The 115,343-nt window shown below is 42.0% G+C and carries 116 protein-coding genes, 7 tRNA genes, 1 pseudogene and 2 riboswitches (2 of these 126 running past the window's edge); of the genes and pseudogenes, 90 read left to right on the forward strand and 34 right to left on the reverse strand.

Going from position 1 to position 115,343, the window contains the following annotated elements:
- The 3 genes from NST73_RS02190 to NST73_RS02200 form a co-directional block, all read left to right on the forward strand.
- Window positions 1–33: the final stretch of a GNAT family N-acetyltransferase gene (locus tag NST73_RS02190; protein WP_277519556.1), read on the forward strand. Its footprint begins 516 nt before the window's first position; the window shows 33 of its 549 coding nt (coding positions 517–549); its start codon lies off the left edge, out of view; the stop codon is at window positions 31–33.
- 369 nt (window positions 34–402) lie between these two features.
- Window positions 403–1,098 carry a response regulator transcription factor gene (locus tag NST73_RS02195; RefSeq protein ID WP_017358523.1) on the forward strand — a complete coding sequence of 232 codons (696 nt, stop codon included), beginning with the start codon at window positions 403–405 and terminating at the stop codon, window positions 1,096–1,098.
- Complete coding sequence (locus NST73_RS02200; RefSeq protein WP_007498154.1) at window positions 1,088–2,515, forward strand: HAMP domain-containing sensor histidine kinase; 1,428 nt, start codon at window positions 1,088–1,090, stop codon at window positions 2,513–2,515. The genes NST73_RS02195 and NST73_RS02200 overlap by 11 nt, the downstream gene beginning before the upstream one ends.
- A 185-nt stretch (window positions 2,516–2,700) precedes the next feature.
- Here NST73_RS02200 and NST73_RS02205 read toward each other — a convergent pair whose 3' ends face one another.
- The 5 genes from NST73_RS02205 to NST73_RS02225 all read right to left on the reverse strand — a co-directional run bounded on the left by NST73_RS02205 (window position 2,701) and on the right by NST73_RS02225 (window position 8,079).
- A complete protein-coding gene (locus NST73_RS02205; protein WP_024720194.1) occupies window positions 2,701–3,546 on the reverse strand; it encodes a GAF domain-containing protein in 846 nt (281 codons plus the stop codon).
- Window positions 3,547–3,698: 152 nt separating this feature from the next.
- Entirely contained in the window at window positions 3,699–5,075 is a 1,377-nt protein-coding gene (locus NST73_RS02210) for an aspartate kinase (protein ID WP_045035011.1), read from the reverse strand.
- A 174-nt stretch (window positions 5,076–5,249) separates the two neighbouring features.
- Window positions 5,250–6,683, reverse strand: coding sequence for an MDR family MFS transporter (locus NST73_RS02215; RefSeq protein ID WP_007498149.1), 1,434 nt, complete (start codon window positions 6,681–6,683; stop codon window positions 5,250–5,252).
- Between the two features lie 16 nt (window positions 6,684–6,699).
- Entirely contained in the window at window positions 6,700–7,566 is an 867-nt protein-coding gene (locus NST73_RS02220; RefSeq protein ID WP_008347242.1) for a TetR/AcrR family transcriptional regulator, read from the reverse strand.
- 138 nt (window positions 7,567–7,704) lie between these two features.
- Window positions 7,705–8,079, reverse strand: coding sequence for a hypothetical protein (locus tag NST73_RS02225; RefSeq protein WP_342499347.1), 375 nt, complete (start codon window positions 8,077–8,079; stop codon window positions 7,705–7,707).
- Between the two features lie 125 nt (window positions 8,080–8,204).
- Here NST73_RS02225 and NST73_RS02230 point away from each other — a divergent pair, with 125 nt between their 5' ends.
- Window positions 8,205–8,516, forward strand: coding sequence for a metalloregulator ArsR/SmtB family transcription factor (locus NST73_RS02230; protein WP_041091115.1), 312 nt, complete (start codon window positions 8,205–8,207; stop codon window positions 8,514–8,516).
- A gap of 30 nt (window positions 8,517–8,546) precedes the next feature.
- Here NST73_RS02230 and NST73_RS02235 read toward each other — a convergent pair whose 3' ends face one another.
- On the reverse strand, window positions 8,547–9,971 hold the full coding sequence (locus NST73_RS02235) for a PLP-dependent aminotransferase family protein (RefSeq protein WP_058336808.1): 1,425 nt from the start codon (window positions 9,969–9,971) through the stop codon (window positions 8,547–8,549).
- A gap of 108 nt (window positions 9,972–10,079) precedes the next feature.
- Here NST73_RS02235 and gabT point away from each other — a divergent pair, with 108 nt between their 5' ends.
- The 3 genes from gabT to NST73_RS02250 are packed head-to-tail and all read left to right on the forward strand — an operon-like array spanning window position 10,080 to window position 14,175.
- Entirely contained in the window at window positions 10,080–11,396 is a 1,317-nt protein-coding gene (gene gabT / locus NST73_RS02240) for a 4-aminobutyrate--2-oxoglutarate transaminase (protein ID WP_047946159.1), read from the forward strand.
- 21 nt (window positions 11,397–11,417) lie between these two features.
- On the forward strand, window positions 11,418–12,806 hold the full coding sequence (locus NST73_RS02245) for an APC family permease (RefSeq protein ID WP_039166214.1): 1,389 nt from the start codon (window positions 11,418–11,420) through the stop codon (window positions 12,804–12,806).
- Window positions 12,781–14,175: an NAD-dependent succinate-semialdehyde dehydrogenase gene (locus NST73_RS02250; protein ID WP_047946157.1), complete on the forward strand. Its 1,395-nt coding sequence runs from the start codon at window positions 12,781–12,783 to the stop codon at window positions 14,173–14,175. Before NST73_RS02245 ends, NST73_RS02250 begins: the two co-directional genes overlap by 26 nt.
- A gap of 247 nt (window positions 14,176–14,422) precedes the next feature.
- On the opposite strand, the gene NST73_RS02255 is transcribed toward NST73_RS02250, so the two are convergent.
- The 3 genes from NST73_RS02255 to NST73_RS02265 all read right to left on the reverse strand — a co-directional run bounded on the left by NST73_RS02255 (window position 14,423) and on the right by NST73_RS02265 (window position 17,415).
- A complete protein-coding gene (locus NST73_RS02255) occupies window positions 14,423–15,019 on the reverse strand; it encodes an NAD(P)H-dependent oxidoreductase (protein ID WP_160758164.1) in 597 nt (198 codons plus the stop codon).
- 130 nt (window positions 15,020–15,149) lie between these two features.
- A complete protein-coding gene (locus NST73_RS02260) occupies window positions 15,150–15,764 on the reverse strand; it encodes a DUF1775 domain-containing protein (protein ID WP_039166206.1) in 615 nt (204 codons plus the stop codon).
- Between the two features lie 16 nt (window positions 15,765–15,780).
- Complete coding sequence (locus NST73_RS02265; RefSeq protein ID WP_058336805.1) at window positions 15,781–17,415, reverse strand: copper resistance protein CopC; 1,635 nt, start codon at window positions 17,413–17,415, stop codon at window positions 15,781–15,783.
- A 505-nt stretch (window positions 17,416–17,920) separates the two neighbouring features.
- Between NST73_RS02265 and NST73_RS02270 the strand changes: the two genes are divergently transcribed.
- The 4 genes from NST73_RS02270 to NST73_RS02285 all read left to right on the forward strand — a co-directional run bounded on the left by NST73_RS02270 (window position 17,921) and on the right by NST73_RS02285 (window position 22,936).
- Window positions 17,921–19,363 carry a PTS mannitol transporter subunit IICB gene (locus NST73_RS02270; protein WP_041091126.1) on the forward strand — a complete coding sequence of 481 codons (1,443 nt, stop codon included), beginning with the start codon at window positions 17,921–17,923 and terminating at the stop codon, window positions 19,361–19,363.
- Window positions 19,364–19,458: 95 nt separating this feature from the next.
- A complete protein-coding gene (locus NST73_RS02275; protein ID WP_019743148.1) occupies window positions 19,459–19,893 on the forward strand; it encodes a PTS sugar transporter subunit IIA in 435 nt (144 codons plus the stop codon).
- A 1-nt stretch (window position 19,894) separates the two neighbouring features.
- Window positions 19,895–21,016 (forward strand): mannitol-1-phosphate 5-dehydrogenase, encoded by a 1,122-nt coding sequence (locus NST73_RS02280; protein WP_065459851.1) that lies wholly within the window; start codon window positions 19,895–19,897, stop codon window positions 21,014–21,016.
- Window positions 21,017–21,187: 171 nt separating this feature from the next.
- Entirely contained in the window at window positions 21,188–22,936 is a 1,749-nt protein-coding gene (locus tag NST73_RS02285) for a cache domain-containing protein (RefSeq protein ID WP_160758166.1), read from the forward strand.
- 46 nt (window positions 22,937–22,982) lie between these two features.
- On the opposite strand, the gene NST73_RS02290 is transcribed toward NST73_RS02285, so the two are convergent.
- The 3 genes from NST73_RS02290 to NST73_RS02300 are packed head-to-tail and all read right to left on the reverse strand — an operon-like array spanning window position 22,983 to window position 25,261.
- Window positions 22,983–23,849: an RnfABCDGE type electron transport complex subunit D gene (locus NST73_RS02290; RefSeq protein WP_286068953.1), complete on the reverse strand. Its 867-nt coding sequence runs from the start codon at window positions 23,847–23,849 to the stop codon at window positions 22,983–22,985.
- Window positions 23,807–24,787, reverse strand: coding sequence for an FAD:protein FMN transferase (locus NST73_RS02295; protein WP_342499348.1), 981 nt, complete (start codon window positions 24,785–24,787; stop codon window positions 23,807–23,809). The genes NST73_RS02290 and NST73_RS02295 overlap by 43 nt, the downstream gene beginning before the upstream one ends.
- Window positions 24,788–24,799: 12 nt before the next feature.
- Window positions 24,800–25,261 carry an FMN-binding protein gene (locus NST73_RS02300; protein WP_096881014.1) on the reverse strand — a complete coding sequence of 154 codons (462 nt, stop codon included), beginning with the start codon at window positions 25,259–25,261 and terminating at the stop codon, window positions 24,800–24,802.
- Between the two features lie 350 nt (window positions 25,262–25,611).
- Here NST73_RS02300 and NST73_RS02305 point away from each other — a divergent pair, with 350 nt between their 5' ends.
- A complete protein-coding gene (locus tag NST73_RS02305; protein ID WP_286068959.1) occupies window positions 25,612–26,004 on the forward strand; it encodes a RidA family protein in 393 nt (130 codons plus the stop codon).
- Window positions 26,005–26,048: 44 nt separating this feature from the next.
- Here the strand turns inward: NST73_RS02305 and NST73_RS02310 are convergent, their stop codons facing one another.
- Genes NST73_RS02310 through NST73_RS02320 form a run of 3 tightly spaced genes read right to left on the reverse strand, consistent with a single transcriptional unit; the run spans window position 26,049 to window position 27,019 of the window.
- Window positions 26,049–26,291: a DUF2651 family protein gene (locus tag NST73_RS02310; RefSeq protein WP_047946148.1), complete on the reverse strand. Its 243-nt coding sequence runs from the start codon at window positions 26,289–26,291 to the stop codon at window positions 26,049–26,051.
- Window positions 26,292–26,322: 31 nt separating this feature from the next.
- The gene (locus NST73_RS02315; RefSeq protein WP_017358499.1) at window positions 26,323–26,616 is read right to left on the reverse strand and encodes a DUF5316 family protein; all 294 of its coding nucleotides are present in this window, start codon (window positions 26,614–26,616) and stop codon (window positions 26,323–26,325) included.
- A gap of 25 nt (window positions 26,617–26,641) precedes the next feature.
- Complete coding sequence (locus NST73_RS02320) at window positions 26,642–27,019, reverse strand: VOC family protein (RefSeq protein ID WP_212361768.1); 378 nt, start codon at window positions 27,017–27,019, stop codon at window positions 26,642–26,644.
- Between the two features lie 184 nt (window positions 27,020–27,203).
- Between NST73_RS02320 and NST73_RS02325 the strand changes: the two genes are divergently transcribed.
- The 8 genes from NST73_RS02325 to NST73_RS02360 all read left to right on the forward strand — a co-directional run bounded on the left by NST73_RS02325 (window position 27,204) and on the right by NST73_RS02360 (window position 33,878).
- Window positions 27,204–27,470, forward strand: coding sequence for an excalibur calcium-binding domain-containing protein (locus NST73_RS02325; RefSeq protein WP_080964896.1), 267 nt, complete (start codon window positions 27,204–27,206; stop codon window positions 27,468–27,470).
- A 127-nt stretch (window positions 27,471–27,597) separates the two neighbouring features.
- The gene (locus tag NST73_RS02330; RefSeq protein ID WP_008347194.1) at window positions 27,598–28,353 is read left to right on the forward strand and encodes a Cof-type HAD-IIB family hydrolase; all 756 of its coding nucleotides are present in this window, start codon (window positions 27,598–27,600) and stop codon (window positions 28,351–28,353) included.
- Window positions 28,354–28,526: 173 nt separating this feature from the next.
- On the forward strand, window positions 28,527–29,285 hold the full coding sequence (locus tag NST73_RS02335; protein ID WP_342499349.1) for a 5-oxoprolinase subunit PxpA: 759 nt from the start codon (window positions 28,527–28,529) through the stop codon (window positions 29,283–29,285).
- 24 nt (window positions 29,286–29,309) lie between these two features.
- The gene (locus tag NST73_RS02340; RefSeq protein WP_342499350.1) at window positions 29,310–30,527 is read left to right on the forward strand and encodes an NRAMP family divalent metal transporter; all 1,218 of its coding nucleotides are present in this window, start codon (window positions 29,310–29,312) and stop codon (window positions 30,525–30,527) included.
- A gap of 4 nt (window positions 30,528–30,531) precedes the next feature.
- Window positions 30,532–31,323 carry a putative hydro-lyase gene (locus NST73_RS02345; protein ID WP_268362060.1) on the forward strand — a complete coding sequence of 264 codons (792 nt, stop codon included), beginning with the start codon at window positions 30,532–30,534 and terminating at the stop codon, window positions 31,321–31,323.
- Window positions 31,324–31,342: 19 nt separating this feature from the next.
- Window positions 31,343–32,089, forward strand: coding sequence for a 5-oxoprolinase subunit PxpB (gene pxpB, locus NST73_RS02350; protein ID WP_024720220.1), 747 nt, complete (start codon window positions 31,343–31,345; stop codon window positions 32,087–32,089).
- The gene (locus tag NST73_RS02355; RefSeq protein WP_335350129.1) at window positions 32,086–33,090 is read left to right on the forward strand and encodes a biotin-dependent carboxyltransferase family protein; all 1,005 of its coding nucleotides are present in this window, start codon (window positions 32,086–32,088) and stop codon (window positions 33,088–33,090) included. Before pxpB ends, NST73_RS02355 begins: the two co-directional genes overlap by 4 nt.
- Window positions 33,091–33,104: 14 nt before the next feature.
- A complete protein-coding gene (locus tag NST73_RS02360; protein WP_268430341.1) occupies window positions 33,105–33,878 on the forward strand; it encodes an IclR family transcriptional regulator in 774 nt (257 codons plus the stop codon).
- A gap of 34 nt (window positions 33,879–33,912) precedes the next feature.
- Here the strand turns inward: NST73_RS02360 and NST73_RS02365 are convergent, their stop codons facing one another.
- A complete protein-coding gene (locus NST73_RS02365; RefSeq protein ID WP_024720223.1) occupies window positions 33,913–34,548 on the reverse strand; it encodes an FMN-dependent NADH-azoreductase in 636 nt (211 codons plus the stop codon).
- 413 nt (window positions 34,549–34,961) lie between these two features.
- Here NST73_RS02365 and NST73_RS02370 point away from each other — a divergent pair, with 413 nt between their 5' ends.
- The 3 genes from NST73_RS02370 (at window position 34,962) to NST73_RS02380 (ending at window position 38,973) form a co-directional block, all read left to right on the forward strand.
- Entirely contained in the window at window positions 34,962–35,594 is a 633-nt protein-coding gene (locus NST73_RS02370) for a GDSL-type esterase/lipase family protein (RefSeq protein ID WP_342499351.1), read from the forward strand.
- A gap of 87 nt (window positions 35,595–35,681) precedes the next feature.
- Window positions 35,682–36,764 carry a C45 family peptidase gene (locus NST73_RS02375; protein ID WP_193804098.1) on the forward strand — a complete coding sequence of 361 codons (1,083 nt, stop codon included), beginning with the start codon at window positions 35,682–35,684 and terminating at the stop codon, window positions 36,762–36,764.
- Between the two features lie 121 nt (window positions 36,765–36,885).
- Window positions 36,886–38,973 (forward strand): BglG family transcription antiterminator, encoded by a 2,088-nt coding sequence (locus NST73_RS02380; RefSeq protein ID WP_268358752.1) that lies wholly within the window; start codon window positions 36,886–36,888, stop codon window positions 38,971–38,973.
- Window positions 38,974–38,989: 16 nt separating this feature from the next.
- On the opposite strand, the gene NST73_RS02385 is transcribed toward NST73_RS02380, so the two are convergent.
- A complete protein-coding gene (locus NST73_RS02385) occupies window positions 38,990–39,601 on the reverse strand; it encodes a class I SAM-dependent methyltransferase (protein WP_045035030.1) in 612 nt (203 codons plus the stop codon).
- A 155-nt stretch (window positions 39,602–39,756) separates the two neighbouring features.
- On the opposite strand from NST73_RS02385, the gene NST73_RS02390 reads away from it, so the two are divergent.
- Window positions 39,757–40,626, forward strand: coding sequence for an SDR family oxidoreductase (locus NST73_RS02390; RefSeq protein WP_024720227.1), 870 nt, complete (start codon window positions 39,757–39,759; stop codon window positions 40,624–40,626).
- A 296-nt stretch (window positions 40,627–40,922) separates the two neighbouring features.
- Window positions 40,923–41,345 carry a pyridoxamine 5'-phosphate oxidase family protein gene (locus NST73_RS02395; protein WP_008347166.1) on the forward strand — a complete coding sequence of 141 codons (423 nt, stop codon included), beginning with the start codon at window positions 40,923–40,925 and terminating at the stop codon, window positions 41,343–41,345.
- A 565-nt stretch (window positions 41,346–41,910) separates the two neighbouring features.
- Here NST73_RS02395 and NST73_RS02400 read toward each other — a convergent pair.
- Both NST73_RS02400 and NST73_RS02405 read right to left on the reverse strand, forming a co-directional pair.
- A complete protein-coding gene (locus NST73_RS02400; RefSeq protein WP_008347162.1) occupies window positions 41,911–42,093 on the reverse strand; it encodes a hypothetical protein in 183 nt (60 codons plus the stop codon).
- A gap of 13 nt (window positions 42,094–42,106) precedes the next feature.
- Window positions 42,107–42,325, reverse strand: coding sequence for a hypothetical protein (locus NST73_RS02405; RefSeq protein ID WP_335350132.1), 219 nt, complete (start codon window positions 42,323–42,325; stop codon window positions 42,107–42,109).
- A gap of 160 nt (window positions 42,326–42,485) precedes the next feature.
- On the opposite strand from NST73_RS02405, the gene NST73_RS02410 reads away from it, so the two are divergent.
- Entirely contained in the window at window positions 42,486–44,735 is a 2,250-nt protein-coding gene (locus tag NST73_RS02410; protein ID WP_342499352.1) for a hypothetical protein, read from the forward strand.
- 58 nt (window positions 44,736–44,793) lie between these two features.
- Here the strand turns inward: NST73_RS02410 and NST73_RS02415 are convergent, their stop codons facing one another.
- The gene (locus NST73_RS02415; RefSeq protein WP_008347156.1) at window positions 44,794–45,090 is read right to left on the reverse strand and encodes a DUF3817 domain-containing protein; all 297 of its coding nucleotides are present in this window, start codon (window positions 45,088–45,090) and stop codon (window positions 44,794–44,796) included.
- A 129-nt stretch (window positions 45,091–45,219) separates the two neighbouring features.
- Entirely contained in the window at window positions 45,220–45,894 is a 675-nt protein-coding gene (locus tag NST73_RS02420; RefSeq protein WP_045035043.1) for a GntR family transcriptional regulator, read from the reverse strand.
- Window positions 45,895–46,047: 153 nt separating this feature from the next.
- Between NST73_RS02420 and NST73_RS02425 the strand changes: the two genes are divergently transcribed.
- The 15 genes from NST73_RS02425 (at window position 46,048) to NST73_RS02495 (ending at window position 65,727) form a co-directional block, all read left to right on the forward strand.
- Window positions 46,048–46,875: an AraC family transcriptional regulator gene (locus NST73_RS02425; protein ID WP_342499353.1), complete on the forward strand. Its 828-nt coding sequence runs from the start codon at window positions 46,048–46,050 to the stop codon at window positions 46,873–46,875.
- A complete protein-coding gene (locus NST73_RS02430; RefSeq protein WP_138278124.1) occupies window positions 46,865–47,797 on the forward strand; it encodes a DMT family transporter in 933 nt (310 codons plus the stop codon). Before NST73_RS02425 ends, NST73_RS02430 begins: the two co-directional genes overlap by 11 nt.
- Before the next feature lie 99 nt (window positions 47,798–47,896).
- Window positions 47,897–48,952: a tartrate dehydrogenase gene (locus NST73_RS02435; RefSeq protein ID WP_342499354.1), complete on the forward strand. Its 1,056-nt coding sequence runs from the start codon at window positions 47,897–47,899 to the stop codon at window positions 48,950–48,952.
- Window positions 48,953–49,024: 72 nt separating this feature from the next.
- Entirely contained in the window at window positions 49,025–51,211 is a 2,187-nt protein-coding gene (locus tag NST73_RS02440; protein ID WP_045035034.1) for a DNA topoisomerase III, read from the forward strand.
- A 197-nt stretch (window positions 51,212–51,408) separates the two neighbouring features.
- Complete coding sequence (locus NST73_RS02445) at window positions 51,409–52,491, forward strand: glycosyl hydrolase family 8 (RefSeq protein WP_173407773.1); 1,083 nt, start codon at window positions 51,409–51,411, stop codon at window positions 52,489–52,491.
- Window positions 52,472–53,323: a GGDEF domain-containing protein gene (locus NST73_RS02450; RefSeq protein WP_024720232.1), complete on the forward strand. Its 852-nt coding sequence runs from the start codon at window positions 52,472–52,474 to the stop codon at window positions 53,321–53,323. The genes NST73_RS02445 and NST73_RS02450 overlap by 20 nt, the downstream gene beginning before the upstream one ends.
- Window positions 53,313–55,028, forward strand: coding sequence for a DUF2334 domain-containing protein (locus NST73_RS02455; RefSeq protein WP_342499355.1), 1,716 nt, complete (start codon window positions 53,313–53,315; stop codon window positions 55,026–55,028). Before NST73_RS02450 ends, NST73_RS02455 begins: the two co-directional genes overlap by 11 nt.
- Entirely contained in the window at window positions 55,021–56,289 is a 1,269-nt protein-coding gene (locus NST73_RS02460) for a glycosyltransferase (RefSeq protein ID WP_342499356.1), read from the forward strand. The genes NST73_RS02455 and NST73_RS02460 overlap by 8 nt, the downstream gene beginning before the upstream one ends.
- Before the next feature lie 4 nt (window positions 56,290–56,293).
- Complete coding sequence (locus tag NST73_RS02465; RefSeq protein WP_342499357.1) at window positions 56,294–58,375, forward strand: cellulose biosynthesis cyclic di-GMP-binding regulatory protein BcsB; 2,082 nt, start codon at window positions 56,294–56,296, stop codon at window positions 58,373–58,375.
- 66 nt (window positions 58,376–58,441) lie between these two features.
- Window positions 58,442–58,589: riboswitch (cyclic di-AMP (ydaO/yuaA leader) on the forward strand.
- A 112-nt stretch (window positions 58,590–58,701) separates the two neighbouring features.
- Window positions 58,702–60,528 (forward strand): APC family permease, encoded by a 1,827-nt coding sequence (locus NST73_RS02470; RefSeq protein ID WP_035703793.1) that lies wholly within the window; start codon window positions 58,702–58,704, stop codon window positions 60,526–60,528.
- Between the two features lie 70 nt (window positions 60,529–60,598).
- Window positions 60,599–62,320, forward strand: a complete 1,722-nt coding sequence (locus NST73_RS02475) for a pyruvate oxidase (RefSeq protein ID WP_342499358.1) — start codon at window positions 60,599–60,601, stop codon at window positions 62,318–62,320.
- Window positions 62,321–62,514: 194 nt separating this feature from the next.
- Entirely contained in the window at window positions 62,515–64,257 is a 1,743-nt protein-coding gene (locus NST73_RS02480) for a T7SS effector LXG polymorphic toxin (protein ID WP_342499547.1), read from the forward strand.
- Window positions 64,247–64,693, forward strand: a complete 447-nt coding sequence (locus NST73_RS02485; RefSeq protein WP_061418008.1) for a hypothetical protein — start codon at window positions 64,247–64,249, stop codon at window positions 64,691–64,693. Before NST73_RS02480 ends, NST73_RS02485 begins: the two co-directional genes overlap by 11 nt.
- A 17-nt stretch (window positions 64,694–64,710) precedes the next feature.
- Window positions 64,711–65,430, forward strand: a complete 720-nt coding sequence (locus NST73_RS02490; RefSeq protein WP_342499359.1) for an endonuclease V — start codon at window positions 64,711–64,713, stop codon at window positions 65,428–65,430.
- A gap of 72 nt (window positions 65,431–65,502) precedes the next feature.
- Window positions 65,503–65,727, forward strand: coding sequence for a hypothetical protein (locus NST73_RS02495; RefSeq protein ID WP_024720475.1), 225 nt, complete (start codon window positions 65,503–65,505; stop codon window positions 65,725–65,727).
- 40 nt (window positions 65,728–65,767) lie between these two features.
- Here NST73_RS02495 and NST73_RS02500 read toward each other — a convergent pair whose 3' ends face one another.
- The 4 genes from NST73_RS02500 to NST73_RS02515 form a co-directional block, all read right to left on the reverse strand.
- The gene (locus tag NST73_RS02500) at window positions 65,768–66,031 is read right to left on the reverse strand and encodes a hypothetical protein (RefSeq protein ID WP_008346966.1); all 264 of its coding nucleotides are present in this window, start codon (window positions 66,029–66,031) and stop codon (window positions 65,768–65,770) included.
- A gap of 99 nt (window positions 66,032–66,130) precedes the next feature.
- Entirely contained in the window at window positions 66,131–66,700 is a 570-nt protein-coding gene (locus NST73_RS02505) for a GNAT family protein (protein ID WP_212362190.1), read from the reverse strand.
- 67 nt (window positions 66,701–66,767) lie between these two features.
- Window positions 66,768–68,045, reverse strand: coding sequence for an Nramp family divalent metal transporter (locus tag NST73_RS02510; RefSeq protein WP_008346963.1), 1,278 nt, complete (start codon window positions 68,043–68,045; stop codon window positions 66,768–66,770).
- A 229-nt stretch (window positions 68,046–68,274) separates the two neighbouring features.
- Window positions 68,275–68,535 carry a GlsB/YeaQ/YmgE family stress response membrane protein gene (locus NST73_RS02515; RefSeq protein WP_003214275.1) on the reverse strand — a complete coding sequence of 87 codons (261 nt, stop codon included), beginning with the start codon at window positions 68,533–68,535 and terminating at the stop codon, window positions 68,275–68,277.
- A 156-nt stretch (window positions 68,536–68,691) separates the two neighbouring features.
- On the opposite strand from NST73_RS02515, the gene NST73_RS02520 reads away from it, so the two are divergent.
- Complete coding sequence (locus tag NST73_RS02520) at window positions 68,692–69,522, forward strand: EcsC family protein (RefSeq protein ID WP_024720476.1); 831 nt, start codon at window positions 68,692–68,694, stop codon at window positions 69,520–69,522.
- A gap of 25 nt (window positions 69,523–69,547) precedes the next feature.
- Here the strand turns inward: NST73_RS02520 and NST73_RS02525 are convergent, their stop codons facing one another.
- Complete coding sequence (locus NST73_RS02525; RefSeq protein ID WP_025206786.1) at window positions 69,548–70,645, reverse strand: TRAP transporter substrate-binding protein; 1,098 nt, start codon at window positions 70,643–70,645, stop codon at window positions 69,548–69,550.
- Window positions 70,646–70,727: 82 nt separating this feature from the next.
- On the opposite strand from NST73_RS02525, the gene NST73_RS02530 reads away from it, so the two are divergent.
- From NST73_RS02530 to NST73_RS02565, 8 genes are all read left to right on the forward strand, one after another.
- Entirely contained in the window at window positions 70,728–72,332 is a 1,605-nt protein-coding gene (locus NST73_RS02530) for a sensor histidine kinase (RefSeq protein ID WP_162835672.1), read from the forward strand.
- Entirely contained in the window at window positions 72,329–73,012 is a 684-nt protein-coding gene (locus NST73_RS02535) for a response regulator (protein WP_017366653.1), read from the forward strand. Before NST73_RS02530 ends, NST73_RS02535 begins: the two co-directional genes overlap by 4 nt.
- Window positions 73,013–73,136: 124 nt before the next feature.
- Window positions 73,137–74,405, forward strand: coding sequence for a C4-dicarboxylate transporter DctP (gene dctP / locus NST73_RS02540; protein ID WP_007496516.1), 1,269 nt, complete (start codon window positions 73,137–73,139; stop codon window positions 74,403–74,405).
- A gap of 210 nt (window positions 74,406–74,615) precedes the next feature.
- The gene (locus tag NST73_RS02545) at window positions 74,616–75,638 is read left to right on the forward strand and encodes an AI-2E family transporter (RefSeq protein WP_007496515.1); all 1,023 of its coding nucleotides are present in this window, start codon (window positions 74,616–74,618) and stop codon (window positions 75,636–75,638) included.
- A 63-nt stretch (window positions 75,639–75,701) separates the two neighbouring features.
- A riboswitch (cyclic di-AMP (ydaO/yuaA leader) is annotated at window positions 75,702–75,835 on the forward strand.
- A gap of 77 nt (window positions 75,836–75,912) precedes the next feature.
- A complete protein-coding gene (locus tag NST73_RS02550; protein ID WP_025206789.1) occupies window positions 75,913–77,154 on the forward strand; it encodes a dicarboxylate/amino acid:cation symporter in 1,242 nt (413 codons plus the stop codon).
- 126 nt (window positions 77,155–77,280) lie between these two features.
- Window positions 77,281–78,207: an ABC transporter ATP-binding protein gene (locus NST73_RS02555; protein ID WP_058336388.1), complete on the forward strand. Its 927-nt coding sequence runs from the start codon at window positions 77,281–77,283 to the stop codon at window positions 78,205–78,207.
- Entirely contained in the window at window positions 78,185–78,952 is a 768-nt protein-coding gene (locus tag NST73_RS02560) for an ABC transporter permease (protein WP_024720482.1), read from the forward strand. Before NST73_RS02555 ends, NST73_RS02560 begins: the two co-directional genes overlap by 23 nt.
- Window positions 78,953–79,069: 117 nt before the next feature.
- The gene (locus tag NST73_RS02565) at window positions 79,070–79,405 is read left to right on the forward strand and encodes a hypothetical protein (RefSeq protein ID WP_017366657.1); all 336 of its coding nucleotides are present in this window, start codon (window positions 79,070–79,072) and stop codon (window positions 79,403–79,405) included.
- A 98-nt stretch (window positions 79,406–79,503) separates the two neighbouring features.
- On the opposite strand, the gene fbpB is transcribed toward NST73_RS02565, so the two are convergent.
- Window positions 79,504–79,653, reverse strand: a complete 150-nt coding sequence (fbpB, locus tag NST73_RS02570; protein WP_160758179.1) for a Fur-regulated basic protein FbpB — start codon at window positions 79,651–79,653, stop codon at window positions 79,504–79,506.
- 339 nt (window positions 79,654–79,992) lie between these two features.
- A complete protein-coding gene (locus tag NST73_RS02575) occupies window positions 79,993–80,313 on the reverse strand; it encodes a thioredoxin family protein (RefSeq protein WP_008346934.1) in 321 nt (106 codons plus the stop codon).
- 183 nt (window positions 80,314–80,496) lie between these two features.
- On the opposite strand from NST73_RS02575, the gene NST73_RS02580 reads away from it, so the two are divergent.
- The 7 genes from NST73_RS02580 to NST73_RS02610 all read left to right on the forward strand — a co-directional run bounded on the left by NST73_RS02580 (window position 80,497) and on the right by NST73_RS02610 (window position 87,943).
- The gene (locus NST73_RS02580) at window positions 80,497–81,579 is read left to right on the forward strand and encodes a D-alanine--D-alanine ligase (protein WP_024720483.1); all 1,083 of its coding nucleotides are present in this window, start codon (window positions 80,497–80,499) and stop codon (window positions 81,577–81,579) included.
- Between the two features lie 81 nt (window positions 81,580–81,660).
- Window positions 81,661–83,025, forward strand: a complete 1,365-nt coding sequence (gene murF / locus NST73_RS02585; protein ID WP_024720484.1) for a UDP-N-acetylmuramoyl-tripeptide--D-alanyl-D-alanine ligase — start codon at window positions 81,661–81,663, stop codon at window positions 83,023–83,025.
- Window positions 83,026–83,051: 26 nt separating this feature from the next.
- Entirely contained in the window at window positions 83,052–83,744 is a 693-nt protein-coding gene (locus tag NST73_RS02590; RefSeq protein ID WP_061418035.1) for an alpha/beta fold hydrolase, read from the forward strand.
- Window positions 83,745–83,871: 127 nt separating this feature from the next.
- Window positions 83,872–84,210 carry a n-acetylglutamate synthase gene (locus tag NST73_RS02595; protein ID WP_113767287.1) on the forward strand — a complete coding sequence of 113 codons (339 nt, stop codon included), beginning with the start codon at window positions 83,872–83,874 and terminating at the stop codon, window positions 84,208–84,210.
- A 166-nt stretch (window positions 84,211–84,376) separates the two neighbouring features.
- A complete protein-coding gene (locus tag NST73_RS02600) occupies window positions 84,377–85,867 on the forward strand; it encodes a DEAD/DEAH box helicase (RefSeq protein WP_041507152.1) in 1,491 nt (496 codons plus the stop codon).
- Between the two features lie 110 nt (window positions 85,868–85,977).
- Window positions 85,978–86,457, forward strand: coding sequence for a PH domain-containing protein (locus NST73_RS02605; RefSeq protein WP_008346922.1), 480 nt, complete (start codon window positions 85,978–85,980; stop codon window positions 86,455–86,457).
- Window positions 86,447–87,943, forward strand: a complete 1,497-nt coding sequence (locus tag NST73_RS02610) for a PH domain-containing protein (protein WP_342499360.1) — start codon at window positions 86,447–86,449, stop codon at window positions 87,941–87,943. The genes NST73_RS02605 and NST73_RS02610 overlap by 11 nt, the downstream gene beginning before the upstream one ends.
- A gap of 56 nt (window positions 87,944–87,999) precedes the next feature.
- On the opposite strand, the gene NST73_RS02615 is transcribed toward NST73_RS02610, so the two are convergent.
- The gene (locus NST73_RS02615; RefSeq protein WP_007496491.1) at window positions 88,000–88,605 is read right to left on the reverse strand and encodes a rhomboid family intramembrane serine protease; all 606 of its coding nucleotides are present in this window, start codon (window positions 88,603–88,605) and stop codon (window positions 88,000–88,002) included.
- Window positions 88,606–88,699: 94 nt separating this feature from the next.
- Here NST73_RS02615 and acpS point away from each other — a divergent pair, with 94 nt between their 5' ends.
- The 14 genes from acpS to NST73_RS02685 all read left to right on the forward strand — a co-directional run bounded on the left by acpS (window position 88,700) and on the right by NST73_RS02685 (window position 99,693).
- Window positions 88,700–89,065, forward strand: a complete 366-nt coding sequence (acpS, locus tag NST73_RS02620) for a holo-ACP synthase (RefSeq protein ID WP_017366663.1) — start codon at window positions 88,700–88,702, stop codon at window positions 89,063–89,065.
- Window positions 89,066–89,225: 160 nt separating this feature from the next.
- On the forward strand, window positions 89,226–90,242 hold the full coding sequence (locus tag NST73_RS02625) for an outer membrane lipoprotein-sorting protein (protein WP_007496489.1): 1,017 nt from the start codon (window positions 89,226–89,228) through the stop codon (window positions 90,240–90,242).
- 135 nt (window positions 90,243–90,377) lie between these two features.
- Complete coding sequence (alr, locus tag NST73_RS02630; RefSeq protein WP_144680394.1) at window positions 90,378–91,559, forward strand: alanine racemase; 1,182 nt, start codon at window positions 90,378–90,380, stop codon at window positions 91,557–91,559.
- Window positions 91,560–91,853: 294 nt separating this feature from the next.
- A complete protein-coding gene (locus tag NST73_RS02635) occupies window positions 91,854–92,135 on the forward strand; it encodes a hypothetical protein (protein ID WP_012008995.1) in 282 nt (93 codons plus the stop codon).
- Window positions 92,136–92,139: 4 nt separating this feature from the next.
- Window positions 92,140–92,490: a type II toxin-antitoxin system endoribonuclease NdoA gene (ndoA, locus tag NST73_RS02640; protein ID WP_003214169.1), complete on the forward strand. Its 351-nt coding sequence runs from the start codon at window positions 92,140–92,142 to the stop codon at window positions 92,488–92,490.
- Window positions 92,491–92,604: 114 nt separating this feature from the next.
- Complete coding sequence (locus NST73_RS02645; RefSeq protein WP_017358395.1) at window positions 92,605–93,435, forward strand: RsbT co-antagonist protein RsbRA; 831 nt, start codon at window positions 92,605–92,607, stop codon at window positions 93,433–93,435.
- 4 nt (window positions 93,436–93,439) lie between these two features.
- Window positions 93,440–93,808 (forward strand): RsbT antagonist protein RsbS, encoded by a 369-nt coding sequence (gene rsbS, locus NST73_RS02650; RefSeq protein ID WP_003214235.1) that lies wholly within the window; start codon window positions 93,440–93,442, stop codon window positions 93,806–93,808.
- Window positions 93,809–93,810: 2 nt separating this feature from the next.
- Complete coding sequence (locus tag NST73_RS02655; RefSeq protein WP_003214085.1) at window positions 93,811–94,212, forward strand: anti-sigma regulatory factor; 402 nt, start codon at window positions 93,811–93,813, stop codon at window positions 94,210–94,212.
- 10 nt (window positions 94,213–94,222) lie between these two features.
- On the forward strand, window positions 94,223–95,230 hold the full coding sequence (locus NST73_RS02660) for a PP2C family protein-serine/threonine phosphatase (protein ID WP_017358394.1): 1,008 nt from the start codon (window positions 94,223–94,225) through the stop codon (window positions 95,228–95,230).
- Window positions 95,231–95,289: 59 nt separating this feature from the next.
- Window positions 95,290–95,619: an anti-sigma factor antagonist gene (locus NST73_RS02665; protein ID WP_017358393.1), complete on the forward strand. Its 330-nt coding sequence runs from the start codon at window positions 95,290–95,292 to the stop codon at window positions 95,617–95,619.
- Window positions 95,616–96,104 carry an anti-sigma B factor RsbW gene (gene rsbW, locus NST73_RS02670; protein ID WP_108611672.1) on the forward strand — a complete coding sequence of 163 codons (489 nt, stop codon included), beginning with the start codon at window positions 95,616–95,618 and terminating at the stop codon, window positions 96,102–96,104. The genes NST73_RS02665 and rsbW overlap by 4 nt, the downstream gene beginning before the upstream one ends.
- The gene (gene sigB / locus NST73_RS02675) at window positions 96,070–96,858 is read left to right on the forward strand and encodes an RNA polymerase sigma factor SigB (protein ID WP_012009000.1); all 789 of its coding nucleotides are present in this window, start codon (window positions 96,070–96,072) and stop codon (window positions 96,856–96,858) included. Before rsbW ends, sigB begins: the two co-directional genes overlap by 35 nt.
- A complete protein-coding gene (locus NST73_RS02680) occupies window positions 96,858–97,457 on the forward strand; it encodes a PP2C family serine/threonine-protein phosphatase (RefSeq protein WP_024719202.1) in 600 nt (199 codons plus the stop codon). The genes sigB and NST73_RS02680 overlap by 1 nt, the downstream gene beginning before the upstream one ends.
- A 76-nt stretch (window positions 97,458–97,533) precedes the next feature.
- Window positions 97,534–99,693 carry a Tex family protein gene (locus NST73_RS02685; protein WP_144680392.1) on the forward strand — a complete coding sequence of 720 codons (2,160 nt, stop codon included), beginning with the start codon at window positions 97,534–97,536 and terminating at the stop codon, window positions 99,691–99,693.
- A 19-nt stretch (window positions 99,694–99,712) separates the two neighbouring features.
- Here NST73_RS02685 and cmpA read toward each other — a convergent pair whose 3' ends face one another.
- Window positions 99,713–99,847, reverse strand: a complete 135-nt coding sequence (cmpA, locus tag NST73_RS02690) for a cortex morphogenetic protein CmpA (RefSeq protein WP_008346893.1) — start codon at window positions 99,845–99,847, stop codon at window positions 99,713–99,715.
- 99 nt (window positions 99,848–99,946) lie between these two features.
- On the opposite strand from cmpA, the gene NST73_RS02695 reads away from it, so the two are divergent.
- The 15 genes and pseudogenes from NST73_RS02695 to NST73_RS02765 all read left to right on the forward strand — a co-directional run.
- Window positions 99,947–100,420, forward strand: coding sequence for a SprT family protein (locus tag NST73_RS02695; protein WP_135010061.1), 474 nt, complete (start codon window positions 99,947–99,949; stop codon window positions 100,418–100,420).
- A 191-nt stretch (window positions 100,421–100,611) separates the two neighbouring features.
- The gene (locus NST73_RS02700) at window positions 100,612–101,589 is read left to right on the forward strand and encodes a thiamine pyrophosphate-dependent dehydrogenase E1 component subunit alpha (RefSeq protein ID WP_058336379.1); all 978 of its coding nucleotides are present in this window, start codon (window positions 100,612–100,614) and stop codon (window positions 101,587–101,589) included.
- 20 nt (window positions 101,590–101,609) lie between these two features.
- Window positions 101,610–102,647 (forward strand): alpha-ketoacid dehydrogenase subunit beta, encoded by a 1,038-nt coding sequence (locus NST73_RS02705; RefSeq protein ID WP_039169866.1) that lies wholly within the window; start codon window positions 101,610–101,612, stop codon window positions 102,645–102,647.
- A gap of 17 nt (window positions 102,648–102,664) precedes the next feature.
- Window positions 102,665–103,795: a dihydrolipoamide acetyltransferase family protein gene (locus NST73_RS02710; protein WP_144680388.1), complete on the forward strand. Its 1,131-nt coding sequence runs from the start codon at window positions 102,665–102,667 to the stop codon at window positions 103,793–103,795.
- Between the two features lie 18 nt (window positions 103,796–103,813).
- Entirely contained in the window at window positions 103,814–105,193 is a 1,380-nt protein-coding gene (gene lpdA, locus NST73_RS02715) for a dihydrolipoyl dehydrogenase (RefSeq protein WP_144680386.1), read from the forward strand.
- A 108-nt stretch (window positions 105,194–105,301) separates the two neighbouring features.
- A complete protein-coding gene (locus NST73_RS02720) occupies window positions 105,302–107,149 on the forward strand; it encodes a sigma-54-dependent Fis family transcriptional regulator (RefSeq protein WP_144680384.1) in 1,848 nt (615 codons plus the stop codon).
- Between the two features lie 209 nt (window positions 107,150–107,358).
- Window positions 107,359–107,433, forward strand: a tRNA-Asn gene (locus NST73_RS02725).
- Window positions 107,434–107,437: 4 nt separating this feature from the next.
- A tRNA-Ser gene (locus NST73_RS02730) sits at window positions 107,438–107,528 on the forward strand.
- A 9-nt stretch (window positions 107,529–107,537) separates the two neighbouring features.
- Window positions 107,538–107,609: transfer RNA gene (locus tag NST73_RS02735), tRNA-Glu, on the forward strand.
- 24 nt (window positions 107,610–107,633) lie between these two features.
- A tRNA-Gln gene (locus NST73_RS02740) sits at window positions 107,634–107,708 on the forward strand.
- Between the two features lie 31 nt (window positions 107,709–107,739).
- Window positions 107,740–107,815: transfer RNA gene (locus NST73_RS02745), tRNA-Lys, on the forward strand.
- 7 nt (window positions 107,816–107,822) lie between these two features.
- Window positions 107,823–107,905, forward strand: a tRNA-Leu gene (locus tag NST73_RS02750).
- Between the two features lie 46 nt (window positions 107,906–107,951).
- A tRNA-Leu gene (locus NST73_RS02755) sits at window positions 107,952–108,035 on the forward strand.
- Between the two features lie 569 nt (window positions 108,036–108,604).
- Entirely contained in the window at window positions 108,605–109,150 is a 546-nt protein-coding gene (locus NST73_RS02760; RefSeq protein ID WP_144680382.1) for an HAD-IIIA family hydrolase, read from the forward strand.
- A gap of 256 nt (window positions 109,151–109,406) precedes the next feature.
- Window positions 109,407–109,496, forward strand: a pseudogene (locus NST73_RS02765) (hypothetical protein); the annotation flags it as partial.
- A gap of 193 nt (window positions 109,497–109,689) precedes the next feature.
- Here NST73_RS02765 and NST73_RS02770 read toward each other — a convergent pair.
- A complete protein-coding gene (locus tag NST73_RS02770; RefSeq protein WP_144680377.1) occupies window positions 109,690–110,253 on the reverse strand; it encodes a GNAT family protein in 564 nt (187 codons plus the stop codon).
- A gap of 337 nt (window positions 110,254–110,590) precedes the next feature.
- Here NST73_RS02770 and NST73_RS02775 point away from each other — a divergent pair, with 337 nt between their 5' ends.
- From NST73_RS02775 to NST73_RS02785, 3 genes are all read left to right on the forward strand, one after another.
- Window positions 110,591–111,385, forward strand: coding sequence for an alpha/beta hydrolase (locus NST73_RS02775; RefSeq protein WP_144680375.1), 795 nt, complete (start codon window positions 110,591–110,593; stop codon window positions 111,383–111,385).
- Window positions 111,386–111,600: 215 nt separating this feature from the next.
- On the forward strand, window positions 111,601–112,107 hold the full coding sequence (locus tag NST73_RS02780; RefSeq protein ID WP_144668423.1) for a GrpB family protein: 507 nt from the start codon (window positions 111,601–111,603) through the stop codon (window positions 112,105–112,107).
- Window positions 112,108–112,393: 286 nt separating this feature from the next.
- Complete coding sequence (locus tag NST73_RS02785) at window positions 112,394–112,597, forward strand: cold-shock protein (RefSeq protein ID WP_003214229.1); 204 nt, start codon at window positions 112,394–112,396, stop codon at window positions 112,595–112,597.
- A 278-nt stretch (window positions 112,598–112,875) separates the two neighbouring features.
- Here the strand turns inward: NST73_RS02785 and NST73_RS02790 are convergent, their stop codons facing one another.
- Both NST73_RS02790 and NST73_RS02795 read right to left on the reverse strand, forming a co-directional pair.
- A complete protein-coding gene (locus tag NST73_RS02790) occupies window positions 112,876–113,337 on the reverse strand; it encodes a CarD family transcriptional regulator (RefSeq protein WP_144680373.1) in 462 nt (153 codons plus the stop codon).
- A gap of 247 nt (window positions 113,338–113,584) precedes the next feature.
- Complete coding sequence (locus NST73_RS02795) at window positions 113,585–114,634, reverse strand: NAD(P)-dependent alcohol dehydrogenase (RefSeq protein ID WP_017358458.1); 1,050 nt, start codon at window positions 114,632–114,634, stop codon at window positions 113,585–113,587.
- 223 nt (window positions 114,635–114,857) lie between these two features.
- Here NST73_RS02795 and NST73_RS02800 point away from each other — a divergent pair, with 223 nt between their 5' ends.
- Entirely contained in the window at window positions 114,858–115,259 is a 402-nt protein-coding gene (locus NST73_RS02800; RefSeq protein WP_039169850.1) for a MerR family transcriptional regulator, read from the forward strand.
- Window positions 115,260–115,301: 42 nt separating this feature from the next.
- On the opposite strand, the gene NST73_RS02805 is transcribed toward NST73_RS02800, so the two are convergent.
- Window positions 115,302–115,343 carry the final stretch of a glycoside hydrolase family 16 protein gene (locus NST73_RS02805; RefSeq protein ID WP_047947368.1) on the reverse strand. The gene runs 690 nt beyond the window's last position, so 42 of the gene's 732 nt are visible here — the last part of the coding sequence; the start codon falls outside the window, past its right edge — the gene reads right to left on this strand; the stop codon is at window positions 115,302–115,304.

Consider the following 115,343-nt stretch of genomic DNA (forward strand, 5'->3'; position numbering starts at 1 on the left):
GAAATGGGGTGCCTTATAGAAAATCACAATTAGCTTCGTTAGGGCACACCGCCCTCGATATGCATGTCCAGTTCCAAACTGTTTTATATAGACCATTTATAACGATCAGGAAGCGTGTCATTTCATTCTTTTACTAAATGGGAGACTTCTTCATCTGAAAGAACGTAAATGACACTGTCCTCATCTTAGACTATCCTCTACAATTCCTTCATTTTGCCATTCTACTATATTAAAAAAGAACAATGTGATTCTCCAAAATGTCAACTCCATCAAAAAGTATGAATAAAAGATGACCAAAGCATGATAAGTTCATGAAATCGTATCAATCCAATTGAGATTTGAGAAGGAACATGTAAAATAAAGCTACATAAAGAAAAACAAAGGCAACAGCGGAGGCTGATGATGAAAATATTAATGATTGAAGATAACCAGAGTGTTTGTACAATGACGGATATGTTTTTTCAACGAGAAGGATTTCAAGCGGAATTCGTCCATGATGGATTAGAAGGATTGAATCGATTTAAGCAAGAGGAGGATTGGGATCTGCTCATCTTAGATGTCATGCTTCCTTCAATGGATGGTCTGACCATTTGTCAAAAAGTACGCCAGATTAGTGATGTTCCGATTATTATGCTGACAGCAAAGGAAACGGAATCTGATCAGGTGCTGGGCTTCGATCTTGGGGCAGATGATTATGTGACAAAACCCTTTAGTCCGCTCACCTTAATGGCAAGAATCAAAGCAGTGAAACGACGTTTTGCTCAAACAACATCTACTCAAGAAGGAGCGAAAGAGGGTGAACGGCTAGAGACCGAACATTTTCAGTTAGATAAAAAAACGAGAGAAGTGTTTCTAGAGGGGAAACGGATCGAAAATTTAACGCCAAAGGAATACGATCTGCTGTGCTTTTTTATACAGCATCCTCGGCAAGTATTTTCACGAGAACAATTGCTTGAGCAAATTTGGGGATACCAATTTTATGGTGATGAACGAACAGTTGATGTTCATATTAAACGATTGCGCCAAAAAATCGGAGACGGACCTAAGCCCTTTCTGTATACGGTATGGGGCGTAGGGTATAAGTTCGATGAAGATTAAATATTTTTACCAGTTGCTGATTAGTCACCTTGGGTTATTGCTCATTGCCATCATTATTATCAGCACCCTCATGTCTCATTTTGTAAAAGATATTGCCTATCAAAATAGGGTAGACGAAATGAGTTCGTATGGGAATGAAATTTTGGAGAATTTTAAACAACTGTCGAAAGCCGAGATGAACTTCCGTTTGCGTCCATTTGAAGACATTCTTTCGACAAGACAAATCCGTTTTTTCGTCTTTGATGAAAAAGGGACTGTGCTGTCTCAGCAGCAAGAGATGCCACCGCATGAAGCGTTACTCACAAAAGATTTGTGGGCCAAGCTTGCAAAAGGAGAAGAAATCATTGTCAAGCGAAGTGATTCGCGCCGGCTTGATCAAGAAGCATCACTTGTGGCACTTCCTGTCATGGAAGACGGAAAGCTGAAGGGCGGGGTGGTGCTCATAGCTCCTATTCAAGGAGCAGAAGAGCTGATTGCTCAAATGAACCGGTATTTATATATCATCGTGTTTGTGGCATTGACGATTACCTTTATTCTCAGTCTGTTTCTGTCGAAGTTCCATGTGAATCGTATCAAAAAATTGAGAGAGGCAACTGAGAAAATTGCGCATGGTGACTACAACATTCATCTTGAAAACAAACACCTTGATGAAATTGGCACACTAGGTGAGGATTTTAATATGATGGCCAATCGTCTTCAACGGTCAAGAGAGGAAATTGACCGGCTTGAAAAACGGAGACGCCAATTCATTGCGGATGTTTCTCACGAATTGAAAACACCGCTGACGACCATTCGAGGATTGGTCGAATGGCTCAATACTGCGGATGTGCCGGCAGAAGAGAAAGAGAAATGCTATGCGCTCATCACTGATGAGACAAAACGAATGCTGCGACTCGTCAATGAAAATATGGATTATGAGAAAATCAGGTCGAATCAAATCACCCTTCAAAAATTTCACTATCCACTCATTGATACGTTTGAAGTGATTAAGGAGCAGCTGAGCCGAATGGCTGAAGAGAAAAACAATCAGCTCATGGTAGAGGTTCACCCTGAACAAAAGGTATACGCAGATTATGACCGGCTCATTCAAATCCTCGTCAACATCACAAAGAACGCCATCCAATTTACAGAAGGCGGCCGTATTTCTTTGAGAGGGAAAGAAGAGAATGGGGAAACGATCATTGAAGTAGAAGACACGGGAATCGGCATTGCACCCGAAGAAGTCAAACACATTTGGGAACGTTTTTATAAAGCGGATATTTCGAGAACGAATACACCATATGGAGAATACGGACTTGGCCTGTCGATTGTCAAGCAGCTTGTAGACTTGCATGACGGACAGATTGATTTAAAAAGTGAAAAACATAAGGGAACAACATTTATCATTCGTTTACCGCTCCCACAGGAAAAGGGCTAAACTCTGTTTAGCCTCAGCGTGTAGACAAACCCTCGCATTCGGTGTCAGTCCTGCGTGCCGGTGCTCACGAATGTGAAATTCGCTCCGCGCCGGTACTCGTCTTTCCTAGACTGCAAATGTTTTCTATCACGCTGAAAAGAAGAAAAGGGCTAAACTCGGTTTAGCCCTTTTTGGTGTATCATCACTTATTCTGTTTTGGAGAACGTTAAGCCGATATGAGCAAGTGCCTGCGGTAAATCCTTACGAATGGTGATGTCTTTAAATGAAATATTCGATTGAATCGCACTCAGCGCAAGGTCTTGCTTAATTCCTGTTAAAACAGCTGAAATGCCTAACAGTCTTAACGTTTGCGCATAGCTGACCAAGTATTGAATGCTTTGTTCATTGAGTCGTTTTGTCCCTGAAACATCAATGACCAAATGAGAGAGCGACAGCCTGTAGCTTTCCTGTAAAATGGTTTCTAAAATATGCTGCGCACGTGTCTCTTCGATATCACCAAGAAGAGGGAGCACGGCGACACCGTCAACAACAGGTACGATCGGTACAGATAATTGCTGAATCTGCCGATTGGCCTGGTCGAGTTCTAAGACGTAACTCAACAAAGATGCCATCGTTTCAAACATATGAACATGCTCTTCTGTAAATTGCTGCGGCCTTAGGTCAAGTCCACAAATTGTTCCATAGTTCGTACCATCAGTAAAATCGATGGGAACCCCAATAAATGAGCCGCCTTGCAGCTGTTTCGTGACGTCTAAGTTTTTTGAACGCTCGTCCAAGCGGATATCAGGGATCAACAGCGTATCGCGATGATCGACCGCCAGCTTGCAAAATGTCTTCTCGTAAGGATTTTCTTCCCCTTCTTCAAGAAGCTGCTCGTCATGATTTAGCACCTTCACAATCTGATTGGTGTTTTGATCATTTTTAGCAATAAACAGTGTATTCATATGAATGAATTGACTCATCATGTTTAAAATACTTGTAGAAGCATCATGAAAATTGCGAAACTGTTTTAATAGTTGTTGACGAGGCATGGATTAGGACTCCTTGTAGCTCCGATCAATGGCCGGAACAATAGTTGATTTGTCTCTATCATACAAAATCAAACGAGAAATAGATATACTTTAATGCGCAAATCGTGTGAGATCAAAAAGACTGCCGATCCGGAGATCTGACAGTCTGCTGATTAAATGGAGACAGGCACCGTGGACATAGAGAAAAATTCCTCATATAAGGCTTGAACGGCTTCTTTTTCTTGAGCTGCTTTGACGCCAAACATCATGCTCACCTCTGAAGAGCCTTGGTTGATCATTTCAATATTCACTTTGGCTTTTGACAGTGCTTTTGCCGCTCTTGCTGTTGTACCAACATTATGACGCATCGCTTCTCCTACGACCATAATAAGCGAGAGGTTCCGCTCTAAAACCACTTCATCTGCATCAAGCACAAGCTTTAATCGGTCTAAAAGCTCTTGTTCAATCTGCTGCTCCTCCAGCTGATCCTGCCTTAAAATAATGGTCATATCATCAATGCCAGAAGGCACGTGTTCATACGTAAGTCCATATTCCTCTAACGTTTGCAACACCTTACGTCCAAAGCCCACTTCTCGGTTCATCAAATACTTACTGATATAAATACTGCAAAATCCATTGTCTGACGCGATTCCCACAACAGGGCCATTCGTATGATCCCGTTGATTTACAATTTTCGTGCCTTTGGCCGCTGGATTATTGGTGTTCTTAATCTGAACAGGAATGCCTGCCCGAAAGGCTGGAATAAGTGCCTCATCATGAAATACAGAAAAACCCGCATAGGACAATTCACGCATTTCACGATACGTCAGCTCTGTGATTTCCTTTGGTTCATGAACGATCGTTGGATTGACGGCGTAGACTGCATCCACATCGGTAAAGTTTTCATACACATCTGCCTTCAGTCCATTTGCCAAAATGGAACCGGTAATGTCTGATCCACTACGGGAAAAAGTGACGATATCACCCGCTAGACTAAAACCGAAAAAGCCAGGGAACACAATAATGCCAGAGCGTTCTCTTAATTTGTACAAATGATCATACGATTCTGGAAGGACTTGCGCTTGACCAGGCTCGTCGCTGACAAATAGACCGGCTTCTTTAGGATTCACATAGTGCGCTTCGACGCCTTGATGCTGAAAGTAGGCTGCAATCAGCTTTGCGTTATTATCTTCACCGCTTGCTTTAATCGCATCAAGATAACGCTCAGGATGAGAAGAATCAGCCTGTAATAACGTGTTTACATCTTGCCGGATGGTGTCAATAATGTCTTGACCTAACCCCAGCTCATCCGCAATCGAGGCATATCGCTCGATGACAGCTTCTTGTAAATCGTGTGCTTCACCTAAACGTAAATATTGTTCACCGCAACTAATTAATAGATCGGTGACCTTCGTATCCGTTGAATGCCGTTTTCCTGGTGCGGAAACAACGACTGCTTTTCGAGCTGGATCTGCTGTGACAATGTCAAATACCTTTTGCAGCTGCTTGCCAGAAGCAAGAGAACTGCCACCAAATTTAACGACCTTCAATGCATACATCTCCTATAGTAAAAATTTTCTCACAAATTGAATAGTTTCTATTATCAACTCTTTTCTTCAAATTATCAAGGTTTTTCTTCTCTGAATGAACAAATGTATTTTTGGGGAGGACGTTATGTGTGAATAGATGAAAAAAGAGCCGGCGATATGCCGAGCTCTTTGTCTTTATGAAGAAGAGGACGAAGAAGATAGCTCCTGCTTCATCACTTTGTTTTTACGTTTTTCTTTTAAGAAGAACGAGAGAACGAGTCCAATGACCGCAATAGCACCAGACACGATAAATGACGTATTCATGCCATGAACGGCTGACTTCATTGGATCGGATAATGCTGCATTGGCAGCAGAGCTGCTCATAATGGAGACAAGCACAGCCGTCCCGATAGAGCCGCCCATTTGTCTCATCGTATTATTCATTGCTGTCCCGTGCGGAATCAAATGCGGTGGTAACGAGTTAATACCGGCTGTTGTCAGCGGCATCATGATCATCCCAACCCCGATTAAGCGAAGCGTGTAGGCCACTGTAATGAGGGTAATCGATGAATCAAGGCTCAGCATCATAAATGGCAGGGAAGTGACAGCTAATATCGTAAACCCGCCTAGAGCCAGCCCTTTACCGCCTACTTTGTCAAAAATTCGTCCGATAATCGGTGATAGGAATCCCATAAAGAGAGCCCCTGGCAATAAGATCAGCCCTGTATCAAGGGCAGATAACCCTCTGACATTCTGCGTATAGAGCGGCAGAATCGTCTCTGTTCCAATCAGTAAAGCAAAGACGAGCATACCGAGGAAGGTCGTTAAGCTAAAGATCGCAAACTTAAAGACGCCAAACTCAAGCATCGGTCTTTTTAAATTCGACTGACGCAGGATAAAGAAGAACAAGCTCACAGCACCGACAATGAGTGAAATCAGAACGGTCGCACTCGTCCAACCATACGTTCCGACACTTGAAAATCCGTACAGCAGTCCGCCAAATCCGAAGGAAGACAGGATCACCGATAAGACATCGATACGAGTGTCTCTTTGCTGTGTGACATTTTTCATTAAGAAGAAAGCAAGAATGAGATCAATAATACCGATTGGAAGAACAATATAGAATAAGAACTTCCAGCTAAAGGAATCGACAATCCAGCCGCCAAGTGTTGGTCCAAGCGCCGGTGCGAATGAAATCACTAGTCCGACCATACCCATGGCTTGCCCGCGTTTTTCTTTTGGGAAAATGGTTAAAAAGATCGTTTGCATGAGCGGCATCAAAATCCCTGCGCCAGCTGCCTGCACGATACGTGCTGCAAGAAGCACCGGGAAATTCGTGGCGAACGAAGCAAGAATGGTACCTGCTGTAAAAATGCTAAGAGCCGTTAAGACTAAGGAACGGCTTGAAAATTTCTCAATTAAAAAGGCCGTAATTGGGATGAGAATCCCGTTTGTCAGCATAAAGGCTGTGGTCAGCCATTGGCCTTTACTGACATCAATATTGAACTCTTCCATGATATGCGGGATCGCTGGAATGAGAAGCGTTTGGTTTAAGATCGCAACGAACGCCCCAACGAGGAAAATCCCAACAATCACAGACCGGTTATACGATGTTGTTGATTGGTTCATATTATCCCTTCTTTATCTATAAAATAATGCTTTTCAGCTGTGACACGTTTTGAGATAAAACGCTGTGTTTGCCTAAATAATCAAGCAATGAGCTGATTAAAAAGGTTCTCGGTTGGTCCTTTGACAGTTCTTGACTCAGCAGCTCAAACGCAGAGAGGAGATCGTCCTTTTCTTCTCCGTTTGATAGTGTGTGAAGCTCTTGTTTTATTTTTGTTAAGTACGAGATGACAAGCTTTTCTTCATCATATTCTTCCTGTGTGGAAAGCAAATAAGAGTCCATCAGCTGATCTGTTAGCACAGGCTCAATGGAGCAAGGCTTTATTGATACACGATCCATCACACCGATGATCATTTCGGCGGCATTTTCTAATTGGATGTTCTTGTGCTCAATCGCCAACATCAAGATGAATTCTCTCATTAATCCGTTGAGGACAATCACAAGATCCCACACATAAGGCGCAACAGATTCACCATATGTGCTTAAAATGATGTCTCTGTGCCGCTGCATGATAATGGAGCGTGTCTCACGTAAATGCTTAATGACGATGGGCGAATGCTGTGAAAAAGCTTCAAAGGACAGCATATTCAAAAATTTATGATTCTCTTTAAACTCTTCAAGCTCAAGCTTAATCTTTTTTGTGAATTTTTCCTTTTTGGACAGCGTCGTTTCGGAATGAATGATCTGAGAAATCTCTCTCATTTTGCGCTGATTGTATTTAATCAGTTCCAATAGAAGAGCTTCCTTTGAATCAAACAGTTTATAAATAGACGCTTTTGATATTTTACAGGCATCAGCAATTGACTGCATGGAGACACTCATATAGCCTTTTTGAGAAAATAATTTCTTCGACACCCGCAAAATCTCTTCTTGCTTTTCGTTCATCTTCATAAGTCCTTTCCGAATCGGCAAAACCATATGGTCACAATGGAAACCGAGTGGTCACTTTTGCTATGATAACAAAACCAATGGCACATGACAAGAAAATGAACTTAAAAAAATACCTATCTGATGACAGGTATTTTATCCTTCCGCATGTGCGGCATATATGATGATCTGTCCGTTAAGTTCGGCGATTAAAAGGTCTTCTCGCTCCTTTACAGAGTAAATCGCTGTCCCTTTTTTCAACTTGGAAGCTGTGCCGTGATTAAAATGTTCGGCAGCTGTTTTCTGAATCACACCTACTTGCTGATGTTTTGTTACATTTAATGATTTTGTCCAATCTATGTTTGTTTCATAGATCGTTTCTTCCCATTGAAATAAATCTGCCTGTGGATCGAGAGCTAATAACTCTTCTGCACTAGGTGGTTTAGATTCGGCATACCGGACGGATTGGCATCCACATAAGCAAATGGTGAGTAACATTAAACAAAAGTAAGTCCATAATTTTCGTGTCAAATGAGATCCTCCCCTTCACAAGAAAGCTATTATATAGTCATAGTCGTTTCCGAAGGATGTATCGTTACTTTAATGAGGCGAGTAAGGAGATTGTATGTTGGCACGAAATACGGTACATTTATCGTATGAATAATCCAATCCATCCAACCCAAGAAGACATGAGACTGATTTCGGTGCTGCACGCATTGGCCGATCCCATCCGGTTAGAAATTGTCCGCTGCTTAGCTGAAGCAGGCGAGAGGACATGCGGCACGTATGAGATGAATATTGCCAAATCCACGCTGTCACATCACTTCAAAGTGTTGAGGGAGGCAGGCATCGTGAAAGTGAGAATTGACGGAAAACACCGCTATTATTCTTTAAGAAAAGAAGACATTGAGACCGCTTTTCCTGAACTCGTGTCATCCATTTTAGCCGTAGATAAAGAGCGGTGGTAAGCCAGCTGTCTAGAAAAGCAGCTGGCTGTTTTATTTCCCATAAATCGAGTCATACAGGCGTTTCACCGCTGGCTTAATATCCTCTGGCCGCATGTGCGAAAAGCCGAGGACGAGCGGGACAAAGCCTTCTTTGTGACCAGGCACATGCTCATCAAGGGTAAAACGGTCCATCCCGTACATTTTTAGCTTTCGATCTTTGGCACGTTGTAAAATCTCATGCTGCGTGCGGTTTGAACGGAACTCTGCGATAAAATGAAGCCCTGCATTTTCCCCGATAATCCGTACGTTGTCACGAAAGACAGTGTCGAGCTCTCCAATGAGCTGTTTTCGTTTTTCCTCATATAGCCCATTCATTCTTTTAATATGCCGCTGATAGGCGCCATCTTTTATAAAATAAAGAAGGGTGTATTGTGTAAAAAGATTGGCCGTTTGAATAAAAAAGTGCTGTTCTTCTTTATAGCGTCTTAATAAATGCTGCGGTAGCACCATGTAGCTGATCCTCAAGCCGGGCAGCAATGATTTCGAAAAGGTCCCCATATAAATGACTTTGTCATAGCGGTCAAGGCTCTGCAGCGCCGGTATGCTGTCTGTGCCATACTTAAATTCACTGTCATAATCGTCCTCAATGATATAGCGGTCTGGCTGATCAGCCGCCCAGTTTAACAGCTGTATCCGCCGGGAAATCGGCATGATCACCCCTGTTGGGAACTGATGAGAAGGCGTAATGATCAAGACATTTGGCTCTTTCTTCTGAATATCGCTCATCCGCACCCCTTTTCGATCAATGCCAATCGTTTCAATCCGGTGATGATTGTTTTTCAGCATTTGATACAGTCTGCGATAGCCGGGGTTTTCTAATCCATATATTTGATCAGCTGGAAGGATGCTAGATAATGAATGAATGAGTGACTGTGTACCCGCACTTAAAATGAGCTGTTCAGGGTAGCATTTGACCCCTCGTGCAAGTCCAATCAGCCGGGCAATCGTTTCCCTCAGCTCATAGACGCCTTGTGGGTGCGGCAGTTCACCAAAGGCTTCTTGGTGGAGACTGATCGCCTTTTGTTCACTTTTCAGCCAGCTTTTAAAAGGAAAATTGGCTGTATCAACAGAAATATGTGAAAAGGAATACCAGTCATCTCGCTCAATCGGATTCTCTTTTAAATCAGCTGGAAGGGAAGAGGGTTTCAGTTGACCTGATTCATGAAATGTTTCCAGTGATTCCACAAAAAAGCCTTTCCGTTCAACTGAATATAAATATCCCTCGGCAAGCAGCTGCTGATAGGCGCCATTCACTGAATTGACGCTGACGTTTAAAGTATCTGCTAACTCTCGTTTAGACGGTAATTGATCGTGTGGTTGCAGGTTGCGGTTTAAAATTTCCTCTTTAATTTTCGTGTAAATTTGATGATAAATAAACCCGTTTTCCCCTGTTTGATCTAGTTGAATTGTCAGCATCTCGTCATTCCATCCTCTCTGGTACCATGAAAAAAATGATATTGGTACTTTCTATCATACCAAAAAATATTCAGAATAATAAAAAAGACATAAAGGGGATGGATGACAATGAGTCAAACGACAACAAACCGTTTTTCAACAGAGGAATGGCAGGGGAAAAGAGATCAATACGTCGCAAGAGGCGTAAGTAATGGCAACCGTCATCTTGCAGCGAAAGGGAAGGGAGCCGAGCTTTTCGATATTGATGGCAATCGTTTTATCGATTTTGCAGGCGCCATCGGTACATTAAATGTAGGACACTCCCATCCAAAGGTTGTGGAAGCAGTCAAAGCACAGGCAGACAGCCTGATTCACCCAGGATTTAATGTCATGATGTACGAATCCTATATCGAATTGGCAGAAAAACTATGCCACCTCACACCAGGCGACCACGACAAAAAAGCCATTTTCTTAAATTCAGGTGCAGAAGCAGTTGAAAACGCAGTGAAAATTGCCCGTAAATATACGAAAAGACAAGCGGTTGTCTCTTTTACAAGAGGGTTCCACGGAAGAACGAATATGACGATGAGCATGACAAGCAAGGTCAAGCCTTATAAATTTGGATTCGGCCCATTTGCGTCAGAGGTGTATCAAGCGCCGTATCCTTATTACTATCAAAAACCTGAAGGATTAAGCGATGCAGCCTACGACGAATACATCATTGATCAGTTCAATCAATTCTTTGTCGCAACCGTTGCACCAGAAACCGTCGCTTGTGTGGTGATGGAGCCAGTCCAAGGGGAGGGCGGATTCATTGTACCATCGAAGCGTTTTGTCCAGCACGTCGCTTCATTCTGTCAGCAGCATGGAATCGTATTCGTGGCAGATGAGATCCAAACAGGATTCGCAAGAACAGGGAAATACTTTGCGATTGAACACTTCGATGTGGTGCCAGACTTAATCACTGTGTCAAAATCACTTGCAGCTGGCCTGCCGCTGAGCGGTGTCGTTGGCAGAAAAGAATTACTTGATGCAGCGGACCCAGGGGAGCTAGGGGGGACGTATGCTGGCAGTCCATTAGGCTGTGTGGCGGCATTGGCTGTACTTGATATTATTGAAACAGAACAACTGAATGAACGATCTGAACACATTGGACAAGTCATTGAGGACAAAGCGAATGAGTGGAGAAGTCAGTATTCATTCATCGGGGAAGTCCGGCGTTTAGGGGCAATGGCGGCCATTGAAATTGTGGAAGATCAAAAAACGCGTACACCAGATAAGAAGACAGCCGCAGCGATTGCAGCCTATGCAAACAAGCACGGACTACTCTTATTAACGGCAGGGATCAATGGGAATATTATTCGCTTTTTAACACCACTTGTCATCACAGATGAGCTGCTGCAAGAAGGACTAGGGATCATCGAAGACGCCTTCACAGCACGCTAAACAACAAAGGGGGATGGTTGTATGCAAAAACAACAAATGGCTAAAACCATGTCGCAGTCAGACGTACTGTTTTTATCCATTGGTGCAATGCTTGGCTGGGGCTGGGTTGTACTTTCGGGAGATTGGATTTTAACAGCTGGATTTTTAGGAAGTGTGATTGCCTTTGTCATAGGGGGCATTCTCGTCATCTTTATTGGACTAACGTATGCAGAGCTTTCCTCTGCAATTCCAGAAACAGGCGGAGGACTCGTCTTTGTCCAGCGGGCATTTGGGATCAAATCAGCGTTTGTCTCCGCATGGGGCGTATTGTTCGGTTATGTGTCCGTGATTACGTTTGAAGCGGTCGCACTTCCGACAGTCATTGACTATGTCATTCCAACACAGCATGTTGGTTTCCTATGGAATATAGGAGGATGGGATGTTTACTTTACATGGGTATTGATTGGATCTGGCGGTGCGCTGTTTTTAACAGCTCTCAACTACATTGGCGCAAAGCCTGCTGCTATTTTTCAATCGGTGTTCACAGTGGCCATTATCCTGACAGGTTTTCTTCTATTAGGCGGAGCTACATTTAATGGAGATTTTGCAAACCTTGAGCCGATGTTTCAAGGCGGGGTTGGCGGTCTGATGGCTGTGTTAGTGATGATTCCCTTTTTATTCGTTGGGTTTGATGTCATCCCGCAGGTAGCGGCGGAGATTAACGCACCGAAGAAAATCATCGGGAGAATTTTGATTATCTCCATTGTGAGTGCGGTTGTATTTTATCTGCTCATTGTCTTTGGAGTAGCGGCAGGATTGTCAAAAGGTCAGCTTGAGGCTTCATCACTAGCAACAGCAGATGCTATGGTACAGCTTCTTGGTCATCAGGCGTTTGGGACTGTGCTTGTCATTGGTGGTGTAGCAGGTATCGTAACGAGCTGGAATGCTTTTATCATTGGTGCAAGCCGTATCCTCTACGCAATGGCGGAAAGAGGCATGATTTCCAAATGGTTTGCGTATATTCATCCGAAGTATAAAACTCCGACAAATGCCATTTTGTTCTTAGGTGCATTGGCCTTTTTTGCACCATTACTAGGCCGACCTGCCCTCGTGTGGATTGTCAATGCAGGGGGTGTGGGCATCATCGTTGGGTATTTGATTGTGTCCATTGCCTTTATGAGACTTCGCAAGACAGAACCTGAGCTTGAGCGTCCATACCGCATTAAATATTGGCGGACGACCGGCGTTTTTGCCATTGGACTCAGTCTCCTTTTTCTTTCATTTTATTTTCCAGGGATGCCGGCTTCCTTGTCATGGCCAGCTGAATGGATTTTGCTTTTAGGTTGGGCACTCATTGGGTATATACTATATGTAATGAATCCAAGAACGAAGGAGAAGATAGAGCATGACAAACGAACTCAAAGTGTATAATCCTGCAACCGGAGAAGAAATTGCCTCAGTTGCTCAGCATACAAAAGAACAGATTGAAGATGCGATCACTCGCTCACACAAAGCATTCAAAACATGGGCAAAAACGTCAGCCCATGAACGTGCAAATATCATTCGCAAATGGTTTGATCTCATGATCGAGCATAAAGAAAGGCTTGCAAAAATCATCACAGAAGAAAACGGGAAGCCGTATCAAGAAGCATTAGGGGAAATCGTCTATGCCGCTGGATATATTGAGTGGTACGCAGAGGAAGCAAAGCGGATTTACGGCAGAACGATCCCGTCTCATACGACAAACAAACGCCTATTTGTCACAAAACAGCCAGTTGGTCCTGTTGCCGCCATTACACCATGGAATTTCCCTGCGGCGATGATTACAAGGAAGGCGGCACCAGCGCTTGCGGCGGGCTGTACGTTTATCGTGAAACCTGCTGAAGACACGCCGCTTACGGCCATTGAGCTTGTGAAATTAGGCCATGAAGCCGGAATTCCAGAGGAAGCCTTGCAATGGGTGATTGGAGATGGAAAAGAAGTGGGGGAAATCTTCACAGATAGTCCATTGATCCGCAAGATCACGTTTACTGGTTCAACACCAGTTGGAAAACATCTCATCAAAAACAGTGCGAGCACAGTGAAGCACGTTTCTATGGAACTTGGCGGTCATGCCCCGCTGATCGTCGATAAGGACGCCAACCTTGAATTGGCTGTGAAACAAGCAGTGGCATCTAAATTCCGTAATGCAGGCCAGACGTGTGTTTGTGCCAATCGCTTAATCGTCCATGAAGAAATTCATGAAGCATTTGCGCAAAGCTTCAGCAAAGAAGTGGAAAAGCTGAAAGTAGGAAATGGGTTTGAAGAAGGCACGTCCATCGGACCGATTATCAATAAGCGAGGCTTCGATAAAATTGTCGACCAAATTCAAGATGCCGTGGATAAAGGGGCGAAAGTTCTTGTCGGCGGCGATACACATTTTGACGAGGAGAAGTCGTATTATTTTGTTCAGCCGACGGTGCTAACTCATGTCGACCCTTCAATGAACATTATGCATGAAGAGACGTTTGGTCCAGTTGCACCAATTACGACATTTAGCACTTTAGATGAAGCCATTGAATTAGCGAACGATACACCTTTTGGACTTGCGGCTTATTTCTTTACAGAGAATTACCGCAATGGCCTCTATATATCTGAGAATCTAGATTACGGGATTATTGGCTGGAATGACGGGGGACCATCCGCTGTGCAGGCACCTTTCGGCGGTATGAAAGAGAGCGGTATTGGCCGTGAAGGCGGCATCGAAGGCATCGAACCTTATTTAGAAACGAAGTATGTGTCAATTGGTTTAGACGAATAACATGTGAAAAAGACTGTCCGAGAAGCCTCGGCAGTCTCAGCATGTAGACAAACCCTCGCATTCTTTGTCAGTCCTACGCGCTGGTGCTCACGAATGTGAAATTCGCTCCGCGCCAGTACTCGTCCTTCCTAGACTGCAAAGGTTTTCTATCACGCTGAAAAGAAGACAAAGGGCTAAAATCAAGTTCATTTTAGCCCTTTGTCAACAATCTGTGACTGTCCGAGAAGTCTCGGCAGTCTTTTTTATGTTAAACAGCCGGTGGGAAAAGTTGATCCACCGTTTCTTTTGTTTCTTTGAGAATCTCGTGGATGTCGTCTGCAGATGCTTGTTCCATGCTGCTGAACAAGAGCCGTTCGACTGGCTCAACGCCGATCAGATCGAAGGCGGCTGTATCTGTCGTCATCTGATGGCTGGGGGTGATGATCATATTTGAATCAAGAAAGGTCCTCGGTGCATCATGCGTATTAATAATGACCCCTTTTTTGTCTCGAAGCAGATTTTTCACCACTCCGTTTTCATTGATCTCATACGCAAACCCCTCTGAAAAAACGCGCTCTACATAACCCTTTAGCATCGCCGGCAAGCCTGTCCACCATATTGGAAAGATAAATGTGAGGACATCGGCTTGCTGAATCAGCTTCTGCTCTCTTTGAACCGGTACCGGCACATGCCCATTTTTCATGGCAGCCTTTTCTGCTGTTGTCCGCTCTGGCGGAAAGCCAATGGCATACACATCACGAACTGTCACATCATGACCATTGTTCAAAAGAGTGCTTACAACAAGATCTAATAGGGTTTGATTTAAGCTTTGCTGGGGATGAGCAAATATGATTAGATGGTTCATCTCATAGCCTCCTAGGTGGTCATGTGTCTCATTATGGCATGCACGAGTATCCTATTCAATCCTATATTGGAAATTATAGGTTGGGAAAATAAAAAGCGACCGCTTGAAAAAACGATCGCTCATGTAAGGTTTATTTCTTTCTAAAAGCAAGACCAAGTGCAATCAATGCCACAACTAAGGCTGCAATGGACAGACCAAGAACAAGTGGTGAAGAAGAAGCAGAGGCTGTTTCAGATGCCTTTTCTTCTTTTGGTTTTTCTTGCCCATGTGAATCCGTTACGGTATTAGACGCAACAATATTTGTGATTGAATGAGGCTTATCAGCGTCCTTGTCGCCAGTCCATTCAACTACTGTTCCATCCTTATAATATTGATACGCATCCCATGCCGCTTCGCCGGCTTTTTCAGGGTTTTTTGCAACAAACACGAATTGCTGGAACTGCCCAGCAAGGACACCATCGCCAGTTGCTTCCCAAGTGACTCTTGTGACTTTTCCGTTTTTCTCTTCAGTTGTTGTTTTCCAGCCAGGCACTGGCTCGTATTGCTGGAATTCTACGCCTTTAGGCATCGTGATGACAACCTTTGTTGTCGGACTGTCGCTTTCAGAAGGTACTTTTAACGTATAGGTTTCCCAAGCATTAGTTGCAGATGTATCAGGTTTGACTGTCACGTGTGCACTTACAGGAATCGCCAGTAAAAATGAAGCGAGAAGCATTGGTAATAAAGCTTTAACGTATTTTTTCATATCATATAAACTCCTTTTAGTTTCTTCTAATGAATGTCGTATCGATGTTGTCAAAAGAACCAGTTAACGCATGAATGTTAATTTTCCAAGTGCCTTTTTCATTTAGTAAGAGGTTTTCAGCCGAGAAGTGTCCATTCTTTAATCGTTTCAGCTGAAACTCGTTAGGCGTTTCATCACCGAACAAGGAGACTTTGTGGATCTTAGCTGTCACAGATTGAATGTCTGTGATCGTTTGTCCATCCTTCTTCGTAAATGCCACCTCGAACGTGTTTTTACCAGGAGCATTCGGGGTAATGCTCAAAGACACAAGGTCACGATGCTCCACCTGATTGGCTGCAAAGAATGGCTCTGGTGCAGGCGGCGGAGGACTTGGGATATTGGTGAATACGGCTGTTAATAGTAAAATAGCGATCCCAATGATCCACTCTGCTCGTAAAGATACGTTTCGTTTCTGCTTCTTTTCCCATCTCAGCATCAAATAATGGACGAGCCCAAGGAGACCCATGATGATAAATAAACCAAGTTTGATTAAGAAGGTGCGTCCATAAGCTGATTGGAAAAGGGCATCAAATGATTGCAGAATAAAAATCGCATTCACAAACCCAGAAAACACAATCAGTCCAACCGAGAGCAGTGCCCACGGATGAAAAGCTGTCAGGGTGCTGCGTATGAGCGGTTGATCTTCATTCGGCAGTTTCTTCATCAAAAGAAGGACAATAGCTGTTAAGCCGCCGACCCAAATGGATGCAGAAACGAGATGAATGAAGTCAAGTGACGTTGTCAGTATTTTATTATCTGTTGCGGCTGGATGACCGATTTGTGCTTTCAGCCAAAGGAGTACGATGAAAATGAGCAGTGGAAACAGCCATACCCGGAAGGAAGTGAAGTTTCCTTTTTTCATCGCCACAATCGTCCAGATCGTCAGTAGAACAAATGACGCCATTAGCATCATCCACAGACTCCCGCCCGAAGTCGACGCAATGGTTTCTTGTAAAAGAGATGGTTGAAATGCCCCTAAAAAGGACACGTCTGCCGCTGATTTAGTTTGAATCGGCAGCTGGAACAAGAGTGCTCCGCCCATCATGATCAATGAAACAGTTAAGAGTCGCTTCATTCGCCGGGCTAAAACGTCGGTTATGGCCGCTTTAAACCATAGAAGTCCAAATAAAATGGTTCCAAGAAATAAGCTAAATGACGTATACAGAAAGGCTTTGTCAATGGTTGAAGCCATATCGATGGATTCACTCGACTGTCCTTGATCTAATTGATCAAATCCTCCATCCGCTTTTCCGATACTAAAAGGAATCATGCCAGACACAGAGTGTCCATCGGCTGATACCGCATTCCATTGAATGGTGTAAATTCCTTTAGGTAAATTCTTTTTTAAAGCTGCTTCCATGATCTTTTGCTCTTTGATGACCGTATCTCCTTGATCGACACGATCCCCTTTTGCATTGAACACCTTAATGGCATGAAATCCACTTTCGATTCCTTCACTAAAGGTGATCGAGACTGCAGGAGGCTGCTGATCCAGCTCTTCATTTGCCACTGGATTTGAGCTCACTACATATGCATGAGCAAATGCCTCTTTTGGCATGAAGAAGGAGAACATGAAGATGAGCAGCAAAAGCCACTTACTATATTTCAACAATGTGAATAACCGCCTTTCTACCTATGAAAATGTCTCATGTATCAGAAAGAAAGCGGCAGTAAACTGTGAGTCACAGAAAAACCGCTCTTTCTATTGTACCGCCCACTCTAAAAGGTAAACGAAACAAATAGCAAGATGGTTCACTTTTTCTGTGTCATGTCTTGTCTGCGCAGACGTTTCTTGAATGTTTGATCAATATAAGCCTATTCGATTTAAGTAGAGGAAACAAGAAGTGACCATTTGAAAGTTGTGAAATTCCAATGAATTTTGCGCCAAAACAACAGTAGATTCAACTTTTACCCCGCTATCATCTATGGTATGCCGAGAGGTGTCACATTATTTTTCAATTTTGTCACACACTAAGTGACAAAGTGACATTTAGTTTCAATTGAAGGGAAAGTGAAAGCGTTTTACGATAGGTATAAGGGCTTCACTGACTCTTGTTATTATATCTTTTGACCTATAAAGCCCGAAATAAAGGGAGAGAAGAAAGGGGTTTTCACAGATGCAGGAAAAAAGCGGATTCCGCGTGAAAGTACAGCGCTTTGGAAGCTATTTAAGCGGCATGATTATGCCGAATATTGGTGCATTTATTGCATGGGGACTGATTACAGCTTTGTTCATTCCAAGTGGTTATCTTCCGAATGAGCAATTAGCTACACTCGTTGGACCGATGATTAACTACTTACTGCCGCTCTTAATTGGTTACACAGGCGGTAAACTCGTCTATGACCATCGAGGCGGAGTGCTTGGTGCTACAGCTACGATTGGGGTCATTGTTGGCTCAGACATTCCAATGTTTTTAGGTGCCATGATCATGGGGCCGCTGGGCGGTTATCTTATTAAGAAAATCGACCAGCTGTTTAAAGATCGAATCAGATCAGGTTTTGAAATGCTTGTGAATAACTTTACGGCAGGTATCCTCGGTGCCATTCTTGTTGCCATTGCATTCTATGCTATCGGCCCAGTGGTACTAGGTCTGAATAAAGCCCTTGCGGCAGGTGTAGATATCATTGTCAATGCTCATTTACTGCCACTAGCAAGTATCTTCATTGAACCTGCAAAAGTATTATTCTTAAACAACGCGATTAACCAAGGTATTTTAGGTCCATTAGGGGTCGAGCAAGCAGCGAAGACAGGGCAATCTGTTCTGTTCTTGCTTGAAACAAACCCAGGTCCAGGCTTAGGTGTTCTTCTTGCGTATATGTTCTTTGGAAGAGGAAATGCGAAACAGTCTGCACCAGGTGCCATTGTCATTCAGTTTTTAGGAGGAATCCATGAAATTTACTTCCCGTACATCTTAATGAAACCAAAACTCATTTTGGCTGTCATTGCAGGGGGAGCAAGTGGTGTCCTGACGTTCACATTATTAAATGCAGGATTAAAAGCAGTGCCGTCACCAGGAAGTATTATTGCGCTTATGCTGATGTCTCCAAAAGGCGGTCACCTTGCCGTTTTAGCAGGTGTTGTCGTAGCAGCTATCGTATCGTTCCTTGTCGCATCGGTCATTTTGAAAGCATCTAAAGAAGTTGACGAAGATTTAACAGCAGCAACAGAAAAGATGCAGGACATGAAAGGCAAGAAAAGTGCAGCGGCCGCTGCTCTTACGGCACAAAAAGAAGACGCTCAAGCAAACGAGCAAGCAGCATCTCCTAGTGATGTCAATCCAGATGACGTGAACAAAATCATCTTTGCCTGCGATGCAGGGATGGGTTCAAGTGCAATGGGTGCGTCCATTCTGAAAAACAAAGTGAAAAAGGCAGAGCTTGATATCGATGTGACAAACACATCTATCAGCAACATCCCAGACGATGCGGATGTGGTCTTTACTCATAAAGATTTAACAGACAGAGCCAAGGCAAAGCTGCCAGGCGCTGTGCATATCTCAGTGGATAATTTCTTAAACAGCCCGAAATATGACGAGCTGATTGAGAAATTGAAAAAATAACATGACGAAACGGGTTGAGTCCAATTTTTCCTAATTGAACTCCCCGTTTTGGTTGTTTTCCTGATTTTTATTCTAAAAAAGGTGTGTGATCATGTATGAAACAAGTACTTTCTAAAGACAATATTTTTCTAAACGAACAAGCAGGTTCTAAAGAAGAAGCCATCAAAAAAGCAGGCGAAGTCCTCGTAGCAAACGGCTATGTCACAAGTGATTATGTCGACAAAATGTTTGAAAGAGAAGAGATTTCTTCTACATTTATGGGGAACGGCATTGCAATCCCTCATGGAACAGAGGATGCGAAAGCGGCTGTCCTTCATTCAGGGATTTCGATTATCCAAATTCCAGATGGTGTTGAATATGGTGAAGGAAATGTGGCGAAAGTCGTCTTTGGGATCGCCGGGAAAAACAACGAGCATCTTGATATTCTGTCTCAAATTGCGATTGTCTGTTCAGAAGAAGAAAATGTAGAACGGATCATTCATGCAAAGGATCAGGATGAACTGATCGCCATCTTTAACGAGGTGAACTAACATGAAAGCACTTCATTTTGGAGCAGGGAATATTGGCAGAGGGTTTATCGGTTCTTTGTTAAAGACATCAGGCTTTGAACTTGTCTTTACCGATGTGAATGAAGCGGTCATCAATGAGCTGAATGAAAGAGGAGAATACACGGTTGAACTCGCAGCACCAGGGCAGAAGCAAGAAGTAGTCGGGCCCGTATCAGCGATCAATTCTTCGCAAAATCCAGCAGCATTAACAGAGGCTGTTGCCACAGCCAACTTGATTACAACAGCTGTTGGACCAGCCGTATTGAAGATCATTGCCTCATCGATTGCTGAAGGATTAAAACAAAAAAAGCCTGACCACATCATCAACATCGTGGCATGTGAAAATATGATTGGGGGAAGTGCTCATTTAAAAGAAGCGGTGTTCTCTCATTTAACAGCAGATGAGCAAGCAGCGATATCACAAACCGTTGGCTTTCCAAACGCTGCGGTTGACCGCATTGTTCCGATTCAGCACCATGAGGACATTCTCAAAGTGTCGGTTGAACCATTTTTCGAGTGGGTTATTGATGAGACGGGCTTTATTGGAGATGTTCCGCAAATTGACGGAGCGACCTTTGTCCAAGATTTGACGCCGTATATTGAACGGAAGCTTTTCACCGTTAATACAGGACATGCACTAGCGGCTTATGTCGGGTATCAGCAAGGCGTAAAAACCATTAAAGAAGCTGTTGATACACCAGATATTCGTCAAGTTGTCGAAGGTGCCCTTCATGAAACGGGCAGTTATTTAATTGACGCGTATGGCTTCCGAAAAGAAGAACATGATGCGTATATTCAAAAAATCATCAAGCGATTTGAAAATGCGTTTATTTCCGATGAAGTGACTCGTGTCGCACGCTCTCCTCTTAGAAAGCTGGGAGCAGATGACCGTTTAATCGGTCCAGCGAAAAAGATCAAGCAGCCAGTGTACTTAATCAAAGGGATCGCTGCTGCTTTGGCTTACGACTTTGCAGAAGACGAAGAAGCGGTTCGCTTGCAGGCATTAAGGAAAGAAAAAGGCATTGAAGGTGTGCTTCAAGAGGTATGTGGACTCAAACCTGAAGACGATCTCTATCAAGCCATCCTCAAAGAAACCGAGCGATAAGTAAAAAATCCCTTTCTAACGTGAAAAGAAGACAAAGGGCTAAAATCAAGTTCATTTTAGCCCTTTGTCAACAATCTGAGATCCCTTTCTAACGTGAAAGGGATTTTTTTCTATGACTTTTTTAATACTTTCCCCTGCATGACGATATATGTAGTAAGGGGGAATTAGAACATGAAAAAGAAAGCGTTTGCTTCAAGAAGTGTCTTTTTTCAATTGATGTCAGCCATTATCGTTATTACAATTTTAACAGGCGGACTTGTAGGAACAACGGGGTATTTTTTAGCGAAAAATGTCTTAATTGATGCAGGGAAAGCAGATTTAAAACACATCGTAAATGGAGCGATGGCCACTCTTGAACAATTGAACGACCGTGTGGAGAAAAAAGAACTGACGCTTGAACAGGCGCAGGAACAAGCCCGTATTTATTTGAACGGGCCTAAAAATGACGACGGCAAAGGGTATCAATTTCAAAAATCAGATTTCATCTATAAAAATAAAGGCTACCTTGTCGCATATGGAGCCGATTATTCATCACAGGTTCATCCGGTTAACGACATCGGCGTCATCCCAGATAACACGACAAATCGTCAAAAAATGGTCGCTGGCGCTACAGCAAAAGGCGAGGATGCACACTATATCACCTATATGGATAAAGACGATGCCACGGGGGAAGAAAAGCAAAAACTCGCTTATATGAACCAGTTTACACCGTGGAATTGGAGTATAGGAATCGCCGTATTTCAGGATGAATTTTATAAAGAACTAGAGCAGATGAAGCTCTATATTATTCTCATTACAGCAGGTGTCGCTCTTTTAAGTATGGGTGTCTTTTATTTGGCAGCCCGAGGAAAAGTGAGACTGCTCAAGCAAGTTACGGCTGCTTCAAAAGAAATTGCGGCGGGCAATATTGAACGCACCAGCTTAAAAGAAACCTCGGATGAAATTGGGCAGCTGGCAAAAGGTTTTAATCATATGTCAGGAGAGCTTAGAGCACTTGTGAGCGGTTTGCAGGAAACGAGCAGCCAGCTCGTCGAATCTGCGACAGATCTATCCGCCATCTCTGAAGAAACATCCGCCAGCAGTGAAGAAATTGGCCGAGCGATTGGAGATATCTCAACTGGGACACTTCATCAGGCATCAGACCTTGAGGTAGCCAATCAACAAATGACTCAGTTCAATCAATCCATTGAAAACGTCAAAGAACAAAGCGACCAGATCAAACGAATTTCAGACCAGTCGAACCAATCTTCCGAGCAGGGTCAGCAAATTGTCCAGCAATTAAAACAATCAAATGAGCAATCCATTCAGGCATCTCAAGGCATTCGATCAGGGATTGAGCAGTTAAGTACAAAAGTACAAGATATTTCTCAAATCACAGATACCATTGAAAGCATTTCAAATGAAACGAACTTACTGGCCCTGAATGCGAGCATTGAAGCAGCTCGTGCAGGAGAGCATGGCAAAGGATTCTCGGTTGTGGCGAGTGAAGTGCGAAATTTAGCTGAACAGACAAAGCAATCGGCCGTTCAAATCCAGCAGATGATTCAAGGCATTAAAGAAGAAACGACGGCTACAGCTGGCATGATGTCCAAAACAATGGATCGTTTTGCCGAGCTTGATGAAGCGGTTCACGCAACAGAACAAGAATTCAATTCCATCTCTACATCGATTTCACAAACCATCGTTGAAACAAATGCGATGGCAAAAGAGCTGAACACATTACTGGAACAAAACGACCTCATCACAAAAGCGATGCATGGTGCAGCCCATATTTCTCAAGAAAATGCCGCAGCGATTGAAGAAATCACTGCATCTACAGACGAACAAGTCACCGCCATCTCCAATGTGGCGAAGGCAGCAGAAAGGCTCAATGAGCTAAGCATGCGATTGAATCAAGATATTGCACGTTATCGTTTATAATGTATGGTCAAACGGACGTCGAAAAGTCGATGTCCGTTTTTTTTATTTAGACGACTTTCGTCCGTGTTGCCCGTCGCTTTTGATTTGTTTGGTACGTTCGATAGGCTTTCCAAGCATTGGCACATAAAAGCCCTGTGAGTAAGTAAGATAAGCTATTAAATAAATAGAAGTCCACACACGAAACGACAGCACACAGGATACCAAAGATGATTTGATCACGATTCTTTGCTGGTGAAGTAGGTGGATCAGTCAACATAAAGAACGCAAGAAACAAGACAGCATTCAAGTAGGGCGTAATAAAAGCAGATGAAGCATCCGTTAAGCCAATGAATCCCAATATGAGGTGGATCAGGCCGTATGCTGCTAGAAAGGCGAAAACTTGCGGGAATTTTTGTACGCGGCTGGTCACCAAATAACCGCCGACCACCACAAGGAATAGGGTCCACCAAGGTAGAAGAGACATACCGCCCCACCAGCTTTGATTGGAAGAAAATAAAATGACTGAGAGCCATAAACCAAATGCGGCTGGATTCAAAATTGGTTTCTTTTGATAAGTGATGACATGCTTAGATAAAATGGCTGCTGCGGCTGTGAAAACAGAAACAGCAAAAGAAGTAGCTGGACTTAGAACAATGCCAATAATCAGCCCTGTGAGCAGAGCTCCATCAGGGAATGTGTGTTTATTGTTTTTCCAAATCACTCTTGAGATGAAAGAGTCAAGAATTAGTGCTGTCCCGATGCTGGTAGCAACTGTAGCGAGACCACTAAGAAAACCAGCGTGCAGACTCCCGGCGGCTAAAAGGACCAAAAGAATGGCGATGACATACCGTTTTGGTGTCCGAATGTAGGCTTTTAGTGAGGGTGATGGTTTCAAAAATGTTTGGTTTGTGATAGGTGCTGGTTGTGATTCCATGAGTGAACCTCCTTCATCTCCGGTGTTACGATCATATCAGCGGTTTGATCTACCATCACGGCAGGTATTTCATGTTCGGCTAAAAAAGAATAACCTCCTTCTCGACCTAATAAAAAAGCAGCTGTAGAGAGACTATCTGCGAGCATACCAAGTGGTGCAATGACGGTACAGCTTAACAAACTTTGTTCAGACTGTTTCGTTTGAGGGTGTATCAAATGGTGCGTATGAGGATCATAACGACTGATCCGTTCATAGCTTCCAGATGTACAAATCGCACAATTAGTAGTTTGAATGACCGAGATGTTGGTCTGTTTGTGAATGGGATGCCGAATCCCGATTGTCCACTCTTCTTGTTGTTCGTTAAATCCAGATACCAACACATCCCCACCAGCATTCATCATAAAGCCTTCCCATGCTTCAAGCTCTTTTGCGGCAAGATCGCACGCAAATCCCTTTGCAATAGAACCGAAATCCAAAATCAGCGGTTTGTTCAAATAAATCGTCCGATTCTTCTCGTTTAACTGGACGTCACGATAATGAACGGCTGCATGTGGAACGTCATGTGATGAAAAAGTTTGTCCTGTCGTATATAAACGATCGAATCCTTTTTGTTCCATGATTTTTCCGATGGTTGGATCATACTTGCCATTTGTTAACTCGGCTAACTCTAGCGCATAGGCTGTTAAATCGAAAAGCATTTCACTGACTAATACCTCTTGCTTTGAACGATTGGCTAACTTCATGACTTCAGAATCAGAGCGGAAACGGCTAAAACGATGCTCGATATCGTAAAAAATGGAAAAGGCACGGTTGATGTCCTCTAAAACAGCCCGTCGATCTTCTTCATAGGCAACCACTTGAATATTGATAACAGTTCCCATAGCCAGCATGGATTTTTGAAAAGTAATGAGTTTTTGTTGTCCTAACCATTTCATCATGGTGTCTCCTCTCTATGCCTTTGCCTGCTCTAAAGCCTGAGCAACGGCTGTTTCAAAATCCTGAGTACTTAATGTTGCGCCGCTCACCGTATCTACATCAGCACTTTGTCTGATGACCACTTCATTGGGTAATGAGGAAATGGAGCTTTGTCCGTATCTAGTGTTATCACTCGTAATCTCGACAGAAGTGATATTTCCTTGTTTGATGGTAACAGATACACTGATAGAGCCAATCTCATTTGATCCAGTACCAGAGAAAGTACCATCCTTGAGTTCAGTTTCTGAAGTGGTATCTTCTGTTTGAGTGGCGGTAGTATCTGATGTGAGAGATGTATGATTAGAAGCGTCTGTTTGTGTATTTGATTGTGCTGTCTGAACGGCTTGCGCGTGATGGGTAGTTGCATAACCAGTGATGTATAAGCTGCTGATAGCTGCGGTGCAAAGACTAATCATTTTCTTATTTATTTTTGCCATGATGTATCCTACCTCCTATTACGATTTACTATATAGAAGAAATTTGAACAAATCATGAACAAGAAAAGAACGATTTTAGATAATAGGCAATAAGAATCAAGATATTGCACGTTATCGTTTATCATTTATTTTTGACTGTGGTTCATTTATCAGGTAGGATGAAATGAATCTAAACCTTGCTCACGCAATCAAAAAGGAGTGTTTCGTCCATGAAAAAGAAAATATTGATGTTCTTACCTTGTGGCTACGGATACTCCACTGCTGTTTTCTTTTAGGATAGACAAAAATTGGTGAAGTCTGTCTACAGGAAGAAAAACACGCAGAAAAATCATAGTGAGTGAGGGATTTACATGGAGAAAATTACGAGAAAAAATCCAGAAAGTATGCCGAAACCCGTTGGCAACTACAGTCATATCACAAGGGTGCCAAAGGGTGCGGGGTTATTTGTGACATCAGGTCAAGTAGGGACAGGAGCGGATGGAAAGATCCCATCAAGCTTAAACGACCAAGTCACCAATACGTTTGAAAATATAAAGAGAATCCTTGCATCAGAAGGGTTGAATGAAGAACACGTCATCAAAGTCAATATTTGGGCAACAGAAGAAATTGATTGGGATCATCTATATCCACAGTGGGATGCAATCTTCAAAACGGCATATCCATCAATGACCGTTGCCTATGTGACTGCATTAGGGTGGCCAGAGCTGAAAATCGAAATAGAGCTATGGTGTGCCGATATTTAATCAAAAAAAGAACAGTGCAAACTGTTCTTTTTTTTGATGAGTATTTATGAAACAGCTTTGAATCGCTTTGTAATGAATGCACCGAGAAATGCACAGACTGTGTAAATGATGACCCAAATGAGAAAAGATTCATTTCCACCAATAGAGGTGAACATCAGAATCACACTCGCAACCAGCACAATCAATGTAGGAAACCAAATGTTCTTTAAAAACAATGTGCCGAAAATACCAATCAGCACAGAGATCATAGGTAAACCAAATACAACGAATAAGACAAAAACAGCCATGTTAATTACTCCTTTGAACCAAATCAACTATTTACATAAAAACATACAACAGTGCTGCACCCATATGCGGAAGGGCAAAGATGATGAAAAGAAAAGCCGTATCAAGACGAAACATCCGGTGTTCTTTTGTTTCAGAGTGATATGCCGCTCGTGCCTCTTCCCCGTTGGTCCATGCACCCATAAGAAATCCAGATGCAACGAACGCAATAATAGAGATTCCACCACTGACAAACCCAATCCATTCATGGTGCTGTAATATGAGCGCCGCACTGCAAATCAACAGCATGGAGCAAACACCAGCAAAAAAAGCATGTTTCTTTCTCATTATGCTTCACTCCTTCAGACAGCTATTAGGAGACCGCATCACATATTTCAATGAAATGTCCATCAGGATCAGACACATAACTGACCGTTTGTCCCCACGGCTTCTTGTCAGGTTCCTTGATGACAGGTACTCCTTTTTCCTTCAAGGATGCAATTGTTTCATTCACATCATCCACAACAAAGCCAATCTCAAACGTTTGTGACGAGCTAACTGCCTCTGGAACAGGCAGACCAAGTGACTCTTTCACATCTTGGCGTGAATTAATCGATAAGGTCACTTCTCCTGTATCAAACTCAACATAGGATTCAACTCTTAATTTAATCGGGAAACCGAGGATATGATGGTAGAACTGAATACTTGCTTCAACATCGTTTACATATAGAATGGTATATTTCATTTTCATGTGGAAAGCTCCTCTCTTCATATACGTGTCAAAACCGGAAAGGTTTCCCACTCATTTTACCACATAGGCAATAAGATTCATTTAATTCCAAAAAAAACAATATTCCTACCTCAATCGTCTTGAAAAACAAAATGTGGTGACATATGATAAAAATGTAAAATGAGAAAAATAGGAGGGAACTTACATGTTGAAAAAAATCATGGTGGCTGTCATATCTTTCGGTCTTTTACTTAGCTTTACACAAGTTGACACTCACACAGCGGATGCAAAGACAGTCAAGTACAAAAACTGCAAAGCACTCAACAAAGTGTATAAAGGCGGCGTGGCAAAAAGCAAAAATACGAAAAACAAAGGTGGAAAAACGAAGTACAAGCCTTATGTATCAAAAGCACTTTACTTAAAAAATAAACACCTTGACCGTGATAAAGACGGCATCGCATGTGAACGTTAAGAAGAAGAAAAAAGACCTGTCACAAGGTCTTTTTTCTTTGGGATCAAACTCGTCCCTTTGTGCCATCTTCATCTTTATATTAAAATAAAGATAGATTCAAAAAATGATACAAAGTGGGGTACTCAATTTGTCAACACAAGCTGATAAGAAAGACATCCGATTGATTGCCATTGATATGGATGGCACGCTGTTAAACAGTGAGCACGTCATTCCTGAGGAAAATAAACAAGCCATTAAAGAAGCAGAAGCCAAAGGGGTCCATGTGGTGATTAGCACAGGACGTACGCTGATGACATGCCGAGAGCTGGTCGAGCCGCTGAAACTCTCTTCTTATCTTGTCACAGCGAACGGAAGTGAAATTTGGGATTCAAACTTCCAGTTGATTGAACGGGAACTGCTGCATCCCGATCACGTTCAGATGATGTGGGATCTAAAAAACAGATACGAAACCGATTACTGGGCATCTACTGTGGATAAAGTGTGGAGAGGAGAATTCCCAGAACGCATTCATGACCACGAATGGTTGAAATTTGGTTTTGATATTCATGACGATGCTGTTCGTGAGGAAGTCCTCCATACATTGAAAACAAATGGACAGCTAGAAATCACGAATTCCAGTCCAACCAATATCGAAGTCAATGCAGCAGGCATTAACAAAGCGGCAGCTCTTGCAAAAGTAGCAGAACGCATTGGTTGCACAATGGACAACGTCATGTCACTTGGCGACAGTCTGAATGATATGGCGATGATTCAAGAAGCCGGATTAGGCATTGCAATGGGCAATGCACAAGAAGTTGTGAAAGAAGCGGCTGATTGGATTACGGCTCCTAATACAGAGCACGGGGTAGCAAAAGCCATACAACATTGGGTGCTGTCTAAATAAACGAGTAGAAAAAGTGAGAGGACATCACCTCTCACTTTTTTTGTTTTCTCCTAGTTCTATTGTTATATTTTCTGACAATTTCATGTGCAGTCTATCCAAAGTTGGTATAATCAATATAAATTCGAATATTCGGACTTTCTATTCCGCAATTCGGAACGACAAGGAGGGGTCCTATGTACCAAGTGGATATTAACTGTGATTTGGGAGAAAGTTTTGGTCAATACACCATCGGTTCAGATGAACAAATTCTTGAATATGTTACCTCAGCCAATATTGCATGCGGTTTTCATGCGGGAGATCCAACTGTGATGAGAAAGACGGTTAAAATGGCATTGGATAAAGGGGTCCAAATTGGTGCACATCCAGGTCTGCAAGATTTAGTCGGTTTTGGCAGACGTCCAATCGCGATCTCAGCAGAGGAAGCCTATGATCTTGTGATCTATCAAATTGGTGCACTATCAGCTTTTCTGAAAGCAGAAGGCGGCATGATGCAGCACGTCAAACCACATGGCGCCCTTTACAACATGGCGGCTAAAAATACTGAATTATCTGAATACATTGCGAAGGCTGTGTATGATATTGATCCTAACCTTGTGTTATTTGCGCTGTCAGGCAGTGAACTTGCGTCAGCAGGGGAAAGAATCGGTCTTCAAGTGGCACATGAAGTTTTTTCTGATCGGACGTATCAACCAGACGGGACACTGACATCCCGCCGTGAACCTCATGCACTTATTGAAGAGGATGAAAGGGCGGTTCAGCAGGTCATCCGTATGGTAAGAGAGGGAAAAGTGCGTACAGTGCAAGGGGAAGATGTTCAGCTCAAAGCAGATACGGTGTGCATCCACGGGGATGGCAGTCACGCGCTTCAATTTGCAAAAACCATTACAGCGAAGCTAAAAGAAGCCACTATTCAACTCAAGGCCTTTCGATAAATCGTCATCAAAGGGGGAAACAGCATGAAAAGAGAGAAAGCCAAACAGATGAAAGCTCCAAAAGGGAACCGTTCTATGCTGATGGGCGCAGCCTTTTTAATGGCAACGTCCGCCATTGGACCGGGATTTTTAACACAAACAACGGTGTTCACACAGCAGCTCGCAGCTAGCTTTGGGTTTGTCATCTTGATTTCCATTTTGCTAGACATTTTTGCGCAAACAAATGTATGGCGTATCATTGCCGTCTCGGAAAAAAGAGGACAGGACATTGCCAATATGGTTCTGCCGGGGCTCGGATATGTGTTAGCCTGTTTGATTGTCATTGGGGGTCTTGCCTTTAATATTGGAAATATCGCTGGTGCAGGTCTCGGTTTTCAGGTCATATTCGGCGTCGATCCCCGCATAGGGGCTGGGCTCAGTGCAGTCATTGCCATTCTCATTTTTGTCATCAAAGAGGCAGGGAAAGCGATGGACCGATTCACACAAATCGCTGGTTTTGTCATGATTGGTCTGATGCTGTATGTGGCTATTTCCACAGCACCGCCAGTTGGAGAAGCGGTCATGAGAACTTTCGTGCCAGAGAAAATTGACATGTTATCCATTGTCACACTTGTCGGCGGGACAGTTGGTGGTTATATCGTTTTTGCTGGTGGTCATCGTCTGCTGGATGCTGGCATTAAGGGGAAGGAAGCATTGCCGCAAGTGACGAAAAGTTCCATTTTCGGTATTTTGATCACATCCGTGATGCGTGTGGCTTTATTTTTAGCCGTTCTAGGAGTTGTCTCAAAAGGCTTACAGATTGATCCGTCGAACCCGCCTGCGTCTGTTTTTCAATTAGCATCTGGAAATGTTGGATATAAAATGTTCGGGATTATTATGTGGGCTGCTGCCATTACCTCAGTCATTGGAGCAGCATACACCTCCGTTTCCTTCTTTAAAACCTTCTCACCAAAAATCGAGAAAAATCAACGAGGCATTATCGTTGGATTCATTGCGCTCTCGACCATTTGTTTTATAACGATTGGAAGACCTGTGAACATATTGATTTTGGTTGGGGCCATCAATGCATTGATCTTGCCGCTTGCACTAGGAACATTGCTGATTGCTGCTTATAAAAAAGAAATTGTCGGTGATTATCGCCATCCATTCTTTTTGACAGCAACAGGTGCGTTTGTTGTTGTCATCATGGCAATCATGGGCGGATATACCATCATGAATGAAATTCCAAAACTATGGAGCTGATCACATGAAAGCATATCAAACCTATAAGCCGTCACAAATAAGGGAATTGATTCGTAAGCAGAAGATCACAGGACCAACGGCTGGCTTTGCTGAGGGATTTGCTCAAGCCAACTTAATGATCGTCAAAAAAGAGCTGGCCTTCGATTTTCTTTTATTTTGTCAGCGGAATCCGGCTTCGTGTCCTTTGCTTGATGTGCTCGACCCAGGTGATCCAGTGCCAAGGCGTTCAGCACCTGATGCCGATATTCGAACGGATTTCCCTAAATACCGTGTTTACAAAAAAGGGGTTCTTCAAGAAGAGATAACAGATATTTCTTCCTATTGGGAGGATGATATGGTGGGCTTTCTCATCGGATGCAGCTTTACGTTTGAGCATGCACTCATGCTGAATGACATTCCTGTCCGCCATATTGAAGACGGTCATAATGTCCCAATGTATCAAACGAACATTCCATGTGAAAGGGCAGGTGTATTCCATGGTCCGATGGTTGTCAGTATGAGGCCGATCCCAGCGCATCAAGTCACAAGAAGTGTTCAGGTGACGTCTAGATTCCCATCGGTACATGGCGGTCCTATCCATATAGGTGATCCAGCTGTGATTGGCATTGAACATGTAGATCAACCAGACTTTGGAGAACCATCTGTGATCAAAGAAGGGGAAGTTCCGGTGTTTTGGGCATGTGGTGTGACGCCGCAAGCCATCGTCATGCACACTAAGCCAGACATTGCGATCACCCATGCACCCGGTCATATGTTTATAACAGATGTAAGAGATCAAAAGCTCGGTGTCCTGTAGAAAGAGAGGTGTCATAAGAGTGGCATTTTCAACGATAAAAGATACGATCACGTTCCACCCGCTAGGAGACGCAGCCATTGTCATCCAAGCCGGGACTGATATAAGTGAAGACATTCATGAGCGTGTGAAGCAGCTGTTTTCATGTATTGAACAGCATCCATTTGAAGGATATGTGGAAGCTGTTCAAGCTTTTACAAACGTGACCGTCTTTTATGAGCCCTATAAGGTGTATCAATCTGCTCAGCTTAAGCAACGTGCGATCTCTCCGTATGAATGGGTCAAAGACTATATTGAAAACCTCCTTGAAGACAACTGGCAGGAGGGGAATCAGGCAAAGCGCCGGATCGTCGACATTCCTGTATGTTATGGAGGAGAGCTCGGTCCTGACTTAGAAGAAGTCGCCCGTATCAATGATTTAACGCCTGAAGAAGTTGTACGCATTCACACCTCCGGAACGTATCTTGTCTATATGATTGGGTTTGCTCCTGGGTTCCCGTTTTTAGGCGGACTTTCTGAAAAAATTGCAGCTCCGCGCAGACAAACACCAAGAATGTCGATTCCAAAAGGATCTGTGGGTATTGCGGGGAAGCAGACAGGGGTTTATCCGATATCTACACCCGGAGGCTGGCAGCTCATTGGACAAACCCCTTTGTCCTTATTTCGGCCGAATGCTGAGAGACCTAGTCTACTAAAGGCAGGGGACGAGGTTCGATTTGTTCAACTGTCTGAAAAGGAATTTTTCAGCATGAAGGAGGAAGATCGTTGAGTATGCATGTCATCAAGCCAGGAATGTTCACCACCATTCAAGATAAAGGGAGAATAGGCTATCAGAAGTACGGTGTGTTAACGAGCGGCGGCATGGACCCGCTCTCACTCCGAATCGCCAACATCCTCACCGGGAATCAAGAAAACGAAGCGGTGCTGGAAATCACTTTAATGGGGCTCGGTCCAGTGTTTACATGTCAGAAGGATCAGCTGATCGCCGTGACTGGTGCTGATGTGGAGATTGAGATTGACGGGGAACGAGCGCCTCTATGGAAACCACTCTTCATTCGAGCAGGAAGCACGATCACCTTTGGCCCTTGTAAGAGGGGATGCCGCTCCTACCTCGCTGTAGCCGGTGGATTTGATGTTGAGCCGGTGATGAAAAGTAAAAGTACGTATGTCAGAGCGAAGATAGGCGGGATAGAAGGGCGTCCGCTAGAAAAAGGAGACGTCCTGCCAATGGGAGAACCGTCATCACTGGCGGAGCGCCTCGTTCACATGTTAAAAAGCAAAGGGGAACGTGCGCCAGACTGGACAGTCAATCATGCGCATTTTTTGCCTCTCGGGAAATCACCAGTCATTCGGGTGCTGGCAGGCAGACATCTATCTCATTTTCAGGAAGAATCGCAACAAGCTTTTTTTGAACGGTCTTATCAGGTCACTCCCCAATCTGATCGTATGGGATGCAGATTGAAAGGGGAACCGATTCGTTTAAAGCAAAAACTTGAATTGATTTCAGAAGCGGTTGCTTTTGGCTCTATTCAAATACCTCCTGACGGCCAGCCGATTATTCTGCTCGCAGATCGTCAAACGACAGGTGGATATCCTCGTATTGGTGAGGTGGCAACAGTCGATTTGCCGCTCATTGCGCAGGCGATGCCTGGAGCGAATCTCACGTTTCAACAAATTGGCCGCCAAGAAGCAGAGCAAGCCTTATTCACACAAGAAGCAGAGATGAAGGACCTGACGGCAAGATTAAAACTCGAAGCATTTTCGTTTTAGAAAAGGTGAGAAACATGCAGAACACAAATAAAACCGTTGTGAAATCAATGGAGATATTACGGCTTTTTATCACACACGAACAATTAACGTTAAATGACATGATTGAGCTCTCGAGCATGCCCAAAACATCTGTACACCGAATGGCCAACTCGTTAGCCGATATGGGGTTATTAGAAAAGCATCCTTCAGGTGTTTACCGATTAGGATTGATGTTCCTTGAATACGGTCAGCTTGTCGCAGACCGCCTTGATATCCGTAGAATTGCAAGGCCCTTTATGGAAAACTTGCGTGATGAGGTAGGTGAGGCTGTTCAGCTCATTATTCGTGAAGGAGATGAAGCCATTTATGTGGAGAAAATGGAAGGAACGCAGCCTGTCCGGCTCTATACCGCTGTCGGAAGAAGATCCCCATTATATGCGGGAGCTTGTGCGAGAAGTATTCTTTCCTTTTTGCCAGAGGAAGAGAGACTTGCCTATATTGATTCGGTAGAGCTCGGGAAAATCGGGATCGGAACCATTACCGATAAAGATGTCCTGCGAAACATGATCGAAGAATCAAACAGGCGTGGATATACGTTAAGCTATTCAGAGCTTGAAAACTATACTGCGGCTATTGGAGCGCCCATTTTTAATCATCACGGAGAAGTGGCAGCAGGCATTAGTATTGCAGGGTTTGAGGCCGGCTATCAAAAGGAACGGCTTCCTTATTTAATTGAGCAGGTCAAAAAAGCGGCCAGCGGCATTTCAAAAGAATTAGGTTTTACAACTGAACAAATAAAAAGCCAATGATCGTTAAGATCATTGGCTTTTTGCGTGTTCATGATTAGAAAGTTTTACCTAAAGCTTTTGCACGTTCGATCGCATCTGCTTTAATTTGTTCTGCTTTTGCAGGCTCAGCATTGTGACCTTCAACAATAAGACCTTCGAAAGAAGGAATACCGAAGAAGTTTGCAATTGTTCCAAGGTAACGGTGACCTGCTTCTAGTTCAGCAGCAGGACCTTCAGTGTAGTATCCGCCACGTGCTTGGATGTGTAGCGCTTTTTTGTCTGTTAGTAATCCAACAGGACCTTGCTCAGTGTATTTGAATGTTTTACCAGCTACAGCAACAGAGTCGATGTATGCTTTAAGAACTGGTGGGAATGAGAAGTTCCAAAGTGGTGAAACAAATACGTATTTGTCAGCAGAAACGAATTGATCGCTTAATTCGTTTAGGCGAGCAACTTTCGCTTGCTCTTCAGCTGAAAGTGTATCGAAGCCAGCACCAGATTGAAGCTTGCCCCATCCAGCGAATACATCTGCATCAATGTGAGGAATGTTTTCTTTGTACAAATCGATATGTACAACCTCGTCACTTGGATTTGCTTCCTTATAAGACTCGATAAATGCTTTAGCAGTAGCCATACTGTAAGAAACTGTTTCATCATGCGGATGTGCAGTGATGTATAAAACTTTTGCCATGTTCATTCAATCCTTCCTGTTTCAATGATTTTTTTAGCGTATCCCAAAGATACACTGAATATGTGGCATCTTTAATCATATTGGAATGCTATGAAAAAGATGTAACAAGCACAGTTACATAAAAACTGATATTTTCATTGTAATCACTATATAGTTTGAAGTCAAGGTATAAAGTCTTGAAATCAAGATAAAAAGTTTGTAAATTTTTCTGAAACGCTTCAAGTCCGCGATTTAAGCAAAAAACCCTACTTCCATTGAACAAAAAATGGATCGATATCGCAAGTAAAGTGTTTGTAAATGCGCTCATCCTGCGTTTTTGAAAAAAAGGTGGATGCCTTTAAGCCATCTGCTACAAGCATTTCTTCTTCTTTTTCGTATATATAAGAGAAGGCAGGAGAGAGTGAGGGATAAGAGTGGGACGATCCTATGTTGCGATTGGAGATTCCTTAACGGTTGGGGTGGGGGCACGTTTATTTGGCGGCGGTTTTACGGAGCGATATGCGGCGAAGCTTGAAAAGAAGCTGCATATACCGGTGAAACTGTCTGTATTTGCGAAATCAGGGTTAACAACGGAAGAAATCTTGCAGCTTTTTCAGCGGTCTGATGTAAGACGGGCGATTGCTCATACTGACATCATCACCATCACAGGCTGCGGGAATGATCTTGTTCAAGCTGTTCTGCAGTATGAAAAAGGTGAAGATGAAAAGAAACTGCTGCAAGCGTCTATGCATTGTCAGGCGAATTTTAGCAAAATGGTTCAAGAAATCGCTCTGATAAAAAGAGGGCAGCATCAACCATACTGCGTATATTTATTGAATTTATATAATCCTTTTCCTGAGATTCCGATCGCCGAGAGATGGCTGAAGCAATACAACTATCACCTTCGCCAGCTTGCTACGAATCCACATGTAGAAGTGGTGGATATTTACGGTGTATTTGAAGGTCATCAAAGCGCATACTTATCGATTGATCAATTTCATCCGAACCACAAAGGATATGAAGCAATGGCAGAAGCGCTGTTTCAAAAATCCGCTAAGCAACTGTGATCCCGCGGGATTACAGTTTTTTTCATTCTTTTAAATGAAGGGCTGTTTCGATATGATAAAAGAAACTAAGACAAAAGAGGTGGATGCATGCAGGAGATGAGTGCGTATTTTCATGAATTGAAAGGAACAGCTTATGAGGTAGGAAAACAGCAGGCTATTTGGCTGAAGGAGCGCCCTTTGCTTAAGAAACAATACATTCAATCAGAGCCGTTATCAAAAGAGGCTGTGAAGGAAACAAAGCAGCTGATTCGACCATTTCTTCCTCAGTTAGAAGAAGAGCTCTCGGGATTTTGTGATGAAATGCAAATAGATGAAAGCGATTTGACCTTTTTCTATTCTTCGCATCTTCAGCCAGGCTGTTCCCATTGTGTGATGCAGGGGAATGAGGCTGCCAATCAACAGACGGTGATGCTGCGCAACTATGATTTTTCTCCGCTGTTTGATGATATGCGTCTTGTATCTACACATGTGAAGGGCTCAGCAGTCCATACAGGCTCATCATTAATCTTATTTGGTCGATCAGATGGGATGAATGAACATGGTCTATCGGTGACATTTTCTGCATGTGGTCCGCCTATTGGCAACGAACCAGGCTTAAAGCCGCCGGCTGTTGCTGGCTTGCAAGTATATCATGTCATTCGTGCTGTGCTAGAGTCCTGTAAAACGGTGGAGGATGCCGTCCGTTTGGTACAGGAAATGCCCGTCGCGTCTAATGTTCACCTTATGCTTGCCGACCGGAAGGGAGAGGCGGCTGTGATTGAAATGATTGATGGGCAAAAAAAGGTGAGAAGGCCGGAGCGTGGATTTATTGCGGCTACGAACCATCCGCTTGCTGATCACACGGCAAAAGGGTTGACGAAACATCATTCTGTTGTCAGGTACGACATGTTAATTCAAGCTTTAGAAGAACAGCCGTCAAGCGAGTCTCTTACGGAACTATTTCAGGCAGAATACCCTGCTGGTCTGACTGTGCACAATTATGAAGAGCTGTTTGGGACGATGCGAACCGTCATGTTTCGGCCGGAGGAAGGGACGATGGAGTATTGCTTTGGCTCTCCCGTCTATAACCCTACCTATTCATTAAAGGTCGGGGGCACACTGCCATTTCATGAACAAACGATTCAATTTCATCAAAAGGATTATGGACCTTCCTTTTGGAGAAACGTTTGAGTCTTTCATTTTGTCACAGCCTGTGTGCCAAATTTAGATCAACTTCAGGTTGCATCGATCAGTGAAAGCGTTTTATATTAAAGTGTGACAATAGACCTATTTAAGCAGAAGGAGGCATTTCATGTACATAACGGCACGAGAACAGAAAGTGATCAAATATATGATTCAGCAAAATCGTTATGTCACCATTCGTGAGATCGCCGATTCTGTTCAAGTAAGTACAAGAACCATTCATAGAGAACTTAAATCCATTAAACCTATTTTAAAGAATTACAACCTATCACTTGATAAACAGCCGGGGAAGGGCTTGAAGGCGGTCGGTGAACAGGAAGACAAACAGCGGCTTCTGTCTCATATTTCAAATGAAGACCAAATTGAATATAGTTCTGATGAACGGAAGCTCTTAATCCTGTGTGCCCTACTTGAAGCAAAAGAACCGGTGAAATTATATACACTTGCAGCCGACTTGCAGGTCACAAATGCGACCATCAGTTACGACTTAGATGAACTGACGGACTGGATCGCTCCTTACGGTTTACTGCTTATCCGCAAGCGTGGGTACGGTATTGAATTAAAAGGACCGGAGGAAGCCAAACGAAAAATTGTCGGGAACCTGATCGTTGACCGTCTCGACATTCAATTATTTCTCGAAACGATTGAGATGAATATTAAACATCGAACGAAAGCGACTGAAAAGGTATTTGGGGTAGTCAGTCGAGGACAGTTGCTCAAGGTAGAAAGGCTGCTCTTTCATTTGAAAAACAGACTCTCTCTCTCGTTGTCAGATAGTGCCTATATTGCACTTGTCGTTCACTTAACCTATGCCATTGAACGCATTCAAATCGGTGAAACCATTCGGATGGAAGAGGAAGAATTGCTTGAATTAAAGCGGACGAAGGAATTTGAATCTTCACTCAGAATCGCACGAGCATTAGAACGCATGTTTAATGTAGAGATTCCTGAAGCTGAAGTTGGATACATGACCATCCATTTGCGCAGTGCAAATCGAAGCTTTACGGCAGAATACCGCATTGATGAGATTGAGTTAGATATCGCGCTGAGAACGAAGAAACTCATTGACTTTATTTCTCATAAAACAGGCTATCATTTAAATGAAAACGATTCATTGTATGAGGGACTCGTGTCTCATCTTGAACCAGCTATGAACCGATTAAAAGAAAAGATGCGGATTTACAATCCGCTCACACAACAAATAAAAAAAGACTACTTCTTGCTGTTCATGGCGATTGAAGAAGGTGTGGAGCGCTTCTTTCCTGAGATCGAATTTCCTGAGGATGAAATTGCCTTTATCGTGCTTCACTTTGGTTCGGTGCTTGAAATTAAAAAAGAAGAAACCAAGATTCATGCATTGGTCGTTTGCTCAAGTGGTATCGGTTCGTCAAAAATGCTCGCATCACGATTAAAAAAAGAATTGCCTGAGATTGCCAAATTCGATCTATCTTCCTTAATGGAGCTAAAGGAAATCGACGCTGCAAGCTATGACATGATCGTATCAACCGTGCCGATCCCCTATGAGCATATTGATTACATTATGGTCAGCCCGCTCTTAAACGAGGATGACGCAGTGCGGGTCAAGTCTCATATTAAACGAAAAATTCCTTATCTGATTGAGAAAAAAAGAGCGCAGGAATCTGCAAAAGAATCGGTGGAGGAAAAGGTTGATATGATAGGGATGGCAGAGCAAATCACGAATTATATGTCAGTGATTCGCAGCATCTTGTCCCATTTTACAATCGAAAAAAAGAAGACGACGGAGCAGCATGAGTCAACAATGAGAGCGCTGATGCGTCAGGTTGAAAGTCAAGGCTATTTAGAACGTGCAGACGAAGTGACAGCCGGTTTGCTTGAGCGTGAGCAGCAAGGTGGTTTAGGCATTCCAGGAACCGAGTTTGCTCTTTTTCACTTAAAGCATGATCTCATTAAGAAACCGGTCTTTCATATCTATGATCTTGATGAGGCATACGAGATCAAAAGCATGGATGGCGGGCAGCAGCTTATGTCCAGAATGCTCCTCATGCTGGCGCCGCTAGAGCTTGGCAAAGAAGGGTCCGAAATGTTTAGCCTAATCAGTTCATCCATCATTGAAAGCGAAGAAAGCATGGCGCTTTATGGACAAGGAACAAAGGAAGAGATTGAACAGAAATTACATCAACTTTTTTATCAATTTGTCAAAGAGGCAAAATGGTAAGAAAAAAACCGAGAGCTTATTCGCTTCTCGGCTTTTTTGCTGTGACACAGACAGCGAGGGTGGGACGAATCTCCTCATATTCAACAGAAAACTGATCAAATCCAGCAAATTCTAAGTCATTGAGGATGCTTTCGCCCATTTCTTTTGTCCGATTGGCGTCCGCTCCTTTTTCTCTTGGTTGCATCACAATGACGAGTGTTCCACCCGGCTTCAAGGTGTGATAAAGGTTGAGTGCGCCAGCCTTTGGGTCATCCCAAATCGTATAATTGTTAACAGAAAGTACTTTGTCATACTGATCCGCCGGCAGGCGTGTTTTTTCAATTTTCCCGACATACAGCCGGACCTGCTTCTCTTTGGATCGTTTCTTTATACGCGAATGCGCCTGTTCCTTCATAGTTGAAGAAGCATCTAGTCCATCAATGTGAAGATCGTCAAAATGCTTGAGCATATGTTTGATGCTATAGCCGGGGCCATAGCCTATTTCCAATATGTTTTCACCATCTGATAAATCTAAATGCTGGATCGCCCATTGATTCAGTGCCTTATTTTCATTTGCCATAATAAAACCTGCGATGCTTCCGAGCCAGCCTTTTGGTCTGCTAAAGGTTTTAGAAATGGTTGACAGCATGTGAGAACGCTCCTTTTTTATGTTTATGTAACCGATTTTTCCCATCATGAAACCTGTCAGTTTTCAAAACGCATCGATGACGCATAGGGATGTTTGAGTGAAAAAATGAAGTGGTAATGAAAGGATACATCAACAAATCAAGGAGGAGCTTACACATGGATTTACGTGAATACTTAACAAATGGCATTCCGCGCCAAACGCAGGATCAGCAGCCGGGCAGTGAAAGAGAAATGAATCCTGCGCCGATCTATGAGGATGAATCGTATAAAGGGTCTGGTAAGCTAAAAGGAAAAGTAGCGCTGATTACAGGTGGAGACAGCGGAATTGGACGTGCCGTTTCTGTTGCGTATGCCAAAGAAGGAGCTCATGTCGCGATCGTATACTTAAATGAACATGAGGATGCAGAGGATACGCAAAAACGTGTAGAACAGGAAGGCGTCAAATGTTTAACAATTGCAGGGGATGTCGGGGACGAAGCCTTTTGTGAGAAAGCGGTAGAAAAGACAGTTGAAGCCTTTGGACAGCTGGACATCTTAGTCAATAATGCGGCCGAACAGCATCCGAAAGAACGTATTCAAGATATTTCTAGTGAACAGCTTCACCAAACCTTTAGAACCAATTTCTATTCCTATTTTTATTTTACGAAGAAGGCACTCGATTACTTAAAACCGGGAAGTTCCATTATTAATACAACATCTATTAACCCGTATCGAGGCAACAAGGTACTGATTGATTATACAGCGACAAAAGGGGCCATCAACGGCTTTACTCGTTCTATGGCACAGTCGCTTGTGAAAGATGGAATTCGGGTAAACGGTGTAGCACCCGGTCCAATTTGGACGCCGCTCATTCCATCTACATTTGATGAAGACAGTGTCGAAAGCTTCGGTGCCGAGACGCCAATGGGAAGACCAGGACAGCCTGTGGAGCATGTAGGCTGCTATGTACTGCTTGCTTCGGACGAATCGTCTTATATGACGGGACAGACACTTCATGTCAACGGCGGTTCCTTTATGAATACATGATCAATAGCACGCCGCCCAGATTTGATTGGGCGGTGTGTTTAGTATTTCTTCCGATTCTTCTGTACAGATGAGACAGACCATATGATAATGCCCACAACAACCGCTGCAATAACAAGTGAACTCAAATGGAACATCGTTTCATGATGCATATTCAACTACTTCCCCTTTCAATGTATCCGTTTTTTATAGCATCAGCTAGAAGATGTCTTTTTATGAAAAACACATTTCTTTGTTTAATGAATGGATTGTCGTGGAAACCTAAGAGTACGGATGACATTTTGAAGGAGTGAAGATACATGTCACAAGAAGAGTTAAAACAAAAGGTAATGAATTTATTAGACGAACAAAAAGTCGGAACATTGGCGACTGTTGAACAAGATAAGCCGCATACCCGCTATATGACTTTTTTTCATGAAGGGCTGACATTATATACACCAACAAGCAAAGAAACACATAAAGCGGATGAGATTGAAAAAAATCCGAATGTTCATATTCTCATTGGTTATTCAGGTGAAGGATTTGGGGACACATATGCAGAAATCGCAGGTAAAGCCACATTAACTGATGATCCAGAACTGATCGACCGCCTTTGGTCTGATGAGATGGAGAAATGGTTTAAAGGAAAAGATGATCCAAACCTAGTGATCCTTAAGATTGACCCAACCTCCATTCGTTATATGAACGAAGGAAACCGGACACCAGCAGAATTATCACTTTAACACTTGTGTAAGTTGGGGGAATGTGTTATAGTTTTATATTAAGTGTTGAAATAGCAAATAAATAAAGAAAGTAAACTTTCTTTTTTCTATGACATAATGAGAAGCAATAGAGCTTCTACTTGATAAGAACGAGACGCTGTCAAAGCGAACAAACTTATTCTTTTCCTTCTGCAACCGCCCCCTATAAAAGCGGAAGAATGGAAAAAAGACGTTTTGATTTACAATTCACACTGGCACGGCTTCGGAGCCGTAAGGACGAATGAGAGGTAGGGCTTTCGTTGTCTTGTTATCCAGAACTTCCATGGCGTTTACTTTCAAACGTAGGTTCACTCGGAACACATATGACACACTGATATGATCGAATCTTAATTCATACACTCCGTGACGGAGATTAAACATTGATTATTTATTTGCATGAAAAGAGTAAGAAACGGGCTGCCATCTATTTGGCAGCCTTTTTTAGGTTAAAAGCGGACACCATCCGCATGAAATCCCCTTCAAAAAGATCCGCCGCCAACAATAGAACAACGAACACTCATCGACAGAAAGAGGGAATGCTTCATCATTACTCACTTCGCCCTTTCTTCTGATACCTCCAAATCCGGCCAATAAAAAAGAACATCACCGTAAACAAAATAGAGAAGATCAACATGTCCAGCAGTGTCACACCTCTATCTGGATGCACAACCCCAAACCAAACCCATTGAAGAACAAAAGAGATAGCAAAATAAAAGATGGATTCTTTCATGAAATTCTCCTTTTTACTTGTTTTTTTGAGTGTTTAGCCACACCATCCAGATGAAAAAGGAACAAATGGCGCATGCGAGCAAAGTAACAGGCGGCAAGGTGTACCAGCTAGTCAGCCCCTTTACAAAGCACATATAAAAAAAGAAAATGGTAATAGATACGAGCACCCCTTGCTTGAACCAACGGGGAACACGCAGCCAAGCCGCTAGAATGATCGATGATAGCTTATCCATTGAGATAACATCCTTTTTTTGAATCTGATTGGATTTTATCGTAAATAATCAAATATGTAAAATATGGATTTAGAAAGTTGGAATGGTATTCTGCTAGCATGAAACATTCTCGCTGCACTGACGTATAAGAAAAAGGAACTCCATGAAAGGAAGCGATCAAGTGAAAAGAATACCAGTGATTTTCCTCAGGTATATTGTCTTCTTTATTCCAGCAATCATTCTTAGTGTCTTGGTGTGGAACCATTACCAAGATGATTTGTCAGCAGGGAAAGCGACGCAATATGACGTCAAACAAATATTTACATTCGATGAAGGAAAACGAGTGGTGAGTGCTGTATCAAAAAACCAGCAGCTCCATTTTGCAATGTATGATCCTCAATCAGGAAAAAGAATCAGTGAATGGACCACGGAAAGCGATACGTTTAATGAAATGCTGCCATCCACTCAAGGTAACAACCTCTTACTTGCTTTAAAAAATAAAGACGAGCAGCTGTTGATCGAGAAACTGTCTCCAAGCGGAGCAAAGAAAGAACTCGTTAAGCAAAGATTACAGATTCCCTCATTTTTAAAAACGAATACATATCAATGGAATGGACGACTCTTGTTTACAGGAGAAAAGGAAGGCGCTGCTGCGGTCCTCGGTGAGCTAAAGAATGGTCAGTTTCATGTCCACAATCTCAACGAGCTGAAGCTGCCAGCAAGACCTGTTTCCATCGATGTCGTCATGAATTCTTTTAGAGGGCAGACCCCATTCCCTATGTTTGAATTGACTTTGAAAAATGACCAGAAGGCGTATGTCAGCGGAATCTCAAACGAGAAACATCAGCTTGGGGTCTATGTCTCCAAAAGTGCTGAACCGTTTAGCCTCATTGAAGATAAAGTCGTGCAGCAGCTGCAAAAAACGATCGGATCATCACAAAACGTTGCTGTCGCTGTCGAATCCAACTATCCAAAAAGACCAAGGAAAGTGGATGCAGAGGGAAGGCTTGGGGAAGTCGTCCCAACACCAAAACCGATTTACCAAACCTTTATCTACCAGCTGAATGAAGAAGAAGTTCTTCTTGCAGGCTCTACAGCAAAGGACGAAGCAAAAGGCAAGCTGACTGGTTATATTTATAATCATCGCACGAATAAGGCGACGTCTGCCAGCAAGCTTTTTCAGTCGTTGTCATATGAATCTTTACAAAAAGAAGATATCTCTTTTCATAAAAATGTGAAGAGCGATTGGCTCTATTATTCACTTGGCAACCAATTAACGGGGGCATTTGAGGCGAAAAGCAAACAGCTAAAGGAATTCCCTTTGCAAAAGGTCATCTCAATCGAAAATGCCAGTCCAGCCCACCAAACGTCTGTTGACACCTTTATGCAATATGTCATGAAGGGCGGACCACTCATTCTCAACTGGGCGATATGGCTCTTTATCCCACTGCTGTTATTTGTGCTAGCGATCTTCCTGCCGCCGATTTTGAGACTGGTGAGAAAGAACAAGATAAAGGACAGTGTCACATTAGAAGCCAATATTGTATCTGTCAAAGAAACGGGTACCTACATCAATGAACAGCCGCTGGTCAACATGCAGCTTCAATTTCAATATGATGGGGAAAATATCGAGAAGGCGGTTAAAACGGTTGTATCCTATACTCAGATACCGCAACCGGGTCAGCGTATCGCCATTCTCTACAATCCGAAAAAGAAAAAAGCAATGCTCTTAAAAGAGGGTGACTTCTCGCAGCCGAGCGAGCCAAAGTTCATCAAAGGCGCTATTTTAAGAAACATAGAATCATATGGAACCGTAGGACGAGGCACCGTCTTATCACTTACATTTGAAGCAGATCAGAAAAGGTATACCATTCCGATGATTCAAGCCGCTGGTTTTGAGTTTAGAACAGGAGAAAAAGCCGATCTCGTTGTCATCAGCGGTCAGTTGAAAATGGCAGCCTATGGGCATGAAGTGCGGAATCGTGCGAGGAAAGACGTGACGTTAACAGGAACGATCCAGCGTGTGAAGCAATATCCAATGGCCATCCATGAACAAAAGCCTATTATGCTGGATGTGACGGTTTCTAGCGGAGGTCAATCCATCACAAAAACGGTCAGTCAATTCATCCCTGACCATATGGAGGTCGCGCCAGGAACTCAAATCACGATGCAGACAAAACAAGAAGAGCTGGATAAAGAAATCAGTCTTATGCAAGAGAAACAAGGAAGTGCAAAAGTGACCCATGTCACATTTTCCGGTGTCATCGGCAACCAGCCGTTAGCGATCATTCAGGTTGAGAGAGATGGCATCATGTATGAAGTGAAGCAGCCAATCGATCCAATCACTAGCGTCTTGCCTGGTGATGAATTATGGGTGGCGTATCACGACATGACGCGTCAAGCAGCCATTGTGAAATATGCATCGATTTAAAAAAGCGTTCCCCAGCGTGAAAAAAGGGCTAAAACGAATTTCGTTTTAGCCCTTTTGATTAAGCTTTTGTATCATACTGGCGAAGCACCTTATCATAGGCGAAGTTGCCGAAAGGAATGAATGCCGCAAAGAATCCGGCGATGGACCATTTCAAATGCCAGCGAACTTTAAAGGTCACATATGCCAAAATGAGCATATAGATGACAAACAATGCGCCATGAAGAGAGCCCACAATGGTGACCGCCATCGGAATATCCGCAAAATATTTTAGAGGCATGGCAATTAAAAGAAGGGTTAAAAGAGACATACCCTCAATAAAACCCGCCTGTCTCAGACGGCTGATACTTGTATGCATATACAAATCCTCCTGTATAAAAGCTAGTTTCTCATCTTCTAATATAAACGAAAGATCGTCTGGACATGCGGAAATCTACGAAAAATTCAAAATATGTTCATGGAATGCTTAAAAAATGGGAAAAGTCCTTTACTCCTTGTTTGTTTCAGAGAGTACTTGCTTTAAGTGCATCACATCATGCAATAAATGCTCCGTCATTGCTTGAACGGCTTCTGTGGAGCGGCGCTTTTTTATTTTAGAATAGATGGCTGCATGCTCTCTTTGAATGGTTTCAGCACGAGCCCCGCCGCTAAAATGAAAGATGCGGCAATAGTGAATGAGTGCATTTACGTGATTCAATTGTTTGGATAAGCGGTCATTGTGACTCGCCAAAATGATTTTTTGGTGAAAGGCTTCATGTAACTGGACGATCTCTTTAGAGGGCAGCTGCTGCTTGATCGCTTCGTCCGCCTGCGTGAGAACCTGCTCAATTTCATCCATTTCTCTTTGCACGGCTTCCTTACAGGCAAGCTCAACAGCAAGTGTTTCTAAAGCTACCCGAATTTGATAAAGCTCCTCGACATCTTTTTCTGTTAACGTATAGACGGAATAGCCTGATCGATGATCCGCAATTAAGAGCTCGTCTTTTTCTAACAGCCTCATCGCCTCTCTTACCGGTGATCGGCTTACGCCAAATTGTTTGGCAAGCTGTGTTTCATTGATGCGCTCTCCTGGCTGAAACTGGCCATCAAAAATCATTTGCTTCAGCTGTTCATAAAATTGCATGTGATACGGTGTTGGTCTTTCCATCTCGAATGAATTCATGCCATCATTCCCTCTTTAATACATCATCTTTTGTCTCATGTTATCCAAGTTTTTCCCTCTAGGCAAGCCTGCATCAAAAAGTCAATATCGTACAATCCAAGAGAAAAGGGGTGTGCTACACTTATGATCAGTTCAGCGAAAAGAGGGATCGACATGAACACACAAGAGGAACGAACTGTACATTTTGATCAAGACTTACAAATAGAGGCATATCGCTTTCATGGCATCATGCAAAAGTTCCTGAATCATTTTCATACATATTATGTGATTGGATTTATTGAAGACGGTCAAAGACGTTTGGTCTGCCAAAATCAAGAATACATCATTGAAAAAGGTGATATCCTTCTTTTTAATCCGTATGATAATCACGCATGTGAACAAATTGATCACAGGACACTCGATTATCGCTGCTTAAATATTGAAGCAGGTGTGCTAGAGAAGGTCTTTCAGCACAAACCGCATTTTAAAGCCCCTGTGTTTTTACAAAGTGAACTAACAAAGCCATTATATGATCTACATCAAATGATCACAGAAGAAGCTCCTGCTTTGAATAAACAGGAAACCTTCTATTTCTTTATGAAACAATTGATTGAAGCCTATGCTGATACCTCAGAGGAAAAAGCATCAGCCACACGTGCCAACGAACAAAAAGTCCGAGACGTACAGCAATATATCGAAACACACCTCACGGAAAATATATCGTTAGATGACTTAGGCGAGCTTGTGTCCATGAACAAATATTCATTGCTGCGTGCTTTTACAAAGTTTAGAGGCATCACGCCGTATCGTTATTTACAGACAGTCAGAGTGAACTTTGCGAAGGAGCTTCTCGCCCAAGGAGTGAAGCCTGTAGATGCGGCTGCCTCCGCTGGATTTTCTGATCAAAGTCATTTGAGTCATTTCTTTTCAGAATTTATTGGGCTCACGCCAGGGCAGTATCAGCAAATTTTTGTAAAGCAGGTAACAGCTGATGAAAAATAAACAGCTGCTCGGTCATTTAGCGGCCATGTTCACCATTTTTTTATGGGGATCTACCTTTATCTCTACCAAAATATTATTAACGGCTTTTTCTCCAACAGAGATTTTATTTTTCCGTTTTTTTATAGGGTACTTGGCTCTGATGATCATCTATCCGTTTACGATGAAGGTGCAAAGTAAAAAGCATGAAGGGATGTTTGCGCTGGCAGGTTTATGCGGTGTGGTCTTATATTACTTTTTAGAAAATGTCGCACTTACTTATACGTTCGCTTCGAATGCAGGTGTCATCAGCTCCGTTGTCCCATTCTTCTCTTTTTTATTGGCTTATTTTTTATTAAAAGATGAGCCGCTGCACAGCCGGTTTTTCATAGGCTTTTTCATCGCGATGACGGGAATCGTGCTGATTAGCATGAATGGAATGACGACGTTTCAATTGAATCCACTCGGTGATGCCTTAGCATTAACAGCAACCATCGTCTGGGCATTCTATTCCATTTTATCGAAGATGATCAACCAATATGGCTACCATATCATTCAGGTAACAAGGCGTGTCTTCTTTTACGGACTGCTATGGATGATTCCCCTGATCTGGCATTTTAAGGTTCGTTTAGACTGGGAGCGGTTGACCAATCCATCGTTTGCCTTCCACTTGCTGTTTTTAGGCGTCTTTGCATCTGCTATTTGTTTTCTGACATGGAGCTTTTCCGTGAAGACGATCGGTGTGGTGAAATCAAGTGTGTATATTTATGGAGTGCCTATTATCACGATGATCATTTCAATGATCGTTCTTCACGAGAGCTTGACCTTCATGTCTGGGCTTGGAACAGCACTGACCTTAGGAGGTTTGCTGCTTTCAGATAAAAAAAGTGCGGGAAGAAAGAAACAGAAGCCCCATGTGCTGATGCAGGATAAAAAGGCGCTTTGATCAAAAAAAGCGTCTTTTGTCCATTGTAAGAACACGCACTCTTTAGTAAACTCAAATGAAACGGTCGACGGTCGACCGATAACAAAGGGGGAAAAATCAATGAAGCATGTTCCAATTGCAGCGATACCAGGTGACGGGGTTGGAAAGGAAGTTGTGCCTGAAGCTATTCGAGTTTTGAAAGCGGTATCAGATGTGCATGGCGGTCTGTCTTTCACCTTTCAGGACTTTCCGTGGAGCTGTGAGTATTATTTAGAGCATGGCGAAATGATGCCAAAGGATGGATTGGAACAACTAAAAGCCTTTGACAGCATTTTCTTAGGAGCAGTCGGAGATGCCAATTTAGTGCCGGATCATGTATCACTTTGGGGATTGCTCATTAAAATTAGACGTGAATTTGAGCAGGTGATCAACGTTAGACCTGCAAAACAGCTGAGCGGCATTCGCTCCCCGCTTGCTCACCCAAAGGATTTCGATCTTCTTGTTGTAAGAGAAAACGGTGAAGGTGAATATAGTGAAATTGGAGGCCGCATCTATCAAGGGGAAGATCAGCTTGCCATTCAAAATGCTGTTTTCTCAAGAAAAGGGACAGAACGAGCCATGCGTTTTGCCTTTCAATTAGCAGAAAAGAGACGAAAGCATGTGACAAGTGCAACCAAATCGAATGGAATCGTTCATACAATGCCATTTTGGGATGAAGTGTTTCAAGACGTAGCCAAGGATTATCCAAAGGTGACAGCAGACTCGCAGCACATTGATGCGCTTTCAGCCTTCTTTGTGACAAGACCTGAGAAATTCGATGTAATTGTTGCCAGTAATTTATTTGGCGATATTTTAACTGATCTTGGGGCAGCCATTATGGGAGGTATTGGCGTGGCGCCTGCTGCCAACATCAATGTAAATGGCAAATATCCATCAATGTTTGAGCCTGTACATGGGTCAGCCCCAGACATTGCAGGAAAAGGAATCGCCAACCCAATCGGTCAAATTTGGACCGCTAAACTCATGCTTGATCATTTCGGAGAGGAAGAACTCGGTACACACCTGCTCGAAATCATCGAGTCAGTCACAGCAGACGGCTTTTTAACGGCAGACATCGGCGGGGCTTATCGAACACAAGAAATCACAAACGAAATCATCAAGCGCTTGAAGAAATAATCCGTCATTAGAACCACATCTCCACGTCTGCTATAATAAAAGGATGGATAGAAGAAAGAGATGTGAAATTTCGTGTCAAAAACAGTTGTATTAGCAGAGAAACCTTCGGTAGGACGTGACCTTGCACGTGTGCTGAAGTGTCATAAAAAAGGAAATGGTTTCTTAGAAGGAGATCAATACATTGTCACGTGGGCGCTGGGCCACTTGGTGACACTGGCTGATCCAGAAGGCTACGGGAAAGAATTTCAATCCTGGCGCCTAGAGGATTTACCAATTATTCCAGAACCACTCAAGCTTGTCGTGATGAAAAAGACAGGGAAGCAGTTCCAAGCGGTCAAAGCGCAGCTGGCGAGAAAAGATGTAAAAGACATTGTCATCGCAACAGATGCTGGACGTGAAGGGGAGCTTGTGGCAAGGTGGATTCTTGAAAAAGCACATGTGAAAAAGCCTCTAAAACGTTTATGGATTTCGTCTGTTACAGACAAAGCCATTCAAGAAGGGTTCAAACGATTAAAAGACGGCAGAGAGTATGACAACTTGTACCGCTCTGCGGTTGCGCGTGCAGAGGCCGACTGGATTGTAGGGATCAACGCAACAAGAGCGCTGACAACGAAGTTCAATGCGCAGTTATCCTGTGGACGTGTGCAAACGCCAACGATTGCTATGATCGCCAAGCGAGAGGAAGACATTCAGCAATTCCAGCCGAAGCCGTTCTTTGGGCTGACTGCACAAGTTGACGGACTGACGCTGACTTGGCAGGATGCAAAGACAAAACAAAACCGTACATTCCAAGAGGATGTAGTGAAGGAGCGCTTGGCAGCCTGTAAAGGAAAATCTGCAGTGATTGATGCACTGAAAAAAACAGCGAAAAAATCCTTTGCTCCAGGGTTGTATGACCTGACAGAATTGCAGCGTGATGCCCATAAACGCTACGGTTTTTCAGCAAAAGAAACACTGTCTACACTTCAGCGTCTGTATGAGCAGCATAAGCTCGTCACGTACCCGCGTACGGATTCACGTTTCATTTCGGCAGATATCGTGCCTACATTAAAAGATCGACTCAAAGGAATGAACGTTAGACCTTACGCGCAGCATGTGAATCGCATTTTACAATCAGGCATTAAAGCACATAAAGGATTCGTCAACGATGCCAAAGTGTCAGATCACCATGCGATCATTCCAACCGAGGAAGAGCTGTATCCAGGTGCATTAAGCGATAAAGAGCGTAAATTATATGACCTGATTGCCAAGCGATTCCTCGCTGTACTGATGACCCCTTTTGAATATGAGGAAACAACAGTGATCGCCAAGATCGGCAGTGAGACATTCACAGCGAAAGGAAAAATTGTGCAATCAGCCGGTTGGAAAGCCGTGTACGATGATTCCTATGAAGACGAGGAATCAGCCGAAGCAGATCAGCACTTGCCGGCATTAACAGAGGGGCAGTCACTTGACGTACGCCAATTAAAAGAGACAAAAGGCGAAACGAAACCTCCTGCTCGTTTTAACGAAGCGACCCTTTTATCTGCCATGGAGAACCCGTCTGCATTTATGGAGAACAAGGAAAAAGACTTAGTGAAAACCCTTGGCGAAACGGGTGGATTGGGGACAGTGGCAACTAGAGCTGATATCATTGAGAAACTGTTTAACAGCTTCTTAATTGAGAAAAAAGGCAAAGACATCTTCATCACATCGAAAGGGAAGCAGCTTCTTTCTTTAGTACCTGAAGATTTAAAGTCACCTGCTTTAACAGCGGAATGGGAACAAAAGCTTTCTAAAATTGCGAAAGGCCAATTGAAAGCTTCTCAATTCATGAGTGAAATGAAGTCATATGCAAAACAAGCCGTATCTGAAATCAAACAAACGAACCAAACCTTTAAGCATGACAACATGACAGGCACACATTGCCCTGACTGCGGAAAACTCATGTTAAAAGTGAACGGGAAAAACGGCACCATGCTTGTTTGTCAGGATAGAGAATGTGGACATCGAAAAAATGTGGCAAAGAAAACAAATGCACGCTGCCCGAACTGTCATAAAAAGCTTGAGCTACGAGGAGAAGGTGATGGCAAAATATTTGCCTGTGTTTGTGGTCATAGAGAGAAACTGTCTGTTTTCGAAAAACGCAAATCACAATCCAATCAAAAACGAGCCAGTAAGCACGATGTGTCCAAATATATGAAGAAACAAAAGAAAGTGGAAGAACCAATCAATAACGCACTTGCAGAACAATTGAAGAAACTAAAATTAGATCAATAGTTGTGTAAAAACCCATGTGAATTCGCATGGGTTTTTTGTTTGTTAGAGTATTTTGACATGTTGTTTTTCTGTAAATGGGAATATGTAAGCGAAAAGACTCGTAATTTGGTATAAAATATTTATTTTCATTTAAACAGAAACGCTCTATAATAAATCGTTAGATGCTTAGAGAGAACAAGGATTGAAAGGGGACACGAATGGATACACCCATATATCGTACAGCTATCGCTATACTCATTGTCATTCTACTAGGCGGATGTACCTGGAAACAGCAGCAACATTCAGCTCAACCAGAACCTGCAAAGCCAGTATTGTCAGGAGAGTACTTTATGACTCACCACTTAATGACAGATCAAGGCATGATCCGGACCTCGCTTGCGGAGCAGCCTACTTACTTATCAGAATCGCTCGGACTTTGGATGGATTATCTTGTTAGAAAAAAAGATCAAACATCTTTTGATCAACAGGTAGACGTCCTGCGCACTCAATTCTTACTGGAACATGATCTTCTTAGCTGGCAAATCGAATCTCATCAAAAAAGCAAAGTCAATGCTTTAGTTGATGACTTACGCGTAGTTACAGCGCTTCAAAAAGCAGATCAATTGTGGCAGAAGTCAGTGTATCAAACCACAGCCAAAAAAATCGCCAAAGCGTTAAAAGACAAAAACATGTTCAAGGGTATGTTGACCGACTATTATGATGCATCGACAAAGCAAACTTCACATACAATCACACTTTCATATCTTGACCCAAAAGCAATCAAAGAACTAGTATCCCTCCACCTATTCACAGAACAAATGATGAACAACCAATTGGCCATTCTAAAAAATGCACCGAGACAAAAAGGATTTTTTCCAAAATCCTATGACATAGCGAAGAAAGTCTACTCATTTGATCAGGAAATCAACTTGATCGACCAGCTTTATACGGCTCTTTATGCCGAACGTGCACAGGTTGATACAACAGTCATCATGAAATGGCTGAAAACCAACTTCCAAAAGGAAGGAAAACTGTATGGACGATATAAACTGAGCACATTACAGCCAGCAGTGACGTATGAATCGCCTTCAGTCTATGCACTGGTGATCTTATATGCACTCAAACAAGGAGAAGATGATTTTGCAAAAGACGTCTATCACCGAATGAAAGAGCTGCAAATCCAAGATCCTCTCAAGCCTTATTACGGAGGCTATATGAACGAAAAAGATACACACTCATTTGATAATTTATTGCCTCTAATTGCAGAAAGGGAGCTTCTAAATGAAAAGGTTATTCAGTAACACCTATCGCACGTATTATACGGTGCTCCTCACGTTTGCGGGACTCATTTTATTTATGGGCTACTTGAATGGACGTGATGCGGAGAGTGTCATGATCATCACACTCACATTTGTCGTGATAGGATGCGGCATTTTATTTGGTATTTTGCCAGCATTGGTTTTTACTTTGTTGATTTTGTTCTTTATAGGAAGCGGGATGTTCTTTACAGAGCTTGGTCACACAAATTCACTCTTTTCTCATCAAACGTTGCAAGATGTCGTGATATGGGGCGTGGCGCTTCTCTTTTTTGCTATTTCTGCTGGAAACGTGCATGAGCGAATAAAAACGATGCGTTACACCATTGACCAACAAAAGAGGGCCATCAAACAATTTGTAGCGATTGACTCAACCACAGGATTTGACAATGCAGAGCGGATGAGACTCGAGTTGTCTGAGGAAATGAAACGAGCAGAACGATACAAACAGCCATTCGTCTTTATCCTTCTTCATATGCACTACTCAGCGGAATTCAAAACATTATATGGAGAAAAAGAAATGCAACATCTTTTCCAGCAACTCAGTATGAAGATTCGCGAAAGTGTGAGAGAAACCGATAAGAAATTTCGATTATCCGAAGAACGAATGGGTCTCTTGCTCACTCACACACCTGAAGAAAATGTCTCGATCGTTCTTGATAAGCTAAAGGATAAACTGCAAACGCATGTCCTGCTAAATGGTCGTGAAGTGACCTTAACTTTTCATGTCTGTCATTTAACAAGCAGCTCGGACTATCGGACACCAGAGCAATTTTTAGAAGAACTAGAAAACGAGATGATGATGAATGAACTTTAATGTTTTGACGAAATGTTGTTTGTTAATCGTTCTTTTCTCTATGCTTTCGATCAAAGACAGTACATCAGCCGGTGCACTTGAGAAAGAGTCAAGGACCCTCATCGTCTATTCCACACAAACAGGTGAGGCAACGCCAACTGTTCATATGCTTGATGTACTTGTGGGGCATTTTTCCACACGAACGACCATTTTATCTGATGAACAAATCACTGAAAAGAACCTCAATGACTCTCAGCTAGTTATCTATATAGGTGAAGAAAAGAGAACGTTGAAAGCACAAACCATTCGTCTCATAAACGAATCAAAACGCTTAATCGCAATAGGATACAATGCGGAACAGCTTCGCCCATTCTCCACGCTTACTTTTCACAAACAAGATCACATCAGTCAAATCAAAGATACTGATGATCAAGAATACCGTCAGCTTGAGAGAGGAATCACAGCTCAGACGGTTCAAGGGACAGATCTGCAACGTAAATTCTTATTGAAGAAAAATCAAGCTGAACAGCCATTTGTGATTCAAACAAAAGAAGGTGCGGCATATGTCGGAATGCTAAATATCCTTCAGCACGACAAGCTGCTTGCAGAGGTGCTGGAAAGTCTCCTGCCGGCTTCTAATCAAACGACGACAAAGTACTTACAGATTGAGAAGATTAACCCCGTCACGGATGAGAAGAAGTTACTTGAACTTGGACGATACGTAACAGCTCGCCATATCCCTTTTCTGCTGGCGGTGACCCCTATATGGATTGATCCAGCAACAGGGGATGAAGTGACGCTCAGTGACCGGCCTAAACTTGTCCACGTGTTAACACAATTGCAAAGCAATGGAGCTAGTGTCGTTCTTCATGGGTTTAGCCGTACGTATCGAACGGAGGAGTCGGGTAAAGGCTTTGAATTCTGGGATGTAAAGTACGATCAGCCCGTTACGTCAAATGAACCAGAGAAAGCTGATCAGCAGCTGAACAAAAGCTTTTTTCCGAATGAAAAAGATTTTAATGCGTATATCAAATCCAATCAACATCAAGAAGCCATCTATACAGAAGAAAAGCTGACAAAAGGCATTGAACTGCTCGCGCAGCTGGGATTATATCCGCTTGCATTTGAAGTGCCAAATGACGCCATTTCCCTGCAAGGCTATGAAGTGATTTCCCGCCATATGTCCAGTCTATTTGGACAGGTGCAGCTCTCAGACCGTACATGGAAAACAAGTAGTGCATCACCATTTTTGTCGACACCCGCCATGCTTCATGGCATGACTTTATATCCTGAACAGTCTATAGATATAGCATCTGACCAAGAAGGTGCAAACATACTGACTGAGCAGACAATTCAATCCATGCAGCATATCCAATCCGCCGCCATTGGGCTGTCCTATGATGTGGAAGCGGGGATAGATGGGCTGCAAGATGTAATCACACAAATGGATGCGATCCCTTCTAGTGAATGGCTAGATTTAAAGAAAACAAAACAGACTGTTCAAACTCAGAATGTCCAGATCAAAACAGTAGGAAATGGACATATTCAAATAGAGCAATCCAATATAGCTGAAACAAAAACAAACAAACGAAGCGGGATGGAAAATATGCTTCGAATACTCACAGTGGTGGTGCTGCTCTTTATTGTGGCATTTGCTTTTTACACATTGTATTTAAGGCTGACGATGAAAAAACGGATCTTTAAGGAGAGAAAATCAGGTGGCTGATATCTTATTTTACCTATCATTAATACTGATTTGGATCATGCTCCTATATCATATGTTTCTGATGCAGGGAGGCTTTCAGCACTATTTAACTTACGAAAAAGTGCTGCCTAAATGGACGAAACAAGGGAAAGATCTGCCGACCGTCAGCATTCTCATTCCAGCACATAATGAAGAAGTGGTCATTCGGCAGACGCTAAAAGCCATGGTCCAGTTATCCTATCCCAAACACCTTCTTGAAATCATTGTGATTAATGACAATTCCTCTGATCGTACAGGGGAGATTGTGCAATCATTTAGTGAGCAATACGATTATGTCCATATGATTGAAACAAAGCCGCCATTTGCAGGGAAGGGGAAATCTACTGCACTGAATGAAGGCTTGAAGGCTTCGACAGGAGACGTTATTTGTGTATACGATGCAGATAATATGCCTGAAAAGAAAGCCGTCTACCATTTGGTTCTTGGATTATTGAATGATCCTAAAGCAGGTGCTGTTGTCGGGAAATTCAGGGTCATCAATGCAGCCAAAAACCTCCTGACAAAATTCATTAACATAGAAACGATCTGCTTCCAGTGGATGGCGCAAGGCGGGAGATGGAAATGGTTTGGCATTGCGACAATACCAGGCACCAACTTTGCGATCCGCCGGCACATTTTAGAAGAGCTTGGCGGCTGGGATGTCCATGCACTAGCTGAAGACACTGAATTAACAATTCGTGTGTATAATCTGGGCTATGTGATTCGGTTCTTTCCTGCTGCGATTACATGGGAACAAGAGCCTGAAACATGGAAAGTCTGGTGGCGGCAGAGAACACGCTGGGCTAGAGGCAACCAATATGTTGTGCTCAAATTTTTAAGGCAGTTTATGAAATTAAAACGAAAACGAATGATTTTCGATTTATTTTATTTTTTCTTTACGTATTTCTTATTTTTCTTTGGTGTACTGCTCTCCAACAGCATTTTTATCGTAAACTTATTCGTTGATCTTCACTTATCTGTGGGAGCTGTGGCACTCATCCTATGGGGGTTAGCCTTCTTCCTCTTTTTAACAGAAGTGATGATTACGTTAAGCATAGAGAAAACAGAGCTGACCAAACAAAACATTCTCATTGTCGTTCTCATGTACTTTACCTATTCCCAAGTATGGATTGCGCTTGTTGTGTACTCCTTATGTGTAGAGGTGAAAAGCCGATTATTGAAACAAGAAGTGAAATGGTACAAAACCGAGCGTTACAATCAACAACAAAAGAAAAGCGGGTGACATATTGAAATCGTTAAAATGGTTGATTTATATATTAGGATTATCCTTAGCGATCCAGCCTTTTTTCATGGCAGGTCAAGCAATGGCGCAATCCAACCGAGTTCAAGTCAAAGATGATTGGGTTCAATCTTCAAAAGAAAGCAAAACAAAAACGCAGCATCTATCAGAAGACGTAGTGACCTTATATGGACAAGAAGACCGCACTGATTTTACCTATCAAGTGGATCAGGAAAAAACAGAGTCAAGCACATTGACGTTAAATATAGAGACTTCACCATTATTGATTTCACCTTCCTCATTCACTGTTATGATTGATGGAGAGATCGAAAAGACCATCCCTGTATCAGGGAAAAACCAGAAGAAATCGATTCAAATCAAGTTGAACAAAGCACAATTGAAAAAAGGTACTCACCGCATTCAGGTCACCTTTTATGGTGTTTTAAAAGAAGGCGTGTGTATCAACCAAGAGACACCTGCTAATTGGCTAAAAGTGTATCCTGAAAGTGAACTTACATTCAAAGGAATCCAGACAAAAGATTTCACATTAGATAGCTTTCCATCACCTTTTATTCAAACAGGTGATCAGAAAGAACAGACAGACATTGTAATTCCTAATTCACCGGATGCAGCTGAATTAGAAGCAGCCATCAAAGTATATCGTACGTTGAAAAACAAAGATCACCAAAAAGAGATCAAACTGATCCAAGAAAAGGACATCAAGCAAGTGGCGCACCCAACGATTGCTGTGGGAGCTAAAGGAAGCTGGGATGGACGGATGAAATCGATTGAACAAGCTGCAGGAATTAAAACAAAAAGCAGTCATCTTACGGTAGCGATGAGAACTTTGACAGCAAAGAAAACAGAACAGCCCATTTTATTTGTGACAGCGGAAAAGCCTGTGACAATCGCTGGAAAAATCAATGTTCTGACTCAGTCAGAATTAACGGATCAACTGACTGGAACAGACCTAGTGCTTCAAAAGGCTGCAGCTCAAACGTCTAAACCATCTTACAAGATTCCTTTGAAAGATTTTGGCGGAGATGATGTCACGGTTGGGACCAACAAGACGGTATCCGACCACTACTATTATCCGAAAGCGCTACTGGCTAACCAAAAATCAGGTGCAAAGCTCAATCTTTCATTCAAAAAATCTGATACAGCGGCAAGCAAAACAGAACGGTTAACTGTTATGATCAATGACGAACCGCACGACGTACCATTAACAAAACTAGGCAGCAAAGATGCGAATGGATTCTATCATGTCTCGATTCCAGTAGATTCAAAGATACTTCAAAAAAATGAATATATTGATTTGCAATTTGTCACAAGTGGTTTTAAAAACATGGAATCCTGCAGACATACGGATGAAGAAGGCTGGATATTCATTGACAAAAATAGCTCTTTACAAATACCAGAAGGAACAACGAGTGAAAAGCCAGATTTAGCCGCATGGCCGCTCCCGTTCACTTCGAAAAATACATTGATCATCATACCAGATCAAATCAAACGTGAAACAATCAATCAAATGGCCATGCTGACGGAATCTTTTAGTCAGCCAGAAGTAGCTCAATATCATTTAATGAAAGCTTCTCAAGTGACAAATGAACAATTGAAAAATCACCCTCTCATTTTTATCGGAGGCATTCAAACATTCTCTCTTCTGAAAGAAAAAGCAGCCGATCTCGTTGTTCCGGTGAAAAAGGATCAGTATGATGTATCTTCTTTCGGCATGATCAACGAAACAACGGCTCGAATTGTATGGACGCAGCCATCTGTTTGGAATAAAGAACAGACAATGACAGTCTTTTCAGGAATGACTGCAGCTGAAGCTAACGTGTCAAATGAAGTAATGCAATTTCTTCAAACAAATACAGAAAAAGCAACAGTTGCAATAGAGAGTAAAAACAAAGGTGTGTTTACTAATCATCAATCCGTCAGCAGCACATCGAGCAGTCTGAAAACAAGTGAAAAACAAAGCAGCAGCGAGTCTTGGATTTACTTTGCGTGTATCGCTGCACTCATCCTTTTTGTGCTTTTAATGATTGTCTATTTCGTACGAAAATACCGTAAAAAGACTGAGTTCTAAACGATCAAAAGACCTTGAAAAAATCTCTTTACTTTGGTGTCAAACGGGAGTATGATCTCTTTTATAAAAGACCAATCGCTGAATCATTTCGATGAGCGGGGGAACCAATTGTGGTGGTATAAAACACCACGTGGGGTGAATCCTTTTAAGGTAGGGCAAAATCTCATGCGCCCGAATCCGTCAGCTAACCTCGTAAGCGTTAAAGAGAGCAAAGACCAACCTGTGATCTAAACAATAGGCACAGGGGCATTCTATTGCCTCTGTGTCTTTTTGGCGATCCAAATTTTGTAACTCAAATCGTTTGACACTAAAGGAGCGGGCATCACATGTACAGTTTGATGAAGCGTATTTTAATTGGTAAACCATTAAAATCACAGGCAGCAGGAGAACAAAAACTATCAAAAATCAAAGCTTTGGCATTATTGTCATCAGACGCATTGTCGTCAGTCGCATACGGTACAGAACAAATCTTGATTGTTCTATCAGTTGTTAGTGCGGCAGCGTTTTGGTACTCACTCCCGATTGCAGGTTGTGTATTAATTCTTTTAATGGCGTTAATTCTATCTTACCGCCAGATTATTTATGCTTATCCAGAAGGCGGCGGAGCGTATGTCGTCTCCAGCAGAAACTTAGGTGAAAAACCAGGGCTGGTTGCTGGTGGATCATTACTCGTCGATTACATTTTAACCGTAGCAGTGAGCATTTCTGCTGGGACCGATGCAATCACATCGGCTTTTCCAGCTCTATATCCATATCATGTCATGATCTCAATCGTATTAGTCCTAGTGATTATGGTGTTAAACCTTCGTGGACTGACAGAGTCGGCATCTATTTTGGCTTATCCTGTGTACCTATTTGTCTTTTCATTGCTCATTTTAATTGGAGTGGGCGGTTTTAAACTATTAACAGGGCAAGTGCCGCCAGCACCTGAACATACAGCATTTGGCACACATGTATCAGGCATCACGTTATTTCTTTTATTAAAGGCATTTTCGTCTGGCTGTTCTGCTTTAACTGGTGTTGAAGCGATTTCTAATACAATTCCATCCTTTAAAAAACCAGCTGCACAAAATGCAGCGAGAACTTTATTGATGATGGGTGGATTACTGGCCGTTCTATTTGTAGGAGTGACATTACTTGCGTTTGGTTTTGGCATCTCGCCAAAGCCAGAAGAAACGGTTGTGTCACAGATTGCATCAGACACATTTGGACGGACATTTTTCTACTATGTCATTCAAGCTGTCACAGCTTTAATTTTAATATTAGCGGCTAACACAGGTTTTTCAGCTTTTCCATTATTGGCTGTCAACTTAGCAAAAGATAAATATATGCCACGCATGTTTACAGTGAGAGGAGATCGGCTCGGTTATTCCAATGGTATTATCTTTTTAGGTGTAGCTTCTATGCTGCTCATTTGGCTATTTGATGGGAAAACGGAACACCTCATTCCACTTTATGCTGTCGGTGTGTTTATTCCATTTACCTTGTCTCAGACAGGTATGTGTGTAAAGTGGATTCGTGAAAAACCACAGGGATGGAAAGTGAAAATGCCTATCAATATCGTAGGAGCACTTATTTCATTTACGGTTTTCATGATTCTCATTTTGACCAAGTTCCATCTTGTATGGCCGGTATTTGTTTTCATGCCAATTGTTCTATTTATTTTTTATTCTATTAAGAAACATTATCTGTCTGTTGGAGAACAATTACGTTTATTGAATGAAACCGAGCCTGTCGAAATCAAAGGGAATGTGGTCATCGTCCCAATAGCAGGTGTCACACGTGTCGTCGAACAATCTGTGCAATATGCAAAATCCTTATCAGACCAGGTCATAGCGGTTCATGTATCGTTTGATAAAGAGAAAGACAAGAAAATTGAAGCTGATTGGGAAAAGCTGAATAGTGATGTGCGTCTTGTGATTTTACATTCGTCTTATCGAAGTCTCATTCACCCGCTTGATAAGTTTCTTGAAACGATTGAAGCGAAAGCAAATGCGCATCAATATAGAGTGATGGTACTCGTCCCTCAATTTATTCCGAAAAAAAGATGGCACACCATTTTGCATAATCAATCTGCTTTCTTATTGAGGTTCCGTTTATTATGGAAACGGGATATTGTTGTCGCCACTCTTCCATATCACTTTAAAAAGTAACAAGAGCAAGTTGAAACGTTTGATCAAAAGGGTGCGGTGGTATGGAGTAAGAAAAAAGGAGTTTTCTCACATGCCGCAAAGAACCGCAGGAAAAGAAGTAACAGCGCTACTGGAAGAGTGGGGCGTGAAACATATTTATGGAATGCCCGGCGACAGTATTAACGAATTAATCGAAGAACTAAGGCATGAATCAAGCAAAATTCAATTTATACAAACAAGACATGAAGAAGTGGCAGCACTTTCAGCAGCAGCTGATGCGAAACTAACAGGCAAACTTGGTGTTTGTTTATCAATTGCTGGGCCAGGTGCTGTCCACTTATTAAATGGACTATACGATGCAAAAGCGGATGGTGCACCTGTATTAGCGATTGCAGGGCAGGTTGCCTCAACTGAAGTAGGCAGAGATGCATTTCAAGAAATCAAATTAGAGCGGATGTTTGACGATGTTGCTGTCTTTAATCAGCAAGTACAAACAGCAGAAGCTCTGCCTGACTTATTGAATCAAGCCATCAAAGCTGCTTATACCCATAAAGGGGTGGCAGTTCTCACTGTCTCAGATGATTTATTTTCTCAGAAAATTAAGCGGAGTCCCGTTTATACATCACCTCTTTATGTAGAGGGAGATGTGCGGCCGAAGAAAGATCAACTGCTAAAGGCTGCTCAACTCATTAACAATGCGAAGAAGCCAGTCATCTTAGCAGGAAAAGGATTAAGAAATGCTAAAGAAGAACTTCTTTCGTTTTCAGAAAAGGCAGCTGCACCAATCGTCATTACACTTCCTGCAAAAGGTGTTGTTCCAGACAGGCATCCATACTTTTTAGGGAACCTAGGTCAGATCGGGACGAAGCCTGCATATGAAGCAATGGAAGAGTGCGATTTATTAATCATGCTTGGAACCTCCTTCCCATATAGGGATTACTTACCAGAAGACACACCTGCCATTCAATTGGATATCAAACCGGATCAGATCGGTAAAAGATATCCAGTAGAAGTGGGGATTGTAAGTGACAGTAAGACTGGTCTTCATGAACTAACCTCTTATATTGAATATAAAGAGCAACGCGGTTTCCTTGAAGCTTGTACAGAGCATATGATGAAGTGGCGAGAAGAAATGGATAAGGAAAAATCTATTGCCACATCACCGCTTAAACCGCAGCAAGTCATCGCTAGATTAGAGGAAGCGGTCGATGATGATGCCATTCTTTCAGTTGATGTCGGTAATGTGACGGTATGGATGGCACGTCACTTCGAAATGAAGCAGCAGGATTTCATTATTTCCAGCTGGCTTGCCACAATGGGCTGTGGTTTACCTGGCGCAATATCAGCTAAATTAAACGAACCAAACCGCCAAGCCATTGCTGTCTGTGGTGACGGAGGCTTCACAATGGTGATGCAAGATTTTGTGACGGCGGTAAAATATAAACTGCCAATTGTCGTTGTGATTTTAAACAACAACAACCTTGGTATGATTGAATATGAACAACAGGTAAAAGGCAACATCAACTATGGTATAGAGCTGGAAGATATTGATTTTGCAAAATTTGCAGAAGCATGCGGTGGTAAAGGAATCTCGGTGTCATCACATGAAGAACTAGCACCAGCCTTTGATCAAGCACTTCAAGCTGAGAAACCTGTGATCATTGATGTTGCGGTGACCAATGAACCACCGTTACCTGGTAAAATCACTTACACACAAGCAGCGGGCTTTAGTAAATATTTATTGAAAAAATTCTTTGAAAAAGGTGAGCTGGATATCCCTCCACTCAAGAGAAGCCTTAAACGCTTTTTCTAAACAGCAGGTAGTCGGTCTTCTAATTAGAAGACTGACTTTTTTTGTTGAATAGGTAAAATCATTTCAATTGTCACTTGTTTTCTTCTGTATAAAAATATACAGACTGGATTTTTTGCAACTTAAAGCCTATTTTTCCAATTCGGTGAGAAAGGTAAAATAGACTTTATGATCAATAATGGAGGGAGTGGCTTAATCTGGGCAAGATACTTGATGCAAAAGCACTAACCAGTTCCATGGATACAAGGGCAAAACACTATCAGGAACTCCGCGAACAAATGATAGATTTAAAAAAGGCATTACAAGGTGTTGCCAACCTCGGTGACGACTTCACTGGAAAAGGTGCCGATAACATTAAAAGCTTCTACAAAGAACTCGCCGGAAATGTGGACATGTTTATTAGCTTCATTGATAAACAAAAAGCCTTTCATGAAGGTGTTTCTGGGACACTTGATGATACAAATTTCGGCGGCGACACCTTTGTAGAAGAACACTTTTTAGACAACGCTGTACATATGGGAATCAAGAATGCCAAAAGCATCGTGAAGGATCAAAAAAAGGCACTCAAAACGATTTTTCAAGATATTGATGACCTCATTTCTCTGGAGGTATTTGATAGTAAAACCTTTGACGAAAAGATTGCAGATGCGGAAGATGAACGGAAGAAAACGGTTAAAGATTTAATAGAACTTGATCAAAATCTAAAAGATGAATATGCTTTGTCAGAGACTGAGGAGAAGGCTACAATGGCATTGTACGCAGAAATGATCAATGCCACAAATGACGGAAAATCCATTTCGCCTATGAATTTTGACAAGAAAGTGTATCAAAATAGCGAAATCTACAAGGCAAAAAGCGATATTGAGAAGCAAACTTCTGAATATCTAAAAATCAAAAAAGATCAAGAAGAAGCCCGCAAGATTGCAAAGGAACAAGAAGCACTAGCCAACCGTCCGTGGTATGAAAAAGCCCTTGATTACGGTGGGAATATCGTCAATGAGCTGACAGGCGTGAACGATGCAAAACGTGCCGCAACAGGTGTCGATCCGATCACAGGAGAAGAACTCACCGCAGGCCAGCGAGTCGCCGCAGGCGGCATGGCAGCAGCAGGATACATCCCGATCGTCGGCTGGGCAGGACGTATTTTCAAAGGCGGAAAAGCCGTCTATAAAACGACTCAAGCCACGTCAGCCGCAGTCAGAGCAGTCGACATTTACAAGACATCACAGAAGTCTTTCGATGCGTTGAAAACATCACAAAAAGGCTTATATGGACTAACCGCGACCAACGGCTTCAGCGAAGCGATTACGGGTCGAGATATGTTTGGAAATAAGATCTCAAAAGAACAGCAGGAAGCGAGTATGAATGCGGCTCTGGGGATGCTTTTGCCGTTTGGGGCGAAAGGATTTCATGGGAAGATGGGTGCTGTAGAGAGTGGAAAACGTATAGATTATTTAAGAAATAAATATGGAACAATCAGTTCTAAAGAATTAAATGAAAGAATCAATTTGCGCGGTGAAACGATGAAAGAGCTAAATAAATTAAAAGATACTGGTATTAGTAAGAAGAAAATGGGACCTGCTTTTGCTGGAGTTTATGATAAACAAACTGGGAAATATTCTTATGCAATAAATGATTATGATGGAAAGTTACCAGATTTTCATCCCTTAATAAAAAACAAATATGATAAAATGCCAAAAGAGGTTATAGATTCATATGCATTTACAAAAGGTGCGGGATCACATGCTGAAGTGATTGCCTTGAATAAGGCCTTAAAGGAAAACCCAGGTGCTAGTTTAGATAATTTTATTTTGAATGTAGTTAGGACCGGTCAAAGTAGAGTGAAACCGGCTGGGATGATGTTTCCACGATGTCCACATTGTGCTTATCTTACGGATGGATCTAAAATTATCACGGAGGTTCCTAAAAATGTTAAATGATATATTACAAAAGGATTTTATTTTAGAAAATGGTACGGAGTTTGAAGAACATTTAGAGTATGGGGGTCCTTACGAACTAGCAATAGTGGAATATACCCCGGATGGTAACGAAAAACTATTTACGGGCTTAGCTTATGATAAATACGAAAATGGAAATATCGAAAGTTATTTCTATGTAGAGCAAGGTGTTAAGCAGGGAAAGTGTGTTGAATTTTACTCAAATGGAAATGTGAAAAAAATAGGTAATATGAATAAAAGTGCTGCAGATGGATATCAAGTCGAGTTTTTTGAGAATGGAAATAGAAAGTATGAATCTGAATATATTGCTGGTCGAGAAATGACTTATATAAAATACGATGAAAACGGAAATATTGTAGAGCAAAAAGCAGAACCTGATGAATCTGATTTAAAATACGTCGAAAAATTCAACGATTAATAAGGATAAAGTGATATATGGTTAATCTGGATAATGATAAAATAGATCATTTAATAGAAAAATTTAAAAATGAACAAAAAGCTCTCTTGCCTAAAGTTAAATTGGAAAATAATTTCCAATTAGAAAATATACGGTTTATCGCAGGGGTAGATGTTTCTTATTTTGAAACAAATGGAAAATCGAAAGGTGTTTGTTGCATAGTTGTATATGATTTGACAGAAAAACAAGTAATTGAAAAAGTGAATAGTTATGGAGAAATAAAGGTTCCTTATATATCCGGATTTCTTGCTTTTCGTGAATTGCCTTTAATTAAAGATGCAGCAAAAAAGCTGACGAAACAAGTAGATATCTATATGTTTGATGGAAATGGTTACTTACATGATAGACATATGGGTATTGCTACACAGGCATCATTTTTCTTAAAGAAGCCTACCATTGGTGTAGCAAAAAGCTATTTGAAAATCAAAGGAATAGATTATACCCTACCCCAAAATAAAGAGAATGCATACACAGATATTATTATAGATGATGAAATTTATGGTCGAGTACTTCGAACCAGAATGAATGTTAAGCCCATTTTTATTTCATGTGGTAACTGGATTGATTTAGATACAACTACAAAAATTGTGATGAAACTTATTGATAAAAATAGTCGACTGCCGATACCTGTAAGATATGCAGATATCGAGACACGCATTATTCGAAATGAGTTATTAACAAAAAAGGGTGAAATGTGAAGTGCTCATTTTTTAAGATTTAGAAAATGACACTATCGAAACCCAATCACCACAAAAAAAGGGGAATAAACCATGCTATGGATTTTCACACAAAACGAACAAAGTTTCGTCAATGTTCACGAAGTCACAGTAACCGGTAAAAAGATTGAAGGGTTTATCGCAGGCAGTGATTCTTGGGTCAAGACGCTCGGCAAGTATGACTCAAGCGATCGAGCGTCAGAGATCCTTCAAGACATTGTGAAAGTAATTGAAAAAAACCCAAATGGTACGATGACCTATCGAATGCCTCAGCAGTAAAAAAAGAAACCACCTTTCCATCGCGAAAAGGTGGTTTTGTTTATGAAGGTGTTTTGGTAAAGGCTAAAAATAACGGGATGCCTGTGCCGACAAGTGTAGTGGCGAATAGGAACATACCGCAAATGAATAGAAAATGACTGGCTGAAAAGACGAGTGCCAGAATGAGAAACACGATGCTGAGTCCTGCCATGCTATATGATGGGACAAAGCGGCGTTTGTATGTGGCTTTCTTTGTTAGGAATGAGAAGAAAATGCCAAATAATAAAGGGACAATCCATAAGTAAAATAAAATAATAAGAGACATACATCATACCTCGATTTTTTCCTTCTATTTTATCAGATGCCAATCACAACGGATACTACAAAGCTTCACTTTGTAAAATAGTTCATGCAATCGACACAATTAAGTGGGCTGATTGATCGAACTCGTTTTTTGTTTCATATATTCAGGCTGTAAAAGTGCGTACACACAGTGATCGGCAAAGTGGTCGCCCAGCCATTCACATTGTCTTAATATGCCTTCAAGTGAAAAAGATAAACGCTCTGCGATGCGTCTGCTTTTTTGATTATCAACAGCGGCCCTTATTTCAATGCGATGCAGACCGCACTCTTCAAATAAATAGTGAATGACCGCTTTGCATGCTTTTGTCATGATGCCTTTTCCTTGATAGCCTTCCCCGAGCCAATAGCCAATGGAAACCGTCCGATTAATCCAATGAATTTGGTGGGTGCCAATGATACCAACGAGTTCTCCATGTGACCAGATTCCAGCCTGAAAACCATTGTTTTGCAAAGCTTGCTGCATGGCACCTTGAATAAACGCCATGCTGTCTTCTTCTGTCTGCGTCGAATCGACCCATAGCATCCATTCACGTAAGTGCTCTCTTGAGCGTTGGATGAGCAGATACAGACTTCTCGCGTCTCTTGGTTCAAGCAGCCGCATGGATAGATCTTGATCCTGATAAAAAAACATGTGATCACATCCTCTCAAGGGAAATTCTACCACAACCCGATATAAAAGACAGCCTGATCACTGTCTTTTACATAAACGTATCCACAATTAAAAACAGATTAAGTGCGACAACAAGAGCTGCTATCACCCAAGATATTCCGGTCACCCAGCGAGCATTCGTCAAATCGCCCATAATTCGTTTTTTACTTGTAAACAAAATGAGCGGAATTAAAGCAAACGCAATTCCAAAGGATAAGACCACTTGACTCATCACAAGCGCAGATGTCGGATTGACCCCAGATGCAATGATCGCAATAGGGGGAATGATGGTAATTAGCCGGCGGACATACAGCGGAATTCGGTACTGAATAAAACCTTGCATAATAATATCGCCTGACAGTGTACCGACAGAAGAACTGGAAAGTCCAGCTACAAGCAGACCTACACCAAATAAGATCGCTGATACAGGACCTGCGAGAGTTCCAAAATGCTGAAATGCTACATCTAAATCCTCAACAAAAAGACCATTTTTAAAAAATAAAGCAGCTGCTACAATCAACATGCTGGCATTGATGGCGCCAGCAACTACCATCGCAATGAGGATGTCTAAAAACTCAAAACGAAAAATCAGCTTTTTCTCTTTTTCCGTTCTGCCGACGACTCTTCTTTGCGTTAAGGCTGAATGGAGATAGATCGCATGCGGCATCACCGTAGCGCCTAAAATACCAGCGGCAAGCAGTACGCTGTCTGTCCCTTCAAACCTTGGAATGAACAGTCCACCGGCGACACTTGCAAGATCAGGTTTAGCCACAAAGGTTTGTACAGCGAAAGCAATCACGACAACAAACAGCATGCCGGTAATTCCTGCTTCTAACGCTCGATAACCTCGTCTTTGGAGCTCTAAAATGGCAAAAGAACCGATCGCTGCAATAATCGATGCTTCAAGTAGCGGGATACGAAAGAGTAAGTATAAACCAAGGGCAGCCCCGATAAATTCGGCTAAATCTGTGGCGATAATGACGAGTTCGCCCTGAATCCATAAACCGATCGAGACTGGTTTTGGAAACTCTTCTCGAGCAATTTCAGGTAAATTTTTCCCTGTTGCGATTCCAAGCTTTGCAGACAAAGACTGGATGAGTAAGGCCATGAGATTGGATATGAGAATGACCCATAACAGAAGGTAGCCATATTTCGAGCCAGCCGCAATGTTGGTCGCAAAGTTTCCTGGATCAATATAGGCAATGGCGGCGATAAAAGCAGGCCCGAGAAAAGGAAGGAGCCTTCTAAAACCTTTCACCTTTCCTTCAAGTGCACGCTCCGCTGCCACTGACATGTGGGCTTGTGCCTCGATGTATTTGTTTGTCATATGTCATCACCTAGATTCTACAAAGTTTTGCTTTGGCACAAAAAGTTTCCTCGATGCAATTTTTAATCATCATATGCCCATCTTCATGAAAAGTCAACTATCTGAACTAATAGGTTTGTTTATCATATGTAAGTGAAAAAAATAGATACCTTGTCAATCAAAACATAAAAAACACCGCCTCTTATCTTAGGCGGTGCATCCTCTGCTTCCTCTTCTTTTGTATCGTTTTTTAAGAAACCCTTGATCCAACGCTGCGGAAGATCAAGCTTAAAATAATGACAAAAATGGCTGCTCCTAAGATCGCTGGAATGATCGCAAATCCTGCCAGACTAGGACCCCACGTTCCAAGTAATCCATGACCAATCCAAGCACCTGCAAGCCCAGCAATCATTGAACCGATCCAGCCTCCTGGTACACTGCCTCCAGCGAGTGCACTCCCAATGAGACCAATGACAATCGCCACAACTAATGAAATCAGAAATCCTAACATGTTGATCACTCCTCTTTTGTTTGTTTACTAAGCAATAACCGTTTTAAAAGAGATTAAAACCTTTCGGAACCACTTCAATGTTCGATACGTATGATGGACAAGGATTGTGTATAATAACAGACATATACTTGAACGGCATCTAAGGAGGCAAATGGCATGGAGGAAAGAGAGTGGCTAAAAGCACAATTAAAAGAGATTGAAAAATGGGAGAAAGACCAGCAAAAGGTATGGTTTTGGGAGAAACTCAGCCGGCTTCCATTTCAAATGCTGGACAAGCTGACCCCTGCCTTTATTCAAAAGAAAATCGGTGTGTTATTAGATGAGATGGGGCACTACATTCAATCAGGCGGTGTCTATTTGACGTCAGAGAAAGGCATTATTCATCAATTTCAAAAGAAATGTGCTGATGAATCGATTCAGCGTATTGAAGATATTGAGGCGGCTCCGATCGAGGTCATGGATGCCATTAGTGATCAGATGGGGAAAAACCGAACAAACCTCGCCACTGTGCAAGGTGCGACAACAGGTGTCGGAGGTATGTTTACATTAGCGGCAGATATTCCGGCTGTCCTCGGTCTCTCTTTAAAAACATTACAGGATATCGCCGTCACCTATGGCTATGATCCGAAAAATAAAGAAGAACGAGTCTTTATCATTAAATGTTTACAGTTGAATTCTGCTGACGTTGTTGGGAAAAAATCAATATTAAAAGAGCTGAAGAGCTATCATGCATCAGAAGGGAAGCACGAAAACATGATCTCTCAAATTCAAGGATGGCGTGAGGTCGTATATAACTACCGTGATTCGTTTGGCTGGAAGAAGCTGTTTCAACTTGTCCCAATTGCGGGGATTTTGTTTGGTGCAGCGTCCAACCGCTCACAGTTAAAAGGAATTGCCGAAACAGGCATCATGCAATATCGAAAGCGCAGAATATTAACAAGATTAGAGGAGCTCGCTCAGCAAGAACAGCGAGACTCCGGCGCATAAAAAATCCCTCTCTAAAAGGGATTTTTTATTTGGTCTCAGCATCTTCTTCAAACGCTTGAATCGGAGAATATTCATAGCGTGCCCGGAGCTCGCGGATTTGTTTGATCAAGGTGGAACCGATGATCCTTTCTGCTTCATCATATAAAGGATCGAGCGCCTTCATCCATTTTTGCCGCTCTGCTGGTGTTAATTCGTGTATGGCAATTGGAGATTCGCGTTTAATATCCTCCAGCTGATCCTTGTTCATTTGTTCGGCATGTTTTTCGTTCCATGCCGTTGTTTCTTCCATCGCTTCGAGTAAAATTCGCTTCGTCTCAGGTGTTTGACGATCAAAAAAGGATTGATCTGTTAAGACGACATACCCTAAATACCCGTGATTACTGATCGTCATATAGTCTTGTATATGATAGAATTTTTTTGAATAAATATTTGAAATTGTATTTTCTTCACCGTCTACTTTTTTTGTTTCTAGCAGCTGAAATGTTGAATTAAACGATTCCTGATAGGGTTTTGCGCCAAGAAGCTTGAATTGCTTTTCAATCATGTCACTTTGCATAATACGGAGAGATTGTTTTTTTAAATCACTAGGCTGCTTGATTGGGCCTTTATTCGAAGTGATTTGCTTAAAGCCATTTGTCCAGTAGGCCATTCCCTTTAGTCCGTCTTTTTGCAGTGTGCCGAACAGTCTCTGTCCAATCGCACCATGTAACCCTTCTTGGACAGCATCGTAGTTAGAAAAGGCAAAGGGCAGATCAAGTGCCAGCCATTCAGGGGACAGCATGCCGAGCTTTGACGTAGACGGAGCAATAAATTGAACTTGATTCTCTTTTAGTGCATTAATTTCTTCGATATCAGAATAAAGACTCCCGTTTGAAAAGATTTGAATGCTGATCCTGCCGTCGGATTTTTCATGAACAAGCTCAGCAAATTTCTTTGCAGCCAGCCCTTTTGGGGTGTTATCTGCGACAACATGGCTGAATTTGAACACAAGCTGATCCTTCAGCCCTGTCTGTTCATCGTCGAAGGTAGTCGCTGATTTAGGCATCATATGATAAAAGCCAAAGTATAAAGCGGTTACAAAACCGATGATGAGCAATAGCGTATAGGCGAGTAAATTCTTCATGCGTCAGATCCTCCTTATGTCAAGGATACTTGACAGAGGAAGAATTCGTAAAGATACAGGTGAAAAAATGATGAGAAATCGACTGAAATTACAACAATTATCTATTAGATGGAAGCTCACCATCCTCACATATTTCGTTGTCATTTTTGCCCTTTTAATCGGAGGAATTGTTCTAGTCGGGGGAATTCAGCAAACAGAGGAACGAGAACTTCGAAAAAGGCTCATGAACACGGCAAGAACAGTAGCTGAGATGAATGAGGTAAAGCAGGCATTGGATGATCAGACAAAGGAGCGTGCGCAGTTACAGCATGCCATTGAAGAGATTCGGATTATCCAAGATGCTGACTACATTGTTGTCATGGATATGGATCACGTGCGATTGACACATCCAGTAAAAACAAGGATTGGCCAGCGCTCTGAGGGGACAGATGAAGAACCTGCTTTTGCAGAGCATATCTATTTCTCAGAAGCACAGGGAGAGCTTGGCACAGCCATTAGAGCCTTTTATCCAGTAAAAGATGAAAAATTTAACCAAACAGGGGTTGTACTAGTCGGAAGAACATTGCCGAGTATGGCAGATATATTAGGAGAAATGAAGCAGGATATCCTCATGATCCTTTTGCTGACGCTCAGCTTCGGGCTTGTCGGTTCATTTTTGCTCGCCCGTCATATTAAACAGCAAATGTTTAAGCTAGAGCCGCATGAGATTGTCAGAATGCTAGAGGAGCGCACCGCTACCTTTCACTCCATTAATGAAGGGGTCATTGCCATTGATAACCAGCACATGATCACCATTTTTAATGAAAAAGCAAAGCAAATTTTCAGCGTGACTGGTGATGTAGTGGGCCGAAATATTTGGGATGTGCTATCAGATACAAGGCTTCCAGAAATCATTGACCGCGCAGAACCCGTCTACAATGAAGAAATTCATATGAGCGGAAAGCGGATCATGAGCAGCCGAATTCCGATTGTGATGAAAAAGAAAATCATCGGAGCGGTTGCGATTTTTCAGGACCGGACAGAGGCGGCCAAATTGGCGGAGGAATTAACCGGGGTGAAGAACTTCGTTGATGGCCTGCGGGTGCAAAATCATGAACATATGAATAAGCTTCATACAATTGCGGGATTAATTCAGCTGGGGAAAGCCGATCAAGCACTCGATTTAGCGTTCCAAACGACCGAAGAGCAGGAGCATGTGACGGACTTTCTCCACCGTGTGATACAGCATGACGCAGTTGCAGGCTTATTGATGAGCAAGATAAGAAGGGGCAAGGAGCTAGGCATAAAGGTTGAAGTAGATGAAAATAGCAGTCTGCGCGATTTCCCAGAGCGGCTGGATCAGCATGATATGACGAAGCTACTTGGCAACCTGATCGAGAACGCCTTTGCCGCGTATGATACTGTAGAAAGAGACACAAAACTCATTTCTATTAGTATTGATCAAACAGAGGATGTCCTCGCGATCTTAATTGAAGATTATGGATCTGGAATAGAAGAGGACATGATTCCTCATATTTTCGACAAAGGCTTTACTCACGGTAAAGAAGGCGGAACAGGCTACGGACTGTATATTGTAAAAACGATTATCGACAAAGGAATGGGAAATGTAGAAGTCACATCAAGCATCGGCATTGGTACCACCTTCTCAATCGAATTCCCAATGACAATAGAGGAGAGAGACAGATGACTCAGATTAAGGTGCTATTAATTGAAGATGACCCGATGGTGCAAGAAGTCAATAGAGAGTTCATTAAGAGTGTCCCTGGCTTTCAAGTTGCGGCTGTAGCAGGAAATGGTGAGCAGGGCATCCAGCTGATCAAAGACATTCGCCCAGATCTTGTGGTGCTCGATGTGTATATGCCTAAAAAAGATGGCGTCAAAACATTGCAAGACATCAGAAAGCAAAAGATGCAGGTGGATGTGATTGTTATTTCGGCAGCAAAGGACAAAGAGACGATCGGCACCATGCTTCAAAATGGTGCCCGAGATTATATCATTAAGCCATTTAAGTTTGAACGGATGAAAGAATCTCTTGAAAGCTATAAAGCGTTCAAATCAAAAATTCGTACCGCAGCAGAATTTTCTCAAGAGATGCTCGATGATATCATACGAAAGCCTGCAGTTAAGCAGGAAGAGACATGGCTTCCTAAGGGGCTGAATGTGCATACGATGAATGAAATTAAAGCCTATATGCGTCTGCAAGAAGGAGCGCAGTCTGCAGAGGAAGTCGCCAATGCACTTGGGATTGCACGTGTCACGGCACGCCGTTATTTAGACTTCCTTGTAAAAGAAGGCGAGCTGAAATTAGATATGCAATATGGCGGGGTCGGACGCCCTGTGAATAAATATATCGTACATTCTGACTAAGAGACCAAAAAGACCAAAATGTACGATATGTCCATAAGCTTCACAGCCTTTGATGAAATCGCTATCATTTACCTACAGATAACAGTTAAGCGTTTACATCAAAGGGTGAGGGAGTTGATTTTTTATGAAGAGGCTATTGAAGAACCTGACATTTCAGGTCATTGCAGCTGTCATTATCGGGATCATTGTTGGGATGGTTTGGCCAAACGTCGGGAAAGAAATGAAGCCGCTTGGTGACACATTTATTAATGCAGTGAAAATGGTCATTGCACCCATTATTTTCTTAACCATCGTACTTGGGATTGCCAAGATGGGGGATATGAAAAAGGTTGGAAAAGTTGGGGGAAAAGCTTTTATCTATTTTGAAGTTGTGACGACGCTTGCGCTTGTCATCGGACTGTTCGTGGTCAATATCATGAAGCCGGGAGCAGGTCTTGACTATAGTAAGCTTGAAAAAGGGGATGTCTCGCAATATACCCAAAATGGGGGACAGGGTATCGACTGGATGGAGTTTGTCACACACATTGTGCCATCTAACATGGTAGATGCCTTTGCAAAGGGAGATATTTTACAGGTCTTATTCTTCTCTATTTTATTCGGTGTTGCGCTCGCTGCACTTGGCGAGAAGGGGAAAGGCATCATCGAATGGCTTGATAAACTGTCGCTTGTCTTCTTTAAAATCATTGGTTACATCATGCGTGCCGCGCCATTAGGGGCATTTGGAGCAATGGCTTATACAATCGGACACTTCGGTTTAGCTTCAATTAAACCACTGGCTAGTCTGATGCTTTCCGTTTATATGACGATGTTCCTGTTTATTTTCGTCGTGCTGAACATCATTTGTAAAATGTATGGCTTCAGCCTGTTCGGTTACCTCCGTTTTATCAAAGATGAAATTTTAATTGTTCTTGGCACAAGTTCTTCAGAATCTGTCTTGCCAAGAATGATGGATAAAATGGAACGCTACGGGTGCTCTAAGTCGGTTGTTGGACTTGTCATTCCGACAGGCTATTCCTTTAACTTAGATGGAACCTCAATCTACTTGTCCATGGCCGTGGTCTTCTTAGCGCAAGTGTTTGGGGTGGATCTATCCATCGGACAGCAGATCACGATTATCCTTGTTCTGATGCTCACATCAAAGGGAGCAGCTGGAGTCACAGGAAGCGGATTTATCGTGCTAGCTTCTACACTTGCTGCACTTCAGGTTATCCCGCTAGAAGGTCTTGCACTGCTATTAGGGGTAGACCGTTTCATGAGTGAAGGAAGAGCGATTACGAACCTGATTGGAAATGGAATTGCGACAATTGTTGTAGCGAAAAGTGAAGGGGAATTTGACGAAGCGAAGAGTAAAACAGCGCTACAGGAAATGCGAAATATCAAGCAGGCTGTTTAGTATAAAAACAACCAAAAACCGAAACCTTATGTTCTACATGGGGTTCGGTTTTTTCTTGTGTAAAAAAAGAAAAAACATAAAAGCTTGATTAATTTAGGACGAATCGTAAGACCTCATTGACCTTTTGTTATATAATTTACAGAAAGATCCGATATAATGAATAGGAGATCCAACGAAAAATAGACTTTAGTCCTGGCAGGTGTGTAACGTATGGCGGCATTTTTTAAATTGTTCGAAAAACCTGGTGTCAAGAGGTTTTCAGTATTTGTAGTATTAGCCACAGCATTATATCTATTAAGAGGAATGATGAATTTAATCCTCCTGACCTTCATTTTCACTTTTTTAATGAACCGGTTAGAAGAGGTCATAAGAGGCTTTTTAAATCGCTTCCTGAAAATAGGACAGAAATCAGTCATCACCATTTTGTACATCCTTCTGGCTGGTGGATTGACGTTTGGCGGCTTTGTGTTTGTGCCCATCATTGCTAAACAGGTGGAACAGTTATTTCATTTAGGGAAAAAGATTGCAGATCATCCACAAGATTTACCCTTCTTTGACGTCGTCACCAATGTGTTCGGAGATTTCAAAATATCTTCTTTCTTCGAGAAAGGGTTTAATTTCCTCTATACATACTTAACAGATTTCAGCACGTTCAGTATCCAGGTCATTATGTCCTTAATATTAAGCATGTTCTTCCTGTTCGAAAAGGAACGCCTCATTCAATTCATGAATAAGTTCAAAACGAGTAAAATCTCCGTGTTCTATCATGAAATTGCCTTCTTTGGACGTAAGTTTTCCAGAACATTTGGTAAGGTACTTGAAGCACAGTTCATCATTGCAACAGTTAACTGTGTCTTAACGACAATTGCGCTTGGCATTATGGGCTTCCCGCAATTATTTGGATTAGCGGTCATGGTCTTCTTGTTAGGTTTAATTCCGGTAGCGGGTGTGGTCATCTCCCTCGTTCCACTCAGCATCATTGCGTATACACTTGGAGGCGGAATGTACGTCCTATATATTGTGCTGGTGATCGTGATCATCCATGCCATTGAAGCCTACTTCTTAAATCCAAAGCTCATGTCAGCTAAAACAGAGCTCCCTATTTTCTTCACGTTTATTGTCCTGATCTTTTCTGAACACTATATTGGCATTTGGGGACTGATTATCGGCATCCCAATCTTTGTGTTTATCTTAGATATCTTGGAGGTCACGAATAAGGAAGAAAGTAATTAAAAAGTTCATATGAACCTGTTTACAATTTTCTAAAAATAAGGTATAAATAGTATGAAAATATCATATTACCACACGCTTAATCCTTCTAAAGGAATGGGGGACCCAAGTTTTTGGGGTGAATTTTTCTTATTTAAGAAAAAAGGACATCTCTTCGTCCTAACCCGTCAGCTAACCTCATCAGCGTGAAGAGAGTAGACAGTGGTACACGTATGGACACGCAGGCCCACGAGAAGACTCTCTCGTGGGCCTTTTTGACGAGGAAGGGGAGATTTTATTGAAGCTCGCGACGAAAATTATTATTGCTTTAATTGTAGGTGCAATCACAGGACTACTACTCAACATTTTTGCTCCAAATGTTTTCAAAGTGTTAGACCCTTATTTATTTACACCTCTAGGTCAAATCTTCTTAAACCTGATTAAAATGTTAGTTGTACCGATTGTCTTCTTTTCGATCACACTTGGTGTAGCAGGCCTTGGCGATCCGAAAAAACTTGGCAGAATCGGCGTAAAAACCATTACTTACTTTCTACTCACTACGACTTTTGCCATCATTATTGGCATTTCATTGGCCTTACTTATTAAGCCAGGCGCATTTGGCAATTTTGATACGAAAGCGGCAGAATATTCCGCTGAGGAAGCCCCATCAATGGCAGACACACTACTCAATATTATTCCAACCAATCCAGTCCAATCTCTAGTTGAAGGAAATATGCTTCAAATTATCGTCTTCTGTGTATTTCTAGGTCTTGGCATTGCCTTGCTCGGTAAAAAAACAGAAGGTTTGCTGAAGCTGTTTGAACAAGGAAATGAATTAATGATGTATCTTGTCGGTGTTGTGATGAAATTCGCACCGTACGGGACATTCGGTTTGATCGCAACGGCGATTGGCAGTCAGGGGCTCGATGCCATGAAAGCGATGGGACTTTACTTCTCAGTCGTCTTAATTGCGCTGATCTTGCATTTCTTCCTGACCTATGGGTCAACCGTTGCCCTATTAGCTAAACGAAATCCAATGGCATTCTTCAAAGGATTTTCTCCAGCGATGGTTGTGGCATTTAGTACATCAAGCAGTAACGCAGTACTGCCAGTATCAATGGAAACAGCTCAAAAGCGTTTGAAGGTGCCAGAACCTATTTCAAGCTTTGTGCAGCCGCTAGGTGCGACCATTAATATGGATGGTACAGCGATCATGCAAGGGGTTGCGACTATTTTTATCGCACAAGTGTATGGAGTTGAATTAACCCTTGTTCAAATGCTGACAGTTGTCTTAACGGCAGTACTAGCAAGTATTGGCACAGCAGGTGTCCCAGGGGTAGGGCTCATCATGCTAGCCATGGTTTTAAATTCCGTGAATCTTCCTGTTGAGGGCATTGCGCTGATCCTTGGCATAGACCGCTTATTAGACATGGCAAGAACCGTGGTCAATATTACAGGTGACGCAGCATGTGCGGTGATTGTTTCTGAAACCGAGAAGAAACATGAGAAGGAAGCACCAACACCTAATTTATCACTGTAACAACAAAAAGGGCTGACTGGATCAGCCCTTTTTTTCGTGGAACGGCTTGTCTAGCGTGATATACTTTTTACAGGATGAGCGGCCGTAACTGCCGCCATAGGTTTTACATCAGAAGGAGGAACCACTTTGCAGTCTGCTGTTTTACACATAGAGAACGTCGATAAACAAATTGGCCGGCATCAAATTTTACAACATATTTCGATGGACATTAGGCAAGGGGAAATTGTCGGTTTACTTGGACCAAATGGGTCTGGAAAAACGACCTTGATTCGATTGATTGTTGGCTTGATGAAAAAAAACAACGGCCGGATCATCATTAATGGATATTCTCAAGATGATGATCATCTAAAAGCGATGTCATCTGTTGGAGCGATCATAGAAAATCCGGAATTTTATTCATATTTAACAGGTTTTGAAAACCTTGAGCTGTATGCGTCTATGCATGATGGAGTTTCAGAAGAGCGCATTTTTGAAGTGGTAAAAAGAGTTCGTCTGGAGCACGCCATTCACCAGAAGGTCAAAACGTATTCACTAGGGATGAAACAAAGGCTCGGGATTGCACAAGCCATTTTGCATAAGCCCAATCTGCTCATTTTAGATGAACCAACAAATGGGCTTGATCCCGCAGGAATGAAGGAGTTTCGAGAGCACTTGCAAATGCTTGTACAAGAAGAAGGTGTCTCTGTGTTATTTGCTACACATCTTTTGCATGAAGTAGAAGAGCTTTGTGACCGCATGATCATCATCCAAAAAGGACAGATCAAAGCCAATACAAACCTTCGCGACATGGAAGGAAAAGAGCAGGTGCTGATGAATATTCAGCCAGTAGAAAAGGCAGTTTCATGGCTAGATACGCAAGGATATACATATGAACAAAGGGATCAGCATGTGCTGGTTCAACTGAAAAAAGACCGTGTGCCGGAGCTGAATAAACAGCTTGTCTTAGCAGAATTTGATGTACTTGAAATGACGCCTCAAAAACAATCAATTGAAGAGGCCTTTATGAAATGGACGGAAGGCGGGACGGAAGATGCTTCAACTCATCAAGAATGAACATAAAAAAATCACGAGACAAAAGATCACATTCATTGCACTTGGACTGATTGTTGTCTTTCAATTGACAATGGCTCTAGCATTAAAACGAGTCATTTCCGGGCTTGGCGGGCAAGATACAGTCGCGAACTATTTTGCTTATTCCACGAATGTTGTGTTTATTTTACAAGTGTTCGCTGTCGTGATTGGCGCCACATTGATCTCAACAGAGTTTCAAAAGAGAACCATCAAGTTCTTGTTGATTCGGCCGAAGACAAGGCTTCATATTTTCTTGTCAAAATACATCACTCTTGTGCTGATGGTCCTTTACCTGTTTGTTTTTTATTATGTGTTCGCTTTTCTTTTTGGCCTTATTTTCTTTGGTACTGATTTTGATGAAAGCACTGGGCGGTTATTTCTGCACACATTTGCTGTGATTGGATCACAGTGGGTGGAAGTGGTCATGATGGCAAGCTTTGCTTTTCTGTGCTCAAGTTTGTTTAGAAACAGTCTGATTGCACTTGTGACTTCATTTTTCGTCTTATACGCGGCGAAATCACTAGTGTCGATCATGTCTCTGTTAGAAAATCAGTGGGGGAAAATTCTACTTTTCGCTAATACGGACTTCACACAATACAGTTTTCAAGGTCCGCCGCTCTTTCAGGGCATGAGCCCTCTTTTTTCGCTATTCATTGTAGGGGCGCATTTCGTTTTCTTTGTTGGTGCTGCTTGGCTCCTTTTTTGGAAGCGTGATGTAAATGTGTAAAAATTGTGTCAAATAACAAGAAAAATTCGTGACATCTTTGTGAAAACGAGTCTGTATTTCACGATAACCGGCTGATTTTGTCTTATAATAAGACAGAGTCATGGAGGTGGCACTATCGTGAAAAATTTTATTACGGCTTTACCTATTTTGCTGCTGTTGTCGTTTTCGTTTGTGTCTTTTGCCTTCCAGTTTGATCATCTTGTTTATTTCAGACTAGCGCTAGGGATCTTTTCATTAGCGGGTCTTTTCTTTCTGTATACACTTAAAAGAAACATGAAATGGTTCATGGTCTATTTATATGCGAGCTGGATCGTTCTTGCTGCCGTTACGACATTTGAAGAACCCGTGTTTTCACAATTCTTCTTCGGTGGTTTAACGATGACAATGGGTTATCTAACATATATGCTCATCTATTTAGGAATGAAACAAGACCGTGTAGCGAAATCACATTAAAACAAAAGCCGATAAAATCGAAGAATAGATTTTATCGGCTTTTTCTTTTCTTCAGGCAAATAAAAAAGCAGCCATCTGTTTGACTGCTCTTCTTGTGTTTATGATTCACGTCCAGCAGCGGCAAGCTGCTTCTGGTGCTTTTTGTCGATGGTTGCGTATATACTTTCCATCATTTTAGGGTCTTGCATGATTGCTTCCTTGTTTTCTTCGATCAATTGCTGATACGTTTTGATTTTCTTCTTAGACATGTAACTCAACGCTCCTTTGGTAGAATGGACTCTATAAGATTTCACACAGATGAAATTGATAATCATTTTCAATTAGCATCTCCATTATACAAAGCAGAATGTCATAAGTAAAGATTCAATTCAGAAAATTCACGTAACCGACATATTCCCATCCATATCGACGATGAATTCTTTCCCAGGAAATAATCCGCTGTCAAACCTTGTCATGAAATCAGATCAAACATTCCTGTCGATGTTGAAACATTTTAGCCGCACATCTCGTCTTATGAAGAGATTTGATTTAAAAGGATATAAAAAAAGACACCAGCATGAGTTGGCTGATGTCTCCATTCAAATGAGTTATGAAACGTGTTCTTGAAGAAACTCTGTTACTTCTTCAGGTGATTTAGCGTTGGCACTGTGTAAATGACCTGTTTTTTCGCCATTTTTGAAAATTAACAGGCTAGGAATTCCCATGACCTGATACGTTTCCGCTAACTCAGGAAAGTCGTCTTTGTTTATTTCAAACCATTCATTCTGAGCATAAGCCTCTAAGATGTCTGGAATGAACATGTCCATTCTAGTGCAATCAGGGCACCATGTCGCAAAGAATTTAACGATGACCTCTTTGTCTGATTGAATGATTTCGTTGAATTGTTCAGTGCTTGTAATTTTTTTCAATTTGTCACAACTCCTTTTCAATGTCATTTTAATATAAAATAAAGGCGAATGACATACAAATGCTCGGGGGCGCTTACAACCTTTACAAATCATTTCAATTCCGTAACAACAAAAATTAATTAGAGCATTTTTGCTTGAAAGTGATAAGATAGTAAAGATGAATTTTAGTGGGGGGAGTATCCATTGAAAATAAGTTTAGGATTGGTTTACGGCGGAAAGTCAGCCGAACATAATGTATCACTGCAAACAGCCCTTGCAGTTACGAAAGCACTTAACACTGAGAAGTTCGATATACATCCAATTTATATTACAGAAGAGGGCGAATGGCTAAGAGGAGAAAAACTCACTGAACCAGTATCAAACGTCAAAATGCTTCAATTTGAACAAAATGCAAAGACGTTTTTACCAACTTCTTTAAATGAAAGCATGTTTCCACAGCCTGCATCAGCTGATGAAAAGATTGATGTCGTCTTTCCATTGCTACATGGGCCAAATGGTGAAGATGGGACCATGCAAGGGTTACTTGAACTATTGAATATCCCGTATGTCGGTAACGGCGTTCTCGCGTCTGCTGCGGGTATGGATAAAGTCATGATGAAAGATGTGTTTGCTCAAGCTGGGCTTGCGCAGGCAAAGCATCTTTCCTTCAATAAAAAGGATTATGAGAAAGCCATATCAGACAGTCTAGAACAGGTAGAAGCAGTTCTCGGGTATCCTTGTTTTGTGAAACCTGCCAACATGGGATCAAGTGTCGGAATTAGTAAATGCCGCAGCAAAGAAGAGCTGCAAACAGCATTTGATTTGGCTTTCCAATATGATCGTCGTGTTGTTGTGGAAGAAGGCGTTGTAGGACGAGAAATTGAAATTGGTGTATTAGGAAATGACGAGCCGAAATGCTCAGTCGTTGGTGAAATTGCACCTAAAACAGATTTTTATGACTACAAAGCAAAATATGAAGATGGCGATACAGATTTGATCATTCCTGCGAGTGTGACAGAGGAAGAGTACAAGACGATTCACGATATGGCGATTAAGGCTTTTAAAGCCATTGATGGATCTGGCCTCGTACGTGCAGATTTTTTCCTAACAGAAGAAGGCGAAGTGCTGATCAATGAAGTGAATACAATGCCAGGATTCACACCTTTTAGTATGTTCCCGCTGCTTTGGAAACATACTGGTGTAGAGTATCCTGAGCTGATTGAGAAGCTGGTGTCACTTGCAATTGAACGCCATCAAGAAAAACAAACCATTAAAACCACTTTTTAATGTAAGAAGCAAGCAGACACTATCCTACAGGTAGTGTCTCTTTTCCTTCAAACGTGAAATGAGAAAGAGAGGCGAAAAAACATGATCAAACGTACAGTGAAACAAGTCGCCCAAATGGCTGGTGGCACATTATCGAATGAAGCTTTTGGCGAAGAACAGATACACGGAGTGACTACAGATACACGAAAAGTATCAAAAGGCGCACTATTTATCCCGCTTATTGGGGAACATTTTAACGGTCACACTTTTGCTTCAAAAGCAGTGGAGCTTGGTGCGGCAGCGGTTCTTTGGAATCAAACAGAAGCGAATCCACCGTTCGGTGTACCTGTCATACTTGTAGAGGATACTTTGACAGCACTCCAACAGCTTGCAAAATCATACTTAAAAGAGGAAAACCCTCGAGTTGTCGGTATTACTGGAAGTAATGGCAAAACAACGACGAAAGATATGATCCATTCTGTCCTACAAACGACATACAGAGTCCACAAAACAGATGGCAACTTTAATAATCACATTGGACTTCCACTGACCATCCTTGCGATGCCAGAAGGAACCGAGATTGCTGTACTAGAGATGGGCATGAGTGCAAAAGGGGAAATCGAATTTTTATCTAAACTCGCTGAACCTGATGCAGCTGTCATCACGAATATTGGAGAATCTCATATGCAGGATTTAGGATCAAGAGAAGCTATTGCAGATGCAAAATGTGAGATCACAAAAGGGTTAAAAGAGGATGGGACTTTTTATTATTTAGGAGATGAGCCTTTACTCCGCCAAAGAGCAAATGCCCTGGCACGCAGCGTAAAAACGTTTGGAGAATCAGAGGACTGTGATATCAAGGTGATTCACATCCACCAACTCGCTGAAGGCACTGAATTTCAAGTGGAAGGATACGCTCAAGGGTTTCTCATTCCTGTATTAGGGAAACACAATGTAAAGAATGCTCTTGCAGCTATTGCAATCGGCCAGCATTTCGGTCTGAATGAAAGACAAATTGCCCAAGGGCTGATGCAAACGAAATTGACAGGCATGCGTTTAGAACTGTTTAAAACAGATAAGGGCATCACGGTTATCAACGATGCGTATAATGCGAGTCCTACGTCGATGAAAGCAGCGATTGATCTTGTAGGAGATATGGATGGCTTTGCTAACCGCATTCTCGTACTCGGAGATATGCTGGAGATGGGCAGTGAAGAAGAGACCTATCATTTTGAAGTAGGGGAGTACATCAAGCCTGAGTTTATTGATCATGTTTTAACGTTTGGCCGTCTTGGCGCATTCATTGCTGAAGGAGCAAAGAAAGCATTTGGAGACGACCGCGTGTCTTCTTATATGGACAAAGAAGAACTGAAGAAAAAACTAGCGGATGTGGCAGGACCTGACGATGTCGTTCTGGTCAAAGCTTCCCGTGGCATGAGATTGGAAGACGTTATTACTGCACTATAAATCAGATCGGCAAAGAAGGTGACAGGGTGATTGGCTGTCTATGTATACACGGTTTTACTGGTGCCCCGTATGAAGTAGAGCCGCTTGCGGAATATTTAAAGCAGACGACAGATTGGACGGTACAATCTGTCACGCTTCCGGGGCATGGGGAGGAACTTCAGCTCAAAGGCATTCTCTATCAGGAGTGGATTGCCACCGCTGAATTAGAACTCTTATCCCTTTACCGAACATGTGACACCATTTATTTGATCGGCTTTTCTATGGGCGGGATGATTGCCTCATATTTAGCAGCGAAGTATCCAGTGGCCCGTCTTGTTCTGTTAAGTGCTGCTGCTAAATATGTAAACCCAAAACAAATGATTCAAGACACAAGGCAGATGGTGAAGGAATCCTTGTCTGGTTTGATTGATACGAACCCATTGTATGATCGATATCGTCATAAGCTGACGAGTACACCGCTATCAGCTGCTGTAGAATTTATGAAATTGGTGAAGCAAACGAAAGGTTCTCTTGAAAAGCTTCATCTACCTGTCTTGATCGTTCAAGGTGAAAGTGATGGGATCGTCCCCGCTTCTAGTGCGGAATTCATTTATCATAAAATCCCGTCCCGTCAGAAAGAAATGTTCTATTTACCTGATTGTAAACATCACGTTTGTCATGAGCCTTGTGCACAGCAATTGTTTGAGAAAGTCGAACAATTTCTAAAAAAAACAATTTAATCTATAGAAAAGCTAAAATGTGGCTAAACTAATATAAATTGAATCCCACTTGTTAAAATTTGCATCATTTTTGTCGAATGAGTGACAGGCCTATGTTACAATAGGTAAGAAAAGGTGGTCGATTCGGTTGTTTCAATATGACGGAAAAACCTTTATCCCGCAGTCTAATTCGAGCAATGGGGAAGTATCGGAAGGAACCATATTTCAATATCGTCAGGACGGGAATATTTTAACGGGCACATATCAAGGCGGCAGTATTCAATCTGGCGTGCTTGTAGGAACTGTGAATATAGACGGAGCACTTCATTTTAGATATCATCATGTAAGTAAGGATGGCAGCATGAGAAGCGGTTCATGTCATTCCACTCCTAAGCAGCTGGATAACGGAAAAATTCAACTGTTTGAAAAGTGGAAATGGATGGACGGAGATCAAAGTGAAGGTGAATCGGTCATTGTCGAGCAGTAGATATATCCATTTCTGTCTTGTTGAAAAACAAATAGTGTAATGGTAAGATATAATGTAGGGTAATTCGGGCTTTGTATATAATGGACCTGTCCTTTCATACAAAGGGCAGTTTTTAATGATCATTCACGAGATTACTGAAACAGCAATTAGAAGGAGTTTGAATAATTTGACTATAACGTTTCAAGATTTTCAATTAAGCGAAAGTCTCATGAAAGCTATTAACCGCATGGGATTTGAAGAAGCAACACCGATTCAAGCGGAAACAATTCCTCTCGGTCTTCAGAATAAAGATGTCATTGGACAAGCACAAACAGGAACAGGAAAAACTGCAGCGTTTGGTATTCCTCTTGTAGAAAAAATCGACCCAGCGTCTCCAAATATCCAAGCGATTATCATTGCGCCAACAAGAGAATTAGCGATTCAAGTATCTGAAGAGCTATACAAAATTGGCCAAGACAAGCGTGCGCGCGTACTTCCGATTTACGGTGGACAAGATATCGGTCGCCAAATCCGTTCGCTCAAGAAAAATCCTCATATCATCGTAGGGACTCCAGGACGTTTACTCGATCACATTAACCGTCGTACAATGCGTCTTCAAAATGTTGAAACAGTCGTGCTTGATGAAGCAGACGAAATGCTAAACATGGGTTTCATCGAAGACATTGAATCGATCCTTTCAAATGTACCAAGTGAACACCAAACACTTTTATTCTCTGCGACAATGCCTGCACCAATTAAGCGTATTGCAGAACGTTTCATGACAAACCCAGAACACGTAAAAGTAAAAGCGAAAGAAATGACTGTATCTAACATCCAGCAGTTCTACTTGGATATCCATGAACGTAAAAAGTTTGATACATTGACTCGTCTTCTTGACATTCAATCACCTGAGCTTTCAATTGTCTTCGGCCGTACAAAGCGCCGCGTTGACGAATTGACTGAAGCACTGAACCTTAGAGGTTATACAGCTGAAGGAATTCATGGTGACTTGACTCAAGCGAAACGTATGGTTGCGCTTCGTAAATTCAAAGAAGGTTCAATCGATGTGCTTGTAGCAACAGACGTTGCAGCACGTGGACTTGATATTTCAGGCGTAACACACGTGTATAACTTTGACGTGCCACAAGATCCAGAAAGCTATGTACACCGTATTGGACGTACTGGACGTGCTGGACGTACAGGTATGGCGATGACATTCATCACACCACGTGAAAAAGATATGCTTCGTGCGATCGAGCAAACGACTAAACGTAAAATGGATCGTATGAAAGAACCAACACTAGATGAGGCAATCGAAGGACAACAACAAGTAACCATTGATCGTCTGCGCACAATCATCAGTGAAAACAACTTAAACTTCTACATGACAGCAGCTGCTGAATTATTAGAAGATCATGATTCTGTTACAGTGGTTGCGGCTGCCATCAAAATGATGACAAAAGAGCCAGATGCAACGCCTGTTCGTTTGACAGATGAAGCACCAATGGTTTCAAAACGCAATCGTAACAACCGCAGCTCTTCAAAACGTAGAGACGGTGGCGGCGGAGGCGGCTATCGCGGAAAAAGCCGTTCATCTTACGGTGATAAAAAGCGTTCTTCAAATGACCGCAATCGTTCTTCTAACGATCGTCGTCAAAAGAAATCTTATAACAACTAATTCAAAAGCGAATCCTTTGCAGGGTTCGCTTTTTTTAACAGGCCTAATGAAACTTTTTAGGCTTTCTTTCGTAATATATTGATAGAAAAGTAAGAGAATGGGGGAAGAATGTGAGAAAACAGCCGCAACGTCAAATCAGCTTAAATGGATTAAAAGTATGGCGTCTTCAAAATGGAATTATCTCATTGATTTTCTTATTCATCATCATTGGGGTATTTGTAGCTAGTTATTATTTTCAATGGCCATATTGGATTGGAGCCATCCTCATCGGTTTGTGGATTTTACAGGTCATCTTCGGAATCTGGCTCATACCGAAAATCCGCCATCACATCTGGCGCTACGAAGTATTTGAGAACGAAATTGAAATACAGCACGGACTGATTCGTGTCACACGTGTCATTGTGCCAATGGTACGTGTTCAGCATGTGGATACATCTCAAGGGCCGCTTTTAAGGCGCTACCGATTGGCCTCTGTTCAAATTTCTACTGCTGCGACAGTGCATGATATTCCGGCACTGGAATTAGAAGAGGCAGATGAGCTTCGCGATTACATATCTCGATTAGCAAGGGTGACGGAAGATGATGTCTGAACCAAAACGTGTACATCCAATCTCGATGTTCATTGATTTTATATCAGATGCCGTATCCATGATCAAAAACTTCATTATCCCTTTTTTCGTGCTTATTTTTGTGAACTCGAATTCAAGTATTCGTTTTTATGCGTTTATCATTCTTGGTGTGCTTCTTTTATGGAAAGCTGTTTCAACCGTTTTAGCATGGAGACGATTCACCTACCGAATGGAAGACGATGAATTTCGAGTAGAATCAGGTGTCATCACCAAAAAGAAAAAGTATATCTCATTAGAACGAATTCAAACGGTGAATACAAGTGAAGGCATCTTCCAGCGGATTTTCGGTTTGGTTCGGGTGCAAATCGAAACGGCAGGCGGGACGGATGGACCTGAAGTGAGCCTGACGGCCATTACAAAAGCAGAAGCTGAGCAATTAAAGCAATCGATTTTCAACCGGAAGAAAAGCTTGCAACAAGAAGAAATGAATGATGAAAATTTAGATCTCCCTGATCCTCTGACAGCGCAACAGCCTGTAGAAAAAGAAATCAGTGTTTCCTACCGAATGGGTATACCAGAGCTGCTTTTGGCTGCGACCACTTCAAGCGGAATCGGCGTCATTATTTCTGGGTGTCTCGCCATTTACACACAAATAGATGAAATTCTGCCTTTGGACGGATTCTTCAAACGGTTTTCTTTTTTAAGTCATGCGAGTGTTGAGATTTATGCGATTCTCATATTTATTGCCGTATTGATTGCGTGGATTCTTAGTGTTGGGGTAACAGCCCTTCAATATGCGAATTTTACCGCAAAACGAAAAGGGAAAGACATCATCATCACAAGAGGACTCATCGAAAGGCATCAAATGACCATTCCGCTTGCGAGAATTCAAGCAGTGAAAATCAAAGAAAATATTCTGCGTGAACCATTTGGTTTTGCGACGGTCATGCTTGTCAGCGCAGGAGGTTCCATTACAGAAAAAGAGACTTCTTCTGTCTTATTTCCACTCATACGGAAGAAAAAAATCAATGAATTGTTAACGCAATTTACAGATCAATATCAGCTGGCACCAGAAAGTGAATTGAAAAAAGTGCCGAAGCGTTCACTAAAACGTTATCTGATATCTTACGGATTTGTTCCATTACTTGTAGGTATAATCCTTTCTGTACGTTTTCCACCATGGGGATATTTGGCGCTGATTCCATTACCATTTGCCTTGTTTTTTGGGTATTTAGCCTATAAACAATCAGGATATGTGATCAAAGATCAACTGATTCAATTAACGACAAGAGGTATCGGCAAGACCACCGGAATTGTTTTAAGAAAACGAATGCAAAACTATACGGTGACCCAATCTTATTTTCAAAAGAAAGGGCGAGTGGCAAGTATTCACACCTTTGTGAAGTCCTCTGCCTTGCTTGATTCCTTTGGTGTGCATCACCTTGAAGAGGAAGACGCTGCACGTGTATGCGATTGGTATTCCTATGAAACGAATCAATCAACTTAAACCAAAAAATGTCGATCAGCTCCCGTTAAACGGAGTGATCGACATTTTTTATGAGCTTAATAGCGTCGTTTTTTTGAATGGAAGAATAGGGTGATCGGTGCTAGGATCATGCCGCCTATCAATCCAAATAAGTGGGCCATGATGTTGATGTTCGAGTTGACGAACGTCATAATGACAGAAACGCCGAGAATCGTTAAGATGACCTGAGAATTACCACGGTCCATCATATGCGGTTTAAATAGGACAAGATAAAGATAGACGCCAAATAAACCAAATATCGCACCAGAAGCCCCGACATGTACGTACTCTAAAGGCTCCACCCAATAGGTTCCGAGATTGCCAATGAATCCAGCACCCAGATAAATCACAAGAAATCGAACCTTTCCAAGCAAATACTCAAGTGCTGGAGCGAATAGGAAGAGCGACATGGAATTGAACAGAATATGTGTCAGACTTCCATGAAGAAAAATAGGCGTTAAAAGCCGCCACCATTCTCCTGCTGCAACACCATAATTAAAACCAACGAGATGGTCCTGCCCAAGCTGGATCATTGGAATAGGGATCGCAAATAAAAGCCATAGGCCGATTTGCAAAGCAAGGATCGCTGTTACGATTGGATACGATCTAATAAATTGTTGAAAGCTCTCCGTTCGAATAAACATAACAAACCCCTTTTGACTAGATAATGGTAAGTTTATAGTAACACGTTTATGAAGCGAACATCCAAATTAGTACGAGTATCATAGGAGGTACCTCATGATTAAAGGAATCGGTATGGATATTGTAGAGATCGGCCGGCTGTCACGAGTGCTTAGCAGGCAGCCCCGTTTACCAGAACGAATTTTGACTTTACGTGAACAGGAAGTCTTTCGCACACTAAGTGAAAAGAGACAGCTGGAGTTTCTGGCAGGACGTTTTGCGGCGAAGGAAGCATTCGCAAAAGCATACGGTACGGGAATTGGTCAGTATGTCAGCTTTCACGACATCGAGATACAAAAAGATGCGAACGGAAAACCTCTCATCAAAAGTGAGAAAACAAAAGAAGACTACGTTCATGTATCCATTACACACACAAAAGAATATGCTGCAGCACAAGTTTTAATTGAAAGGTTGTCAAGCTAGTCTGCATATTGTTTGTCCCCCCTTCATATATTGGGTAGTGCGATAAGGAAGGGCGAGTTGCTAACAGGCTTTGATGGTTCGCGGTACGCAGTTAACTCTTGAGGCGTACTGTTAAAGTCAAACAAGCGGTTTCTTCCTTTTAACACAATTAACGAAGGGGTTGAAAAGGGTGAGAAAAAGCTTTGTTTTGCTTGTAACGGGGATCCTTTTTGTACTGATTCTCTCCGCATGCGGTCAAAAATCTCAACAGGATATCGTTGGAGATTTAAACAAAAAGGCAGAGGAAATGACATCATACAAAGCCAAAGCAAAAATGACCATTGAGACAGGAAATGATCCGCAGGAATACCATGTGGAAATTTGGTACAAGAAGCCGGAGCTTTACCGTGTCTACTTAGAAAATCCGAAGAAGGATCAGAGTCAAGTCATTTTAAGAAATGGCAATGGTGTATTTGTGCTGACACCTTCATTAAACAAAAGCTTCCGCTTCCACAGCGATTGGCCGAACAACAGCAGTCAGGTGTATTTATTTGAATCACTTGTGAAAGACATTAAAAATGACAGTGCAGCTCAGTTCAAAGCAAAAGAGTCGAAGTACGTTTTTGAAACAAAAACCAACTATCAGCACAACCAAATGCTGCCGACCCAAGAGATTACCTTTCATAAAAAAACAATGGCGCCTGCTAGTGTGAAAGTACTGGATAGCGATAAAAAGCCAATGGTGAAAGTAGAATTCTCTCACTTTGAATTCAACAAATCCTTTGACAAAGACGCCTTTGATGAGAAGAAAAATATGACACTTTCTCAAATGGATGTTGCCACAAGTGCAGATCCATCTGACAGCTTTGCGGTGAAAACGCCTGTGGATATGCCAGAGGGCGTGAAGAAAATGGAAGAGAAAGAAATGACAACAGATGCCGGGAAGCGTTATGTGATGACGTATGGCGGAAAGAAATCCTTCACACTCATTCAGGAAAAAGCGCGGGTAGCAGAAGCGTCTACGCCTGTGACAATGAACGGCGAGCCAGTCGATCTTGGCATGACAGTGGGTGTTCTGACAGACAAATCTCTTTCTTGGACATCTGATGGAGTTGACTACTTGATTTCTTCAAGTGATCTATCGAAGGAAGAGCTCTTGATGGTTGCAAAGAGTGTAGAGGGCCAGTCAGCTAAATAAATACCTCAGGCGAGAGCCTTAGAAATGAAAGATCAGCCCTATACAAGGGCTGATCTTCTTTGATTTGTTTCACTTTATTCCTGATTTTTAGTATCATATGAGGGGATTGAATCATTCAATAGGGAAGTGTGACGGATGGACACAAACGCCTTTTATAGAGACACATGGGCAGAAATTAATTTATCAGCAATCAAGCATAATGTTTCACATATGAAAGATCATATCGGTCAAAATGTTCAACTAATGGCTGTGGTGAAAGCCAATGCATATGGACATGGAGATATAGAAGTGACAAGAGCTGCTCTCAAAGCAGGAGCAGACGTATTAGCCGTCGCCTTTTTAGATGAGGCCATTTCTTTAAGAAATAAAGGCATCAAAGCACCAATACTGATACTCGGCGCTGTACCTGCTGAATATGTCAAAGTCGCCGTTCGATACAATGTCATCATGACTGCATACTCCATCGATTGGCTGAGAGACGTCACCAACATGATGAAAGGGCAGATGGGACAGCCTATACGATTTCATTTGAAAATAGACAGCGGAATGAACCGATTAGGTGTGAAAACGATTGAGCAAGTGAACGAAGTGAAAAAACTTGTCAGCGAGCACTCTTATTTACAGCTGGAAGGCGTATTTACTCACTTTGCGACAGCAGATGAAAAGGATGAGACCTACTTTGATCGGCAGGTCGACACCTTTCAAACACTGCTTGAGCCGCTTCATACGGACAAGCTGCTCGTTCATTGCGCCAACAGTGCAGCGGGTCTAAGGTTTAAAGACGTCTTGTTTAACATGGTTCGCTTCGGTATCAGTATGTACGGGCTGTCACCGTCAGAAGAAATCAAGGATGAACTGCCTTTCAAGCTCGAAGAAGCTATGTCTCTTCATACAAAACTTGCCCATGTGAAGCACATTCAAAAGGGTGAGAGTGTCAGCTACGGAGCAACGTATACAGCCAATCAAGATACGTGGATCGGCACGGTTCCAGTTGGCTATGCAGATGGATGGATCCGGAAGCTGGCAGGAACGGAAGTACTTGTTGGCGGAAAGCGCCGGAAGATCGCCGGAAGGGTTTGTATGGATCAATTCATGGTTGAACTGAAAGACAAGCTTCCAGTAGGGGAACCGGTCGTTTTAATTGGTAAGCAAGGAGAAGACATGGTACCAGTCGATGAAATCGCTAAAAGACTTGAAACCATTAACTATGAAGTCACGTGCTCGATTGGCCACCGTGTTCCAAGAGTATATATAGAAGACGGCAAAAGAGTGCAAGTGCGGAATCCACTCCTTCAAGTCGGGTCAAGTTTTTTATAAACAACATTCAAAAAGAACGATAGTCAAACTGACTTCGTTCTTTTTTATTCGACAAAAATAGGGTAAACATTCTCCCTTTTTTAGAGATTTTGGAAATACCGTATGATTTTCGGAAAAAAGCGTATAATGGGAAAGAGGAACTCCATTATCATCTTGATTTACGGGTGGCGAGCCGCTTCATGTTCTAATAAGAAATCATGAAAAAACAGCTTTGCTTGTGCATTGAATAATGGTATGATTAGTCTTGGAATGGATCGATACGGAATCCGTAAGTTTTGTGGAGGTGTATGTTTTTTGTCTGAATCCAGCGCAACAAACGAAATGAAGATTCGACTGCCGGAGACTTTAATGTCTGAGATCGAACGAGTAGCAGAGCAGGATAAGGTAACAAGAAATGAATTGATCTACCGAGCGACAAAAACGTATATTCGTGAACGTAATATTCGACAAAATCGTGAATCGATGAGACGCGGCTACATGGAGATGGCGAAAATTAATCTGAATATCTCTTCAGAAGCACAATACGCAGAGTTTGAGGCTGAGAATACAGTTGAGCGATTAGTCAGCGGGGGTTAAACATTTGATTGTTAAACGCGGTGATGTTTACTTTGCTGATTTATCTCCTGTTGTTGGCTCCGAGCAGGGCGGGGTTCGCCCAGTATTGGTGATTCAAAATGACATTGGAAATCGCTTCAGCCCGACTGCTATCGTTGCAGCCATAACAGCCCAAATACAAAAAGCGAAATTACCGACTCACGTCGAAATTAATGCAAAGCGCTACGGCTTTGAACGAGATTCTGTCATTCTTTTGGAACAGATTCGTACGATCGATAAACAAAGATTGACAGATAAAATCACACATCTTGATGATGAGATGATGGAGAAGGTTGATGAAGCCTTACAAGTTAGTTTGGCTCTTATTGATTTTTAATATGGTGATACTTGGTTGCTCTATTGGGAGCAACTTTTTTTGTGTTCAATTTTTTTTAACGTTATAATGAAGAAAGACTAAAGAAGAGCTTTAAATGTAAGTAGGGGGTAAAACATGTCGAATCATATCGTGTTAGCTTTTGCAAGAAAGCACCAAAAGGAATTAGAAACAGAGTGGACGGACATTTTAAAACGACTCGGAGAAAAAGAAACGGACATGATGCTGAACGACAAAATGTATGAAACCATCTGTTCGGAATATGTTCAACTCATCATTACATCCCTTTCAGAGGGGGATCATGAGGATTTTGAAGAAAAAGTGCAAAATTTTGCTTTGAAAATCGTTCAAATGGGTATATCACTTAAGTTACTGGCAAACGGTCTAACGGAAATCCGTACACATTTATATGAAAAAATGAACGATGACAAAGATACAACACAAGAAAGTCATGACCTCATCTGGCAAATCGATCGATTCATCACACCCATCCATAATGAGATCTTAAACCAGTATTCCATCTCATGGGAAAAAACCGTCAGCCTTCAAAAAATTGCGCTGCAGGAACTTTCTGCCCCGCTAATCCCTGTGTTTGAGCACATCACCGTCATGCCACTTGTTGGCACAATTGATACAGATCGTGCGAAAAAAATTATGGAGAACCTGCTTAATGGTGTCGTCAAACATCGCTCACAGGTCGTCCTGATTGATATCACGGGTGTACCTGTCGTAGACACAATGGTGGCACACCATATTATTCAAGCGTCAGAGGCTGTGAGATTAGTAGGAGCGAAGTGTTTACTTGTTGGTATTCGCCCGGAAATAGCCCAAACGATCGTTAACCTTGGAATTGATTTATCTCAGGTTACAACAAAGAATACCCTTCAAAAAGGAATTCAAACTGCTTTGGAAATGACAAATCGAAAAATTGTTTCATTGGAGGGATAACCAATTGAGAAATCACCCGAAGATTCCAATCTTAAAATTATATAATTGTCTTCTGATTTCAATACAGTGGGAGCTTGATGATCAAACAGCTCTTCACTTTCAAGAAGACTTACTGAATAAAATTCATGAAACAGGAGCAAACGGTGTGGTCATTGACTTAACATCCGTCGATATGATTGATTCATTTATCGCAAAGGTATTAGGCGATGTGATCACCATGTCCAAGCTCATGGGGGCAAAAGTTGTATTAACAGGAATACAGCCGGCAGTCGCTGTGACGCTTATTGAACTTGGCATTTCACTGGAAGAAATTCAGACAGCACTAGATCTTGAACAAGGGCTTGAGACACTGAAGCGGGAATTGGGGGAATAGATATGAAAGACCAATCCTGTGTAAAAATATTGACGGAATGGGACATAGTCGCAGCAAGACAATTGGGGCGGAATGTTGCAAAAGAACTTGGTTTTGGAACAGTTGACCAAGCAAGAATTACGACGGCCATTTCAGAATTAGCTCGTAACATCTATTTATACGCTGGTAAAGGTCAGATTTGTATAGAAGAAGTGATGGAGCGCGGAAAGCGTGGACTCAAAGTCATCGCAGCCGATGAGGGGCCTGGCATCATGGATATACGTAAAGTAATGGAAGACGGATTTTCTACATCAGGCGGACTCGGAGCAGGCTTGCCGGGCGTCAGAAGACTGATGGATGAATTTAAATTAGATTCCGCACCAGAACAAGGAACTGAGATACAAGCTGTCAAGTGGCTTCGCTAGGAGGGGAACCATGGATTTTAAGGAGGTAATGGAGCAGCGGTACCATCAGCTGCTCAGTCGTTATATCAGTGATTTAACTGAAACATCGCTTTATCAAGCTCAAAAATTTAGCCGTAAAACCATTGAGCATCAAATACCTCCTGAAGAAATAGTGAGTGTTCACCGAAAAGTGATTCAGGAGCTTTACCCTGATTTGCCGGAAGATGTCTTTCATTCACTAGACTTCTTAATTGAAGTCATGATTGGATACGGACTTGCCTACCAGGAGCATTTAACACTAAGAGGCATCCAGCAAGAAATTAAGTCGGAAATTGAAATTGCTGCAAATGTTCAGCAAACCCTTCTGGAAACGAAAATTCCAGAAGGAGACACATTTGATATCGGAGCCATCAGTGTGCCGGCAAAACAGATGAGCGGGGATTATTACCATTTCGTAACAGATCACGATACAATCAATATCGCGATTGCAGACGTCATTGGGAAAGGCATTCCAGCTGCGCTCTGTATGTCGATGATTAAGTATGCGATGGATTCCTTGCCAGAGTCAGGCAGCGGCCCAACGAAAGTGCTCAAAACCCTTAATCGTGTGGTCGAGCAAAACGTAGACCCAAGCATGTTTATCACTATGTTTTATGGCAGCTATAATAAAGAAACACATGAATTTAAGTACGCATCGGCTGGACATGAGCCGGGCTTTTTCTATTGCAAAAAAGAGAATCAATTTTACGATTTAGATGCAAAGGGTCTTGTGCTTGGAATTGCACCAGATTTTGATTATAAGCAGTATGAGAAGCATTTGGACGTAGGGGATATGGTGATCTTATTCTCTGATGGTGTCACAGAATCCAAATCGGAGGATGGCTTCCTAGAGCGTGAGGATATCAAAGCCCTGATATCTGAGAACCTATCCTATTCAGCTCAGGAAATGGTTGATTCCATCTATGACAGCTTACTCAAGCTGCAAGAATTTCAGCTGCATGATGATTTTACGTTACTTGTCCTCAAAAGGAAGGTTTAGAAAGTGCATAGACGGGTATATAAAATTCAAGGAAACAAGAATTTCGAGGTGAATGCATAATGAATATGTCTGTAAAAGAGCATCAAATAGATCAAAAAACGAAAATTAGTGTTAGTGGAGAAATCGATGTGTACTCTGCTCCTCAGCTAAGAGAAACACTCATGCCTAAAGCCGAGGCGGGCGAGCATCTAGAGATCTGTTTGAAGGATGTTACGTATATGGATAGTACAGGATTAGGTGTATTTGTTGGGTTGTTTAAAGCAGCTCAAAAAGCAGGTGGAACACTAAAGCTTGAGAACTTGTCAGAGCGGCTTGTAAGGTTGTTTGAAATCACTGGACTAAAGGACATCATTGACATTTCTGCAAAGTCAGAGGGTGGGGTACAATGAACGAAACAGTAGATCTAATCGAGATGAAAATACCGGCAAAACCAGAATATGTAGGCATCATTCGTCTGACTCTTTCAGGCGTAGCGAGCCGAATGGGCTATGTCTACGAAGAGATTGAAGACTTAAAAATTGCCGTCAGTGAGGCTTGTACAAATGCAGTTCAGCATGCCTATAAAGGAAAAGACGGTGAAGATGGAGAGGTAGCGGTTCGCTTTCTTGTCTACGAAGATCGTCTAGAAATCATTGTCGCAGACAAAGGCGGTAGCTTTGACTTTAAGCAAAAGCAGGAAGACCTAGGGCCGTACACATCTGCTCATACGGTGGATCAATTGGCAGAAGGAGGTCTTGGTTTATACTTAATGCAAACATTGATGGATGAAGTCGAGGTGCAAGCAAACTCCGGAGTTACCGTGGCGATGACAAAGTTTTTAAACAGGGAGCGAGTTGACCATGACACAACCATCCAAAACTATGAAACTAACTAAAGATGAAGTGGATCGCCTCATTCAAAGCTATCAATCCAACCAAGACGAGCAGGCGCAGCTGACACTAGTTGAGTGTTATACAAATCTTGTGGATATGCTCGCGAAGAAATACTCCAAAGGAAAAAGCTTTCATGAGGATTTAAGACAAGTTGGAATGATTGGTCTACTTGGCGCAATTAAGCGTTATGATCCACTTGTCGGTAAATCATTTGAGGCATTTGCCATTCCAACCATTATCGGGGAAATCAAACGCTTTTTACGTGATAAAACATGGAGTGTCCATGTACCAAGACGAATTAAAGAGCTTGGACCAAGAATCAAGATGGCAGTTGATCACCTGACAACGGAAACGCAAAAGTCACCTAAAGTACAAGAAATCGCAGAATATCTAGATGTAACAGAAGAAGAAGTTCTTGAAACAATGGAGATGGGCAAAAGCTATCAAGCGCTGTCTGTTGACCAAGGCGTAGAGGCAGATTCTGAAGGAAGCACTGTGACGATTTTAGACGTCGTCGGCTCACAAGAAGAAGGGTACGAACGTGTAAACCAAAAAATGATGCTTGAAAGTGTGCTTCACGTTCTGACAGATAGAGAAAAAGAAATTATCAATCTCACGTATTTGCAAAATAAAAGCCAGAAAGAAACAGGCGATTTACTCGGCATATCTCAAATGCATGTATCAAGGCTGCAGCGGAAGGCAGTTAAAAAGCTACGAGATGCATTGTCAGAAGATGCGTCTATGGAGCTAGGGTAATGAAGCAGATCGAACAGCATGAGCATGTAAACGCCATTATCTATCAATCGAACAAAGAAGGAAAATCATGCTGCGGGGACAGTTTTTTTATTAAAGCAGATGATGAAGAACTAATTTGTGCTGTAGCAGACGGATTAGGCAGCGGCCAGTTCGCCAATGAATCATCTTCTTTAGTCAGCGAAATTGTCGAAGAATATGGACATGAGGATGTAATAACCCTCATTGATAGATGCAATCAGGCCATGAAAAATAAACGCGGGGCCACTGTAGCCATATTAAAGGTGAATTTTTCCCAACAGCAGTTTACCTATTGTTCGGTTGGTAACATTCGTTTTATCTTGAATGCACCTTCTGGCGACTATATTTATCCACTTCCGACATCAGGATATCTATCAGGTAAACCTAGAAAATACAAAACATACACCTATTCCTACGAAAAAGGTTCGACATTCATTATGTATTCAGACGGGCTGAATGTGCCAAACATGCGAATGTGTTTAAAGCATAGCCATTCAGTTGCAGACATCGCAAAAGAACTTGAAACATACACACAAGACAAGAAAGACGATCTCACCTATGTACTTGGTCAGCTTACATGAAATAGCTGACCTTTTTTCTGTTTTGCCAGTTTTTTTGATACACTAAAAGAGAAGACACAGTGAGAGGATGCAAAGTATGAAGACATCTGACTTTTTATTGAAACAAATTGCGACAGAATTAAAGCTTTCAACAAAACAAATTGGAAGTGTGATCCAGCTATTAGAGGATGGCAACACCGTCCCGTTTATTGCACGCTACCGGAAAGAGCAGACAGGCTCACTAGACGAGGTGCAAATTCAAACCATTTCTGAACGCTATACATATATCCAAAATGTGACGAATCGAAAAGAAGAAGTGATTCGCTTAATCGCTGAACAAGACAAATTAACAGATGAATTAAAACAGAAGATCGAACAGGCGCATAAGCTGCAAGAGGTCGAAGATTTATATCGACCATTTAAACAAAAACGAAAAACAAAGGCAAATGTAGCCAAAGCAAAAGGACTTGAGCCGCTTGCGGAGTATTTACTGCAGTTGCCAAACGATGATATCAAAAAGAAAGCATCGGCTTTTATCAATGAAGAAAAAGAAGTCACAACCGCAGAAGAAGCACTAGAGGGCGCCCAGCACATCATTGCTGAACAGCTTGCGGATGATCCTGATATGCGGAAATGGATTCGCAGTGAGACGTACCAAAAGGGAAGTCTTGTCACATCAGGAAAAGACGTTGAAAACGACGAGAAAAACGTCTATGAAATGTATTACGACTATCAAGAGCCGATTAAAAAAATTGTGCCTCATCGTGTACTCGCGGTCAACCGAGGCGAGAAAGAAGGGATTTTGAAAGCAACCATCGAACCACCTGCTGAAAATATTCGTTTCTACCTCGATAAACAAATCTTAAAAGGCAAGCAAACGACAGCGAGGCCTTACATTGAAGCGGCCATTGATGATGCATACAAGCGGTTGATTCAGCCTTCAATTGAACGGGAAATACGAAAAGAGCTGACAGAAAAAGCAGAGGAACAAGCCATTCATATTTTCGCTGAAAACTTAAGAAAGCTCCTTCTTCAACCGCCGATGAAAGGGAAACGTGTACTTGGGGTGGACCCTGCGTTTCGTACAGGCTGTAAATTAGCCGTCGTGGATGATACAGGAAAAGTCCATCATATTGGCGTCATTTATCCGCACCCGCCTGTGCAGAAAAAAGCGGAAGCCAAACAAAAAGTGAAAGAAATCATTCAATCATCCAACATTGAAGTCATTGCGATCGGAAACGGAACAGCCTCAAGAGAGACCGAACAATTCATCGCAGACTTGATCCAAGAGCTGGACCAGCCAGTTTCATATTTGATCGTGAATGAAGCAGGGGCAAGTGTATACTCTGCATCTGCACTGGCAAGAGAAGAGTTTCCAGACTTGCAAGTCGAAGAACGAAGCGCTATATCCATTGCTCGAAGATTACAAGATCCATTAGCAGAGCTCGTAAAAATAGATCCAAAATCTGTCGGTGTAGGACAATACCAGCACGATGTGAGTCAAAAGCAATTAAACAGCTCGTTAACCTTTGTGGTAGAGACGGTTGTTAACCAAGTCGGTGTGAACGTTAATACAGCTTCACAGGCACTGCTGCAATATGTGTCAGGTCTTTCAAAAGCCGTCGCAGGGAACATCGTCAAGCGCCGTGAAGAGATTGGGAGATTCACAAGCAGAAAAGAGCTGAAGGATATCCCAAGGCTTGGTGCAAAGACATATGAGCAGTGTATCGGCTTCCTGCGCATCACAGATGGACAAGATCCACTTGACCGCACAGGTATTCACCCTGAAAGCTATAAAGAAACAAAACAGTTTTTACGCATGATTAAGATGACGCCAGACGATCTTGGTACAGAGCAGTTAAAAGAGAAAATCGCAGAGGTCAAGCTAGACGAAGCCGCACAGCAGCTTGACATTGGTCCAATTACACTCCAGGATATCATTGATCAGCTCACAAGACCTGAGCGTGATCCGCGCGATGAAGTACCAAAACCTCTTTTGAAAACAGATGTGTTGAAATTGGAGGACTTGAAGCAAGGGATGGAGCTACAAGGAACGGTGAGAAACGTCGTAGACTTCGGCGCATTCGTTGATATTGGCGTAAAACAGGATGGACTTGTCCACATTTCCAAGCTAAGCAATCGCTTTGTGAAACATCCGCTCGACGTTGTATCAGTCGGTGATATTGTGACCGTTTGGGTAGACTCCGTTGACCAGGCAAAAGGTCGGGTGGCTCTTTCGATGCTAAAACCAGAGTAAACAAAAAACGAGGCGCACCTTAGGATGGGGTGTGCCTTGATGTGACTGAATGTTTTTTTCTATAGAAGTACCAGCATTGATTAAGCAATTTGATTTGATAATGATTTTTCTCATAAAATGCTTTCTGCATCTGATTTTTCAGCCAGTTGGGCATCGCCCATTCCTCCTTTGATCAAAACAGTGGGTGTACCTTCAATGTATGCAAAGAGGAAATTGTCCCGTTCGAGGTTTTTATAGAAAGGAACGATCTTGATTGAACGAGAGAGAGTTACAGCAGTTAACAGAAGACATTTCAGAGCAGTTCTTTGGTAAGGCGTTTCGCCATCAGGCTGTTTTCAATCCCCGTTTAAAAACGACAGGCGGGAGATATTTACTTGGAACACACAATATCGAATTGAACCGGCGATACCTAGAAGAACATGGACGAGAAGAATTAATCGGGATCATCAAGCATGAGCTGTGTCATTATCATCTGCATCTTGAGGGAAAAGGCTATCAGCATCGTGACCGTTCCTTTAAAGAGTTATTAAAACAAGTAGGAGCCCCGCGTTTTTGTACACCGCTCAAGACCTTACAAAATAAACGGCGTGTACAGAAGCGGCAAGAATATGTTTGCACAGGATGCGATCAGTATTTTATCAGGAAAAGGCGAATTGATACCTCTCGTTATGTGTGCGGCGTCTGCAAAGGAAAATTAAAATGGCAGCGTACAATCGGTTCAGAGTGATATGCATTCCTTTATGGGATGCTTTTTTTGTGAGATGAAGTAGACATATTGAGACAAATAGAGACGCGAGTCTCATTTTGTCTCTTTTTGATCGATGGGAATCGGTCAAATCCTAAGCTTTCAAGCGCCATGATGTTGGCACGCTTTTTGCTTGTATAGAAGTGCAAGCAAAAAAGATAGGAGGTTTTAACATGGAAATGGCACTTACAAAAGAAAAAGCCGTTTGGATGTATCAAAAAATGCAGGAAATTCGCCAATTTGAAGATCAAGTACACATGCTTTTTACAAAAGGGATCTTGCCAGGTTTTGTCCATCTTTATGCTGGTGAAGAAGCTGTTGCTGTAGGAGTCTGCGCTCATCTGAATGAACAAGACAGTATTACAAGTACACACCGTGGCCACGGTCATTGTATCGCCAAGGGCTGTGATCTAAAAGGAATGATGGCAGAAATCTATGGAAAAGCCACAGGTCTTTGTAAAGGTAAAGGTGGATCTATGCACATTGCAGATTTTGATAAAGGAATGCTCGGTGCCAACGGGATTGTTGGAGGCGGCTTTCCACTTGCGTGCGGGGCAGCCCTCACGGCTAAATATAAAAAGAAAGATAATGTAAGCGTTTGCTTTTTTGGGGATGGTGCTAATAATCAAGGGACTTTTCACGAAGGAATCAATCTCGCCGCTATCTGGAAACTGCCAGTCATTTTCATCGCAGAAAACAATGGTTACGGGGAAGCGACGCCATTTTCGTATGCTTCAAGCTGCAAATCGATTGTGGATCGAGCCGCCAGTTATGGTATTCCGGGTATTCAAGTGGATGGAAAAGATGTGACAGCCGTTTATCAAGCAGCAGAACAAGCGATAGAACGAGCAAAAAATGGAGAAGGTCCGACATTGATTGAATGCATGACATATCGGAATTATGGTCATTTTGAAGGAGACGCTCAGCGCTACAAAACCAATCAAGAAAAAACCGAACATCAAGAAGAGAAAGATGCCATCACTCTTTTTAAAAATGAATTATTAAAGCAGCAGCTGCTAACAGATCGAGAAATATCAAGTATTGAAGCGTCTGTAGCAGAAGCGATAGATGAAGCCGTGAGATTCAGTGAAGAAAGTGAATATCCAGATCATACTGAATTGCTAACTGATGTGTATGTTTCGTATCAATAAATCTGAAAGGAGAGAGGGAAATGACAAGAGAAATCAGCATGTCTAGTGCTTTGAATGAAGCGATTAAACTGGCAATGAGAAGAGATGGAGATGTCATTTTAATGGGAGAAGATGTTGCAGGAGGTGCTCATGTAGATCACTTACAGGATGATGAAGCATGGGGCGGTGTTCTTGGTGTAACAAAAGGCATTGTTCAGGAATTTGGGCGTGAACGTGTCCTTGATACACCGATTAGTGAAGCTGGCTATATAGGTGCGGCCATGGCTGCTGCTTCAACAGGGCTAAGACCAATTGCTGAACTCATGTTTAATGATTTTATCGGTACTTGTCTCGACCAAGTGCTGAATCAAGGCGCAAAATTTCGATACATGTTTGGCGGAAAAGCAGAGGTGCCAATCACGATTAGAACGACCCATGGGGCGGGTTTTAGAGCAGCTGCCCAGCATTCGCAAAGTTTGTATGCACTATTTACAAGTATCCCTGGATTGAAAGTAGTTGTGCCTTCTTCACCATATGATGCCAAAGGGCTGCTGCTGGCAGCCATCGAGGATCAGGATCCTGTCATCTTTTTTGAAGACAAGACGCTTTACAATATCACAGGAGATGTGCCGGAGAGGTATTACACATTGCCGCTTGGTCAAGCAGATGTGAAGAGAGAGGGATCTGATGTAACCATCTTTGCGGTGGGCAAACAAGTGTATACAGCACTCGAAGCGGCAGAGCAATTGTCTGCTCAAGGTATTGAAGCGGAAGTAATTGATCCAAGAAGCTTGTCGCCGCTCGATGAGGAGGCCATTCTGACTTCAGTAGAAAAAACAAATCGACTTGTCATTGTCGATGAAGCAAATCCAAGATGCGGAATTGCCGCAGATATCTCTTCTTTGATTGCAGATAAAGGATTTGATTTACTGGACGCACCAATCAAAAAAGTGACGGCTCCTCATACACCGGTACCATTTTCTCCACCTCTTGAAGATATATATCTGCCAACACCTGATAAAGTTGTGAACACCGTATTAGAGATGATTGGCAAGAGTCATGACAAAATCTTGAACTAGAGAAAGGAGAGAGGGAGATGGCTGTCGAAGTTGTGATGCCTAAATTGGGCATGTCGATGAAAGAAGGAACGGTATCTGTCTGGAATAAAGAGGTCGGTGAGACCGTAAATAAAGGAGAAAGCATTGCAAGCATCAACTCCGAAAAAATTGAAATGGAGATCGAATCACCTGCTGAAGGAACCATATTGGATATAAAAGTACCTGAGGGAGAAGGTGTACCGCCTGGCACGGTCATCTGCTATATCGGTGAAGGAAATGAACAGGTGGAGAGAAAGAAAGAAAAAGAAATCCAGTCAAAACCAAAGAAAGAGAGAAAAAAAATCTCCCCTGTTGCCCGTAAAATGGCGAATAGCGCAAATCTAGACATTGATACGCTGGTGGGGACAGGACCAGGTGGAAGAATTACGAAAGAGGATGTGCTTCATGCGCTTCCTGAACGGAAAGAGAAGAAACAAAACGAGACAGTGCAACAGCCTATTAACATGATGCGGAAAACAATTGCCTCAAGAATGATGGAAAGCCTGCAAACAAGTGCACAATTAACCATTACGATGAAAGCGGACGTGACAAAACTGAAAAACCTACAACAACAGCTGAATGAAACAGCCATCGCACGTTACGAGACAAGGTTGACGATCACCGATTTTGTAGCCAAAGCAGCGATCCTATCGTTGTTAGAACATCCTGCGATGAACAGTCAATATCATAACGGAGTTGTCGAAACCTTTGAGAATGTTCATCTTGGGATTGCTGCTGCGTTAGATAACGGATTGGCTGTACCGGTCATTCGGGATGCGGAGCGGTTAACGCTGATAGAGCTGGCGAAGGGCATTAAATTGTATGGTAAAAAAGCACGTGAAGGAAAGCTTCTACATGACGAAATCAAAGGTTCTACCTTTACCATCACCAATCTTGGAGTGTATGGTGTAGAGCATTTCACACCAATTTTGAATCCGCCGGAAGCGGGGATCCTTGGTGTCGGAACAATGTATGACACCCCTGTTTATCGAGAGGATGAGTTGTGCAAAGGGACCATCCTACCACTCAGTCTTACGTTTGATCACCGCGTGCTGGACGGGGCGCCTGCCTCTGCATTTTTATCAACGGTCAAAGCACACTTAGAAGAACCAATATCCATTCTTTTATAGGAAGAAGGTGAATGTACCATGACACTGGTCATTATAGGAGGCGGACCAGCAGGTTATGTGGCGGCCATAACAGCCGCCCGTTTTGACAGGGAGGTTGTGTTAATTGATCAAGGTAAGCTGGGAGGTACCTGCCTCAATGAAGGCTGTATCCCGACCAAAGCACTTTTGCAAAGCGCCGATATGTATGAGCATGTGAAATCGGCTGGACATTTTGGGATTGAGCTTCCAGAACATGAGCCTATCATTCAATGGAATGCTGTCCAAAAGCGGAAACAGTCTGTCGTCAAGCAGCTCACTGATGGTGTTCGTTACTTGATGAATAAAAACAAAATTACCGTGGTAAATGGGAAGGCTTCATTTCTATCAGCACATGAGCTATTCATAGAAAGTGAAGGGAAGTCTGAAATCATTCAAGCAAAACAAATCATTATTGCAACAGGGGCTGTGCCTGTGGCTTTACCGTTTGCACCTTTTGATGGCGGATGGATCATTCACAGCAAGGACGCCATGTCACTTTCTTCGATCCCAGATTCACTTTGTATCATTGGGGGCGGGGTGATTGGCTGTGAGTTTGCGAGCATCTTTAGCAGAATGGGATCAAAGGTTGTCATGGTTGAACGGGCAGTGCACATTTTACCAGAAGAAGATCGTGATACAGCACAATGTCTTCACGAGCAGCTCGAAGAAACGGGTGTAAACATTTTGACGTCCGCCGCAGTCAAACAGCTTGATTCCTCTTCAAGAAAAGTAGTGGTGGAGAATAATCAAGGAGAACGTTGTGACATCCAGTCGGATCTTTGCTTAGTGGCCATTGGCAGAACTCCGCAACTTGGAGAGTTAAATCTTGAACAGATTGGAATTGAATTTGATAGAAACGGAATCTACGTCAATGAACATATGCAAACCAATCTCCCGCATATTTATGCGTGCGGTGATGTGACAGGTGGGGTCCAGCTTGCTCATACTGCCTTTCATGAAGGGACGGTTGCAGCTTCCCATGCATCAGGTAAACATCTAAAGGTCAATGAACAAGTGATTCCGAGGTGCATCTACACCTCTCCAGAAATCGCGAGTGTTGGTTTAAATGAAGAGAGTGCTAGAAAACAATATGAGGAGATTCGGATAGGGACATGTGCATTTTCTGCAAATGGAAAAGCATTAATCTTAAATCAACCAGCCGGTCACGTAAAGGTCATTGTAGAGCCGCAATATCAAGAAATATTAGGCGTTTCAATCATTGGACCGAATGCAACAGAAATGATTGGACAAGCGGCGGTGATGATGCATGCAGAGTTGACCGCTGATACATTAGAGCAGTTTATTGCGGCACATCCGACACTTTCAGAGGCAATACACGAAGCCGTTCTGCAAACCATTGGAAGAGCGGTGCACTGCTGAAAAAGACTCCTTTTCCATCCAATTGACTTCTTGGGTTAGCCAATGATAATTGAAAGCGCTTTTATGTTTATTTATAATGAATAAAAAGCCCCCAGAGGAGAGGATGGAATGAATCCGACGCCTTGTTATTTAAATACGTGGAAACGTTTTGTTCGTGAAGGTTTGCTTGATCAGTCTCGTCTGAATAAGAGAGTGGCAGAATCATGGCACAGGTGTAAACAGGCAAATGTGAATCCGTATTTAGATAAAGGACAGTCGTTGTTAGAAAAGGAACGATTCAGTGCTCAAAAAAAGAAATATTCATTATTCCTAAATGCGGCTCTTCCTTACTTAAATAAAATCAATCAGCAATTAAAAGATTCTGATATGCTGGCCTTACTCATTGATGCAGATGGTTATGTGCTAAGTCTGACAGGAAGCGAAAGAACGATGGTGGAAGCCAGAAGAATTAATTTTATGGAGGGTTCACGCTGGACTGAAACAGATGTAGGGACAAATGCGATCGGAACGGCACTCGTCATCGGAGAAGCGGTGACGATCAACGGAACGGAGCATTTTTCTATCGCCTCTCATCATTGGAGTTGTTCAGCTGCTCCAATTCGCGATGCGGACGGTACGATCATAGGGGTGATTGATATCTCCTGTATGACGGATAACAAGCACCCTTTTATGCTTGGAATGGCTTCAACGGTTGCTTATGCCATAGAGAGAGAAATTCAAGTCGAGCAAAAAAGGAGAGAGCTGGAGCTGATCACTCATTGTCTCCAGCAGGTGGAAGCAGATGAACCGTATGTGGTCTGTAATGAAAAAAAGCAAATTGTGTCTGCCAGCAGGTCGATTAGAGATCGATTTTCAGACTGGTATGGAATGGATGTTGAGCGGCTTAAGGATCATCCATTTGTTATCCGGGGAAAGCAGATCATTCAATCAGAGCAAGACGGGAAGGTGCTAGGCATATCCCTTTCTCTTGAAGAAGTAGCGAAAAGCAGCATGACCGTTTCTTTTGCTCAATTTCCCGGGGAATCAGGAACAAGTAAGGTATTTCAACAGACGCTTAGTGAGATGAAGAGAGCGGCACAAACAGATGCTCATGTGTATATTTGGGGAGAAACAGGGACAGGGAAGGAACTCGCCGCTAGAGCCATTCACTCCGCCAGTGAAAGGCATAAAGGGCCGTTCATTGCTGTTAATTGCGGAGCCATTCCTGAAAGCCTGTTAGAAAGTGAGCTGTTTGGCTATGCTGAAGGTGCTTTTACAGGAGCAAAACGTCACGGAGCTAAAGGAAAATTTGAACAAGCCCATAAAGGAACACTCTTTCTAGATGAAATAGGCGAAATCCCATATGCGATGCAAGTAGCGCTTCTTCGGGTGATAGAAGAAAGGGCAGTCGTACCGCTCGGCGGGACACACGAAATCCCTTTGGATATTCGAATCATTACAGCGACTCACCGTAATATGAACGAACTGCTGAAGGAAGGAAAAATACGAGAAGACTTGTATTACCGTCTTCATGTCTATCCGATCAATATCCCGCCGCTTAGAGAAAGAAAAGAAGACATTCATGATTTATATCGTTATTACCAAAAGAAGCATCACTGGAATGCAGCGTTTCCTGAATCATTTTTTCAGAAATTACAGGCGTATCATTGGCCAGGAAACATAAGAGAGCTTTTTAACCTGTTTGAACATCTAAGGGTTCTCTTTCCGAAAGGTGGATGGATTGGTGAATCGCAATATGCTTCAGTATTAGAGACGATTGATCAGAAAAAACAGAAGCTGCATCCAGCGGAGCAACCCGAGACTTCAAAAGAACTCACATTCAGGGAACGCATTCAAAAGCAAACAGTGATAGACGCACTGCATAAAACAAAAGGTCATGTGTCAGAAGCAGCGAGGTTAGCAGGAGTACCAAGAAGTACTTTTTATAAGTGGATGCGAAAGTTTCATCTGTCTTAATCTTATGAGGAAGGCTGCATCAAGGCCCTTGGTCTACGTGGAGGTCGGGGGCTTTCTGTCAAGTTAAACAAATGGCATGGAAAAAGGCTTGACTGTTATATTAGTATATGTTAAATTATAAAAGCCGTCGCAAATGAAGCAGGAATGAAACGTTTAAAAATTCTTGACACATTTTTCTGGCATAGATATAATGAAACATGTCTCATTATTCCGCAGTAGCTCAGTGGTAGAGCTATCGGCTGTTAACCGATCGGTCGTAGGTTCGAGTCCTACCTGCGGAGCCATAATGGAGAAGTACTCAAGTGGCTGAAGAGGCGCCCCTGCTAAGGGTGTAGGTCGCGCAAGCGGCGCGAGGGTTCAAATCCCTCCTTCTCCGCCATTATCATATGGCCCGTTGGTCAAGCGGTTAAGACACCGCCCTTTCACGGCGGTAACACGGGTTCGAATCCCGTACGGGTCATGTTTTCTTTTTATGTTGATTCGTTGGGCTATAGCCAAGCGGTAAGGCAACGGACTTTGACTCCGTCATGCGTTGGTTCGAATCCAGCTAGCCCAGCCATTTTTTATATATGTTTTTCTGCATAGCAGATGAGCCATTAGCTCAGTTGGTAGAGCATCTGACTTTTAATCAGAGGGTCGAAGGTTCGAGTCCTTCATGGCTCACCATTGTCACGCGGGTGTGGCGGAATTGGCAGACGCGCTAGACTTAGGATCTAGTGTCTTTATGACGTGGGGGTTCAAGTCCCTTCACCCGCATTGTTTTTAAACAGTGCACTTATGAATATATGAGCACATCATACACGCGGTCGTGGCGGAATGGCAGACGCGCTAGGTTGAGGGCCTAGTGGGTGAATAACCCGTGGAGGTTCAAGTCCTCTCGGCCGCATCTAAGAAACCAAAGGTTTATAGACCTTTGGTTTTTTTGTTTGAGTTTGATATTTTTATATATTGTCGTCTAATTCTCAGCCGTAGCCTTTTTTAGAAAATAAATGACCTTATACATTCTTCTCCTTGTTCAATTAATAGAGCGATATGAGAGTGTTTAAGATAGTGAAGATTTTTGAAGTTTTTGTTTGTAGATAGTCGCAGTACACGGAAGTACACAACACAATATTAAAGATATGTTTTTAGCTTCTTTCAATTAATGAGAGGTTAACAGAGCCTTCCTTAATAATTAAGTTGAATGGTTGGTGAGTATGAAACAAATGTAATTTACAAAGACACCACGTAGAAACTTATTATGTAAATTCATTTGGCAAGTCTGTAACATGAACATCCTTTTTCTCTTTCTTGGAAAGAATGAAACAAATTGAAAAGAAAGACAGTTGAAAAGATTTTAATTTTTATTAGGGGATATTGATAATAAATATTTATGATAAACTGATGTCATCAAAATTTTCTAATGGAATAATAAATCTTAACGCAGGATCAGTTGCTAGCTAATGGGGGGATAACATGAAACAGATAGAAGCAATTTTTTTAGATAGAGATGGAACAATTGGTGGTGATGACACTATTCATTATCCCGGAAAATTCGAACTCTTTCCTTATACAGCAATTCAAATTAATAAACTAAAAAAAGATAATGTGAAAATATTCTCTTTTACAAATCAACCTGGTATATCAAGTGGACTAGCTAAGGTAGAAGATTTTAAAGAGGAATTGAAAGGTTTTGGTTTTGATGAAGTATATATATGTCCACACGGTCATAATGACGGATGCTCTTGTAGGAAGCCCGGCATAGGAATGTTAATGGAAGCTCAACAAAAACACGATTTAACTCTCGAAAATTGTGTGGTAATCGGGGACCGTTGGAGTGATATTGTTGCAGCTGATAAAGTAGGAAGTATTAAAATTTTGGTTAGAACTGGGGCTGGTGAATATTCGCTTAGTGAACACTTTGATAAATTAAGTGGGATTAAAATAGACTATATAGCCAATGACCTTAATGATGCTATAAACTGGTTGTATAAAAATTCTTGTATAAATAATCAAGTGTAATATTACCCTGCTAATGAGAGCTGTCAATACAAAAAAAGGTGTTTCAACATGTAGCATCTTTTTTGTTTTTTTAAAACAGGTTACGAGTCCTTTCATGAACAGAGTGTTGAGGTCGTTGAAATTAAGTTAAACCAGTGGAAATGATGGTGACGGAGTTAAAACAGACCGAACTATGAAAAAATGGCAAGAAACATGAAAGCTAATCAGGAGGAAAGTCTTTAGAAATCTGTGAATGGAGAGTGAATCCAATTGCTCTATAAAAGAAATTGACTGGGATAAAAAAGTACCTCGTGACAGGTCGAAGCTGATTGCAGTTACATTGTGGTCTTGTGTTGAGAGCCTGCTGCTGAAAACTTTCTGTCAGGGTTTATCAAAGAAAACATCAGATTATGAAGAAGTAAAGGCAATAAGGACAATGTTAGAGGAGTAGACCCACTTATCAAGGCCAAAATTAAAAAACATAGCATATTATATAATATGCTATGTTTTTTCTTGTTCCACTAATGCACCCATTACTTTAATTGCTGATGTTCATTAGGTTACTTTATTATGGAATAAAAACAAGTGTCAGTCAGCTTGCTGCCATCCGCGGATAAATCATCATTTCTTAAAGTGCCTTCAAATGCAAAGCCAAGTTTTTCTGGGAGAGCCCGACTTTTGAGGTTGGTTGATTCACACCTTATTTCAATTCTTCTAAATTTGACATTGTTTAATCCGAAGTCAGCTAATTTCTCCACTGCTTCTGTCATATATCCATTCCCACTAAACTTTGTATTTATCCAGTACCCAATCTCACATTTAGGAATGGTCCAGTCAATCCCCTGAAGGCTAGTTATCCCAATGAAGTGATTGCTGTTTTTATCAAAAATAAGAAAACGGAAACTTTCCCTTTTTAAAAAATTGATATGAGCATTTCTTAAATTGATCTCTGTTTCTTCAGCAGTAGGAAGTTCTTGAGCAAATGGCAACCATGCTTTTAATTCAGAAAAGGAATCTTTTATTGCTTGGTTTACAATTTTCCCGTCTCCTGTTTGGTGGGGTGCTCGAAGTATGAGTCTTTTTGTCTCTAATTGTAAAGGAATATCTAACAATAAAGGGTTCATTTCATTTCTCCTCTCAGAATTTTATATTTTAGCATGTATGGAGAGTATGTGGTTCAAACTGTTCGTTGTCAATTTATTGTAGCAAGAAACTGATCAATTCATTAGAAGAGCTTTGGAACAATTTTCAATTCTTTAAAATTTGAAGTAACATAAAGCATTTCAATGTCACACATGAATATGGGGATTTGTTATGATGAAGTGAAAGAATATAAACAGGCTGCACAATATTTTTTGTTAGAAGTTTTTTTGGGGTTATCGCAACATAGTTTCCTAACAAGCAAAACAACAAAAAACCTTGAGATTACTAGGGAAGCGCTAGAAAAGGGGATGCAAATACATGTCAATTTATCATAAAGTCATTGGAGAAGGATTTCCGATCGTGATATTGCATGGTTGGACACTTGACCATCAAGTGATGTTACATGCATTGGAACCGGTATTTGAAAAACAAAGCGGTTGGAAAAGAATATACATAGACTTACCGGGTATGGGACGTTCCCAGCCTCACCCATCTATTCAGAACTCTGACGAAATGTTAGAAGCGGTATTGCGTCTTTTGGACGAGATGATCCCTGATGAACAGTTTATTGTTTGTGGTTATTCGTATGGAGGGTACATAGCTAGAGGTATTGTTCATTCACGCCGGGAAACCGTTCGTGGATTACTGCTTGTGGCCCCAATGACTATACCTGTATTCGATAAAAGAGTCGTACCAGAGAAGACAGTTCTAAAAAGTGACAGCCACTTGATATCGCATTTGTCTTCAGAGGAGGCGGATGCATTTTGCTCCATGGCGGTTGTGCAAGGAAAAACGGAATGGGAGAGGTTTCGCGATGAAATTTACCTTCCTTCTAAACAAACAAATCATGAATTCATCAATAACATTCTTCAAAATGGGTATGGCTATATCTTCGACATTTCAGCTGAATTTCAGTATCCCACGCTCATGATCACAGGGCGTCAAGACGATGTAGTCGGATATCAAGATGCGTGGCGGCTGATCGAAGACTATCCAAGGGCCACTTTTGCAGTGCTTGATATGGCTGGTCACAACCTGCAGATTGAACAACCCGATGTGTTTCATTCATTAGTCCATAACTGGTTAAACAGACTTGAGTCGGAAAATATGTAGTTGTTCACCTTTGTATAAATAGAAATTTTCTTGATTCGGGTTCGTGGCTGTATTAATGATTTTTATAGTTTGTGAACGAAAAAGTCCACTCATCTTATGTGAGTGGGCTTTTTGTATGAGTTATCATATAATAAATGTCATTCTAATCGATCGAATGGCTTCAAACTATTGAAATTTCCAACTAAACAACGAAATGATAAGGTGGGGTTGAGCTTATGCTTGGATTGCCAAGAGGGGAAGTTTTTTTAGTTCCCTGGTCTGCTGAATGGGGCAAAGAATTTGAAAGGGAAAAGAAACGCATAGTAGAGGTCATTGGTCAGTATACAGTGAATGTGCATCATATTGGAAGTACAGCAGTTAATGGTTTGAGTGCGAAACCCATTATTGATATTGCGATTGAAATAGATTGTTTTTTTGACGGGAAACAGTGTGTAACAGCTTTGCAAGGGCTTGGTTATTCATATAGAGGGACCAAAGTTTTACCTGAGAGACACTATTTTAACAAAGGAGAACCACGTACTCACCAAATTCATATGTATCAAACAGGCAATAGATATTTACTTGAACAGTTAAATTTCAGGGATTATTTAAGAAGTAACAAATTAGTAAGAATTGAGTACGAGCAACTCAAACTGAACCTATCTAGCTTAATTAAAAATGACAAACACAAATATGCCGAGGGAAAAACTAACTTTGTCCAATCGATTTTAGAGAGAATTTAGATAAAGATTTCTTTTCATGCTGAAAAAAGCTGATTTTATGCACAAATGATTGAACAAAGCTAAATAAACATTTCATCATTAAATCTCTGTCTTATTTGTGTTACCATAGCACATTCGGTGCTCTTTTAAATCCTAAATTGCAATAATTTCCGATTCATGTTACAATAAGAATAATTATTTTTGTTCGGCGTAAAGGATAGCATGAAGAAAGACTTTTCGTCTTGAGGATACTTTGGGCAAGGATAGTATAATACATTGTGTGGTAACGCACTAGGAGGCAACAAACATGGAACAAGGTACAGTAAAATGGTTTAACGCAGAAAAAGGTTTTGGATTTATCGAACGTGAAGAAGGAGACGATGTATTCGTACATTTCTCAGCTATCCAAGGTGACGGATTCAAATCTTTAGACGAAGGTCAAAAAGTAACTTTTGACGTAGAGCAAGGTTCTCGTGGAGCTCAAGCTGCTAACGTTCAAAAAACTGCTTAATCTTCATTTTTTAAAACAGGTTCTCTGTAGAGAGCCTGTTTTTTTGTGTTTTCATTTATTTCTGCAATAAAAAACCCTACTCAGCGTACAAGTAGGGAGATGTTACAAGGTAATCGTAAAAAAATTCATGCTTCAAAGGTTTATCAACAGTATAGCATATTGGATTTACAATATGCGGAATTTGCTTAAATAAATTCTTTTTTCTTTACTGGTCGAAGATAGAGGGATTTGTTCGTAGAGAAAATGTATTCAAAAAATGGGGAAGCAGGTAGACAATATTAGCAGAAACTCTTGATTTGTTTTTCAGTGATTCCTTTGATGACTTCTAGCTCACTAATCAAATAACCATAAGCATCGTCGAGCATTTTCTTTTCGCTTGCATTCAGTTTTTTTTCTTTCTTCATTCGCATGAGATCACGTACCACTTCAGCGCCTTCTAGTATGTCGCCCGTTTTGATTTTGTCGGTGTTGATTTTATATCTCTCTTTCCATGGTAGTAACTTATCTGATGTTCCATTTTGAAAAGTGTGCATAATGTTCTTTAAGGCAAGTATATCTGTAACAGGTCTTATTCTTGACCTTGACATCTTCCTTGTAGGAATCATCACTTTCATATGGCTAACGGCCATCTTAATGACATAATACGATTGTTTTTCATCAGAGAATTCTTTTTCTTCTATGGCTTCAATTATACCTGCTCCGTGCATTGGATAAACAATGTTATCACCAATTTGAAACATATCATCCGCCTCCATATCATGTATCTACTTTAAGGGTACCACACTTAGAGGTAAAATAATCAAATTTTTAATAATAACATGTTTATTTATTTTTTGTCAATAAATTTTGTTCTAAAAAAGAGAGATTTTTTTGGGAATTTCGGATGATTTTTGAGTATATCCTCAAGAATCCTCGCTACAAGAAAAACAGGATATCGACCATTAAAAAAGACCAGCCATTGAGCTGGTCTTTCCAAATAGAATTCGATCATAATGTCGAAATATCAATCACAAACCGATAACGCACATCACTTTTGAGCACACGTTCATATGCTTCATCGACTTGGTTTGCGTTGATCACTTCAATTTGTGGTGCGATCTTGTGAGCAGCTGCGAAATCGAGCATTTCTTGTGTTTCTTGGATGCCGCCAACGAGTGAGCCGGCGATGCTGCGACGTCCAGTAATTAATGAAAACACATGGAAGTTGTCTGGCTTTGGTGGTGCACCGACGTTTACTAATGTTCCGTCAACACGAAGTAAGGACAAATAGGCATCCACGTTGATATTGGCAGAGACGGTATTGAGAATGAGGTCATATTGACCGGCTAGTGTCTTAAACGTATCAGGGTCACTTGTAGCAAAATAGTCTTTTGCACCAAATGACAGCGCCTCTTCTTTTTTATTCAAAGAACGACTTAATACAGTCACTTCTGCGCCAAGTGCGCGTGCAAATTGAATGGCGACATGACCTAGACCACCCATTCCGACAATCGCCACTTTTTTGCCAGGCCCAGCCTTCCAGTGTTTTAACGGAGAATACGTTGTGATGCCGGCACAAAGAAGGGGGCTGGCGACATCGAGGGAAAGCTGGTCAGGAATATTGACAACAAATCGTTCTGTCACAACAATTTTCTGACTGTAGCCGCCGTAAGTTGGTTCTCCATCATAATCCAGGTTATTATAAGTTTGAACGACTCCTTTCTTGCAATATTGTTCATCTCCATTTTGGCAATATTCACATGTACCGCAAGAATCGACAAAACAACCGACGCCTACACGATCACCAATGTTGAATTTAGTGACAGCATCCCCAACAGCTGAAACAACTCCAGTAATCTCATGACCCGGAACCATTGGGAAAATACCGCCGCCCCATTCATCAAAGGCACTGTGGATATCTGAATGACAGATCCCGCTAAACTGAATATCAATTAAAATATCATGTGGACGAAGTGCTCTTCGTTCAATGGTTGTCCGTTCAAAGTTTGCTTTTGCATGGGAAACACTTAAAACGTTTGATTGGTGCGTCTGACACATTCTTGATCATCCTTTCAAAAGTAAGATTCGGTCCTTCCTCTATACTGTACGTCTTAAAGTGAACTTTAAGTCAACATAGAACCCTCTGATCGCCTCAATTCAGGCTTTAGCATCAGCCTTGAATCAAGATTTGAGCCAAAAGTATCTTGTCTTCTCGATAAAAATGGAGATGATGGGAAAAGGGAGATCGTCAAGTAAGAGAAAGAAGAGAAGGGTGAAAACAATGAAAATAGCACAAGCCGCCAAGCAGCTCGATTTATCTACTGCTACGCTCAGGTATTATGAGAATATAGGTTTAATTAGACCGATCAGGCGTGATGAAAATGGTGTTCGAGATTATACAGAAGAAGATATTCAGTGGATAGAATTTATTAAATGTATGAGAAATGCGGGTCTGTCAATTGATGCTCTTAGAGAATATACGGCTTTATTTATCGAGGGAGAGGATCGTACATTGTCCTCAAGGAAGAGTATTTTGGTCAATGAGAGAGAAAGACTTGTAGACAAACAAAAGGAAATCGAAGAAACGATTAAACGGTTAGATTACAAGATCGAAAGTTATGAAGATATTATCCACAGTTATGAACAAAAACTAGTTCATCAATTAAAAACGAGCTCTATTTAAATGAAGAAAAACCTGTGACTTGTCACAGGTTTTGTGATGTGGTTATCTTTTTGTGTAACGCACCCAATTGTAATGAGCGTAAAG

Origin of the sequence: Bacillus sp. FSL W7-1034 (assembly GCF_038593365.1) — a bacterium.
Classification (GTDB): Bacteria; Bacillota; Bacilli; order Bacillales; family Bacillaceae; genus Bacillus; species Bacillus altitudinis.

What these genes read in the sequence shown, in the direction of transcription:
- NST73_RS02260 (WP_039166206.1), bottom strand. Translation starts at nt 15,764, where the DNA reads ATGAAAAAATACGTTAAAGCTTTATTACCAATGCTTCTCGCTTCATTT.
- NST73_RS02800 (WP_039169850.1), top strand. Translation starts at nt 114,858, where the DNA reads ATGAAAATAGCACAAGCCGCCAAGCAGCTCGATTTATCTACTGCTACG.
- NST73_RS02510 (WP_008346963.1), bottom strand. Translation starts at nt 68,045, where the DNA reads ATGACAAACAAATACATCGAGGCACAAGCCCACATGTCAGTGGCAGCG.
- lpdA (WP_144680386.1), top strand. Translation starts at nt 103,814, where the DNA reads ATGACACTGGTCATTATAGGAGGCGGACCAGCAGGTTATGTGGCGGCC.
- NST73_RS02375 (WP_193804098.1), top strand. Translation starts at nt 35,682, where the DNA reads ATGCAGGAGATGAGTGCGTATTTTCATGAATTGAAAGGAACAGCTTAT.
- NST73_RS02305 (WP_286068959.1), top strand. Translation starts at nt 25,612, where the DNA reads ATGGAGAAAATTACGAGAAAAAATCCAGAAAGTATGCCGAAACCCGTT.
- NST73_RS02245 (WP_039166214.1), top strand. Translation starts at nt 11,418, where the DNA reads ATGCAAAAACAACAAATGGCTAAAACCATGTCGCAGTCAGACGTACTG.
- NST73_RS02545 (WP_007496515.1), top strand. Translation starts at nt 74,616, where the DNA reads ATGGCGGCATTTTTTAAATTGTTCGAAAAACCTGGTGTCAAGAGGTTT.
- NST73_RS02205 (WP_024720194.1), bottom strand. Translation starts at nt 3,546, where the DNA reads ATGCCTCGTCAACAACTATTAAAACAGTTTCGCAATTTTCATGATGCT.
- NST73_RS02310 (WP_047946148.1), bottom strand. Translation starts at nt 26,291, where the DNA reads ATGGCTGTTTTTGTCTTATTCGTTGTATTTGGTTTACCTATGATCTCT.
- NST73_RS02230 (WP_041091115.1), top strand. Translation starts at nt 8,205, where the DNA reads ATGAATAATCCAATCCATCCAACCCAAGAAGACATGAGACTGATTTCG.
- NST73_RS02220 (WP_008347242.1), bottom strand. Translation starts at nt 7,566, where the DNA reads ATGAACGAAAAGCAAGAAGAGATTTTGCGGGTGTCGAAGAAATTATTT.
- NST73_RS02395 (WP_008347166.1), top strand. Translation starts at nt 40,923, where the DNA reads ATGTCACAAGAAGAGTTAAAACAAAAGGTAATGAATTTATTAGACGAA.
- NST73_RS02280 (WP_065459851.1), top strand. Translation starts at nt 19,895, where the DNA reads ATGAAAGCACTTCATTTTGGAGCAGGGAATATTGGCAGAGGGTTTATC.
- NST73_RS02795 (WP_017358458.1), bottom strand. Translation starts at nt 114,634, where the DNA reads ATGTGTCAGACGCACCAATCAAACGTTTTAAGTGTTTCCCATGCAAAA.
- fbpB (WP_160758179.1), bottom strand. Translation starts at nt 79,653, where the DNA reads ATGTCTAAGAAGAAAATCAAAACGTATCAGCAATTGATCGAAGAAAAC.
- NST73_RS02335 (WP_342499349.1), top strand. Translation starts at nt 28,527, where the DNA reads ATGTACCAAGTGGATATTAACTGTGATTTGGGAGAAAGTTTTGGTCAA.
- NST73_RS02560 (WP_024720482.1), top strand. Translation starts at nt 78,185, where the DNA reads ATGCTTCAACTCATCAAGAATGAACATAAAAAAATCACGAGACAAAAG.
- NST73_RS02360 (WP_268430341.1), top strand. Translation starts at nt 33,105, where the DNA reads ATGCAGAACACAAATAAAACCGTTGTGAAATCAATGGAGATATTACGG.
- NST73_RS02525 (WP_025206786.1), bottom strand. Translation starts at nt 70,645, where the DNA reads ATGAAGAATTTACTCGCCTATACGCTATTGCTCATCATCGGTTTTGTA.
- NST73_RS02760 (WP_144680382.1), top strand. Translation starts at nt 108,605, where the DNA reads ATGAAACAGATAGAAGCAATTTTTTTAGATAGAGATGGAACAATTGGT.
- gabT (WP_047946159.1), top strand. Translation starts at nt 10,080, where the DNA reads ATGAGTCAAACGACAACAAACCGTTTTTCAACAGAGGAATGGCAGGGG.
- NST73_RS02365 (WP_024720223.1), bottom strand. Translation starts at nt 34,548, where the DNA reads ATGGCAAAAGTTTTATACATCACTGCACATCCGCATGATGAAACAGTT.
- NST73_RS02680 (WP_024719202.1), top strand. Translation starts at nt 96,858, where the DNA reads ATGAAGCAGATCGAACAGCATGAGCATGTAAACGCCATTATCTATCAA.
- NST73_RS02790 (WP_144680373.1), bottom strand. Translation starts at nt 113,337, where the DNA reads ATGTTTCAAATTGGTGATAACATTGTTTATCCAATGCACGGAGCAGGT.
- NST73_RS02780 (WP_144668423.1), top strand. Translation starts at nt 111,601, where the DNA reads ATGCTTGGATTGCCAAGAGGGGAAGTTTTTTTAGTTCCCTGGTCTGCT.
- NST73_RS02315 (WP_017358499.1), bottom strand. Translation starts at nt 26,616, where the DNA reads ATGAGAAAGAAACATGCTTTTTTTGCTGGTGTTTGCTCCATGCTGTTG.
- NST73_RS02660 (WP_017358394.1), top strand. Translation starts at nt 94,223, where the DNA reads ATGGATTTTAAGGAGGTAATGGAGCAGCGGTACCATCAGCTGCTCAGT.
- NST73_RS02475 (WP_342499358.1), top strand. Translation starts at nt 60,599, where the DNA reads ATGCCGCAAAGAACCGCAGGAAAAGAAGTAACAGCGCTACTGGAAGAG.
- NST73_RS02700 (WP_058336379.1), top strand. Translation starts at nt 100,612, where the DNA reads ATGGAAATGGCACTTACAAAAGAAAAAGCCGTTTGGATGTATCAAAAA.
- NST73_RS02655 (WP_003214085.1), top strand. Translation starts at nt 93,811, where the DNA reads ATGAAAGACCAATCCTGTGTAAAAATATTGACGGAATGGGACATAGTC.
- acpS (WP_017366663.1), top strand. Translation starts at nt 88,700, where the DNA reads ATGATTAAAGGAATCGGTATGGATATTGTAGAGATCGGCCGGCTGTCA.
- NST73_RS02645 (WP_017358395.1), top strand. Translation starts at nt 92,605, where the DNA reads ATGTCGAATCATATCGTGTTAGCTTTTGCAAGAAAGCACCAAAAGGAA.
- NST73_RS02490 (WP_342499359.1), top strand. Translation starts at nt 64,711, where the DNA reads ATGGTTAATCTGGATAATGATAAAATAGATCATTTAATAGAAAAATTT.
- NST73_RS02535 (WP_017366653.1), top strand. Translation starts at nt 72,329, where the DNA reads ATGACTCAGATTAAGGTGCTATTAATTGAAGATGACCCGATGGTGCAA.
- alr (WP_144680394.1), top strand. Translation starts at nt 90,378, where the DNA reads ATGGACACAAACGCCTTTTATAGAGACACATGGGCAGAAATTAATTTA.
- NST73_RS02445 (WP_173407773.1), top strand. Translation starts at nt 51,409, where the DNA reads ATGGATACACCCATATATCGTACAGCTATCGCTATACTCATTGTCATT.
- NST73_RS02485 (WP_061418008.1), top strand. Translation starts at nt 64,247, where the DNA reads ATGTTAAATGATATATTACAAAAGGATTTTATTTTAGAAAATGGTACG.
- NST73_RS02615 (WP_007496491.1), bottom strand. Translation starts at nt 88,605, where the DNA reads ATGTTTATTCGAACGGAGAGCTTTCAACAATTTATTAGATCGTATCCA.
- NST73_RS02505 (WP_212362190.1), bottom strand. Translation starts at nt 66,700, where the DNA reads ATGTTTTTTTATCAGGATCAAGATCTATCCATGCGGCTGCTTGAACCA.
- NST73_RS02320 (WP_212361768.1), bottom strand. Translation starts at nt 27,019, where the DNA reads ATGAAAATGAAATATACCATTCTATATGTAAACGATGTTGAAGCAAGT.
- NST73_RS02705 (WP_039169866.1), top strand. Translation starts at nt 101,610, where the DNA reads ATGACAAGAGAAATCAGCATGTCTAGTGCTTTGAATGAAGCGATTAAA.
- NST73_RS02275 (WP_019743148.1), top strand. Translation starts at nt 19,459, where the DNA reads ATGAAACAAGTACTTTCTAAAGACAATATTTTTCTAAACGAACAAGCA.
- NST73_RS02500 (WP_008346966.1), bottom strand. Translation starts at nt 66,031, where the DNA reads ATGTCTCTTATTATTTTATTTTACTTATGGATTGTCCCTTTATTATTT.
- NST73_RS02685 (WP_144680392.1), top strand. Translation starts at nt 97,534, where the DNA reads ATGAAGACATCTGACTTTTTATTGAAACAAATTGCGACAGAATTAAAG.
- NST73_RS02425 (WP_342499353.1), top strand. Translation starts at nt 46,048, where the DNA reads ATGAACACACAAGAGGAACGAACTGTACATTTTGATCAAGACTTACAA.
- NST73_RS02270 (WP_041091126.1), top strand. Translation starts at nt 17,921, where the DNA reads ATGCAGGAAAAAAGCGGATTCCGCGTGAAAGTACAGCGCTTTGGAAGC.
- NST73_RS02235 (WP_058336808.1), bottom strand. Translation starts at nt 9,971, where the DNA reads ATGCTGACAATTCAACTAGATCAAACAGGGGAAAACGGGTTTATTTAT.
- NST73_RS02450 (WP_024720232.1), top strand. Translation starts at nt 52,472, where the DNA reads ATGAAAAGGTTATTCAGTAACACCTATCGCACGTATTATACGGTGCTC.
- NST73_RS02665 (WP_017358393.1), top strand. Translation starts at nt 95,290, where the DNA reads ATGAATATGTCTGTAAAAGAGCATCAAATAGATCAAAAAACGAAAATT.
- NST73_RS02495 (WP_024720475.1), top strand. Translation starts at nt 65,503, where the DNA reads ATGCTATGGATTTTCACACAAAACGAACAAAGTTTCGTCAATGTTCAC.
- NST73_RS02195 (WP_017358523.1), top strand. Translation starts at nt 403, where the DNA reads ATGAAAATATTAATGATTGAAGATAACCAGAGTGTTTGTACAATGACG.
- NST73_RS02200 (WP_007498154.1), top strand. Translation starts at nt 1,088, where the DNA reads ATGAAGATTAAATATTTTTACCAGTTGCTGATTAGTCACCTTGGGTTA.
- NST73_RS02405 (WP_335350132.1), bottom strand. Translation starts at nt 42,325, where the DNA reads ATGGATAAGCTATCATCGATCATTCTAGCGGCTTGGCTGCGTGTTCCC.
- murF (WP_024720484.1), top strand. Translation starts at nt 81,661, where the DNA reads ATGATCAAACGTACAGTGAAACAAGTCGCCCAAATGGCTGGTGGCACA.
- dctP (WP_007496516.1), top strand. Translation starts at nt 73,137, where the DNA reads ATGAAGAGGCTATTGAAGAACCTGACATTTCAGGTCATTGCAGCTGTC.
- NST73_RS02435 (WP_342499354.1), top strand. Translation starts at nt 47,897, where the DNA reads ATGAAGCATGTTCCAATTGCAGCGATACCAGGTGACGGGGTTGGAAAG.
- NST73_RS02775 (WP_144680375.1), top strand. Translation starts at nt 110,591, where the DNA reads ATGTCAATTTATCATAAAGTCATTGGAGAAGGATTTCCGATCGTGATA.
- NST73_RS02345 (WP_268362060.1), top strand. Translation starts at nt 30,532, where the DNA reads ATGAAAGCATATCAAACCTATAAGCCGTCACAAATAAGGGAATTGATT.
- rsbW (WP_108611672.1), top strand. Translation starts at nt 95,616, where the DNA reads ATGAACGAAACAGTAGATCTAATCGAGATGAAAATACCGGCAAAACCA.
- NST73_RS02295 (WP_342499348.1), bottom strand. Translation starts at nt 24,787, where the DNA reads ATGATGAAATGGTTAGGACAACAAAAACTCATTACTTTTCAAAAATCC.
- NST73_RS02290 (WP_286068953.1), bottom strand. Translation starts at nt 23,849, where the DNA reads ATGGAATCACAACCAGCACCTATCACAAACCAAACATTTTTGAAACCA.
- NST73_RS02520 (WP_024720476.1), top strand. Translation starts at nt 68,692, where the DNA reads ATGGAGGAAAGAGAGTGGCTAAAAGCACAATTAAAAGAGATTGAAAAA.
- NST73_RS02470 (WP_035703793.1), top strand. Translation starts at nt 58,702, where the DNA reads ATGTACAGTTTGATGAAGCGTATTTTAATTGGTAAACCATTAAAATCA.
- NST73_RS02720 (WP_144680384.1), top strand. Translation starts at nt 105,302, where the DNA reads ATGAATCCGACGCCTTGTTATTTAAATACGTGGAAACGTTTTGTTCGT.
- NST73_RS02390 (WP_024720227.1), top strand. Translation starts at nt 39,757, where the DNA reads ATGGATTTACGTGAATACTTAACAAATGGCATTCCGCGCCAAACGCAG.
- NST73_RS02380 (WP_268358752.1), top strand. Translation starts at nt 36,886, where the DNA reads ATGTACATAACGGCACGAGAACAGAAAGTGATCAAATATATGATTCAG.
- NST73_RS02400 (WP_008347162.1), bottom strand. Translation starts at nt 42,093, where the DNA reads ATGAAAGAATCCATCTTTTATTTTGCTATCTCTTTTGTTCTTCAATGG.
- NST73_RS02770 (WP_144680377.1), bottom strand. Translation starts at nt 110,253, where the DNA reads ATGAACCCTTTATTGTTAGATATTCCTTTACAATTAGAGACAAAAAGA.
- NST73_RS02255 (WP_160758164.1), bottom strand. Translation starts at nt 15,019, where the DNA reads ATGAACCATCTAATCATATTTGCTCATCCCCAGCAAAGCTTAAATCAA.
- NST73_RS02385 (WP_045035030.1), bottom strand. Translation starts at nt 39,601, where the DNA reads ATGCTGTCAACCATTTCTAAAACCTTTAGCAGACCAAAAGGCTGGCTC.
- NST73_RS02430 (WP_138278124.1), top strand. Translation starts at nt 46,865, where the DNA reads ATGAAAAATAAACAGCTGCTCGGTCATTTAGCGGCCATGTTCACCATT.
- NST73_RS02415 (WP_008347156.1), bottom strand. Translation starts at nt 45,090, where the DNA reads ATGCATACAAGTATCAGCCGTCTGAGACAGGCGGGTTTTATTGAGGGT.
- NST73_RS02610 (WP_342499360.1), top strand. Translation starts at nt 86,447, where the DNA reads ATGATGTCTGAACCAAAACGTGTACATCCAATCTCGATGTTCATTGAT.
- NST73_RS02785 (WP_003214229.1), top strand. Translation starts at nt 112,394, where the DNA reads ATGGAACAAGGTACAGTAAAATGGTTTAACGCAGAAAAAGGTTTTGGA.
- NST73_RS02300 (WP_096881014.1), bottom strand. Translation starts at nt 25,261, where the DNA reads ATGGCAAAAATAAATAAGAAAATGATTAGTCTTTGCACCGCAGCTATC.
- NST73_RS02340 (WP_342499350.1), top strand. Translation starts at nt 29,310, where the DNA reads ATGAAAAGAGAGAAAGCCAAACAGATGAAAGCTCCAAAAGGGAACCGT.
- NST73_RS02515 (WP_003214275.1), bottom strand. Translation starts at nt 68,535, where the DNA reads ATGTTAGGATTTCTGATTTCATTAGTTGTGGCGATTGTCATTGGTCTC.
- NST73_RS02455 (WP_342499355.1), top strand. Translation starts at nt 53,313, where the DNA reads ATGAACTTTAATGTTTTGACGAAATGTTGTTTGTTAATCGTTCTTTTC.
- NST73_RS02285 (WP_160758166.1), top strand. Translation starts at nt 21,188, where the DNA reads ATGAAAAAGAAAGCGTTTGCTTCAAGAAGTGTCTTTTTTCAATTGATG.
- NST73_RS02420 (WP_045035043.1), bottom strand. Translation starts at nt 45,894, where the DNA reads ATGAATTCATTCGAGATGGAAAGACCAACACCGTATCACATGCAATTT.
- sigB (WP_012009000.1), top strand. Translation starts at nt 96,070, where the DNA reads ATGACACAACCATCCAAAACTATGAAACTAACTAAAGATGAAGTGGAT.
- NST73_RS02325 (WP_080964896.1), top strand. Translation starts at nt 27,204, where the DNA reads ATGTTGAAAAAAATCATGGTGGCTGTCATATCTTTCGGTCTTTTACTT.
- NST73_RS02215 (WP_007498149.1), bottom strand. Translation starts at nt 6,683, where the DNA reads ATGAACCAATCAACAACATCGTATAACCGGTCTGTGATTGTTGGGATT.
- NST73_RS02250 (WP_047946157.1), top strand. Translation starts at nt 12,781, where the DNA reads ATGACAAACGAACTCAAAGTGTATAATCCTGCAACCGGAGAAGAAATT.
- NST73_RS02710 (WP_144680388.1), top strand. Translation starts at nt 102,665, where the DNA reads ATGGCTGTCGAAGTTGTGATGCCTAAATTGGGCATGTCGATGAAAGAA.
- cmpA (WP_008346893.1), bottom strand. Translation starts at nt 99,847, where the DNA reads ATGCCCAACTGGCTGAAAAATCAGATGCAGAAAGCATTTTATGAGAAA.